Here is a 110,724-nt window from a genome sequence, read left to right on the forward strand (position 1 = left end):
GATGCCAAGGGCGCGGCCCAGGCCGGCATCAAGACGATGGAGACGATCATCCTGCCCGAGGTGCCGGAAATCATCTCGCCGATCATCTACGCCCTGCCGATCCAGATGCTGGCCTATTTCACCGCCGTCTTCATGGGCACCGACGTCGATCAGCCGCGCAACCTCGCGAAGTCGGTCACGGTGGAGTAGGCTGCCTTCCCACGATCGGTCTGTATCAATTGATGATACATGATCTTGCGGCCGACTGCGTATCAGAGTATGATACATCGCGTGGGGAAGGCTGTTGATCGTTTCATTCAAAGGCAAGACGGTCGAAGAGGTCGCGGCCGGCAGGGCCCCCAAGGGATTTCCGCCGGATTTGGTAGCCAGGGCGGAAAGGCGGCTGCGGGCGATTGATAATGCCGTTCAGCTGAATGACCTTCGGCCGCCACCCGGAAACCACTTGGAGGCTCTGAAGCGGGATCGTGCCGGGCAACATTCCATACGCATCAACGACCAATGGCGCATCTGTTTCAGATGGACAGCCGCCGGAGCCGAAGATGTGGAAATTGTCGATTATCATTAAACAGAACTCGCCCTAACCCTTTGAGGATATTGAGCTATGCTCAAGTTCGCACGCCCGATCCACCCCGGAGAATTCCTGCGCGAGGAGTATCTTGTGCCGCTCGGCATGAGTGCTGGTGCGCTTGCAAAGAAGCTTAATCTTCCGCGCACCCGGATTGAGCGCATCGTCAAGGAGGAGGTTGGTCTTACGCCGGATACAGCCCTTCGCCTCGCCAGGTTCTTCAACACCACGCCCGGGTTCTGGATGAACTTCCAGAAGGCCTGCGAGTTGGAAACCGAAGCGAGGAAAATAGCGCCGGAGCTCGAGAAGATCGTGCCGCTGGATACAGCGGCATGACGATCGCTCTTTAAAAACTTCGCAGTTCCAAACCGGCTTGCGGTTCACTAATCTTGGCGACGCAACCTGCGCCGCGGTGAATCCATGTCCGACGCCCTGAAGACCTCTGGCATGACCCGGCTGAGGAATTATTTCCTGACCGGCTTCGTCGTCTGCGCGCCTCTGGCGATCACGGCCTATATCGCCTGGTCGCTGATCGGCTGGGTCGATTCCTGGGTGAAGCCCTACATCCCGGTGCGCTACAATCCCGACACCTATCTGCCGTTCCCGGTTCCGGGTTTCGGGCTGATCGTGGCGCTGGTGCTGATCACGCTGATCGGTTTCCTGACAGCCAACATCGTCGGCCGCGCCATCGTCAATTTCGGCGAGCGGCTGCTTGGCCGCATGCCGCTGGTGCGTGGCATCTACGGCTCGCTGAAGCAGATTTTCGAGACGGTGCTGTCCAACAAGGGCGACATGTTCCGCCAGGTCGGGCTGGTCGAATATCCGCGCAAAGGCGTCTGGTCGCTGGTCTTCGTCGCCAGCGAGAAGGAAACCGAGATCAACCAGAAGCTCGACCAGGAAGGCGATCCGCTGATCGCCGTGTTCATGCCTTGCACGCCCAATCCGACCACCGGCTTCCTGATGTATGTGCACAAATCCGAGATCGTGCTGCTCGACATGTCGATCGAGGACGGCGCCAAGCTGATCGTCTCGGCCGGCATGGTGGCGCCGGAGGTCAAGGCCAAGCTTGTGACTCTGAACGGCGAACCGATCGAAGGGGCTTTAGCCAACCCGGCGCTTGGCGCTCAGCCTGCGCGCAGCAGCCGCACCGCCTCGTCGCGCCCGAACAGGTAAAGCAACAAGCGCAGCGCTTCGCCGCGTTCCGATTGCAGTTCCGGGTCGCGCGACAGGATCAGCCGCGCGTCGTCGCGCGCCGCTTCCAACAGGTCGGCATGAAACTCGAGGCGCGCGACCTGAAAGCCGGGCGTACCTGATTGGCGTGTGCCCAGCAGCTCGCCTTCGCCGCGCAGCTTCAGGTCCTCCTCGGCGATCTTGAAGCCGTCCTCGGTCTCGCGCATCACCGAAAGCCGGCGTTTGGCCGTTTCGCCGAGCGGGTCCTTGTAAAGCAGCACGCAGGAGGACGGCTTGTCGCCGCGCCCGACGCGACCGCGCAACTGGTGCAACTGGGCAAGACCGAAGCGCTCGGCATGCTCGATGACCATGATGGTCGCATCCGGCACGTCGACGCCGACCTCGATGACGGTGGTGGCGATCAGGATGCGCGTTTCGCCCTGCTTGAAGGCGCGCATCGCCTCGTCTTTCTCCGCGCCTTTCATGCGGCCGTGCACGAGGCCGATCCGGTCGCCGAACAACGGTTTCAGTGAAGCGAAACGGTCCTCCGCCGACATCAGTTTTATTTCCTCGGATTCCTCGACGAGCGGGCAGATCCAGTAGATCTTCTGACCGTCGGCGACCGCATCGCGCATGCGGCCGACCAGTTCGTCCAGCCGTTCCATGGGCAAGGTCACGGTGCGGATCGGCTGCCGGCCGGCCGGCTTCTCGGTCAGTTTTGAGACATCCATGTCGCCGAAGGCGGTCAGCACCAGCGTGCGCGGGATGGGTGTGGCCGTCATCACCAGCATGTCGGGTGCATCGCCCTTGGCGGTGATGGCGAGACGCTGATGGACGCCGAACCGGTGCTGCTCGTCGACGACGGCCAGCACAAGGTCGTGAAACGTCACGGTTTCCTGGAACAGCGCATGCGTGCCGACGACGATGTCGATCTCACCGCTGGCAAGGCCCTCGAGCGTCCCTGTGCGCTCACGCCCCTTCTCGCGCCCGGTCAGGATGGCGAGGCGCAGGCCGACTTTCTCCGCCAGCGGCGCGATGGTCGCCAGATGCTGGCGCGCGAGAATCTCGGTCGGCGCCATCAGCGCCGCCTGGCCGCCGGCCTCGACCGCGCGCGCCATGGCGAGCAGCGCCACCACCGTCTTGCCGGAGCCGACATCGCCTTGCAGCAGACGCAGCATGCGTTCGGGATCGGCGAGGTCGGCGTTGATTTCGCCCAGCGCGAATTCCTGGCTGGGGGTGAGCTTGTAGGGCAGGGCGGCGCGCAGCTTCTCGACGATGCTGCCGTCGCCGGTGAGCGGCCGGCCCGACAGGCGGCGAATTCTGGCCCGCACCAGCGCCAGCGAAACCTGCCCGGCCAGCAGCTCGTCATAGGCAAGGCGTCGCCAAGCCGGGCCTTCGACGGCGACATCGATCGGATCGGCCGGATGGTGGACACGGGCAAGCGCGTCGCCGAAGGGCGCGAAAGTTTGGCGGCGCATGAAGGCGTCGTCCTGCCATTCCGGCAATTCCGGCAGGCGCCCCAGCGCCTGGCCTATGGCGCGGCGCAGCACCTTGGACGACAGGCCCGCGGTCAGCGGGTACACCGGCTCGACGAGGGGCAGGTTTTCCGCCTCGCTGGCCAGCGCGATGTGGTCGGGATGGACCATGCTCGGGCGGCCATTGAACCATTCCATCCGGCCGGAGACGACGACGCGCTCGCCTTCGGGCATCGCCTTTTCCAGATAGGCGGCATGGGCATGGAAGAAGGTCAGCGCGATCTCCCCGGTGTCGTCATGGGCATAGACCCGGTAAGGCACCGACCTGTTGCCGCGCGGCGGCGGCTGGTGCCGGTCGACCCGCACTTCGAGGGTGACGATCTGGCCCTCGGCCGACAGCGCGATGCCGGGCCGGTTGCGGCGGTCGATCACACTGTTGGGCAGCACGAACAGAAGGTCGGCCGCGCGCGCAGCGCGGTCGCCAAGATCGGCCGGCACGACGCGCTCGATCAGCAAGCCGACTTTCGGGCCGACGCCAGCAAGCGAGGTGATCGGAACGAACAGGGGATCGAGGATGGTGGGACGCATCCTGTCAGCTTATGTCGCGACGGCGGCAGCGCAAAGGCTGACACCGCCCTCTATCCACGCTATATGCGCCGCTTTGGAGGGATGCGGCGCCATGACCGGAACACAGCGATCAAGCGAGGGGCTGGATGCCCGCCGCCGCAAGCTCCTGTTCCGCTCCTGGCATCGCGGCATGCGCGAGATGGACCTGATCCTCGGTTCCTTCGCCGACGCCGAGATCGGCGCCTTGACCGACGATGAAATCGACCAATATGAGAGGCTTCTCGAAATCCCCGACACCGAATTCCTGCCGATGGTCACCGGCGAGCACCCGATCCCGCCCGATATCGACTGCGCGGTGCTGCGCAAGATCCTGGCGTCGCGCCGGGCCATGACATTTTAAAAAAGCATATCCATGAGCCTTATCCCCACAATAGGCCTGCCCAAGGGCCGCGCCGGCCAGTTTATCGTCGACGGCGTCGCCGACGGCTACGAAGCCTTCGCGCTGATACAGACGGCGCAGGAGATCGCGCCCGACAAGCCGGTGCTCTTCGTCGCGCGCGACGGCCAGCGTCTGCCGGCGATCATCGAGGCGCTCGCCTTTGCCGCGCCCGGCCTGCCGGTGCTGGAGCTGCCGGCCTGGGACTGCCTGCCTTACGACCGCGTCTCGCCCGGCGCCGATGCCGCGGCGCGGCGGCTCGACGCGCTTTCCGCCATGATCGCGCTGGCGAAGAGACCGCACCGCGCCGTGATCCTCACCACCGCCAATGCGTTGTTGCAGCGCATCCCGCCGGCCGAGTTGATCGAAGCGCAGACTTTCCACGCCAGGCCCGGCAACCAGATCGACATGAACGCGCTGATCGCGCGGCTGGAGACCTCCGGCTTCGAGCGCGTGCCGACCGTGCGCGGCCTCGGCGAATTCGCGGTGCGCGGCGGCATCCTCGACCTTTTCGCCCCGGGCTGGAGTGAGGCGCTGCGCCTCGACTTCTTCGGCGACACGCTGGAATCGATCCGCGTCTTCGACGTAGCCACCCAGCGTACCACCGGCCAGCGCAAGTCGATGTCGTTGCAGGCGATGAGCGAGGTGGCGCTGACGCCGGAGACGATCAGCCGCTTCCGCCGCTCCTATATCGAGGCTTTCGGCGCGCCGTCGCGCGACGATGCGCTCTATGCGGCGGTCAGCGAAGGCCGGCGCTTCGCCGGCATGGAGCACTGGCTGCCCTTCTTCTATGAGCGGCTGGAGACGGTGTTCGACTATCTGCCGGACGCGCCTGTCGTCTTCGACCATCTGGCGCATGAAGCGCTGGCCGAGCGGCACACGCTGATCCTCGACCACTACGAGGCGCGGCGGAAACAGGCCGATAGCGCGTTGAAGGACGCCGTGCCCTACAAGCCCGTCGCGCCAGACCTGCTTTATCTCTCGCCGGACAATCTCAAGGCCTCGCTCGGTCCGCGCGAAGACATCGACTTCACCGTCTTCGACGCCCCCGATGTGGGAGCCAAGAAGGTTTTCCATGCCGGTTCGCGCCATGGTCGCAGTTTTGCCGAGGAACGCGCCGATCCAAATATCAATGTCTTCGACGTCGTCGTAAAACACATTGCGGACGAGCGCGCCGCGCGCCGGCGCGTCATCGTCGCCGGCTGGACGGAAGGCTCGCTCGACCGCCTCGGCCAGATCCTCGCCGAACATCACCTCGGCAACCTGAAGCCCGTCGCAACCCTTGCCGAGGTCGAAAAGCTCGAGCCGGGGCAGGCGGGTCTTGCCGTGCTACCGCTCGAATCCGGTTTCGAGACCGACCAGATGGTGGTCGTCGCCGAGCAGGACATCCTGGGCGACCGGCTGATCCGGCGTTCGAAGCGAAAGAAGAAGGCTTCCGATTTCATCGCCGAAGCCTCGTCGCTGTCGTCCGGCGACATCGTCGTCCACGCCGATCACGGCATTGGCCGTTTCATCGGGCTGCGCACCATCGAGGCGGTCGGCGCGCCGCATGACTGCCTCGAAATCCACTATGCCGGCGACGACCGGCTGTTCCTGCCGGTCGAGAACATCGAGCTTTTGTCGCGCTACGGCTCGGATTCGGCCGAAGCGACGCTCGACAAACTGGGCGGCGGCGCCTGGCAGGCGCGCAAGGCGCGGCTGAAGCGACGCCTGCTCGACATGGCGGGCCAACTGATCCGCATCGCCGCCGAGCGGCAGATGCGTTCGGCGCCAACGATGATTCCCGCGGAAGGGCTCTACGGAGAGTTCGCGGCGCGTTTCCCTTACGAGGAAACCGACGACCAGCAGACGGCGATCGATTCCGTCATGGACGATCTCGGCGCCGGCAAGCCGATGGACAGGCTGGTCTGCGGCGATGTCGGCTTCGGCAAGACGGAAGTGGCGCTGCGCGCCGCTTTCATCGCGGCGATGGAAGGGTTCCAGGTCGCAGTGGTGGTGCCGACGACCTTGCTGTCACGCCAGCATTTCAAGACCTTCTCGCAGCGCTTCTCGGGCCTGCCGATCCGCATCGCGCAGGCCTCGCGCCTGGTCGGTTCAAAAGAACTGGCGGAGACCAAGAAGGGCATTGCCGAGGGCACGATCGACGTCGTCGTCGGCACGCACGCGCTGCTCGGCAGCTCGATCTCGTTCAAGCAACTCGGCCTTTTGATCATCGACGAGGAGCAGCATTTCGGCGTCAAGCACAAGGAGCGGCTGAAGGATCTCAAGTCAGACGTGCACGTCCTGACGCTGTCGGCGACGCCGATCCCGCGCACGCTGCAACTGGCGCTGACCGGCGTTCGCGAGCTGTCGTTGATCGCGACGCCGCCGGTCGACCGCATGGCGGTGCGCACCTTCATCTCGCCCTTCGATCCGCTGGTCATCCGCGAGACGCTGCTGCGCGAGCGCTATCGCGGCGGCCAATCCTTCTACGTCGTGCCGCGCATCAGTGACCTTTCGGAAATCCATGATTTCCTTCGGGAATCCGTGCCGGAGCTGAAGGTGGCGGTGGCGCATGGCCAGATGCCGCCGGGCGAGCTCGACGACATCATGAACGCTTTCTACGATGGCCAATACGACGTGCTCCTGTCGACGACCATCGTCGAATCCGGGCTCGACATCCCGACGGCCAACACGCTGATCATCCATCGCGCCGACATGTTCGGCCTGGCGCAGCTCTACCAGCTGCGCGGCCGCGTCGGCCGCTCGAAGGTGCGCGCCTATGCGCTGTTCACGCTGCCGGCCAACCGCAAGCTGACCGATACGGCCGAGCGCCGGCTGAAGGTGCTGCAGTCGCTCGACACGCTGGGCGCCGGGTTCCAGCTCGCCAGCCACGACCTCGACATCCGCGGTGCCGGCAATCTGCTCGGGGAAGAGCAGTCCGGCCACATCAAGGAGGTCGGCTTCGAGCTCTACCAGCAGATGCTGGAAGAGGCGGTGGCAGAAGTAAAGGATACCGGCGAGGCGCAGGACGGCGGCTGGTCGCCGCAGATCGCGGTCGGCACCGCCGTGATGATCCCGGAAAGCTACGTGCCTGACCTGCAGCTCCGTATGGCGCTCTACCGGCGCCTCGGCGACCTCGAAAGCACCGAGGAGATCGACGGTTTCGGCGCCGAGCTGATCGACCGGTTCGGGCCGCTGCCGGAGGAGGTGACGCATCTGTTGAAGATCGTCTTCATCAAGGCGCTGTGCCGCAAGGCCAATGTCGAGAAGCTCGATGCCGGGCCGAAGGGCGTCGTCGTTCATTTCCGCAAGCGCGAATTCCCCAACCCGGTCGGGCTGGTGAAATTCATCGGCGAGCAGGGCTCGCTGGCCAAGATCAGGGCCGACCACAGCGTCGTCTTCATCCGCGACTGGCCGAACGCGGAGAAGCGGCTGGCAGGCTCGGCTGTTGTCATGACCCAACTGGCACGGTTGGTCGATAAAGCCGCCTAACGACGTCCACATCTGGATGTCGAGGAGCTCAGGGTATTCGCCACTGCTGAAAAACCCGGCTAGAATAGGTAATCGGCTTCGTGTAAGGAGCCGCGACCTCGTATCGAGGCTGGAAGGGCGGGCAAGCGCGTTCGCCGGTTGTTTTGACGCAATTCCGACGGAAATTTCATAGTTTTCCCTGGAGTTGCTCCGAAAGGGCGTTTGGGTGCAGCGATGACGAAATGGTCGCCGAATTCGTGGAGAGCAAAGCCGATCAAGCAGGTCCCGGCCTATCCGGACCTTGCCGCTCTGAAGGCCACGGAAGCACAGCTTGCCACCTTCCCGCCGCTGGTTTTTGCCGGCGAGGCGCGCAAGCTGAAGAAGCAACTGGCGGCGGTGGCCGCCGGTGAGGCCTTCCTGCTCCAGGGCGGCGATTGCGCCGAAAGCTTCGCCGAGCATGGCGCCGACAACATCCGCGACTTCTTCCGCGTCTTCCTGCAGATGTCGGTGGTGCTCACCTTCGCCGGCGCGCAGCCGGTGGTGAAGGTCGGCCGCGTTGCCGGCCAGTTCGCCAAGCCGCGCTCGTCCGACAACGAGACCAAGAACGGCGTGACGCTGCCGAGCTATCGCGGCGATATCATCAACGGCATCGAGTTCGACGCCAAGTCGCGCATCCCAGACCCCGCCCGGCAGGAAATGGCCTACCGCCAGTCGGCCGCGACGCTCAATCTTCTGCGCGCCTTCGCGCAGGGCGGCTATGCCAGCCTGGAGAATGTGCATCGCTGGATGCTGGGCTTTGTCGCCGACAGCCCGCAAGGCGAGAAATACGAATCGCTCGCCAACCGCATCACCGAGACGATGGAATTCATGCGTGCGGTGGGCATCACCTCGGAAACCAATTTCGCGCTGCGCGAGACGGATTTCTACACCAGCCACGAGGCGCTGCTGCTTGGCTATGAGGAGGCGCTGACGCGCGTCGATTCGACCTCCGGCGACTGGTACGCGACCTCGGGCCACATGATCTGGGTCGGCGACCGCACACGCCAGCCGGATCACGCGCATATCGAATATTGCCGCGGCATCAAGAATCCGCTCGGCCTGAAATGCGGGCCGTCGCTGACGCCGGACGGGCTGATCGAGTTGATTGACCTGCTCAATCCCGAGAACGAGCCGGGCCGCCTGACGCTGATCGCCCGCTTCGGCTCGGACAAGGTCGCCGAGCATCTTCCGAAGCTGGTGCGTGCGGTGAAGAAGGAAGGCCGCAGCGTCGTCTGGTCGTCGGATCCGATGCATGGCAACACGATCGAGGCGGCGGGCTACAAGACGCGGCCATTCGACCGCATCCTCAAGGAAGTACAGACCTTCTTCGAGGTGCACCGCGCCGAAGGCACGCATCCGGGCGGCATCCATGTGGAGATGACCGGCAAGAACGTCACAGAGTGCACGGGCGGCGCCCGCGCCATCACGGCAGAAGACCTGCAGGACCGCTACCACACTCATTGCGACCCGCGCCTCAACGCCGATCAGGCGATCGAGCTCGCCTTCCTGGTCTCGGACCTGCTCAAGAAGAGCCACCCGGTGCAGCACAAGCAGGCCGCCAACGCCTGAATGGGGGCTTGATATCCATCATTAAAGCAGGTCGCGTGAAAAAGGAATTCACGCGACCTGCTTTAAGTTTTTGATTTTAAGCATGTCTTTGTCCCGAAACCGGGCCCACTTTCGGGAGACATGCTCTAGAGGCGCTGGCGGCGACGCCTGCGCCTTTTGACGTGGGCTGGCAATCATTCGGATCGCGGGTCATTCCGGATCGGGCGGCCCGGGCGGGTCGCCCGGGAAACTGGTTCGCCCGGGCGGAATGACGGCAAAGCTGATCTCCAAGGGCGGTGCTTTGAGCGACCAGTCGAATGGCACCGTCTTGACCGGCAGGCCAGCAATCCAGGCCTGCTGTTGCGGGGAGAGTTTCCAGCCGTGCGGCCATACAAACAGCATGCCCTGATCCCGCAGGCGCTGGTCCGTGATCCAGGGGGCGAGGCGCCTGTCGAGGTTCGTGAAGATGGAGGGCTGGTCCGCAGCTTCCAGCCCGGCAAGCTGAGCCACGCCGTCCTCGCCGCCGACAATACCCAATGGTCCCGGCACCGTCTCATGCCAGATCGCCTCGGCCGTCTGCGAGATTGATCGCGCCGGCCAGCAACTCGGCTGCAGGTGGCCGAGGACGTTGCAACCTGTCCAGCGGGTCGCCGCATAGGCGCTCGACACGCCGACCACGCAAAGCAGCGCCAGCACCGTCAGTCGGCGCAATTCCTTTTGTCCCAGTCGCTGGCCCAGAAGCGCAATCGCCAGGGCGCCGACGAGATTGTACATCGTCGCGCCCCAGGACTCGCCAGTGCCGGTAAACAGCGAGGCGACCATGATCAAGAGTGCCGGCCCCAGGCCCATCCATGCCAGGTAGACAACAGCGCGCCGCTCGGGAGCAGGGTAGGCCGGCGGGGGTTCGCGTCCAGGCCCGGGCTGCCGGCGCAACAGGCCGGAAATAGCGAGCACGACGGGAACGGCGGCAAGCCCGGCAAGCTGAACGCCGATATAGTAAAGCCGGGCGCGGTGGGCGATCACCCAGGCGTTGCGATGCGCGGCATAGGAGAACGGCAGGAAATCGAGGCGGACAAGCTCCGCCGCCAACGGCGCCACGACGCCAAGAAAAACCGCGAGGCCGAGCCACGGCCATGGGGTGGCGAGCCGGCTTCGGGCACGCGCGTCGTATAAGATCCAGAGGCCGCCGAAGGCCAGCAGCAGAGCCGTCGAGAACTTGGCATAGAGCCCCAGGCCGGAAACGAGGCCGAGGGCGAGCCACCAGCCCGGTCGTCCGTCGCGCGCCGCGCGCCACAGCAACCATGAAATGCCGGCCCAGAACGGCATCTGCGCGTAGTCATGATTGAATTGCGGGGTCGGCCAGCCGAAGAAATAGATCGCGGGCATCAGCAGCACGGCGGCGAGCGCGCGGGTCGAGCCCATTATGTCGCGCGCAACCAGATAGACCAGGACGAAGGTCGTCGAGACCATCAGTTGCGACAGCATATATTGCGGCCAGCGGAATGAGCCGGTCAGGAGATGGCTGATCTCGAGCAGCCAGCACGGCAGCTGCGGGTGCTTGTAGGTCAACAGCATCCATTCGCGACCCCACATGAAGCCTTCGACGACGTCGCGGGGCGGCCCAACGTTGACGAGCGCCGGCATGACGGTCCAGCAAGCGATCTGGATCAGGCACAAAAGCGCCAGCAATCGCCATGGGTGCCGGACCAGGCCGTTCCAGATCGAAGACAGATCGCCTTCAGCCGCGGCCGCGGCGGGCCAGACATGCACGGATTCGCTGGTTCTCGACATGCGGGCCTAAAATCACACCGGTGGATTGCTGAACAGTCCGATAGCAAAAGCTTACGAAAATGTATGCTGCCGCAACATTGTAAAACCAAGATTGCGATGGAACCCGTCGCTGGCGCTTTGGGCAGGACCGGCCGGCCGATCGTTGCCGGAGACGGCCCACGGCGCCGCGGTTCCAGCAATACAGGTGCCTCCATGCGCCATCAGCATGCCGTCATTCATCACCGTGGGCTCGATTTCTGGTCGGCGCGCGCCGCGGTTCTCGTCATCATCTGCCTGCAGCTTCTGGTCATCAACAACCTGTCCTTCGGTCCGCGCTGGCTTGCCCCGACGGTGGAGGCAGCGCTGCTCGTGCCCTTGTCGATCGCGACGGCCTGGACGCAAATGGCGACGCGCAAGGCGGTCGATCACGAGCATTGGTACGCGATCGGCCAATTGCGCCTCTACATCCGCCGCACGGCACTGGTGATGACCGGGGTCATCAGCATCATGAATTGCGGATCGCTGGTTCTCCTGGTGCGGGCGCTGCTGGAAGGCCATGCCGGCGCCGGCACGACGCTGCTCGTCGACGCGCTCAACATCTGGGTCACCAACGTGATCGTCTTCGCGCTGTGGTTCTGGAGCACCGACCGCGGCGGCCCGCCGACCTGCGGCCTGGTCAAGCGCGCGCAGGCAGACTTTCTATTCCCGCAAATGACGCTGCCCGATCGGGAGATCCAGGGCTGGCTGCCGGGCTTCGTCGACTATTTCTTCCTGGCTTTCACCAATGCCACGGCGTTCTCGCCGACCGACACCTTGCCGCTCACGCAGCGCGCCAAGCTCCTGATGATGGCCGAAGCGATGATCTCGCTGTTGACGATCGCGCTGGTGGCTGCGCGGGCGGTCAACATCCTGGCCTAAAACTGCATCGATATTCAGGTGAGGCCGGCCTGCAAATGGCGGCTTCCTGCGCTTCCGGTGCTCACGTACGAAAAGTACGCTCCGCTCCGGCCTTCGCCGGCCGAAGCCCTCATAAGCGTCTCCGCCCTATGAAGGCAACGGCCGGCGTAGGCCGGTTCTCGGAACCCACCATTTTCGACTCGGCCTGACCTGAATCGCGATACAGTTTTCCGAACTCAGTGGCCGCGTTCCCAGCGCATTCCTGCTAGCCTAGGATCGGCAAAGGCGGTGCGTGAGAATTCCAGCCTCCTATCCGGGAATTCGCCGATCGCCTGGAGGCCGAAGGAGCCTATCCGGATACGCCAGGTCTGCGGCTCCAGCGGTTTTGCCTTGGCAAAGCCCTTGCACGTCAACAGCGCGATGTTGGCGCCTTTGGGATCGCGCACCGAGCGATAGCGGATCGCCTGCAACTCTGCCTCACGCGCGACGTCGGCGATCGCCTGGCAGGCGGTGTAGTCGGTGGCGTGCGTCCAGGCCTTCTCGTCGCGATCGAGCGGCGGCCGCGTCAGGTCGATCGCGCGGTCGCATCTGATCGCCGCCACGAAGGCGGTGTATTCCGCAGCGTCGTTCGGCCATGGCGTCGCCGGCGATTCCGCGAAGAACAACAAGCGGTAGAAAGCCATTTCCGCAACCGCCGTCAGCACCGTCTCGGCGGCATAATAGACGCCTTTCGTCTTGCCGGCGCGGCGGAAGCGCGAGCCGTACGGATAGACCGAGCCGTAACGAAAGGGCGTAGCCAGCAGGTAATGGAGATGGCGGCATTCCAGCGGGATCTGCGGCTTGGTGTCCTCGATAAGGTCCTCCAGCAACGCCTGCTCATCGAGCGTGTCGATGAGCTTGAGGGTGGAGACACGGTGCTGCGCCTCGACCATGCGCCAGTACTTGCCTTCGAGCCTGACGGCCTCAGACGAGAGCGCGTCGGGAGTCCAGGTAGGCAATGACATCGACAAGTCCGGCAATCGTCAGGATTTTCTCGATCGGCGTGCCGTCGAGCGTGGTGTTGGGGTTCTTCAGCCACGCCCGGGCAACGGTCTCGTCGCCGCCGACGATGGCGTCGAGCGAGCGGAACAGGCGAACGAACAGCACCGCCAGTTCGAACGGCTTGGTGCCGCGTTCAAGCAGGAATTCCTGCTTGCGCATGCGCGAGACCGTCGCCTCCGACACGCCGATGACCAAAGCGAGGGTCCTGGCGGTGATGTCGAGCAGGTCGGCCGCGCGCAGCGTGGCCTTGGTGATGACGGCGTTTTCGGCCGCCGTCGCGGCCGCGACTGGACGTTGCATAGGCGCACCCTTTCATTTCTGTGGAAAATATAGTCCACAAAAATTCTTCTGGAAAGGAGCGTGTCAGTCTTTCTTGTAAAGCAGCCAGCCCTTGGCGGGGCGCCCCGCCGTCGTCGAATGCCTGGTGACCCGGTTGCGGCCGCCGACCTTGGAGCGATAAAGCGCGCGGTCCGCCTTGGTATAGAGGTCTTCGGGGTTTTCCGCCTCCGAAGCCATGCAGATACCCAGCGATACGGTAACGGTGCCGTAGTTGATGCCGCTCTGGCTGCTGGCGAACGGGGTCTGCTCGATCAGCGCGCGGATGCGCTCGGCGATCTCGTAAGTGGCATCCTCGCTGGCGCCCTCGACGATAAGCGCAAACTCCTCGCCGCCGGTGCGCGCGACAAACATGTCGGAACGCACGCTGGACTGGAAGATCTCTGCGATGATCTGCAGGATCCTGTCGCCGACCGGGTGGCCGTAGCGATCGTTTATGTCCTTGAAATGGTCGATATCGGCAAGGATCAAGGCGTTGAACAGGATACCGCGATTGCTGTTGTAGATCCGGGTGATCTCCTTGTCGAAGGCGCGGCGGTTCCACAACTGCGTGAGCGGGTCGGTGTCGGCGAGCCGCTTGTACTCCTCGAGCTTCGACTTGACGCTTTCAAGCTCGGCCGTCTTTTCGCTGAGCGTGCTGGCGATCTGGCGGCCGTGGTCGATCGTCGAGCTGGTGGCGGCCGACATGGCGCCGGCGATCTTCTGCAGGAGCTCCTGCGAGAGCAGGCTGCGATTGCTGAGGCCGATCGAGGTCTCGTCGAGGATGCGGCCGTATTTCTCGATATGCGAGTGCTCGCTGCGTAGCAGCGTGGCGATATCCTCAAGCTCCTTGGCGATCATCTCGCGGGCGTGCTCGACAATGGCGGGGCCGTGGTGTTGCGGAAAGAAGGCCCGCCCGATGCGGTCGAGGTCCTCCTGGGTCGGGCGGTTGCTCAACGAGACGACGGCAAGGCTGAGTTCGTGATTGCTGCCGCTGAGCGCCTCGTAGAAGATTTCATAGTTGCGCGGCAGGCCGAGCACGCCGAGCTGTCGCATCGTCGCCACTACCGTGCTGGCGATGTCGGTATTCCTGTCGGTCGGAATGGCTGCCGGCTGCATGTTGTGTTCACTACCCCTTCAGTGCGACCGGAGACCTGCCACCGCCGGGAGTCGCTCGCGCGGGGATTGGAATCAGAAATGCGGATGCAACGGCGCGTCCCCAACACGACCATCGCTTGTGGGAATCATAAATGCAGTCCCGCTAAAGTTTCCTTAATAGCCCGCATTTCCTCATTGTCCTTGCTACCACAGGGTGCAAGGCGGTGCAGGGCGCGGCTTCTGAAACGCGTCGCCTCGGTGTCGCATTTGCCGGTGCCCGGCCATCTCAAAACTGAAATTCTATTCCGCAATGAACGGGGCGCATGATGTCGACGGAGGCCGGAATGGACGACAACCGAAGCGGATCGTGCCTGTGCGGGGCGGTGCGGTTCAGGACGAGCGGGCCGCTACGCGGCGTCGTCTACTGCCACTGCTCGCAGTGCCGCCGGCAAACCGGCCATTTCGTCGCGGCAACCGCCTCCAAGGACGTCGATATCGTCATAGAAGGCACCGACGCGCTCAACTGGTACGGCGCGTCCGACATAGCGAAACGCGGCTTTTGCCGCACCTGCGGTTCGCTGCTGTTCTGGAAGCACAATGAACTGGACACGATCTCGATCATGGCCGGCTCCTTCGAGAGGCCGAGCGGTCTCTTCGCGGAAAGCCACATCTTCGTCGGCGACAAGGGCGATTACTATTCGATCGAGGACGGGTTGCCGCAGTTCGAGAAATCGACACCGTCGATAAAGGTCGCGGACGGATGAATTTTGCGGCGGCAGCCTTATTCCCTTGATCCCGCCATTGGGATATCCCCAGCCGGTGACTCGCAAAGGGCCAGAGGCATGCAGCGGCTGATCGATGCGTTCATCAATTCAGTGCGGGCCTTCCGCAAGTTGGCCGCCCACGAAAAGGCGTTCCAGCAGGAATTGCTGTTGCTTGCTCTTGCCTTGCCGGCTGGCTGGTTCATCTCGGTCTCCTGGCGCGGCTATGCGCTGCTGATCGGCGCGGTGCTGCTCCTGATCATGGTCGAAGTGCTCAACACCGGCATCGAGGCGGCCTGCGACGCGATCTCGCGCGAGTTCCACATCGAGATCCAACTCGCCAAGGATTGCGGCTCGCTGGCGGTGCTGATCTCGATCGTGATCGCCGGCGGCGTCTGGGGCATCGCCCTCATCGAACGCCTTATCGGCGCGCCGATCTGATACTGGAGCAATTCCAGGAAAAGTGTGAGCGGTTGGGTTCGGCGCCTTCGCCGTAACCTTCCGTCGGGAATTGCGTAAAAACAAAGGGTTAGAGCGGTTCGCCGTTTCCGTGAAACGGTGAAACGCTCTCGCGGGTCAGGGTCCCGCCCGGTCTTCCTTGGCGCGTTCGCGGCTGGCAAAGTGATGGCCGACCAGCCAGGCAACAATCGCCACGACCGCGCCGACGCCAAGGGCGATGAGCAGGCGCTCATGCCGGGCGAACGCCTGGCCCACCATCTGCTCCGCGCCCAGGCCGAAGACATAGCCGATGCCGCTGAACAGGGCCGCCCAGACCGCGGAAGAGATGGCGTTCAGGACGACGAAACGGGGCACTGGCACCGTCGACAGGCCGGCGGCGACACCGCCGACCAGGCGCATGCCGTAGATATAGCGGTTGGTCAGCACGAAAATGTTGGGATGGGTGTTGAGCAGGCGGTAGGCGCGGCTGAAGCCCGGACGCCTGCGCAGCCTTCTCACATAGCGATGCTCGGCGAAGCTGCGCCCCAGGGTGAAGAAGAACGTGTCGCCGGCGAAGGCGCCGAGAAAGGCCGCCAGGAAAGTCTGCCACAGCACGAAAACATGCTGATGGGCGAAGAAGCCGCCCAGGATCGCGGCGCTTTCACCTTCGGCCACGCAGCCCAGAAAGACCGCGATCAGCCCGTATTGCTCGATGAGATGGTGGATGGTCTCGCTCATTCCGTTGCAGGCCGCGCCGACAGTTTCTCGTCGATGCGCCGGATCTGCTCGGCCAAGCGCAGGATTTCGTCCCGCATGCCGATGATCTCGCTGTGGCGAAGCTCGTCGAGCTTCTCATGCAGGGCCATGATCTCGATCTCGGCCTTCAGATTGACCTCGTAGTCATGCGCCGCGTCGATGCGGTCGCGTTCGGTCTGGCGGTTCTGCGACATCATGATCACGGGCGCCTGCAGCGCGGCGACCATCGAAAGCACCAGGTTGAGGAAGATGAAAGGGTAGGGGTCGAAGGCGTCGCGCGTGAGCAGCCAGGCATTGCCGGCGGTCCAAACAACCAAAAAGGCCAGGAAGGCGAGGATGAAGGACCAGGAACCGCCGACCCTGGCAATGCTGTCGGCGATGCGGTCGCCATAGGTCTCGTGGAAGGCCACGGCCTTGTTGGTATCTCGCGTGATGGTGGTGCGCTCGAGCGTCGACTGGAGCACGCGGCTCTCGAGCGGACCGAAACCTTCCGGCTTTCGCTTGAGCAAACGGTTCGCCATGTCCTCGACGATCTTGTTCATCTGTCTTCTCCTTCGGCCGGGCATCGATAGAGGTAGAGGCTGCCGGGCCTGACGTGAAGTGATAGATTGCGGCGAACAGGCGAGGACAACGATGCTCGATTTCCAGAAAATCCACGCACGGGCGGCAAAGCGCAAGGGCGGGGAGGCCGTGCTGTCACCGTTGCTTGGCCCGGCGCCCGACAACACGGCGGTGGCGAAGATCCCCGACGACCGCATTCTCTCCACCATGGCCGAGCGGATTTTCGCCGCCGGCTTCGTGTGGCGTGTCATCGAACAGAAATGGCCGGGTTTCGAGGAAGCGTTCCTCGGCTTCGAGCCGAAGCGGCTCTTGTTCCAGCCGGACGACTTCTGGCACGAACTGGCATCCGATAGCCGGATCGTGCGCAACCCGCAGAAGATCAAGTCGGTACGCGACAATGCCGCCTTCGTCGATCGCGTCTCGAAGGAGCACGGCAGCTTCGGCAAATTCATTGCCGGGTGGCCGGCGGACGATCAGGTCGGCCTGACCGCCTATCTCGCCAAGCATGGCAGCCGGCTCGGCGGCAACACCGGGCAGTATTTCCTGCGCTGGCTGGAATGGGACACGTTCGTGATCTCCACCGACATGGCGGCGGCGTTGCGAGACGCCGGCCTCGACATCGCCGAAAACCCGACCTCGAAACGCGACCTCGACAGGATCCAGGCGCAGATCAACCAATGGTCGGCCGAGACCGGACTGCCGCGCCGCCACATCTCGCGCATCCTGGCGATGTCGATCGGCGAGAACCGTTCGGCAGAGGCGTTGCGCGAGTATATGGGCGACTAGGCCTGCCACAATCGATCGATCAGGGACATAATCGGCTTTGCCGATTAGTCCTATTTGGTACAAGCAATCGCCATTGCGGGGCGATTTCAGCCACGCTAAATCCGTTGCATGACCAAGACCGCTCCCGACATCCTGCGCATCGCCGTTGCCCAGCTCAACCCGACCGTCGGCGACGTCGCCGGCAATCTGGCGAAAGCCCGCGAGGCGAGGGCGGACGCGGCGCGGCAGGGCGCCGATCTGGTGCTCTACACCGAGCTCTTTCTCGCCGGTTATCCGCCGGAAGACCTGGTGCTGAAGCCTTCCTTCCTGATGGCTTGCGAGAAGGCGGCGCAGGATTTCGCCAAGGATACGGCCGACGGTGGCCCAGGCGTGATCATCGGCACGCCGCTGAAGCGCAAGACCGGTACGCATAACTCCATCGTCTTCGCCGACGGCGGCAAGATCATCGCCGAGCGCTACAAGCTCGATCTGCCGAATTATGGCGAGTTCGACGAGAAGCGCGTGTTCCAGGCCGGACCGGAACTGCAGGGCCCGGTCAATTTCCGCGGCGTGCGCATCGGCGTTCCGATCTGCGAGGACATCTGGGGCGACATCGCCGTCTGCGAGACGCTGGCCGAAAGCGGCGCCGAGATCCTGCTGGTGCCGAACGGCTCGCCCTACTATCGCGCCAAGATCGACGTCCGCCACCAGGTCGTGATCCGCCAAGTCATCGAAACCGGGCTGCCGATGATCTACGCCAACCAGCTCGGCGGCCAGGACGAGCTGATCTTCGACGGCGCCTCGTTCGCCATCGGGGCCGACAAGACGCTGGCTTTCCAGATGAGCCAGTTCGAGGACGCGGTCGACGTCACCACCTGGAAAAGAAAGGGGGAGACCTGGGTCTGCTCGGAAGGCCCGATGTCGAAGATCCCGGAGCGCGAAGAGGCGGACTACCGGGCCTGCATGCTCGGCCTGCGCGACTACGTCAACAAGAACGGTTTCAAGAACGTCGTGCTCGGCCTTTCCGGCGGCATCGACTCGGCGATCTGCGCGGCCTTGGCCGTCGACGCGCTGGGCGAAGAGCGGTTGCGGACCGTCATGATGCCCTACCGCTATACGTCGAAGGATTCGCTGAAGGACGCCGAGGACTGCGCCAGGGCGCTCGGCTGCCGTTACGACATCGTGCCGATCTCCGAGCCGGTCGAAGGCTTCAAGCATGCGCTGACCCAGCTCTTCGAAGGCACCCAGGAAGGCATCACCGAGGAGAACCTGCAGAGCCGCGCGCGCGGCACGATCCTGATGGCGATCTCGAACAAGTTCGGCTCGATGGTGGTCACCACCGGCAACAAGAGCGAGATGTCGGTCGGCTATGCCACGCTTTACGGCGACATGAATGGCGGCTTCAATCCGATCAAGGACCTCTACAAGATGCAGGTCTATGCGCTGTCGCGCTGGCGCAATTCGCATGTGCCGCCGGGCGCGCTCGGACCGTCCGGCGAGGTCATCCCGAAGAACATCATCGACAAGGCTCCGTCGGCGGAGCTGCGCGAGAACCAGACCGATCAGGATTCGCTGCCGCCCTATCCGGCGCTGGACGACATTCTCGAATGCCTGGTGGAGAACGAGATGAGCGTCGACGACATCGTCGCGCGCGGCCACGACCGGGCGACGGTGACACGCGTCGAGCACTTGCTCTACATCGCCGAATACAAGCGCCGCCAGGCGGCGCCCGGCGTGAAGATCACGCGGAAAAATTTCGGCCGCGACCGCCGCTATCCGATCACCAACCGGTTCCGGGATCGTGGCTAGTCCTCGACCTTGAGATTGCTGCAGTGCCGAGCATGCAGGATATTGAAATCAGTTTCGACCTGTCGCGGATGGATTTCCGGGCGACCTCCGACCAGCTCATGCAAAGCTATTGGGGAGCGTCACGAACCGACGAGGCCAACCGTCGCGCCTTCGACAATTCGCTTTGCGTCGGCGCCTATCTCGGCGGCAGGCAGGTTGGCTTCGCCCGCGCGATCACCGACTATACGGTATTTGCCTATGTCGCCGATGTCATCATATGGCCGGAACATCGGGGGCGGGGAATCGGCAAGCGGCTCGTCCAGGCGTTGATCGATCACCCGGAGGTCGCGTCGGTGGCGCATTGGAGCCTGTCGACCGACGACGCCCATAGCCTCTACGAGAAGTTCGGCTTCAAGGCGTCGACCGATGGGCACTACATGCGCTTGGACCGCAAGCCGGCAGCCTGACCTGGGACGCGAGGGCAACGCCGTTGTTGCAAATTCGTCTCAGTGCTTGGACCAGATGTCGTTTTTGGCGATGGGCCGGCTTGGCGATCGGCTGATGCCTCCCTATAAGGGCTTCTCCGCGATTCCCTTCCGGGAGGACCGTATGGCAGGATTTGACATCGTTATGCGAGGCCGCGAAGCCTAGGTCGGCGCCGGCGCTCTGAGTTTCTCGGAGAGCCAGACGCAGGACAGGCATTTGCCGCTGCCGGTCGCCGCCTCAGGGCAGGCGGCCTACCATACTGAACCTCCCGTTCTCAGGAGCGCCGCAGGCGCGGACGCGGGTTTTCCAATTTGATTTTACCGGGACCGGGCTCGTTTGCGCCCGGATGACATCATGGCTCGTTTCAAGATCGACCTGCGCGCGAGCGCCTTTCGCAGCGTGCTTGGCTTCACATTCGGCCACTGGCGCCACCAGCCGTGGCGGCTTTCGCTCATCATGGGCGCCTTCCTGCTGTCGACGCTAGCCGACGTGCTGACACCTTTTTACTCTGGCCGCCTCGTCGATGCGGTCGCCAGCGGCGCCGGAACCGATGAGGTTGCCTGGAACGCGGCAATGACGGCGTTCTCGATGCTGATGGCGTTGGCGCTAGCCGGGATCGTGCTGCGCAATGTCGCCTTCCTGTGGATCGTCGAGCTGACGCTGAAGATGATGTCGGACATCGCCGCCGATGCCTTCCATCGGGTGCAGCGTTTCTCGACGGACTGGCACGCCAACAGCTTCGCCGGATCGACGGTGCGCAAGATAACGCGCGGCATGTGGGCGCTGGACCTGCTCAACGACACGATCCTGATCGCGCTTTTGCCGTCGGTCGTCATGCTTGTCGGATCGACGCTGCTGCTCGGCTGGTTCTGGCCGCTGATGGGGGCCGTCGTGGCCGCCGGCTCGGTGCTGTTCATCGCTGTCACGGCGATGCTGTCGCTCGGCTATGTCGCGCCCGCCGCGCGGCTCGCCAACAGCTGGGACACGCGCCTCGGAGGCTCGCTGGCCGACGCGGTGAGCTGCAATGCCGTCGTCAAAGGGTTCGGCGCGGAGGCTCGCGAGGAAGCGCGGCTGGCGCGCGTCGTCGCTAAATGGCGCCTGCGCACTGGCCGCACCTGGATGCGCGGCACCGCCAACGGCACCACGCAAGGGGCGCTGCTGCTCCTGATGCGGGCTGCGGTGATCGGTCTTGCCCTCATGTTGTGGGCCTGGGGCCAGGCGAGCGCCGGCGACGTCGCCTTCGTGCTGACCTCGTTCTTCGTGCTGCAGGGCTATCTGCGCGACATCGGCACGCATATCCGCAACCTGCAGCGCTCGATCAACGACATGGAGGAACTGGTCGACTTCCAGTCCGAGCCGCTCGGCATCGAGGACCGGCCCGGCGCCCAGCCGATCCGGATCACCGATGGACACATCGCCTTCGACAAGGTGACGTTCCACTACGGCAATCACCTTCTGCCGCTCTACCGCGATTTCTCGGTCGATATCGAGGCCGGCGAGCGCATCGGACTGGTCGGGCATTCGGGCTCGGGCAAAACGACTTTCGTCAAGCTGATCCAGCGGCTCTATGACGTGAACGCCGGGCGGATCCTGATCGACGGGCAGGACATCGCGCAGGTTGAGCAGGCCTCGCTGCGCGGCCAGATCGCCATCGTCCAGCAGGAGCCGATCCTGTTCCACCGCTCGCTTGCCGAGAACATCGCCTATGCCAGGCCCGGCGCCAGCCAGGCCGAGATCGAGTACGCGGCCAAGCTTGCCAGCGCGCATGACTTCATCACCAGCCTGCCCAAGGGCTATGGAACCCTGGTCGGCGAGCGTGGCGTGAAACTGTCGGGCGGCGAGCGCCAGCGCGTGGCGATCGCCCGCGCCTTCCTGGCCGACGCGCGCATTCTGATCCTGGATGAGGCAACGTCGAGCCTCGATTCGGAATCGGAAGTGCTGATCCAGAAGGCGATGGAGCGGCTGATGGTCGGGCGCACGACCCTTGTCATTGCGCACCGGCTCTCGACGGTGCGGGCGCTCGACCGGCTGCTGGTCTTCGATCGCGGGCGTATCGCCGAGGAGGGTTCGCATGACGAGCTGATCCGGCTGAACGGCGGCATCTACCGGCGGCTGTTCGAGCGTCAGGCGCTCGAGTTGACCAAGGGCCTCGTTGCCTGAGGAAAGGATGGCGCCCGGCTCCGGCCGGGCGCAGTCAGGGCATGGTCTTCGGAGCGACCCAGGCCTGCCATTTCGACGTTTGCAACCGCCTTCGCGTTATGCGGATAGGTCTGCGTAATCTGCTATTAAATTTTCTTTCTATACATTGAATATTTTAGTATTTGTTCTATTGAATTTGACAAGCGCCCGCTTTTTGAAGCAACGTTCGTTGTATATTTACAGAAAAGCAAATCGGATATGGTAGGCGATGGCCTCCAGGATTTCTCGTTTCTGTAGGAATGCCGGTTGAACGGAGATTTTCGTTGGGACGCATGACCGGCCCGGGAAAGATGGCTGCACCGCCGTCGCTGGAAACCCAGCATGGCTCGGTTCGGCCTCTAGCCATCGAGGATCTCGAGCACGTCGCCGCGCTCTTCCTGAGGAAGTTTCGCCATCGTCGCCACCAGCGCGATCGCGCGATCGCGCAGACGGCGGACTATATGAGGAAGCTCTACCTTGACGGGGATGAGAGCAAGGCTCTTGTCCAGATCAACCCGCAGGGCCGCCTGGGTGGCTTCATGGGCGTTCTGAAAGCCCGCTACGAGCTCAACGGAACCGCATTGAACGCGGCCATCATCGGTCCCTTCATGACCGATTCCAGCACCGATCACGGTTGGGCCGGGCCGCAATTGCTGCGTACCCTGCATCAAGGCGAATTCGATCTCTACCTGACCGATTCCGCCAACCGGACATCCTTGGCCTTCGCGCGTCCGATGAAGTATCAGCTCCTGCCGGTGCACTGCCTGGAATGGACCTGCGTTTTCCGACCCGGCGCCATGGCCGCCGCCATGCTGCGCCGCAAATGGCCGGGGCTGCCTCGCCTGGCTCTCGACCCTGGCGCGAAAGCCTTTGATGCTCTTGCAAGAAAAAGGTTCGAGCCATCGTCCCAGCATTCATCCCAACGGATCCACCGCGAGCCGATCGACGCGGCCCGATTTGCGCAGCAACTGCCTGTCCTCATGACCGATTACTCGCTGCGGCCGAGTTGGCGGGACGGCGAGTTGCCGCGGCTGCTCGCGCTGGCGGCCGAGAAGCGGGCCGACGGTCCACTTCGATTCGGCGGAACTTACGACGAAACGGGCAAGATGCTGGGCTGCTATGCCTTTTATGGCCAAGCCGGCGGCATAGCGAACCTGCTGCAGATCCAGGCGTCTGGATCCCTCTGGGGCGCGACGCTGGATGCCCTCATCGCGGCGGCGCGGGATATGGGTTGTGCGGGCATTACCGGGCAGACCCAGAGCAGGTTCATGCCGCAACTCTTCAACTACAACGGTCTCTTCTTCCGCTATGCTGGGGGCACGATGGTGCGTTCACGCATCGCCGAGGTCACGGAAGCGGTCCGCGCTGGCGACATCTTCATCGGCGGGTTGATGGGCGATCGCTGGACCCGGCTCAGTTCCGACGATTTCGGCCGCGTCTGACGATCATCCGATATGACGCGGACCAAGGGCTGCGGCGAAGTCGCCGAGCTTACTGGAATTGCTTTGAATCAGGCGAATTTGTGCGGCGCGGCACAGAAGTCGGCAATGATCTGGCAAAGATCGGGTTCGTTGACCATCCGGACGGCTTCGTTCGGGCCAACCCATTTGCGCGTTCGTGCGCGCTTTTCCTTCCAGCGATCCGCGACGCGGTTGACATGCAGCGGAAAGACCAGGACCTCGCAAGGCACTTCCTCGCCGGAGGCGAGGACCTTGGCATAGAAATAGCGGCCGGCTTCAAGATGCGAGACGGAGCCGCGCAACCCGGCTTCCTCGCCTGCTTCGCGGGCGGCGGCCTGGCAAAGCGGCTCCCTGGCTTCCGGCCATCCCTTGGGCAGCACCCAGCGTCCGGTGTCGCGGCTGGTGATCAGCATGATCTCGACACCGTTGTCGCCCTCGCGCCAAGGCAAGGCGGCAACCTGCAGGCGACAAGGCGCATTGCCGAAGAGCCGCCGGACTCTTTCGGCCATCTGGTTGTGCGTCGTCGGCCTCGTCAACATGGTAAGAAGCTGCCCCAGCCTCCAGAATCGTTTGCCACCTTACGAATCTTACGGCGAATTATGGGCTTTAAAAGTAAAAAACTTCACTCCGCCGGAAAATCTCACCAGAAAAAGTCGATCCCGCAAAGTAGTCGTGCTGGTCAGCTCGGCTACACGACCAAGAGTCGAGGCAGATTCTCTGGAAATTTGGCGGCCGTTCAGCCGGCGTGATCGTCCGCGATCGGCTTCTGGTAAGTGAAACCCATGTCCCAGGGAAAGTAGATCCAGGTGTCCTGGCTGACTTCGGTGACGAACGTGTCGACCAGCGGACGGCCCTTGGGCTTGGCGTAGACGGTCGCGAAATGCGCCTTCGGCATCATGGCGCGCACGATGCCGGCCGTCTTGCCGGTATCGGTCAGGTCGTCGATGATCAGCACGCCTGCCCCGTCATCAGCGAGCAGCGGCGGCGAAATCTCCTTCAGGACCTGTAGCTGACCCTGGCTGGTATAGTCGTGGTAGGAGGCGACACACACCGTCTCGATGACGCGGATGCCGAGCTCGCGCGCGATGATGGCGGCGGGCACCAGGCCGCCGCGCGTGATGCAGACGATGGCTTTCCATTGTCCTTTGTTGGCGCCGGACAGCCGCCAGGAAAGCGCGCGGGCGTCGCGATGGAACTGGTCCCAGGAGACGGGAAAGGCTTTTTCGGGAAGGGACATGGTTCGCGCACTCCGCAAGGCGCGCCGTCGGCGCGCAGAAACACTGGAATGCAGGCGGAATTAGCCGGAAAGCGCCAGGCTTGGCAAGGGCAGGGTCCGGCGATGGCTGTGGACTCAAAATGAATCAGCGCGAAAGGAAAGCCGCTACGTTCGTGGTGCGCAGCACCGTGCGGGTGACGCCGCCGAACAGAAGCTGGCGCAGCCAGGAGTGGCTGTAGGCGCCGAGCACCAGAAGATCGGCGCCGGATTCGGCGATCCTGACCTGAATCATGTCGTCGACCGAAGCGCCGCCGGATTTCTGAACGCAGACGCTGACATTGGCGCCGTGGCGAGACAGCGCCGCGGCGATCTCGGCGCCGGCGGCTTCCGGAGATTCATCCAGCGTCTCGGGCGGATCGATGACGAGAATGTCCGTCTTGTCGGCCTCGGCGATGAAGGGCAGGGCATCGAAGGCGGCGCGAGCCGCTTCCTTGCTGCCGTTCCAGGCAAGCAGCACACGCCGGAAGGTGGTGACCAGCGGTCCGCCATGCGGCACGACCAGCACCGGCCGCCCGGCATCGTAGACCAGCGTGTCGACATCGGCGCTCGGGTCGCCGCCGGTGTCACGCTGCGCGGCGATGATCAGATCGGCGGCGCGCACGCTCGATATGCCGGTCAGCGCGCTGTCGCCGGAGAAGCTCTCCAGGCTTCGCCATTCGAAGGACAGGCCGGATTCCTCGATCCGCTGCAGGAAATAGGCCTGCAATTTGTCGGCGCGTTCCTTGTTCATCTCTGCCGAGACCTGCAGGAATTCGGTATCCGGGAAGCCGGTTGCCGACGTGTAGGGCACGGGAAGCGCCTCGGCATGGATGCCGACGAGATGGCTCTCGAACCTGTCGGCAAGCGGAAGGGCGCAATCGAGCACGCGCTCGGCGTCCTGTTCGTTCTGCAAGATGGCGACGATTGTCTTGAAGCGCATGACCGGTCCCTCAATTGTTGCCCCGCGCAGCCGCGCGGCAAAGGGAACGTCTCAGCGCGTTGACTGGTTCCGGCCGAACGCCGGTCAGCCCGCCTTGACGAACCCCGCCACCATCGCCTCGACGTCCTTGCGGGCGGCCTCGAGGGCTTCCTCGCTGCGGGCTCGCACGACGAGCTCGGTCCAGAACTTGCCGTCGCCATATTTGGGGTACGAGCCGATGATGGTGTCGGGATGCGCTTTCTGGATATCGGCCAGCGGCCCGCCGATCAGGCCTTCGCCGAACGGGCAATGCACGGTGGCCGACAGCATTTTGGTGCCGGCCTTGAGCGTCGGCACGACATTGTCGAGCATAGCCTGAAAGATCGACGGCACGCCGGCCATCACATGGACGTTGCCGATGCGGAATCCCGGCGCGACGGAGACGGGATTGTAGATGTGGTCGGCGCCGCGCGGCATGCGCGCCATGCGCTTGCGCGCTTCGGTGAATTCGATGCCGCGCCCGGCATAGCTTGCTTCGAGCAGCGCGTAGGCCTTGGCGTCGTATTCGCAAGGCACGCCGAAGGCCTTGGCGATGGAGTCGGCGGTGATGTCGTCATGCGTGGGGCCGATGCCGCCGGTGGTGAAGACATAGGTATAGCGGGCGCGCACGGCATTCACCGCCGCGACGATCTCGTCCTCCTCGTCGGGGACGATGCGCACTTCCTTCAGGTCGATGCCGATCGCCGTCATGATGTCGGCGAGGTGGCCGATATTCTTGTCCTTGGTGCGGCCGGAGAGGATCTCGTCGCCGATGACGAGCATGGCGGCGGTGACGATTTCAGGCATGACGGGCTCCGGCGCAAAAGGTCGCCTGAGATAACGCGGCCGGCGGCCGGCCGCAATGCGAAAGCAGGATAGCCGCTTGTGGCGGCGGCCGTTGCGGATATGGTGCGGTCGGTCGGCCTGAGGTGAAAGCATGCTGATATCGGTTGTCTCGTGGCTGCTTGCCGGCTTGCTCGTTGCGGTGGCCATCGTCGTGCTTGCCCTGATGATTGCGACCTGGCGCATCGCGGCAAAGGCCGAAAGACTGGTGCCGGCTTGCGGGAAATTCGTCGAGATCGACGGCAACCGCATCCACTATGTGGAAGAGGGCGACGGCAGGCCGATCGTCTTCGTGCACGGGCTCGGCGCCCAGCTCCACCATTTCCGCCACACGCTGTTCGGCCGCTTCGGCGCCGGCTACCGGCTGATCGCGCTCGACCGGCCGGGCTCGGGCTATTCGGTGCGGGCAAGCGGCGCCACCGGACGGCTGCCCGAACAGGCGGATGTCGTGCGGCGCTTCATCGAGGAATTGCGCCTGGAGCGGCCCTTGGTTGTCGGCCATTCGCTCGGCGGGGCCATCGCGCTCGCGCTGGCGACCGGGCATCCGACAGCGATTTCCGGTATTGCGCTGGTTTCGCCGCTGACGCATCTGGAAGCGACGGGGCGTCAGGGATTTGACCTGCTCTATGTTCCGTCACGGCTGCTGCGCCGTGTCCTGGCCCATACGGTGGCGATACCGCTCAGCCTTCGTTACGCGCAGCCGACGCTGCGTTTCATTTTCGCGCCGCAAGCGGTTCCGGCGGATTACATGATCAGCGGCGGCGGCTGGCTCGGGTTGCGTCCGTCCCACTATTTCGCCACGTCCACCGATGTCGTGGCCGTCGAACGGGACCTTGGCCAAATCGAAAAGCGTTACCGCGAAATAACGATGCCGGCAGGCATTCTGTTCGGCACCGGCGACCAGGTGATCGGCGAGGCCGTGCATGGCGAACCGATGCTGGACAAGATCGAGGGCCTCGACTTTGAACGGATCGAAGGTCTCGGCCACATGCCGCAATTTGCGGAGCCCGAACGGGTCGTCGCCTTTGTCCAACGGATCGCCGCGCGCGCCTTCGCCGGCGTGAACTGATCTCGGCCGCAGTCACGACACGACCTCGCGGCTCTTCACGCGGTGTCACGCAAAAGTGTCGGACATTGTGTCCCACCGAGAAATTCGAGGGGAACCTTCGCACCCGACCTAGGGTTTCGTTTGTATCGCTGTGGGGCTTCGGCCCCACGTATTTTGCGATCCAAGAGATGGAGAAATCCAATGCTTACAAGACTTATCGCAGCTTCGGCGCTGGTGCTGGCCATGGGTGGCGCGGCCATGGCGCAGTCATCAGATGACTGGTGGTGGTGGCACCGCGACCATCGTCCCGACGTCAGCGAGCAGGTAGATCCCTACACCACGGGCAGCATCAACGGCGGCTCCGGGCTGACCACCTACGGCAATACCGGTGGCATCGGGCCGTGTGCCGACACGACGCCTGGCCCCGATGCCAATTCGCAGCAGAACGTCAACGACAATTACTGCGGCAAGTAGCACCGCATAATTCGACGGCGGCCGGCATGAAGCCTTGGGCTTGGCCGGTCGCGGGCGGTTCCAATTCCTAGAGCAATTCCAGGAAAAGTGTAAGCGGTTTTCCGTCCGGAATTGCGTAAAAACAAAGAGATAGGGCGTTTCACCGGTTCCGTGAAACGGTGAAACGCACTAGTCGGAGACCTCGGTCTGCGGGCGGTCGCGGCCGTCGGCGAGTTCGTCATGCCACTTGCCTTCGGCATCCTCGTACTGGATGCCATCGGTGGCGCCGGCGACCTGTTGCTCGGACGAGGCAATCTCGGCGGCGCGCAGCGCCTCCTGGTGGGTGCGGAAAGTCTCGGAAAACGTCGAGCCGACCTTGTAGGCCCAGCCGCCATCATGCTCGACGATCTTGTAAGTCAGCTTCGCCATGGAATCCTCCGGTTAAGACGCATGCTCAATGCAGCTTGCCGTCGGGCAGCCTGTCTTCGGGAACCAGAACTTCCGATTCCCTGGCCGCCTCGACGAGGGCGCGACGCGCGTCCGCTGTCGAACGATAACCTTCTAGGGCTTTGAGGCAAGTGTCGAGAGCATCACGATGCCGATCGCCGCGATTGAGCGGCCAAACTGTCATCAGGCACTCGGCGGCCTCGCGGGTGCTGCTTATCTGGCGGTATTTGCCGACATGGCCGAGCTCGACCACCACCGGCTTTTCAAAGGGTTTGTTGTCCATCATGGCCGCAACGTAGAGCGGCCAAATTGGTTGCAGTTGTGGCGAGGATCCTGCGCCCAAACGTCTCAGGACCCCGCTGATTTCCGGTCTGTTTTGACGCAATTCCGGACGGCAGGCTACGGCGAAGTCGCCGAGCCTAACCATGTCACACCTTTCCTGGAATTGCTCTAGACCGTGATGGCGTTTCGTTGAATCGCCATCACGATCTAACCCTTTGTCGGAGCATGATCTTTCTCCGAAAACCGGCTCCCACCTTTCGGGATCATGCTCTAGCCGGCGGCCTTCATCCAATGCCGCATCGTCGTCACCGAACGCGCCAGCTGCGGCGCCGGATGGATTTCCTCGCCGAAGGCCGCCGCCGCGCGCCAGCCCCAGCGCGGGTCGGCGAGGAAGGCGCGCGCCAGCGCAACCATGTCGGCACGACCGTCGGCGACAATCGCCTCGGCCTGGCTCGGGTCGTCGATCAATCCGACGGCGCGCGTCGGGATGCCGGCGCCCTTGCGCACGGCCTCCGCCAGATGCACCTGGTAGCCGGGGCCGGGCGGCACCTGCTGCAGGGGCGAATTGCCGCCGCTGGAGCAGCACAGATAGGCGACGCCTTCGGCCTTCAGCGCCTTGGCCACCTCGATCGCGTCCTCGACGTCGAAACCGCCGTCGACCCATTCCTTCACCGAAAGGCGCGCCCCCAGCATCATGGACGGGGCGGCCTTCCTCACCGCCCTTGCGATTTCGAGGGCGAAGCGCATGCGGTTTTCCAGCGACCCGCCCCAGCGGTCGGTGCGCTGGTTGGAGAGCGGCGAAAGGAACTGGAAGATCAGATAGCCATGCGCGGCGTGCAGCTCGGCAAAGTCGAAGCCGGCGCGTTCGGCGCGCACGGCCGACTGCGCAAAACGCGCAATGAGCTCAAGGATCTCGTCATCTTCCAGCGCATGCGGCACATTCCAGCCCGTGTCATAGGCTACGGCCGAGGCCGAAACCGTCTGCCAGGGATCTTCGCCAGGCTGCAGCGGACCGCCGCCCTCCCAAGGTTTGCGGTTGGAGGCCTTGCGGCCGGCATGGGCAAGCTGGACGCCGAATTTCGTGCCGGGCGCGGCGACGCGCCGGGCGGCGTCGAGCGTACGCCTGGCGGCCGCCTCGTTGTCGTCGGAATAGAGCCCGAGACAGCCATGCGAGATGCGTCCGCGCCGCTCGACATCGGTCATCTCGACGGTAACCATGCCGGCGCCCGACATTGCCAGGTTCATCCAATGATACAGATGCCAGTCGCTGGCCGAGCCGTCCTCGGCCGAATACTGGCACATGGGGGCGACCGCGATGCGGTTGGGGAAGGTGAGGCCGCCGAGGGTGATCGGCTGGAAAAGCGATGACGTCATGAAACGGGCTCCTGGGAAGATACCGCTATCTAGGCAGTCGTGGCGCGTCGCGCCAGACACGAGCCGGTGAAACTCCTGCTGGACCAGTCGGTTTCCCGGCAGTCGTTTTCGAGGATTGCGCCGGTCGGCTTTCGTCGTTACCCCTTTGCCGCCAACACGGAGGTCGTCATGGAAGATCGCATTCGCATCCGTTCGGAGGAGGTCCTTTCGGACGACTGGGCGGTGCTGAAGAAGACGGTGCTCGACTATCGCCGCCGCGACGGACGATGGGAGACGCAGACCCGCCAGACCTACGATCGCGGCGACGGCGCGGTGATCCTGCCCTTCGATCCTGAGCGCCGGACCGTGCTCCTGGTGCGTCAATTCCGCTTCCCGGCTTATGCCGTGGGCCACCGCGAGCCGCTGATCGAGGCCTGCGCCGGGCTGCTCGACGAAAACGATCCCGAAACCGCCATTCGCAAGGAAGCGGAAGAGGAGCTGGGCTACCGCCTCAAGGATGTCGAGCGGCTGTTCGCGCCGTTCATGAGCCCGGGCAGCGTGACCGAACGGCTCTGGTTCTTCACCGCGCGCTATTCGCCGGCCGACCGCATTTCCGACGGCGGCGGCGCGCCGGAGGAGGGCGAAGACATCGAGGTTCTGGAAATCCCGCTGGACGAGGCGTTGGCCGGCATCGCCGACGGCCGCATCGTCGATGCCAAAACGATCATCCTGATCCAGCACCTGAAGCTCAATCCGATCAAGATTTGAGATAACGCGGGCGCGGGTTGTGCGGCAGGACAATAAATGGCTGGAGGCAGATGCGACTTGGCGGCAAAAATTAAACCGCGATGACGCTCTTTGGTCAAAGCTGTAGAAGGCACAAGGGGTCGCCGATCCGAAACATCGCTTGACGGTTCATATCAGGCATCTGAAAAGGGCACGCCTGCGGACGTGGCGGAATTGGTAGACGCAAGGGACTTAAAATCCCTCGATCTCTGATCGTACGGGTTCGATTCCCGTCGTCCGCACCACTCTTCGAACCTCGAATGACACGCCGCACACCAAGCCCGTTAGAGGAAGAGGGCGCCGGCTGCCTTCGTGCGTTCAGCGATGTAGATTTAACATTAGTGATGTTTAAAATGCCAAGTTCTCCAAACCGATCTCATTAGCCTCTGTGTGCGAGCATCTGGTTGGCTTTGATGGTGGAACCATGCGCGGGGCAGGTTGGATCAAGGGGCTGCGGGAGGCCGAGGCGCAGCAACTGCGCAACGAGATCGGTCGGCTCGAACGCGGCCTGATCGAGGCCGCCAATTCGAAGGCCAAATGGAACCTGCATGAAGTCGCGCACGCGCTGCGCTGGCAAAAGGCGCGGCTTCGACGGCTGGAGGAATGCCTCGAGGCGATGCCCGAGGGAAAGAAGGTTTCGCTCGGCTCCTGACCGACCGGCCGCAACCTTTCGGCGAAGCATATCGGCCAAGTTCGTCCATAGGGTGGCAAAGTGGCGCGATCGCGGAATTACGGTCTGCCGCGGGAACGCTCATGTTTGCACGCGGCGGATCGATCCGCCGTGGCCGGCGTCTATCAGGCCCCTACCCATTCCCCCGCCCCCTGCGGGCGCCGGCCACCTGAATTTTCAAGACATGAGGCGGTAGGCCTTGCGCATCGACAGGGCGCCGCAAGCCTCAGAATTTATAGCTGAAATTCACGCCCAGCGTTTGCAGCTTCACGTCCTGGTCACGCTCGGTGAAGGTGTCCGAAGCGTCGAAATGCTCCTTGCCGAAATCGTAGTAGCGGTATTGCGCGCCGACGACGACATTGTCGGTCAAGGCATAGTCGACGCCGGCGCCGAGCGTCCAACCGGTGCTCGTGCGCGTTTGGGCAAAGGCCGAGCCTGCCGCCTGCGAGGTCTCGATGCCGGCGAAAGCGACGCCGCCTATGCCGTAGACCAGCACGCGATCCATGGCGTAGCCGGCTTTGGCATTGATCGATCCGAACCACTTGATGTCCGTGCCGAACGTGTTTGCCGGACCGGCGTTGGCGGTGCCGTCGATCGAAGCGTGGTTGAGGTCGGCCTCGGCGCCGAGCACGGCCTGATCGAACTGCCATAGCCCGGCGACATGGCCGCCGACGAAACCACCGTTGATGTCGGGCTTCACCGAAAACGGGCCGCCATCGTCGCCGGTGATTTCGGACCGGCCCCAGCCATAGCCGGCCTGCATGCCGGCATAATAGCCGGTCCAGTCGAAGCCGGGCGCGGTCATCGGCAGATCGCTACCCAAATCCGCCGCCCGGGCAGACCCGGACAGCAGAGCAAGAAAGCCGGCACTGGCAAGCGTCAATCGACGCATCGAGCACTCCGAAATGGCGGTTTCGAAAGACTCCTCGGCGCAGACTAGCCGCAATCGCCGCGAAACGGAATTGTATATCTGCAACAGTGGTTTACGTCATTGGTCGCGCGCGCGGTCTTCCAGGTCGCGCTGCTTCTGCTCCGGCGAGGCCAGCCTGTTGAAGGCGAATTCGGCGATAATGGAGCCGGCGACAAAGACCAGGATCGGCGCGGCCCACGTCCAAAATGAATGCAGGGCAAAGAACGCCAGGCCGGCAAGAGCCGCCGACAGCACGAAGATCATGAACCTGACGGTCTGAGCCATCTCACGCCGATCCGAGTGGCCGGAGAGCGGGCATGTCGATGACTGCTCAAGACGCTATCTATTTGGCGTCGATGAAATCCAGCGCCGCCTGGCTGTACTCGTCCGGCGCCTGCAGCATGGCGAAGTGGCTCGCATCGGGCAGGATGATCAGCTTCGCGCCAGGGATGACCGAGGCCATGTATTCGGTATGCGCCCGCTTGATCGCCTCGTCATGATCGCCGGCAACGATGGCTGTCGGAGTGGTGATCTTGGCCAGCTCCTCCTTTGTCCAGGAGGGCTGGGATTCCCACATGTGGCTGATCTGCGCGACGAAGGCTTCATATTGATCGGGAGTCTTCGACAGTTTCTTGTAGTCGCGGCCGCAGCGGTCGATATAGGCGGCAAAAGTCTTGTTGGTCAGCACGCCTGGATCGACGCCGTCGGTGGTGACGTTGGCGGCCTGCGCGAACAGTCTCGTCAGACGCTCCGGATGATGAAGCGCGATGTCGATGCCGATGATGCCGCCGTCGCTCCAGCCGACGAGCGCCGTCTTTTCGATTTTGAGATGGTCGAGCAGCGCCAGGTAGTCCGACGCCATGAGATCGTAGCCAAAGGGTTCCTCGGTGCGGGTTGAGCGGCCGTGGCCGCGGCTGTCGGCAACGATGACCTGGTGGGTCTTGGAGAGCGTCGCCACCTGGCTTGCCCAGATGTCGGCGTGGCCGAGGCCGCCGTGGATGAGCAGCACCGGGTCGCCCTTGCCGAACACGGCGTAGTACATCTGGATGCCGTTGACCGGCGCATAGCCGCTGTCGTCCGGCTTGGGCATCACAGCCGGCTCCGGCAAGGTCAGCCAGCGCTCTTCGGCGGTGGCGAGGGCGGTCGACGCGACCAACAGGACGATGGTGGCGAACGCTTTCCAGAAACGGATCATCTTCCCCTCCGATGGACGGCTCCGCGGTCAGCATCGCCTTTTGCCTGGAATAGTCAACAAGCGCCGGATGCCCGGCGGACGGCTCTGGCTCCGGGCGCCGACATTTGCCAAACTGGCCGACATAGAGGACTCAGCCAATGACCAACGCCAAGCCGACAAACGCCGCAAAGCCAAAGCCGTGGACGGAGGTGGCGACACATCTGGTCGATGTCGCGATGGGCCGAAAACCCGCGGACCTGGTCATCCGCAACGGTCGTTGGGTGAATGTCCATTCGGGCGAGATCATCCCCGGCACCGATATCGCTGTTGCCGCCGGCCGCTTCGCCTATTGCGGGCCGAATGCCGGCCATGCCATCGGGCAGGGGACGAAGGTCGTCGATGCCGGCGGGCGCTATCTGGTGCCCGGCCTCTGCGACGCGCACATGCATGTCGAGAGCGGCATGGTGACGGTCACGGAGTTCTGCCGCGCGGTCATCCCGCATGGCACCACCTCGATGTTCATCGATCCGCACGAAATCGCCAATGTGCTCGGGCTGCCGGGCGTGCGGCTGATGCATGACGAGGCGGTCGCGATGCCGATCAACGTGCATGTGCAGATGCCGTCCTGCGTGCCCTCGGCGCCGGGGCTGGAGCATGCCGGCGCCGAATTGACGGTCGCCGACGTGGCCGAGGCCATGACCTGGGAAAACATCATCGGGCTCGGCGAAGTGATGAATTTCCCGGGGGTCGCCGCCAACAATCCGGTGATGTCGGGCGAGATCGCCGAGACGGTCAAGGCCGGCAAGACGGTCGGCGGGCATTATGCATCGCCCGATCTCGGCCTGCCGTTCCATGGCTATGTCGCGGGCGGGGCGGAGGACGACCATGAAGGCACGCGCGCCGAGGACGCGATCGCGCGCGTGCGCCAGGGGATGAAGGCGATGCTGAGGCTGGGTTCGGCCTGGTACGATGTCGCGGCGCAGATCAAGGCGGTGACCGAAGGCGGCATCGACCCGCGCAACTTCATCCTGTGCACCGATGACAGTCATTCCGGCACGCTTGTGCATGAAGGCCATATGGACCGGGTGGTGCGGCATGCGATCGGCCAGGGCCTGAAGCCGGTGACGGCGATCCAGATGGCGACGCTCAACACCGCGCAGCATTTCAGGCTGGAACGCGAGATCGGCTCCATCGCGCCTGGACGGCTGGCGGATCTGCTGATCGTTTCGGACCTTGCCCAGATGACCATAGACGAGGTCTATGCCCGCGGCGTCCGGCTGGCGAAGGCCGGCAGGCTCGAGATCGACATTCCCGCCTATGACTATCCGCAATCGGCGAAGAACACGGTCAAGCTCGGCAAGACGCTCGCGGCGAAGGATTTTGACATTTCCGCGCCGCAAGGCGCCAACGAGGTGCGCGCGCGGGTGATCGGCGTGATCGAGAACCAGGCGCCGACGCGGGCGCTGGAGGCCGATCTAGCCGTCGAGGACGGGCTGGTCGCCATGGATCGGCGCAACGACATCTGCCAGATCGCCCTGGTCGAGCGCCATCGCGGCACGGGCGGCGTCACCAACGCCTTCGTCTCCGGCTTCGGCTATGTGGAGGACTGCGCGATGGCGTCCAGCGTGGCGCATGACGCGCACCACATCATCGTCGTCGGCACCAACAAGGAAGACATGGCCCTGGCCGTCAACCGGCTGAGCGAGGTCGGCGGCGGCGTGGTGCTCTATTCCAAGGGCAAGGAACTGGCGCTGGTCGAGATGCCGATCGCAGGCCTGATGTCCGACGAACGCGCCGAGATCGTCGCGGCGAAGGCCGAGCAGCTGACCGAGGCCATGCGCAAGGTCGGCTGCTCGCTCAACAACGCCTACATGCAGCACTCGCTGCTGGCGTTGGTGGTCATTCCGGAGCTCAGGATATCGGACGTCGGCCTTGTCGACGTGACGACGTTCCAGAAAGTGGATCTTTTTATCTGAGACGCTCGCCGGCTATCCGCCGGTGGCGATGGTCAGCACCTTGAACGGCGTCGTGATGACGACCTCGGCGACCGAGCCGACCGCCTTGCCGAGGCCCTGGCCGATATTGTTGAGCTGCGCCGGGTCGGGCTCGTCCGAGGCAAGTCCGGCCGGCGTGCGCAGCCGGTTGCCCAGCAATTGCACCAGGATCGGATTGTCGGCGAACTTGGCATGGTTCAGGCCGCCGTCGCCACCCTTGATCTTGGTCAGGTCGACGACCGTCACGCCGTAATTGGCGAGGTCGGCCGCGTCGCCATAGTCGCCGACGCGCGGCTTGTCGCCGGAAATGAAGCTCGACAGCTTAAGCGCCCGGTCGTCGCCCGAAAGCAGGATGGCGAAAGGCTTGTCGGGCTTGCCGTAGCGGATCATCTGCTTCTTGAAGACATCGACGTCGATGTCGGGCGAGGCGAGGATGACGTAGCCGAGCTTGCCGCCGAGATCGCGGTCGCCGGTGATGGCGAGCTGGCGCAGCGCCTCCATCGTCAGCCAGGTGCCCATCGAATGGGCGATGATATCGATGCTCTTGACCTTCGTCTTGGCAAGCATCCTGAGCGTCGCCTCGAGGTCGTCGCGCGCGGCGGTCGAACTGTCCTTGTCGTAGATGTAGCCGGTCGCCTTGGCGCTCGATGCCCATGAGAACAGCACCGGGGTGCCCGGATAGTTGGTGTCGTGCGCGATCTGCGTCAGCCGGTAGATGCCGTCGTCAAAACCGTTGTTGAAGCCGTGCACGAACACCAGGGCGCGGTCGCCGCGCAAGGAAATGTCGGCGCCGACGGCCTTGGCGAATTGCTGCGCGTCGCCATAGTGGACGACGTCGGTGGCGGTGAATTGCTTGGCCGGGTTGGCGTCGGCCGAGCCCTTGGCGCGCTCGATCGCGCCGACCTGGTGGATCTTCGGCACGGTGACGTCGACACGGGCGTAGCTGGTGGTCAGCGAACGGTCGCCGTCGAACACCTGACGCGGATCCTTGGTCGCCTGCTGGCGGGTCGTGGCGACGAAGATCTCATGCCTGGCGGCGATGTCGGAGGCAGGCGTGGAGACACGTTTGCGGTTGAGCAGATCGTGCGTGGGACCGGCGCAGGCGGCGAGGGCGAGCGCGAATGCAAGGACGACAACGATCTTCACATGCACAGTCACCCGGGGTCCCCCAAGGGTGGCAAACCTCTCTATTACTTCGATAAAGCCAGAGGGCTGCCGGGTCCAGTTCAAAGTCCGTGCGATGCGGAAACCCGCACCGATAGGGTTACTGCGCGGCCAACTGGCGGATGCGGTCCGTCACATCGCGATCGCTGGCGAAGCCGTCGTCCTCGCGCAGCCGCTGCCCGATCATCTGCACCATCATCGGATTGTCGGCGAATTTGGTGTGGTTGAAGCTGTCATTGCCCTTGATCTTGGAGAGGTCGACGACCGTGACGCCGTAGGAGGCGAGGTCGTCGGCATCCCGATAATCGCCGACGCGCGGCCGCGAGCCGGCGATCAGGCCGGAGAGCCTCAGCGCCCGGTCGTCGTCCGACAGGAGCAGGATGAAGGGCTTGTCCGGCTTGCCATAGCGGCGCATCTGGCTCTTGAAGACGTCGACGTCGATGTCGGGCGAGGCAAGCACGACGTCGCCGAGCTTGCCGCTGAGATCGCGGTCGCCGGTGATGGCGAGCTGGCGCAGCGTCTCCATCGTCACCCAGGTTCCCATCGAATGGGCGACGATGTCGATGCGCCGGGCGCCGGTCTGCGCCAGCATCCTGAGCGTCACTTCCAACTGGTCGCGGGCGGCGGCCGCACTTTCCTTGTCATAGACATAGTCGGTGGTCTTGGCGCCGGAAGCCCATGAGAACAGCACCGGTGTGCCCGGATAACCGGAATCATGGACGATCTGGGTCAGCCGGTAGACGGCATCGTCGAAGCCGGTGTTGTAGCCGTGGACAAAAACCATGACGCGGCCGCCGCGGGCGTCGATATCGGCATTGAGGGCGCTGGCGAATTTCGGCTGCGCGTCGTAGCCGACGACTTCCGATGCCATGAAATATTTCGTCGGATCGTCCGATTTGCCGCGCGACCGGCGCTCGATCTGGCCGGTCTGGTGGACCGGCGGAACGGTGACGTTGACGCGCGCATAGTTGAGCGTCGCCGAGCGCTCGCCGTCGAAGACCTTGTTCGGGTCGTCGGAGCGCTTGCGGGTGGTGGCGATGAAGATCGAGTGGTTGCCGGCGATCTCGGTCGCCTGCGTCGGCACGACGACGCTGCCGAGGATTTCCTGCGTCTGTTGGCCCGCGCAGCCCGCCATCAGCAGGGCAAAGGCGATGATCAGAATTGTCTTCAACCGCACGTCGACACTTCCACTGGCATTTCCACTCCGGCCACGATTGGCCGCCCACCTCCGCGAAAACCTCCCGGACAGCCCAAGTGCGGCTAAAGTAAGTCGTGTCCAGCGGAAATTGGCTCGGCGTCGGGCGACGGCCATCGCACTGTTGCGCGAAAGCCAAAAGGGCGGCAGGAAGGTTTTCCGGCACGGGCAATGGCCATTCCGCCGCGTGCCGGCGATCGAAACGAGGGATTTTCGGTGAACAGTTTTTCCGCCCGTGTTGCCGTGGCTGCCGAAGCGATCCGCGGAATCTTCCCGGAAACGCCACTGCAGGAGAACGACTATCTGTCGAAGAAGACTGGCGCCCGCATCCTTTTGAAGCGTGAGGACCTGACGCCCGTGCGCTCCTACAAGATCAGGGGCGCCTTCAACTTCTTCCGCAAGGCGCTCGCCGCCGGCAACAATGCGGAATTGTTCGTGTGCGCCTCGGCCGGCAATCACGCGCAAGGCTTCGCTTTCGTCTGCCGGCATTTCGGCAAAAAGGGCGTTGTCTTCATGCCGGTGACGACGCCGCAGCAGAAGATCGACAAGACGCGGCTGTTCGGCGGCGACTTCGTCGAGATCAGGCTAGTCGGCGACTTCTTCGACGATTGCTACCGCGCCGCCTTCGAATTCACCGAGGCCGCCGGCGCGCATATGGTGCCGCCTTTCGATCATAAGGACATCATCGAGGGCCAGGCGACGGTCGCCTACGAGATCGCGTCCCAGATGCCGGGCGCCCGCGCGCCCGACATCGTCATGCTGCCCGTGGGCGGCGGTGGCCTGGCTGCCGGGGTGACGCATTATTTCGCCGACCAGCATCGCGACCCGCGCTTCGTGTTCTGCGAGCCGGCGGGCGCGCCGAGCCTCGCCGAGAGCCTTGCCGGCGGCAAGCGGGTCAAGCTCGCAAAGGTCGACAATTTCGTCGACGGCGCTGCAGTGGCCGAAATCGGCCGCGAGCCGTTGCGCCATCTCAAGGAGTTTACCGCCGATGCCGTCAGGCTCGTCCCTGAGAACCGGCTTTGCGCGACGATGATCGAGATGCTCAATGTCGAGGGCGTGGTGCTGGAGCCGGCCGGCGCATTGGCGATCGACGCGCTCAAGGATTTTTCGCGCAAGGAGATCAGGGGCAAGACGATCGTTGCGGTCGTCTCCGGCGGCAATTTCGACTTCGAAAGGCTGCCGGACGTCAAGGAGAGGGCGCTGCGTTTCGAGGGCTTGAAGAAGTATTTCATTATCCGCTTCCCGCAGCGGCCGGGCGCGCTGCGCGATTTCCTCGAAATGCTCGGGCCCGACGACGACATCGCGCGCTTCGAGTATCTGAAGAAGTCGGCGCGCAATTTCGGTTCGGTGCTGATCGGCATCGAGACCAAGGACCGGCGCAATTTCGACCTGCTGAAAGCTAATTTCGACGCCGAGGGCGTGCAGTATCAGGACATCACCGATAACGAGACGCTGGCGGGATTCATCATATGAGCGCGAATGAAGGCACCGTGCTCGTGGCGCTGTTTTCCGGCATCAATGTCGGCGGCAACCGCATCGTCAAGATGGCGGAGCTGAAGTCGTTCTTCGAAGACCTCGGCTTCACCGGTGTCGCAACCTATGTGCAGAGCGGCAATGTCGTGTTTCGCGCGAAGAAAGGCGATGCGGCGTCGCTGACCAGCGCGCTGGAAGCGGCCTTCGAGGAGAAATGGGGCTTCAATTCGCGCATCATGGTGCGCGACGCCGGCTGGTTCGAGCGGCTGGTGAAGGACAACCCCTATCCAGAGATCACCGGCGAGCCGACCAAGCTGCACGCCTACGTGCTGGAGCGCGAGCCGACCGCCGAGGAGGCCAAGCGGCTGGCGGAGAAATGCACCGGCCCCGAGCGCTTCGAGATCAAGGGCGACGTGCTTTACCTCAATGCGCCAGATGGTCTCGGCAAATCCGTGTTCGCCAATCTCATTGGTCGAACGCTGAAGGTGCCGGGCACGGCGCGCAACTGGCGCAGCGTGCTGGCGTTGCTAGAGATGGCGGGCAAGGCGGGCGGCTGATCGTCAGCCGCTCAGGCGGCCTTCTGCCAGTCGAAGGTGAGTTCCTCGCGGAAGGCGAAGCGCTTGATGTGATCGGCGACCACGCTCTCCAGCCGTTCCAGCGAGGCTGCATCGTCGGCATTGAGCGCGATATGGAGCGCCTTGTCGTCGGCGTCCATCACGGTGCGGCCGATCGAGAGCTGGATGGCGCCGTGCTGCGGGTCGAATTCGACCGGGAATTTATGCGACCAGTGCTTGCAGAGCTGCTGCAGATAGCGGCTGGCATGTTCGGTGGCGACATCGGCGCGGCTGATCGGCATGGAATACTCCCGGCGGGTTGAAGAAAAACGCCGGCCTGGGGAGACCGGCGCCATTGGCAGATAGATAGGCAGCGCTTGGCGGAATGCCACTCGCCAAATCGGTACGGGATCAGCGATTACCAAGCGCCCGTATTCGGCATCGAGGCCCATGGTTCGGCCTTTGCCTTGGCGGGGCCCTTCTGCAGAAGTTCGATCGAGATGCCGTCCGGCGAGCGGATGAAGGCCATGTTGCCGTCGCGCGGCGGACGATTGATGGTCACGCCATTGTCCATCAGCTTCTGGCAGGTGGCGTAGATGTCGTCGACCTCATAGGCGAGATGGCCGAAATTGCGGCCGCCCTTATAATCTTCCGGATCCCAATTGTAGGTCAGCTCGACCAGTGGCGCCTTTTCATCGATGCCGCTCTGCTCGTCTTCCGATGCGGCGAGGAAGATCAGCGTGTAGCGGCCCTGCTCGTTCTCGTAGCGGCGCACCTCCTTCAGGCCGAGCTTGTTGCAGTAGAAATCGAGCGACTCGTCGATATCGGCGACGCGGACCATTGTGTGCAGATAGCGCATGGCGGCTTCCTCAAAGTGTTGGGGTTGCGGGCACCATAGGGGCCACCCGGTGAAAGGGCAATCGTCCGACAAAAGAGGCGGCACGATCGATTTCAGGCCTCGCGATTTCGGCTTCCGGAAGTGCCGGCAAACAACATTTCAGCCTTTCCAGTGCTGAACGGTGAAAAAAGGCACGTCAGCCCTTGCACACCCCGGAAGCCGCAGTGTTAATCTCTTGGCAAGAATCAGTTGCAGTTCAGTTGGAAAAAGGGGGCATTCTTATGGGGGAAAAGGCCTCTTTCACGAGGCGGGACGGAAGCCTTGACGACGCCTTGCAGCGGGACAATGGCGGCGACGCCGCCGAGCTTGTCGAAATCGCCGGCGCTATCAAATGGTTCGACGTGGCCAAGGGCTACGGCTTCATTCTTCCGGATGACGGCGTCTCGGGTGACATCCTCCTCCATGTGACATGTCTTCGAAGGGACGGTTTCCAGACGGCGCTCGAAGGCGCGCGGGTCGTCTGCCTGGTGAAACAGGGCGAGCGCGGCTTACAGGCTTTCCGTGTCCTTTCCATGGATGCCTCGACGGCGGTCCACCCGGCGGAGCAGGAACAGCGCACCCACGTTATCGTCAACCCGGAGAGCGGCCTCGAGCGGGCCTTGGTCAAGTGGTTCAACCGCACCAAGGGTTTCGGCTTCCTGACGCGGGGCGAGGGGACGGAAGATATCTTCGTCCACATGGAGACGCTGCGGCGCTACGGCATAACCGAGCTTCGGCCCGGTCAGGTCGTTCTCGTCCGCTTCGGACGCGGCGACAAAGGCCTTATGGCCGCCGAAATCCACCCCGATATGGGTACTTTGTCGGTCTCGCACTAAGGGGCCTCTCGACGCAGTCGAAAGGTCCTCTGCCGCGGCACGACCGTCTTGTCCGAAAACCGGTTCCACTTCCGCGGATCATGGTTTAGGACGAGCGTCTGGACGAGGTACCCCATGGCTCATCGCAATTGGCTGACTGCGGGCGCGCTCTGCGCCGCGATCGTTTTCGCCGCCTGTTTCATCGCCGCGAAGCCGAGCTCGGCCGATGCGATGCTGCTGCCCATCGACCGGACACCGCTTGTGGTGTCGACCGGTTCGGGCGAGCGTTCCTTCTCCATCGAGATTGCCGATACCTCCGCCGAACGCGAGGCGGGACTGATGTTTCGGCAGACCATGGCCGACGATCACGGCATGTTGTTCGTCTTCGAAAGAACGGACGAGGTGGATTTCTGGATGAAGAACACGCCGATGGCGCTCGACCTCATCTTTGTCGGCCAGGACGGCAGGATCAAGGCTATCAAGCGCGGCGAGCCCGAATCCGAAGCGATCATCTCGCCGGGACAGCCGGTGCGCTTCGTGCTTGAGCTCAAGGCAGGCACGGCAGCCAGGGACGGCATCAAGGAAGGGGACCTCTTGCGCCATCCGGCTATCGCCGCGGGCGCGGGTTCCAACTGAAAAGCCATTTCGATGCAATTCTATTCGCATGACGGTTTCGAGCTTGCCTATCTCGATCGCCAGCCGGCCCCGAGGCATGGCGACCCGGTGCTGATGATCCACGGCTTTGCCTCCAGCCACTATGTCAATTGGGTCTCGCCGGGCTGGTTCAAGACGCTGAACGACGCCGGCTACCGCGCGATCGCCTTCGACCATCGCGGCCATGGCGCGTCGTCGAAGAGCTATGACGAGGCCGATTACACGCCGCAGAAGATGGCTTCCGACGCGGCCGCGCTGCTCGATCATCTCGGCATCGAGCGCGCGCATGTCATGGGTTATTCGATGGGCGCGCGAGTCTCGGCTTTCCTGGCGCTCTCCGATCCGAACAAGGTCGCGACGCTGGTGTTCGGCGGCCTCGGCATCGGTATGGTCGACGGCGTCGGCGATTGGGACCCGATCGCGGCGGCGCTGCTGGCGGAGGACCCCTCGCAGACCACGCATCCCCGCGGCCGCTCGTTCCGCGCCTTCGCCGACCAGACGCGCAGCGACCGGCGCGCGCTCGCCGCCTGCATTGCCAAGTCGCGCGAGTTGCTCAGCGAGGACGACATGGCTCGTATCGCCCAGCCGACGCTGATCGCCGTCGGTACCAAGGATGACATTGGTGGCTCGCCGGACGAGCTTGCGGCCCTGATGCCCAACGCCAGGGCGTTTCACATCGAGGGCCGCGACCACATGCTCGCCGTTGGCGACAAGAGCTTCAAGCAGCGCGTGCTCGAGTTCTACGCCGAAAACCCGCTCTGAGCGCGGGGCGTTCCCGTGGTCGATCTTCTCGTCACCTATATGGAGATGCTGGCGCCGCCGCAGGACGCGCCGCTTGCGTCGCCGTCGCCCGACGCCATCGTGGCGCGCGAGAGGCTCGATCTTTCCAGCTATCTCGATCTCTACCGCGCGGTCGGCGGACCGGTGCAATGGGACCAGCGCCTGCGCATGCTGGAACCAGAACTCGGAACGCTGCTTGCCAGCGCCTCGACGCATATCCATGTGCTGCGCGTCGCCGGCGAGCCCGCCGGTATCTGCGAGTTCAACAATGTCGGCGAAGGGGCCATCGAACTCGCTCATTTCGGATTGGTTCCGGCTTTTCAAGGGAAGCGATTGGGGCCGTTCCTGCTCGACCAAGCGTTGCGCGCGGCATGGTCGCATGGCCCGCAAAGGCTCTGGCTTCACACCGATACCTATGATCATCCGGCGGCCCAGTCGGTTTACGGGCGTGCTGGTTTCAGAGGTTATGCCGAAAGGATCGAGACATTTCCGGATTAGCCGGAAAGGCGCTGCGCGCTTTTCTCCGAATTGCCCTAGGCGCGAGCCCGCCTGCCGGCGAGGGATCTCGCCATGACGCACAGCAGCTCGAACATCATCGTCGCGCCGGCCAGCGCCGTCATGCCGGCAAGATCGAACGGAGGCGCGACCTCGACGACATCGGCTCCGGCGAAATTCAATCCGTCGAGCAATCGAACCATCTCCTGCGCCTCGCGCGTCGTGAAGCCGCCGAGCTCTGGCGTGCCGGTGCCGGGGGCCATGGACGGATCGATGCAATCGATGTCGAACGTCACGTAGGTCGGGCCGTCGCCGACAAGATCGCGCGCTTCCTGCATGACGGAAGCGGCGCCGCGTCTGACGAACTCTTCCATATAGATGATGCGCACGCCCTGCGACGTTGCCCAGTCGTGCTCGCCCGGTTCGTAGATCGAGCCTCTGATGCCGATCTGGACAACCCGCTTGGGGTCGAGCAGCCCTTCCTCGATCGCGCGGCGGAAAGGCGTCCCGTGCGTATAGGGATTGTCGCCGAAATAGCGATCGTTGGTGTCGGAATGCGCGTCGAAGTGAACCATGCCGACAGGCGCCTTGCCGGCCACGGCGCGCAGCACCGGCAGCGTCGTCAGATGATCGCCTCCGGCTGCCAGCGGCAAGGCACCGTCGGCCACGATCGCGGCAATGCCGTCCTCGATGCGCTTCAGCCCGTCGAGCAGGTTGATGGGATTGACCGACAGGTCGCCGACATCGGCGACGTTGGCGATGCTGAACGGCTCGGTTCCCGAGACGTGGTGGACGCGGCGCATCAGGCTCGACTGGTTCCTGATTTCGCGCGGACCATGGCGGGCGCCGGCCCGGTTGGTCGTGCCTCCGTCCCACGGAATCCCGACAAGGGCGATGTCGAGCCCCTTCGCGCTCGGCACGGCCGGCAGCCGCATGAAGGTGGAAAGCCCGGCAAAGCGCGGCACCTGAGCGGCGTCGACGGGTTGAAAGAAGCTGTTTTGCATGGTGTGGCCACTCCGACGCGGTTCACGTTCCCATAGTGATCGCAGGGCCCGGGATTCAGGCATAGAGGCAAAGCCCAGCGGGCTTGTGGGCCTATCAAGGCTGGCCTTGCAGCGCTTCCAGCGATCGGCTCAGGTTTTTTCTGGCCCGCGCCTCGAACCGATCGCGGAATATTTGCGTGTTGAAAATCCTCGGCCGGGCGAGGAAACTCTTCAGGACGGCGGCTCGACCGGCGCGCCACATCGGCTCCTCGAGCCAGCCATATTCCAGCCGGACCGCCTTTTCATAAGCATTGAAGATGGCGGGTCCGGCGCCGAGGATCGCCAGATCCATGTCGAGCAAAAGCGCCGCATCGTTGAGCGCGTTTTCGTCGCGGAACGGGGGCAACTGGTGGGTGGCGGTGGCGTTGATCATCGCCGCTATGCGGGCAAGGCGGTGAGGATTTACGCGCCCGGCGAGCCTTTTTTCGGCCAGTTCGGCGCTTTTTGCCTCATTGTCCTTGGCGCGGCTGTCATAGATGGCGTCGTGGAACCAGATCGCCGCTTCGACGACCTCCGGATCGTCGAGAAGGTGCCGGTATTCGGTTGCCAGCGCAAGCATAGCTTCGATGTGGGCCAAGCCGTGATAGTGGCGATCCGGGGCCTGGTAGAGCGCCGCAAGCTCGCTTTTCAGCGCTTCGTCGATCAAGGGTTCGTTTTCCATCGTCGCTTGAATCCGCGTGAACCATGTCCATTTGACAAAGCACTAAGGAAAATTGAGTTCAACCGTGCTATGATCTGGCCTATATGTGCCGCCGGAGAATGAGCAAGGCCGGAGAGCGTCGATGAACAGCATTACGATTGCCCGCCCCAGCATGGTGCAGCCGGTCGACCCGATCTGGCGGTCGATCCGCGACGAGGCGATGGAGGCGGTGAACCGCGATCCGCTGCTCGCGGCCTTCCTGTATTCGACCATCCTCAACCAGGAGAGCCTGGAAGAAGCGGTGATCCACCGGCTGGCCGAACGCCTGGCGCATCAGGACATCGGTTCCGATCTCATCCGCCAGACCTTCAAGGCGATGCTGGACGACGATGCGGAGTGGAGCACGACGGTTCGCGTCGACATCCAGGCCTATTACGACCGTGATCCGGCCTGCGACCGCTTCATCATGCCGGTGCTCTATTTCAAGGGTTTTCACGCCATCCAGACGCACCGGCTGGCGCATTGGCTGTGGAACCAGGGCCGCAGGGATTTCGCGCTCTACCTGCAGAGCCGTTCGTCCTCGGTGTTCCAGACCGATATCAATCCGGCCGCCCGCATCGGCAAGGGCATCTTCCTCGACCATGCCACGGGCCTGGTCGTCGGCCAGACGGCCGTCATCGAGGACGACGTATCGATCCTGCACGGGGTGACGCTGGGCGGCACCGGCAAGGCCAATGGCGATCGCCATCCGAAGATCCGCCGCGGCGTGCTGATCGGCGCCGGCGCCAAGATCCTCGGCAATATCGAGGTCGGCCATTGCTCGAAGATCGCGGCCGGATCGGTCGTGCTGTCGCCTGTGCCGCACAACAAGACGGTGGCCGGCGTGCCCGCCCGGGTCGTCGGAGAAACCGGCTGCGACCAGCCTTCGCGGCAGATGGACCAGCTCCTGCCGTCGCAGAGCATGGACCACGTGGTCAGCTTCGACATCTGACTTCCGTCGTCGTCGGGAACTGCCGAAATCGGGCCGCCGGTTTTCGGCCGACCTGTCCCATGCAATTGTACCGGCTTGCCTTTACATGGCCATTGTTGGCGTGTCAGAAGCGCGTTCCAACGAACAAGGCCGACATTTCGGAGAAGACTTTTGAAGCCTGACGAGATCAGAAAGCTGGACGCCTATTTCAAGCGCGTTTTCCAGAACCCCAAGCTGCAGGTCAAGGCGCGTCCGCGCAAGGAAGACTCGGCCGAGGTCTATGTCGGCGACGAATTCCTCGGCATCGTCTTCAAGGACGAGGACGACGGCGACTATAATTTCTCGATGGCCATTCTCGACATCGATCTGGCCTAGGCCAGCAACAGCTGCGGCCGGCGCGCGGCAACGCTGCCCGGCCGGCTGCAACCCACAGGCGAGTATCGCCTAATCCTGGCAATGTCGCGGAATATGCACCCGACGCCAGCTTGTCGAGCCTTCCCGCACCACCACCCGGCGCGCCACTGTCCCGTATGATGGCGGGATTTCCCTGATGCGGACTTGTTGCGGCCGCACCAGCACTTCGTGGGCCACTGCTTCATATTCCGCCGGCTGAACGACGCGCCGGACGCGCTCCGGTTGAACCACGACCGTCTCGTCGACGCGCGCATAGCGGGCCTTGCGCCATACCTTGCACAGCACCTTGCGGCCATGGATGACGCGCCATTCCCAGGCGTAGCCGCCATCGTCGACCTTGACCGTGTGATAGACCGTGCGCGTCACCGCCGGGACGGCCTCGTAGGCGACGCGCGGCGGCGCGATCTGGTCCACGCTTTGGTAGGTGCCGTAGATCGGCGCGTCGTAATCGACCACCTGTCCGCCGGGGCTCACCATCACGTCCTCATAGACGGTGTCGTAAAGTGCGGGCCTGTGGGTCGGTTCATAACATTCGAGCGCGCGGCCGCCGGCGGCGGTTTCACAGACGCTGGCAAGCATCGCTACTGCCGCCAGCGATGCGGAGCTTTTGCGGATCATGACATTCCCCCGTTGAAAAAGGACGCCTTCACAACGCAGGACTGTAGCGGAAGCTCCGGGGGCGGACAGCGATTTCAAGGCTTTTCGTTAAGCGTCGCGGTTAAGGAATTGCTACCCTGCGAACGGCGTTGGCCGTCAACCGAGACCGGGGCCTGCCTCACGGGGCTAGCCGCCCGGGTTTCCCGGGCCTGCAGCGCTTTACTCGACTTAACCAGATGGCTAGGAGAGGCGGCCTTGCGCTAGGGTGAGCCGGCATCCTATTTAGGTCGTAACCGATCCAGAACGATTCCGCGCGATTGCTGGTATACCCAGGCGCCGGAATCCATCTCCAACAAGGGTAGTCCATGAAGAACCCCGTTGAAACCTACATGAACCTCGTTCCGATGGTGGTCGAGCAGACCAACCGCGGCGAGCGTGCCTATGACATTTTCTCGCGCCTCCTGAAGGAACGCATCATCTTCATCACCGGTCCGGTCGAGGACGGGATGGCGACACTGGTTTGTGCACAGCTTTTGTTCCTCGAGGCGGAAAACCCCAAGAAGGAAATCAACCTCTATATCAATTCGCCGGGTGGCGTCGTCACCTCAGGCATGGCGATCTACGACACGATGCAGTTCATCAAGCCGGCGGTGTCGACGCTCTGCATCGGCCAGGCCGCGTCGATGGGTTCGCTGCTTCTGACCGCCGGTCACAAGGACATGCGTTTTGCCACGCCGAATGCCCGGATCATGGTCCATCAGCCGTCGGGGGGCTTCCAGGGCCAGGCTTCGGACATCGAACGTCATGCGCAGGACATCATCAAGCTGAAGCGCCGCTTGAACGAGGTCTATGTCAAGCACACCGGCAAGAGCTATGACGAGATTGAGAGGACGCTCGACCGCGACCACTTCATGACCGCGGACGAGGCCAAGGACTTCGGTCTGATCGACAAGGTCATCTCGAGCCGCGAAACCGTCGAGACCGCCACGGCTTCAGCCTGACCATCGACGGCAAATGGCAGCATAACGCTGTTTTGGCGCGTCTTGCGGCATTTCGGCCACATTTGGCTGTTCCCTCAGGCGTTGGGATTGCCTACGTTAAGGCTATGTTGATTTTCGACGGCTTAGCTTTGTGTGGGGTTGCTGCGAATCATTGCCGCGTTTTCTGATTTGTGTTTCGTACGGAATGCGCTGTGTGAGCCGGGACACTGGCGGTGGCGGATTCCCGCGATAGATTGGTGAGACGTCACTCAAAGCCAGGCCATCGGTGGGCGTCGGTGAAAGGACAGGAAAATGAGCAAGGTAGGCAACAATAGCGGTGATTCAAAGAACACGCTCTATTGCTCGTTTTGCGGCAAAAGCCAGCACGAAGTCCGCAAGCTGATCGCCGGGCCGACGGTCTTCATCTGCGACGAGTGCGTCGAACTGTGCATGGACATCATCCGCGAGGAGAACAAGACCTCGATGGTGAAGTCGCGCGAAGGCGTGCCGACACCGCAGGAGATCCTCAAGGTTCTCGACGACTACGTCATCGGCCAGCCTTACGCCAAGCGCGTGCTGTCGGTGGCGGTCCACAACCACTACAAGCGCCTCGCGCATGCCGGCAAGAGCAACGACGTCGAACTGGCCAAGTCGAACATCCTGCTGATCGGCCCCACGGGCTGCGGCAAGACGCTGCTCGCGCAGACGCTGGCTCGCATCATCGACGTGCCGTTCACCATGGCCGACGCCACGACGCTTACCGAGGCCGGTTACGTCGGCGAGGATGTCGAGAACATCATTCTGAAGCTGCTGCAGTCGGCCGACTACAATGTCGAGCGCGCCCAGCGCGGCATCGTCTATATCGACGAAATCGACAAGATCTCGCGCAAGTCGGACAATCCCTCGATCACCCGCGACGTATCGGGTGAGGGCGTGCAGCAGGCGCTGCTCAAGATCATGGAAGGCACCGTCGCTTCCGTGCCGCCGCAGGGCGGGCGCAAGCATCCGCAGCAGGAGTTCCTGCAGGTCGACACCGCCAACATCCTGTTCATCTGCGGCGGCGCCTTCGCCGGGCTGGACAAGATCATCTCGGACCGCGGCCGCAAGACCTCGATCGGGTTCGGCGCGACCGTTGCCTCGCCCGAGGATCGGCGCACCGGCGACCTGTTCCGGCAGGTCGAGCCGGAAGATCTGCTGAAGTTCGGCCTGATCCCGGAATTCGTCGGCCGTCTGCCGGTCCTGGCCACGCTGGAAGACCTCGACGAACCGGCGCTGATCCAGATCCTGACCGAGCCGAAGAACGCGCTGGTCAAGCAGTATCAGCGGCTGTTCGAGATGGAGAATGTCGACCTGACCTTCCACGAAAACGCGCTGTCGGCGATCGCCAAGCGCGCCATCGAGCGCAAGACCGGCGCGCGGGGCCTGCGCTCCATCATGGAAGCGATCCTGCTCGACACCATGTTCGAGCTTCCGGCGCTGGAAGGCGTGCGCGAAGTGGTGATCTCGGAAGAGGTGGTGTCCGGCAACGCCCGGCCGCTCTACATCTATTCCGAGCAGAAGGAAAAGAAGGGCAATGTCAGCGCCTGAAATGGCGTTGACCCCACATTTTTCATGGAACGGCGCCCGCGTGGCGCCGTTTTGCTGTGAAAGGCGGGAAGGCATGCGATGGAACGGGTCGAGCGACCGTGTTAACCCTTGATCTTTGCCCCGGCTGCATCCACCTAACAGCAGAAGGCCGAGGCGCCGAATTCTGTGCTGTAAAACTCCCGTCACAAACGGTGGTAGGCGGAACGACCCTCGGTCGTTAATATGAGATTCGCGGTTGGCTAAAATAAGCGTCCGCGACATGAAAGGTTGGACAATGGCCAAGATATCCAAGGCTTCCGGCGACGGCGTTTTCGCAGTCCTCCCACTGCGCGATATCGTCGTGTTCCCGCATATGATCGTTCCGCTCTTCGTGGGCCGTGAAAAGTCGATCAAGGCGCTGGAAGAGGTGATGGGTCAGGAAAAGCAGATCCTGCTCGCCACCCAGATGAATGCAGCCGACGACGATCCCGAGCCCGATGCGATCTTCGACATCGGCACGCTCGCCAATGTGCTGCAGCTTTTGAAGCTGCCCGACGGCACCGTGAAGGTTCTGGTCGAGGGCGCCTCGCGCGCCAAGATCGTCTCGTTCACCGACCGCGCCGATTTCCATGAAGCCCGCGCCACCGCGCTCGCCGAACCGGAAGAGGAAGAGGTCGAGATCGAGGCGCTTGCCCGCTCGGTCGTCACCGACTTCGAGAATTACGTCAAGCTGAACAAGAAGATCTCGCCCGAAGTGGTGGGTGCGGCCAGCCAGATCGACGACTATTCCAAGCTCGCCGATACGGTCGCCTCGCACCTCGCCATCAAGATCCCCGAGAAGCAGGAGATGCTCGCCACGCTTTCCGTCAAGGAGCGTCTGGAGAAGGCGATGGGCTTCATGGAAGCCGAAATCTCCGTGCTCCAGGTGGAAAAGCGCATCCGCTCGCGCGTCAAGCGCCAGATGGAGAAGACGCAGCGCGAGTACTACCTCAACGAGCAGATGAAGGCGATCCAGAAGGAGCTCGGCGAGGGCGAGGACGGCCGCGACGAGGCCGCCGAGATCGAGGCCCGCATCAAGAAGACCAAGCTCTCCAAGGAGGCCCGCGAGAAGGCGGAGGCCGAGTTGAAGAAGCTGCGCTCGATGTCGCCGATGTCGGCTGAATCGACAGTGGTGCGCAACTATCTCGACTGGCTGCTGTCGATCCCGTGGGGCAAGAACTCCAAGGTCAAGCAGGACCTGAACTATGCGCAGGACGTGCTCGACGCCGACCATTTCGGCCTCGACAAGGTCAAGGAACGCATCGTCGAGTATCTCGCCGTGCAGAGCCGCCAGAAGAAGATCAAGGGGCCGATCCTGTGCCTCGTCGGACCGCCCGGCGTCGGCAAGACCTCGCTCGGCAAGTCGATCGCCAAGGCGACCGGCCGCGAGTTCATCCGCATGGCGCTCGGCGGCGTGCGTGACGAGGCCGAGATCCGCGGTCACCGGCGGACCTATATCGGCTCGATGCCCGGCAAGGTCATCCAGTCGATGAAGAAGGCCAAGAAGTCGAACCCGCTCTTCCTGCTCGACGAGATCGACAAGATGGGCCAGGACTTCCGCGGCGATCCGTCATCGGCCCTGCTCGAGGTGCTCGATCCCGAGCAGAACTCGACGTTCATGGACCATTACCTCGAGGTCGAATACGACCTGTCGAGCGTGATGTTCGTGACGACGGCGAACACGCTGAACATCCCGGCGCCCCTGATGGACCGCATGGAGATCATCCGTATCGCCGGTTACACCGAGGACGAGAAGATCGAGATCGCCAAGCGTCACCTGATGCCCAAGGTGATCCGTGACCATGCCCTGCAGCCGAACGAATTCTCGGTCGGCGAGGACGCGATCCGCGGCATCATCCAGACCTACACGCGGGAAGCCGGCGTGCGCAGCCTGGAGCGCGAGCTGATGAAGCTCGGGCGCAAGGCGGTGACCGAGATCCTGCGGACGAAGAAGAAGACGGTGAAGATCACGGCGGACAACCTCGCCGATTATCTCGGCGTGCCGCGCTTCCGCTTCGGCCAGGTCGAAGCCGACGATCAGGTCGGCGTGGTCACGGGTCTTGCCTGGACGGAAGTCGGCGGCGAGCTGCTGACGATCGAAGGCGTCATGATGCCCGGCAAGGGCCGCATGACGGTGACCGGCAATCTGCGTGACGTGATGAAGGAATCGATCTCGGCGGCGGCTTCTTACGTCCGCTCTCGGGCTATCGATTTCGGCATCGAGCCGCCGCTGTTCGACAAGCGCGACATCCACGTCCACTTGCCGGAAGGCGCCACGCCGAAGGACGGCCCGTCCGCAGGTGCCGCGATGGCCACTGCCATCGTGTCGGTGCTGACGGGTATCCCGGTGCGGGCCGATGTGGCGATGACCGGCGAGATCACGCTGCGTGGCCGCATCCTGCCGATCGGCGGCCTGAAGGAGAAGCTGCTCGCGGCATTGCGCGGCGGCATCAAGAAGGTCCTGATCCCGGAAGAGAACGTCAAGGATCTGGCGGAGATTCCGGACAATGTGAAGAACGGCATGGAGATCATTCCGGTCTCGCGGGTTGGCGAGGTGCTGAGGCACGCGTTGGTCAGGATGCCGGAGCCGATCGAGTGGGTCGAGCCGGTCAATGCGCCGGCTCCGGTCGACAGCGGCGACGATGCCGGAAAGTCGCTTGCTCATTAGCGTTTGCTAACGTTGCAGCGCACAAAGAGAGAGCCGGGCCTTGAGCCCGGCTTTTTCATGTGAAAAGCCACCAAAAAAAGCAAAAAAGCCCGGAATTCCGCGGTTTTCGGCTTGGGTTCCTGAACGCTTCTTTCTAAAGTCCGTTTCCTGCCGGATGAGTCGTAGTTCCGGTTTTCTCATGGAAGGGAATTTTTATGAACAAGAACGAACTGGTGTCCGCCGTCGCCGACTCCGCAAGCATTTCGAAGGCTGATGCGCAGTCCGCCGTCGATGCGGTGTTCTCCGTGATCACTGGCGAACTGAAGAAGGGCGGCGATGTCCGGCTTGTCGGCTTCGGAAATTTCACCGTGTCAAAACGCGCTGCTTCGACCGGCCGCAATCCGCAGACCGGCGCGGAAGTGAAGATCCCGGCGCGCACCGTGCCGAAGTTCTCGGCCGGCAAGGGCCTCAAGGACGCGGTCAACTAAGACCTTTTTCTTTAAGAGCAGAAAAGCCGGGCTTGCCCGGCTTTTCTTTTTTTTGCGGCGATTGGACCCGCATTCTTCCTGGAGTTGCTCAGGCCGTCGGCGCGTCGGCGCGCATCAGGCCTTCCTGTTTCAGATCCGCCCACAGCGCCGCCGGTATCCTGGTGTCGAGCAGCGCCCGGTTGCTTTCGACCTCGGCCGGCCGCTGGCCGCCGGGTATCACCGACATCACCGAGGGATGCTGCAGCGGGAATTGCAGCGCCGCCTCGATCAGCCGCACATTGTGGCGTTTGCAGACGGCTTCGATACGCGCCACGCGATCCAGGATCTCCTTGGGCGCTTCGCTGTAATTGTAGAAGGCGCCGGGCTTCGGTCCGGTCGCAAGCACGCCGGAATTGTAGGGGCCGCCCAGCACGATGCCGATGCCGCGCTTCTGGCAAAGCGGCAGGAAGGATTGCAGCGCCTCCTGCTCCAGCAGCGTGTAGCGGCCGGCAAGCAGGAACAGGTCGAAGTCGCCGCGCTCGGCAAGCGTCTGGGCGACCTGCCACTCGTTGATGCCGCCGCCAAAGGCCTTGATCACGCCCTGGTCGCGCAGCGCCAGCAGGCCGTAATAGCCGGACGACATGAATTCCTCGATGCGGGCATCCGAGGCCTCCTTGCTGCCATGGGTGAAGATGTCGACGTCATGGACGAAAAGGATGTCGATGCGGTCGACGCCCAGGCGCTCCAGCGAGGCCTCGAAAGAGCGCATGACGCCGTCATAGCTGTAGTCGTAGACTTCCCGGCGCGACGGCGTCTCGAAGAACTTGCCGATGCCGGTGCGCTTGTCCGGCGGGGCGACGCGCATGATGCGGCCGACCTTGCTCGACAACACATAGTCGTCGCGCTTCTTGCCGCGCAGGAAGGGATTGAGGCGCGTTTCCGACAGGCCGAGGCCGTAGAGCGGGGCCGTATCATAATAGCGGCATCCGGTCGCCCAGGCCGCCTGCAAGGTAGCATTGGCGTCCTCGTCGGAAATGGCGCGGTAGAGATTGCCGAGCGGCGCGGTGCCGAAGCCGAGCTCGGTGAAGGTGATGCCGCCATTGCCGATGCGGTCGAAATGCCGTGTCTTCATGTCTGACGATGTCCCGGAGTGATTTGTCTGACATGACACTATCACGCTCGTGGCCCAGCAAAAGTGCCGAGGCTCGTTGGACAGCGATTTTCGCGGTGGTAGCATGAACAGAAACAAGCTTTTCGCGGCAGCATACCGCAAATCCACAAAGCGTCGCGACACCTCTCAGGCAGGGTGAGAGCCATCATGACCAAAGCCGGATCAGGCATGTTCGCGACCGCGCTGGACGAGCTTGGCGCGGTGCTGGCGCGTACGGATGAAGCCCGGATCGACGCCGCCTGCGAAATGCTTGCCGACGCCGCCCGGATCGCCGTCTATGGCTGCGGTCGCGAGGCGCTGCAGGTGAAAGGCTTCGCCATGCGGCTCTACCATCTCGGCCTGCCGGTCTCGGTCGTCGGTGACATGACCACGCCGCCGATGGGGAAAGGCGATGTGTTCCTCGTGAGTTCAGGGCCAGGCGAGACCACCACGGTGCTGACCTTGATGCGGGTTGCCCGCGCGGCCGGCGCGAAGGTGCTGCTCTTGACGGCGGAACCGGAAAGCAGCGCGGAGAAACTCGCCGACTTCACGCTGCTCATCCCGGCGCAGACGATGGCCAGCGACCAGGGCGCCGCCCGGACTTCGGTTCTGCCGATGGGCTCGTTGTTCGAGGGCGCGCTGTTCGTCTTGTTCGAGATCATGGTGCTGAAGCTCAAGGCGCTGACAAAAGCCACGCCGGAAGCGATGCGCGCCAGGCACACCAATATGGAGTAGGGGATGCGCTACGAGTTGATGCTGCCGCACCAGATCCGCAAGGCGATCGAGGAGAACTGGCCGGTCGTGCTGCCGCTCGGCGTGCTCGAATACCATGGCGAGCACATGGCGGTCGGCATGGACACGCTGGCCGTCATCAAGACGGTGGAGCTGATCGAAAAGGAGAGGGACATCGTCATCCTGCCGCCCTTCTACTACGGCGCGGCAAGCTATGCGGTGGCGGCGCCCGAAGGCAGCGGCTCGGTACAGGTCGGCGGTCCGGTGCTTTCGCCATTCGCCGATGAATTGTTCTACGGCCTGCTGCGCATCGGCTTCCGCAACATCCACGCCATCATCCACCACCAGACCGAGAATTTCGTGGCCGGCATGCCGACCGATCTCGCCTTCAAGACCGCTGGCCGCCAGGCGATCTTCCGCTTCCTGGAGAAGGAACGTGGCGAGGGTTGGTGGGGCTCCAACACAATGGCCGATTACTATGCCGGCCATGCGCAGGGCGAGAATGTCTTCAACTGGGTGCAGGTGCATCCTCTGATGCCGGCCGCGATGAACGGCAAATATCCGTTCGACCATGCCGGCATCGGCGAAACCTCGCTGATGCTGGCGCTATGCCCGGAGGCGGTGGACGAGAAGCGTTTCGCCGACAACACCGGCTGGTATACGAAAAGCGCGTCGGAGGCCTCGGCGGGTCTCGGCAAGATCGGCGTTGCCATGATCCTCGACCATCTGCGGTCGATATTGGTGAGCTAGGCGCGGTTCTTCCTTCTCCCACAAGGAGAGAAGGAGAGGCCCGGCTACTTCACCGAGCCGGCCGTCATGCCCATGATCAGATAGCGCTCGAGCGCGATGCCGATGACGGCCAGCGGCGCGATCGCGGCCGTGGCAAGCGCTGCCATCGACCACCAGTTGATGCCTTGCGAGCCGGTCTGGCTCGCCACCATGACGGGGATGGTCTTGGCATCGGTCGACGTCAGAAGGGCGGCGAAGAAATACTCGTTCCAGCACAGCACCATCGCCAGGATGAAAGCGGCGACCATGCCGGGCAGCGCGATCGGCATGACTATGCGGAAGAAGGCGCCCCAGATCGACAGCCCGTCGACCAAAGCTGCTTCCTCCAATTCGACCGGAATAGAGTTGAACTGGTCGCGCATGATCCAAATCACGATCGGCAGCACCATCAGCGTGTAGAGGAGTACGAGGCCGATCCGCGTGTCGAGGAGGGCCACTTCGCGGTAGAGCACCAGGAAAGGCAGCGCCAGCACGACCGGCGGCAGGATGAGCTGCGACAGGAAGAAGAAGGAGATGTCCTCGTTCTTGAACCAGGCGAACTTGTAGCGGTAGCGGACAAGGCCATAGGCGGCGAGGCTGCCGATGATGATGGCGAGACCCGATGCCCCGACAGAGGTGATGACTGAATTCATGAAGCGTTTGAGGAATTCGTCGCGCACGGTCGATGTCTGGGTGATCGAATCCGGCGACAGGCCGAGCGAGCGCCAGCCCTTCCAGTCGGGCGTAAAGTCGACGAAAGGAATGAGATGGCCTTGCGTGACGTCGACGGCTGATTTGAAAGAGGTGGTGATCGTCCAGTAGATCGGGAACAGGCAGACGAAAGCCCAGAAGACAAGCGCGCCGTAGATGAAGACGCGGCTGGCGATAAAGGCCGCCGGCGAGCGGATTTCGGAAACGGTGTAGTCGGTGGTCTGGACGCTCATGATGGCCGCTCAGTTGACGTTGCGCACGAAGCGACTGGCGAATTTCAACAGCCAGGTCACGAAAACGACGATGATGATGAGATAGGCCATGGCGAGCATGGTGCCGTAGCCGACATTCGAGCGGTCGCGATATTCGCGATAGATGAAGCTCGACACGGAATCGGTGGCGCCGCCGGGGCCGCCGGAGGTCAGAGTGATGATGATGTCGGCAAGCTTCAGCTTGAAGATGATGCGCAGGATAACGGCCGTCACCGACACCGGCAGCATCAGCGGAAAGGTGACTTGCCAGAATGTCTGCCACGCGGTCGCGCCGTCGACGCGGGCGGCTTCCAGCACCTCGCGCGACATCGCCTGCAGGCCGGCAAGCAGCATGATCATCATGAAGGGGATGAAGGTCCAGGCGTCGAGCATCATGATCGAGATGCGGGCGGTGATCGGATCGGAGAAGAAGGCGGGGTTGTCCCAGCCGAGATGACGCGCCAGCGTCGCCGCCGGTCCGAACCGGTACTCCATCAACGACTTGCCGACCATCCAGGACACGGCGACCGGCGACAGCATCAGCGGCAGCAGGAAGACGACACGGAAGAATTTGCGGGCCCGGATCTGCGCGTTGAGCAGCAGCGCCAGGCCAAAGGCGATGACATACTCGACCAGCACCGCAAGCACGTAGAGCACCATGTTCAACAACGCGTTGCGGTAATAGGGATCGGCCAGCATCTGCCAGAAATTGTCGAGGCCGTTGAACCTGCGCCCGGTAAACGAGCTGAGGTTCCAGTCGGTCAGCGCGATGTAGAAGCCGAACAGCGTCGGGAAGATCACCATGGCGATGGTGAAGAGCAGCGCGGGCAAAAGGAACAGCGCGCGCTGGCCGTCCTCGCCACGCGTCAGCACCTGCCAGGCGCCGAGCGCCGCGCCCCACAAGATGTAAGCGTAGATCACCGGGCGCCAGGTGTCGAAACCGACCGTGGACATTTCGGTCTTGTAGAGAACCTGCACGACGATGATCGCCAGCAGGCCAAGGGTCGCGAGGGCCAGCAGACCCCAGCCGAGGCGCTTGCGGCCTGCCGGGATCAGGTCGGCCGGATTTGCCGCCCACGCATTCGCGGTCGAAGTCTGCTCAGCCACGCCTCTCGCCTCTTTGACTGACGACCGGCCGCAGCCGGTCAAAGATGCGGCCCGGCGACTGGTGCCGCCGGGCCGCGACTTCCGTGAGACAGATTACATGCCGAGCGAAGCTTTGTAGAGCTTCACCTGCTTGTCACGTCCGATCTGGTCGGTCAGCTTCTCCCATGCGGCGGCGATGGCGTCGGCGCCTTCCTGCGCCTTCATCTTGCCGGCAAAAGTGTTGGCGAGGATGTCCTCGGCGGCGGAGTAGTACTGGAAGATGCCGGGGATGCGCGGCTCGATCGCAGCGTTCGGATGATTGTAGGAATCACCTTCCGACTTGAGATAGGAGGTGATGAAGGCCTCGTCATAGCCGGCCGCCACCCATTCGGGAATGTTGAAATGGGAGTTGCGGTAGGGCTGGAAGCCCGACGGATACATTGCTGTCCAGATCGACAGGTCCTTGCCGCCGAGATGGGCCGCGGCGGACCATGCGGCCTTCTTCTTCTTTTCGTCCTTGTCGACGCGGGCCATGACATAGACGCCCCAGCCAAGATAGGCGCAATTCGGCGAATAGTTCGGGCCGCTGGCGAGCTTTTCCCACTTGCCGGTCTTGGAATTGTAGACGTCGTCGGAGCCCGGCAGGATCGAGAAGCCGGTGACGTCGCCGATGACCGATGAGTCGTTGGTCTTCACGTTCGAGCCGACGTCGCCCCACCACGGGATCATCGAGCCGGTGCCGGCCAGGAACTGCTGGAAGGCAGTCGTGTTCGGATCGGCGTTGATCTGGTCGGCAGGCTCTGAGGGCAGGGCGTCGATCACGTCCTGGATGGCGCGCACCCAGGCTGGATTGTTGACGCGCGGCTTCATCGTGTCGGCGTCGAACAGCCAGGCCTTGTCATCGGGATGCTTGGCATAGGCGGTGGCGCGGCTGCCGAGGAAGTAGAAGCCGAAACCGCCCCAGGGCTTGGGCGCATCGAGATAGCCATAGACGTCTTGGCCCTTGAATTTCTTGCCCTTCAGGAACTTGGTAACGGCCTGCACTTCCTGCCAGGTCTTCGGCACGCCCCATTCGGTCGTGGCGCCGCTTTCCTTCCAGGCCTTGGCGAGGTCGGCATCGGCGAACACGTCGGTGCGGTAGTTGAAGTTGTGCGTGTCACCGTCGATGGTCACGCGATACTGCTTGCCGTCCCAGGTGCCGACCGGCGGCTTCAGGTAGTTGACGAGATCGTCGAAATCAATCTGTTTCTTGACCCAGTCGGGCATCTCCGAGGTGAGGCCCTTGCCGCAGACGTCACCTTCGAAGGGCGCGCCCATTTCGATGATGTCGAAGTCGACGGTGCCGGTGGCGATCGACTGCTGCAGGCGGGCGTTGTAGTCGGCCTGGGCGAGGTCGATCCAGCTGATCTTGGCGCCGGTATAGGCTTCCCATGGCTTCAGGAAGCCGCGGAACAGCACGTTGTGCAGGTTCTGGTTGTTGAGGCCCATGAACGTGAGCTCGACACCGGCGAACTCGCCTTCCTTGACATTGGCCTTGGTCGCTTCGAGGCAGAGCTCGCCGACCTTCTGGAAATCCGCATCGGTCGGCTGGCCCTTGCCGACGCCCGGGATCTGCAGGATCTTCGCACGCAGGCTGTCATCGGCGGCGGCCGGCCTCGTCAGCGCGCCGAGCCCGGCGCCGGACGCGGCGGCGATCGCGGCCATCGAGGCGGCACCTTTCAGCAGATCGCGGCGGCTGGCGCCGGCGCGCATCAGTTTTTCATACAGGTCGACTCTCATCTACAGGTTCCTCCCAGAACAACAGCCATTGAATTGAAGTGCCAATCTCTCGGACGTCGAAACGTCTGACGGTTCTCCTCGATCATACGGGGACGTGGGACCCCACCCTGCGTCGCCGGAGATCCGATCTCAGGGTAACAGATCTGCTCTCGGATTGGCACTCGCCACTATTCGCGTAATCGATTACCTTGTCAACAAGATTGGGTTTTTATCTATAAGATACCGACTTGCCGTCGCCGTTGGCAATGGCTAGCTTCACCGCAAACGATAAAGGGGAGACGATGGCTCAAGTCGCGATCAGCAGTGTGGCCAAGGCATTTGGAACCGTCAAGGTCCTGCATGAGGTCAGCGTCGACATTGCCGACGGCCAGTTCGTCGTGCTGGTCGGTCCGTCGGGGTGCGGCAAGTCCACGCTCTTGAGAATGGTGGCCGGGCTGGAGACCGTTTCCGGCGGCACGATCTCGATCGGCGATCGCGTCGTCAACAACCTGCCGCCGGCCAAGCGCGACATCGCCATGGTGTTCCAGAACTACGCGCTCTATCCGCACAAGACGGTGGAGCAGAACATGGCCTTCGCGCTGAAGCTGCGCGGCACCGACCCGGCCGTCGTCGCCGAGCGGGTCAAGCGCGCCGCCGACATCCTTGATCTCGCGCCCTATCTCAAGCGCTACCCACGCCAGCTTTCCGGCGGCCAGCGCCAACGCGTCGCCATGGGTCGCGCCATCGTGCGCAATCCGCAGGTGTTCCTGTTCGACGAGCCGCTTTCCAACCTCGACGCCAAGCTGCGCGTGCAGATGCGCACCGAGATCAAGGAACTGCACCAGCGGCTGAAGACGACCACCATCTACGTCACCCACGATCAGATCGAGGCAATGACCATGGCCGATAAGATCGTCGTGATGCGCGACGGCCGCATCGAGCAGGTCGGCGCGCCGCTGGAACTGTTCGACCGGCCGGCGAACCTTTTCGTCGCCGGCTTCATCGGCTCGCCTTCGATGAACCTGCTTAAGGGCACCGTGAAGAAGGCTGAGAAGGCGGTCGTCGAGATCGCCGGCACGGCGTTCCCGATGCCGTCGGGAGTTGCTGCCGAGGATGGCCAGGCCGTCGTCTACGGCGTGCGGCCGGAGCATCTGGAGATCCATCCGGACGGCGTCGAGTCCAAGATCTCGGTGGTCGAGCCGACAGGCTCCGAGACCCTGGCCTTCGTGCGCTTCGGCGAGGGCGAGATGGTGGCGCTGTTTCGCGAGCGCCACGACTTCAAACCGGGCGACACGCTGAAGCTCAAGCCGCGCCTCGACCAGGTCCACCTGTTCGACGCCGGCACCGGCAAGCGTCTCTGACCGCATCAACCCTTCAAGAGGAAACCATGCTCAAAGGGATCAATCCGCTGCTTAATGCCGATGTGCTCCAGGCGCTGCGGGCGATGGGCCATGGCGACGACCTGATCATCGCCGACACCAATTTCCCGTCCGATTCGGTGGCGCGGCAAACCGTGCTCGGCAAGCTGTTGCGCATCGACGCGACGGCGGCCGAAGTGGTGAAGGCGGTGCTGTCGGTCATGCCGCTGGATACTTTCGTCAACGATGCGGCGGCGCGCATGGAGATCGTCGGCAAGCCGAACGAGATCCCGCCGGTGCAGAAGGAGGTCCAGAAGCAGATCGACGCGGCCGAGGGCAAGCCCTGGCCGATGATCTCGATCGAGCGTTACGCCTTCTACGAGCGCTCCAGGAGAGCCTATTGCGTCATCCAGACCGGCGAGCGCCGCTTCTATGGCTGCTTTGCCTTCCGCAAGGGCGTCGTGCCGCCGGATGCGGAGTAAGGACATGGCTATCGGCAAGCCCGTCGTCACGAAGCCTGTTGTAATTTTGGGTGTGTTCGTTGCCGACACCGCTTATCGCGCCGACCGCCAGCCGCGCCTGGGTGAGACGATCCTCGGCAATTCCTTCAAGCTCGGCCCGGGCGGCAAGGGCTCGAACCAGGCCGTGGCCGCCGGCAAGCTTGGCGCCGACATCACTTTCCTGACCAGGCTCGGCGTCGATGCCTTCGCCGACATGGCCAAGCAGACCTGGAAAGACGCAGGCGTGAAAAGCGCCGTCATCGACACGCCGGACAGCTATACGGGTGCCGCCTACATCTTCGTCGAGGAAGGCAGCGGCAACAATGCCATCATCGTCAGCCCGGGCGCGGCAATGCTGATTTCCCAGGCCGACATCGAAGCGCATGCCGAGCTCATTCGTTCCGCCGGCGTCTTCGTCACCCAGCTTGAGCAGCCGATCGACGCGGCATTGAAGGCGCTCGAGATCGCGCGCGGGGCAGGGGTGACGACCATCCTCAATCCCGCGCCGGCCGCCAGCCTGCCCGACCGCATCTACACCCTCTGCGACTATGTCACGCCCAACGAGACCGAAGCCGAAGGACTGACCGGCATCAAGGTTTCGTCGATCGACGACGCCCGCCGCGCCGCCGATGCCCTATTGGCCAAAGGCGTCGGCGCCGTCATCGTGACGCTCGGCGAGAAGGGCGCCCTGCTCCACACCAAGGAGCGATCCGAACATGTCGGCGCGGTCAATGCGGGCCCAGTGGTCGAGACCACGGGGGCGGGTGACGCGTTCAACGGCGGCCTGGCCGCAGCGTTGGCAAAAGGCGCCGAGCCGCTGGAGGCCATCCGCTTTGCCTGCGCGGTCGCCGGCATTTCTGTGACCCGCCCAGGCACCGCGCCGTCGATGCCGACATTGCGGGAGGTCGAGGCCCTGCTCGCCAGGGCCTGACGCCTCCCGTCCACCTGTCTTTCTCGGCTTTGTTAGCGGCTCCTTAATCCGGAACGCAACGGAGGCGAGCGCGTTCATCGTCCTGGTCGGCAACGCCGATTGGAACGGCTGGATGAAAAAGCCTTACGAAAAGCCCACGCTTACGAAGCGGCAGAAGCTCACCGAACGGACGGCCCAGATCATCGCTTCCGGCGTCGTCCTGGGCGAATGATTTCCTGAATCGGGCTCGGATAGCGCTACAGAATCCTGCTGGTCAGCTCCAGCATCGTCGTTGCGCCCTGCTCGCTGCCGGGCATATGCACCACGCGCAGAACCCGAAGGTCCCTGCTCGATCCTTCGACCGGCATTGAAACGCTTTCACCGACCCGTGGCAATTCCTGGAAGGCGAGCTCGTCGACGTCCCTGGCGTCATCGATCGAAATGCGGCATCTCACAGCCATCTTGATCTCCCGTCATTTTCGCCCGTGGGCTGAACGAGGCAAGATTGGAATGGTTCCCGGGTAAAGGCCCTCGGTTGTCAAACCCGCTGCGACATTCGCGCGGCGTCGGTCGCTTCAACGCCTTGAATTGACTTCGCAATTGGCCAGAGGTCGTTAGCTGGCCAACTCGGCGATGTGGGCAATCGGCTTGTCCTCTTCCATGCGGCAGGCGCAGGCCGGCAGGCGGTGTAGAAGCAGACCGCGATCCGCGGTGGTCAAGGCGATACGGCTGGAAGACGCGTCAAGGCGCGCCGCACAAGCCGGATTTTCTGATTGACCCCGGAAAGGGAAATGGCGCGAGTGACGGGGCTCGAACCCGCGACCTCCGGCGTGACAGGCCGGCACTCTAACCGACTGAGCTACACCCGCGCACTGACGAGCACGTGTCAGCCGTGTTCGTCGTTGGGGCGGTGGATAAGGGGTTCGTTTGCGGGTGTCAAGCGCAGCATCGAAGCATAACAGCAATCAGCAGAAGGTTTTTTGACAGCGGCGTCCTGGCTGGGGAAAACCGCACCGCGACGGGTGCGCCGTCCGTTCATTTGGCCTTGCGGATGCGGCCCTAACTGCTTAAAGGTCCGCGCTCAAGCGGGCGATTAGCTCAGTTGGTAGAGCGCTTCGTTTACACCGAAGATGTCGGCGGTTCGAGCCCGTCATCGCCCACCAGCCTGTCGAACAAGCTGAAACGGAATGTGGCGGCGGCCCTTGCCAGGGCCACCACCTTATCGAGCGGCGGGCTGCTACTGCCTGACGTAGCACCTTTTTTCCGCGCCCGGAGCAGGATCACCGCCAAAGGAGTCGTTGCTGCAGTCGACGCCGTTCCTGAAGACATCCTGCGTGTACCGGCCGCGTGCGCCGTATCTGACCACCGCACGACCTTCGAAATCGCAGAAATCGCCCTCACCGGCGCAGGCAACCCAATCGCCGCGGTCCGGCCGTGAGCCGTAATCGCCGCCGTAATTGTTGTCACCGCCGTAGTTGTTGTCACCGCCATAGCCGCCGCGGCCGCGCGCCACGTAATAGCAAGCTTTCTCGCGGCCGGGTGCAGGATCACCGAAAAGGCGATTTGAGCAAGGCACGGCCCGGCGGTCGAAAAACCGGGACGTCGTTCGACCCCGGGCGCCGTAGATCACTTGCGTGGGATAGGGCAGGCGGCATATGCCGCCTTCATTGGCGCATCGCCGCAGCTGCTGCGCCGAGGCGGTGCTTGGGAAAAGGGCCGTGGCGGTCGCGGCCAGGCCGACCAGGCAAATGACCGCCAGTGCCATCCGGATCAGGAAAGTAGGGGTTTTCGACACGATTCGTCTCCCGTTTTGATTGCATCGGACACCCTACAGCGAAGCTGTTGAATGTGCGATGAACGCTTTGGTCGCCGGTCGTATGCCAGATTATCGCTCGCTGCGTCCGGTTGTCGAGGAGTCAAGGAAGCGATGCCGACCAACGGTTCGGCCGGCTGTGATTTCAGTATTTTATGATCCGCCGCTCAACGAGGACCACGATGCAGAACAGCGCGATCGACAGCGACGACGACAGCACGATCGCGGCGTAGAGGCGGTCGGACTGGTAGTTGAAGGTCGCCTGGATGATCAGCGCGCCGAGCCCTTTGTCCGAACCGATCCATTCGCCGACGATGGCGCCGATGACGGCGGTGGCCGAGGCGATCCTGAGCGAGGAGAACAGCATCGGCAGCGCGCGCGGCAAGCGCAGACTCCAGAAAATCTCCGAGCGTGTCGCCGACAGCACCCTGAACAGTTCGTGCTCGTTGTCGCTGGCCGAATCGAGCCCACGGATCATGTTCACCAGCGTCGGGAAGAAGCAGATCACCGCGGCGATAACGATCTTCGGCGTCATGCCGAGACCGAAGATCAGGATGATGATCGGCGATAGCGCCAGGATCGGAATGGTGTTGAAGAAGAGCACGATCGGGAAATAGGCGGCCTGAAGGACGCGGCTGTGGACAAAGAGCACGGCCAGCAGCACGGCAGCCAGGTTGCCGATGACGAAGCCGGCCAGCGCCTCGATCAGCGTCGGCCGCAGATTGTCGATGAGGAGCGAAAAGTTCTTCTGGAAGACACCGAAGATCGCCGTCGGCGTCGGCACGATATAGGCCGGTACGCCAAGCAGGGGCAGCAAGTATTGCCAGGCGAGCAGGATTGAAGCCGCGCCCAGGACGGGAAGCGCAAGGGTCATTTGCGGAGAGAGCGGCGCCTGTCTCACGATGCGCGCTCCAGCGCCGTCCGCAAATCGGCCATGGCGGCGACGATCGCCGGATCCTCGCGCTTGCAGCGATTGCTTTCCTGCTTGAAGGGCCGCATGTCGAGGTCCTTGACGACACGCCCCGGATTGGCGGCCAGCACGATCACGCGTTCGCCGAGATAGGCGGCCTCGGCGATCGAATGGGTGACGAAAAGGATCGTCGTGCCGGTGCGCCGCCAGAGCGCGAGAAGCTCGTCGTTCAACCGGTCGCGCGTGATCTCGTCCAGCGCGCCGAAGGGTTCGTCCATCAGCAGCAGTTTCGGTTCGCCGAGTAGGGCGCGCGCGATCGCGACGCGCTGGCGCTGGCCGCCGGAGAGCTGGTGCGGCAGGCGCTCGCTGAAGCCGCCGAGGCCCATGAGCTCCAGCAGCTCCGTGCTGCGGTCCTCGATCCTGCGGGTCAGGCTGCCCTGGCCGACGCCGAGCGGCAGGCGCACATTGTCGCGCACCGTGCGCCAGGGGAGCAGGGTGGAATCCTGGAAGACGAAGCCGACGTCGCGGCGCGAGCGCACCGCATGCGGCGTTTCGCCGAGCACGCTGATTGAGCCGCCGAGCGGATCGAGCAGGTCGGCCACCACCCTGAGCAAGGTCGACTTGCCGCAGCCGGACGGCCCCAGGATCGACAGGAAGGAACCGGCCGCGACGGTCAGGTCGAGGCCGGAGAGCACTTTGACGGCCGTCTGCCGGCCGCCATAGCCGACATCTAGCTGCCGCGCTTCGATAGCCTCCACCATCACGCCGCGGGCGCGTCGAGCTTGGGCCGGTCGGCGGCCGACAGTTCCAGGATCTTGGTTGTGTAGACATCCTTGGCTGCCGGACGGCCGTTCGGATATTGGCCGACCTTGTCGAGCAGCGCCAATTGCTCCTCGATCGAGGCGGGGTCGAACGTGCCCCAGCCATCCTTGGCGGTCGCGCCGTCGAAGGAGAGTTTCAGCACCAGATTGACGGTCTTTTCCTCCCAGCCGAGATCCATTTCCGGATAGGCGGCGACCATCTTCTTCACCGCTTCCTGCGGGTTGGCATGCACCCAGCCCCATCCCTTGCCGACGGCGCCGATGAACTTGGCCAGGGTCTCCGGATCCTTTTCGATCGCAGTGTCGGTGGCGAAATAGACGTCGGCGTAGGAGCTCAATCCAAGGTCGCGAGTCAGAAGGTCGATGCGGTCATCGCCGACGACGCTCAGTGCCTGCGTGTTGGTGATCCAGCCGCCGATCGCATCGACGTCGCCGCGCACCAGCGGCGCCTTGTCGAAGCCGACATTGACGATGGTCACCTCGGAAGGATCGATGCCGTTCTTGGCCAGGATCTCGTCGATGACGAAGCGCGCCGTCGGCTGGATGCCGATCTTCTTGCCCTTGAGATCCGCGACGCCGCGGATCGGCTTGGCCGGCTTCGAGGTCAGCGCGTAGGGACCGGTGCGGAAGCCGCAGGCGATGATCTTGATCGGCACGCCGCTAGCGCGCGCCGAATAGAGCTGTGGCGTCTCCGAGAACTGGCCAAGCTGCGCGGCGCCCGAAATGACCGGCGGGACGGTCGAAGCGTTGGGGCCGCCGGGGCTGAATTCGACCTCCAGCCCGGCATCCTTGAAATAGCCGTTGGCGACGGCCGCGATGTCGCCGATCTGGCCGTTGGACATCAGCCAGTCATACTGGATGACGACCTTTCCGGCGGCCTTTGCGCCCGGCGTCAGCACCAGCTGCATACCGGCCGACACGGCCGCCACAGCCGCGACGCCGCCTTTCATGAAAGCGCGACGGTTCAATTCGAAGTCCCTGTTCCCATTCATTTTTCGCTCCTGTTGCAGACTTTCTCGTCTCTTCTTCAGGCGCCGCTCCCTTCAGCGCGGCGTCGTCTACGGCTGTTCGTCGTGGTAGTCGCCGGGGCCGCCGTCGAGCCAGGCGTAAAGCTCCCAGAGTGTGTCGTCCGGGTCGGTGAAATAGGCGCAGCGCGCATTCCAGGCGTAGTTTTCGGGCGGGCCGTAGAAAGGCACGCCCTTGCCGCTGAGTTCGGCATGCATGCGGTCGATGTCTGCCGGCGTATCGAGTTGCACGGCGACGCAGACCTTGTGCGCCTGGCGCGGCGATTTCAGCTTCGACACGCCGGTATGGCGGTTGATGTGGTCGAGTTCCCAGGCGGCGAGCGTGACGCCCTCGCCATGGAAATCAGCAAAGCCTTCGGCGCGGCGGCGCAGGCGGAAGCCGAGCTTGTCGACATAGAATTCGACGGTGCGCTCGATGTTTTCCACCAGCAGGCAGACGTCGGAGATGCGGGTGATGCTCGCCGGCATGGCTATTTCGCTCCGTCGGTTTTCGGCAGCGGCAGCCTGACGCCGACGCGATTGGCGGCGCCGACGATGTGAGCCCGCATTGCCGCTTCCGCCGCGGCCGGATCGCCCGCCACCAGCGCCTCGTAGATGCGCACATGCTCGCCGACATTGATCTCGATGAGGTCGTGCAGCGGGTTGGTCATACGGGCGTAGTGGATAGAGTGACGGATCTGCTCGCAGACGAACGAGATGAAAGTGTGGATGTAGCTGTTGCCGGTGGCGCGCGCGATCTCGCGGTGGAAGAGCAGGTCGGCGTCGATGCTGCCTTCTTCCCAGCGCTCTTCGCCGCCCATGCGGTCGAGCGCTGCCTTGATCGAATCGAGATGCTCCTTAGTGCGCCGCGCCGCGGCGAGTGCCGCCGACTCGGCCTCAAGGATGCAGCGCAACTCGAACAGCCGCTCCATGTTGTGCGTGTCCTTGAGCGCCTCGCGGTCGATGCGGATCGCGGCCCGCTGCTCGGGCGCCAGCACGAAGGCGCCGATGCCTTGCCGCGCCTCGATCATGCCGTCAGCCCTGAGCTGAGCGATCGCCTCACGCACCACATTGCGGCTGACGCCGAACTTTTCCGACAGCTCCTGCTCGGTCGGCAGCCGCGCGCCGGGGTTCAATTCGCCGGATTCAATCTCGCGGCTAAGGAAGGCCGCGACCCGGTGTGGCAAGGTCTCGACGGTGCCGATGGCGGCCAGTCTCTGCTTCATGAAAGAATCTCCGTCGCGGGCAACAGACAACCGGGATTCATCAGTCCCTTGGGGTCGAGCGCAGTCTTCAGCGCCGCGACCATGTGGCGATGCGTCGGCGAGAGCCCGGTCCAGAATTCCTCGCGCCGGCTGCGGCCGATACCGTGTTCCGCGCTGATCGAACCGCCGAGGCCGACGGCGATTTCATAGAGACCGGCGATGACTTCAGCGCCCCGCGCGCGGGCATGGTGCTCGGCAAGTTCAAGCGGCGGCAGCACGTTGAAATGGATGTTGCCGTCGCCGGCGTGGCCATAGGCCAGCGGAATCCAGCTGGGATGGCTATTCGCGATGAAGTGCCGGGCTTGGCTGATCAGGACAGGGATGTCGGAGATGCGCACCGACAGATCGGTCCGAACATGATAGCCGCGCCTGGCCTGGCCTTCGACCAGCCCTTCGCGGATCGCCCAGAAGCTCCTGGCCTGCACGCTGCTTGTGGCGAGAACCGCGTCGGTCACCAGGCCTTTTTCCATGGCATCGGCCAGGAAACTGGCCAAGAGAGTATTGAGATCGATACCCGGCCCGGAGGACAATTCCATCAGCACCTGCACAGGCGCCGAGACCGGCGCAGCTATGCCTGGGTCGATCAGCCGGGCGAGCTCGATACATTCCGAACCGATGATCTCGAAAGCGGAGATCAGGTCCGAACAGTCGCGGCGCGCCCGATTGAATAACTGGATGGCAGCTTCGAAAGAAGCGAGACCGAGATAGGCTGTCTCTGTTTGAACCGGCTTCGGAAAGAGCTTCACCTCGACACCCGTGATGATGCCCAGTGTGCCTTCCGAGCCGATGAAAAGCTGCTTCAGGTCGTAGCCGCTGTTGTTCTTGCGCAGCCCGGCAAAACCGTTCCACAGCTCGCCATTCGCAAGTACGACCTCCAACCCGAGGATGAGGTCGCGCGCCATGCCATAGCGCAGCACGTTGACGCCGCCGGCATTGCTCGCCGCATTGCCGCCGATCTGGCAGCTGCCCTGCGCGCCGAGCGCCAACGGGAACAAGCAATCCTGCGCCTCGCACGCGTCCTTGATCGTCTGCAGCACGCAGCCGGCATCGGCACGCAGGGTGAAATTTTCCGTATCGATCTGCCGGATGGCGTTCAGCCGCTCAAGGCTGACGACAACCAGACCACGGCCTTTGCTGTCGATCGCGCCCGACACCAGCCCGGTGTTGCCACCCTGCGGGATCACGCCGAGCCCAAGCTCGCTGCACAGACGCATCACGGCCTGGACTTCGCCGACCGAGCCTGGCCGCAGCACGGCAAGAGCTTCGCCTCGGTAATCGCCTGCCCAATCGCCCAGATATTTCGCCATACCGGCGGCATCGGCGGTGAATCCGCCTGGGCCGACTGCGCCTTCGATGGCGCTAAGGATTTCCGGCGAGAGACGATGAGCGGTCATGAAAATTCATGTCTGGATATCGGGTGATACATATCATCCTACAACTTAATTCGAGTCAACAGGCGGACTCTGTCATCGGACTAGGCCCTGCCTATGCATCGTCCTGGCTGATTGCCGGCCGCCGAAACCACCGCGATGGTGGGCGCTACGGGGAGCCGCGGCTCGTCCCCGGCCAGATCGATCCGGTGAGGAGAAAAGATGATTGAACTGCCCTTTGCCCGCGAAGAGTACCGGCAGCGGCTCGGAAAAATCCGTGCCGAGATGGCCAGGCGCGGCATCGAACTCCTGATCGTCAACGACGTCGCCAACCAGCATTACATCACCGGTTATGACGGCTGGTCTTTCTACACGCCGCAGGTGGTGCTGGTTCCGATCGAGGATGCCGAGCCTGTCTGGATAGGCCGCGCCATGGACGCGGCCGGCGGCTTGCTGACGGCCTGGATGAAGCCGGAAAACGTGGTCGGCTTCCCGGAGGACCATGTTCAGCGCGCCGACCGTCATCCCATGGACTGGATCGCGGCCTGGATCGTCGCCAAGGGCTGGGGCAGCCGCCACACCGGCATCGAGCTCGAAGCCTATTATTTCTCACCGAAGGCGCATGCGCGGCTCGTCGCCGGATTGCCCAATGCGAAATGGCATGACGCCGACCTGCTTGTGAACTGGATCCGCGCGGTGAAATCGGCGCCGGAAATCGCCTATCTGCGCAACGCATCGAGGCTGGCCGAAGCAGCGGTCGCGCGGGCGTTCGAAGTCATTGCGCCGGGTGTGCGCGAGTGCGACGCGATCGCCGCCATCCAGGCGGCGCAGATCGCCGGCAGCCCTAATTTCGCCGGAGATATCACCGCGCTGCCGCCGACGATCCTGGGTGGCGAAAATGCTTCCGCGCCGCACATCATGTGGAGCGACAGGCGGTTCGGAAAGGACGAAACGATCGCCTTGGAGCTTGCCGGCGTTTGCCGCCGCTATGCCGCCGGGCTGGCCAGGACGATGCAGCTCGGCAAGACGCCGACCCGCGTCGCGGACACGGCAAAGGCCGTCATCGAGGGCATGGATGCGGTGCTCGATACCGTACGGCCGGGCACGACCGCGGAAGCGGTCGAAGCTGCCTGGCGCAAGGTCATCGCGCGTTACGGGCTGAAGAAGGAATCGCGCATCGGCTACTCCATCGGCGTCGCCTATCCGCCCGATTGGGGCGAGCATACGATCAGCCTCAGACCCGGCGACAAGACGGTGCTTCAACCCGGCAATGTCGTTCATTCGATCCTGGGCATGTGGATGGACGGCTGGGGCATCGAGATCAGCGAGACCATTCTGGTGACCGACACCGGCAACGAGACGCTGACGAAGTTCCCGCGGGATATCCATGTCAAATCCTGACCGGCCTGCGGGCGATACCGTGCCCGAGATCGACGCCGGGATTCTCGATCGGATGATCGAGATCCGCCGCCATCTGCACCGCCACCCGGAGCTTTCGAACCGCGAGGTGGGCACGCAGCGCTATTTGCGCGAGATGCTCGCGAGCGAAGGCATCGCCGAGATTCGGGACATTGCCGGTTACGGGCTCGCCGTCGATATCGTCGGCACCGGCCGGCCCTCCAATCGCAAGCTCGCCATTCGCGCCGACATCGACGCTTTGCCGATCGAAGAGGAATCCGGCGTCGATTATGCGTCGGAAAATCCGGGCGTGATGCATGCCTGCGGCCATGACGCCCATGCCGCGATGGGCTTTGCGGTGGCCGCGCACCTGCATCGGTCGCGTGAAAATTTCGGCGGAACCGTCCGCCTTGTCTTCCAACCAGCCGAGGAAGATGAGCCGTCAGGCGGCAAACGGGTGGTGGAGGAGGGGCTTCTCGACGATGTCGACGCCGCGATCTGCGTCCATGTCGATCCGTACACGCCGTCGGGTAAGGTCGCTGTCGGCTCCGGCCCCTACACTTTGGCATGTGACACGTTCGATGTGCTGGTCACCGGCTCGGCGGCGCATGCGGCAAAACCCTATGAAGGCATCGACGCGCTGACCGTGGCCTGCTCCATGGTGAGCGAGCTGCAGAAGATCGTTTCGCGCGAGACCGATCCTTACGATCCGCTGGTCATTTCGGTGACCGCCATCAATGGCGGCAATGCCTACAACGTGACCGCCGGCAAGGTCGCGTTCAAGGGCACCATCCGCAGCGGCAGCGACGCCACCCGCGAGCGTGCCTGGCGCCGGCTTCGCGAGGTGCTGGAGGGAGTGGCTTCCAGCCACGGCGCCAGCGTGCGGGTCGACCTGCATCGAGGCGAACCTGGCGTCGTCAACGATGTCGAGATGGCAGCCCTGATCATGGCCGGCGCCAAGGCCAGCATCGGCGCGGAGAATGCGCTCAGCATGCCCGGATGGAGCATTGCCGACGACTTCGGCTATTACAGCGAGAAGCGTCCGTCGGTCTATTTCCGGCTCGGCATCCGCAACGAGGAGGTCGGGTCGGTCTATCCGCTTCACCATGCCAGGTTTCGCGTCGACGAGGCCGCGTTGAAGAGCGGCGTTCTTACGCTGGTCTCGGCAGCAACGATGTACCTGGCCGGGCAGGAGAATCCCGACGCCTAGTGCATTTCACCGTTTCACGGAAACGGCGAAATGCCCTATCTCTTTGTTTTTACGCAATTCCGGGCGGAAAACCGCTCACACTTTTCCTGGAATTGCTCTAGCGAGCTCGCCGGCGCCGGTGTTGGATCAGCCGGTCAAAGATACTGCGCTACCTTCTTGCCGACGGTCAGGAAGCGCAGCGGGTCGACCGCCTCGCCGCCGTGGCGCACTTCGTAGTGAAGGTGCGGGCCGGTCGAGCGGCCGCTACTGCCAGTCTTGCCGATGACGTCGCCGGCAGCTAGCTTCTGGCCGACGGCAACATCGATCTCGCTCAAATGCCCGTAGCGCGTGGCAAAGCCGTTGCCATGGTCGACCTCGACCATGCGGCCGTAGCCGCCGGCCCAGCCGGCGCGGGTGACGGTGCCGGCGGCCGTGACCTTGGCCGGCATGCCGATCGGGGCCCTGAAATCCATTCCGGTATGCAGGGCGGCGGTGCCGAGGATCGGGTCGGTGCGCACGCCGAACGGGCTGGTCACCGTACGGCCAGGGGCAGGATTGGTGAGCGGCAGCTTGCGCGCCTCCTTCTTCACCTCGTCTAGTGCATCGAGCGCCTCGTCCAACTCCTTGACTCGGCTGTCGAAAACCATCGAGGGATCAATCGGAACCAGCGGGCCGCCGACATCGCTCTTGTTAAGTTCGCTGTCGACCGGTAGGCCCGCCGCTTCCAGTGCCTGGGCGATGGCATCGGCATTCTTGTAGGCGTTGTCGGCAAGCGTGGTGATGCGCGAAAGCTGCTGATTCTCGATAGCCTTGAGCGAGGCATTGATTGAGACGAACAGCTTGTCGGCGCGATCGGCGGCCGTTTCGCCGTCAAGCGGCTCGGACCTTGTCGACCAGAGCGAGAAGGGCCTGGTGTCGCCGGCGCTCAAGGATGCGACGGAATAGGTCGGCGCCTGCGAAAGGCTGCCGGTCACCTCGGCGTGGTCATCGGGCTTGGGCGCCGCCGCGCCGGTTGCGGGTGTGTCGCCGACCTCGTTCTCGGCGCGCTCGAGGATCGGCCCGAGCCGTCCGTGCCGCTCGCTGAGCTGGGTCTGCCTGGCCAGCAGCTCGCTGACCTTGGTCTCCATCTGTTGCTGGTCGAGAAGCTGGCGGCTGGTGATGCGGTCGACCTGGGCGCGAAGGGCCGAGATGCGGTCCTCATAGGCCTGCTGCATGCGCGCCTGCCTTGCCGTCGTGGCGCCGATCAGGTCGTCGCGCAGCACCAGATAGGACGTGGCGAGTAAATAACCGATGGCGATGGCCGCCAGAGCGGAGCCGATAAAGGCGGCGAGCCAGGGGCGGATGGTGAAATGCCTTATCTCATTGCCCCGGGCGATGATGACCGTGTGCGGTTCCTTGCGTCTGCCGAAGACAGCTGACTGACCGGTTTGTTTCACGGGACCGAGCTTTCGTTACGGGGCCAACGACAAGCTCGATTACACATTATTAGGGTTAACAAAGTTTTGCCGCGTCGACAGCGCAGGCCTGAATGCACGCAGCACGGGCAGGAGGTTGCACGAAAATCTCCGGGACGCGGACACCATGCCGCGAAATCGTTGGCGATGAACACCAATATTGTGCCACGAGCAGCCTGCAGCCCGCAAAGCAAGGCTCGGGTTTCTTAACTGTCTTCGATTGCATTTAGTTGACGTTTTTCGAGTAAAGGCGTGTTGGTATTTGAGGTTCACCGTGACGGTAGGAATGCTGGACGATCTGGTTGGCAAGATCTTCGACAAGATTTCGGGCACCAGTCTGCTGGCGACCGGGCTTTTGCTGCTGACTGCCTTTGTCAGCGCGCTCGTGGCCTACTGGCGCACGGTCGAGGAGAGGAGCTGGAAGGAGTTTTTCGAGTTTGCCATCCCGCATGAGGTTATCACCCATCCCTCCGCGAAGGCCGACCTGCTGTTCTGGGTCACGAAAAAGGCCTTGATGCCGTTCCTGATGTTGCCTGCCGGAATCGTTTTCGTCACGGCAGTGGGGTACGCGACCAACTGGCTGTTTTCGACACTGTTCCACTTTCAGCCGCCTCTGATCGAGGGGCCGGCGGGGCCGGTGACGGTTCTGATCTTCACCCTCAGCATGCTCCTCGCCTACGACATTTCCTATTATCTCTATCACGTTGCCCAGCATCGCTATCCGCTGCTGTGGGAACTGCACAAGGTGCATCACTCGGCCGAGGTGATGGTCGGAATCACCAAGGACCGGGTCCATCCGCTCGACGAGTTGATGAACCGAGCTTGGGACGGCATCATCGTGGGGCTCTGCTTCGGCATCTGGTCGCTGATTTCGCTGAACCTGGTCGAATTGACCGTTTTTGGCGTCAACGTCTATGTCATGCGTAACATCCTGATGATGGATTTCGTCAGGCACACGCATTTCAAGATCTCGTTCGGCCCGCTCAACAATTTGATCCTGTGTCCTCACTGGCATCAGTTGCATCACAGCGTCGATCCGCGCCACTACGACAAGAACTTCGGGTTGCTCTTCTCGTTCTGGGATCGGCTCTTCGGAACATTGTGTGTGCCGAGGCCCGACGAGGACTTCAAGTTCGGGCTGGTCGACCGCGATGTGCGCGACTATCAGTCTCTCGCAGGCCTTTACCTCATGCCGCTGAAGCGGATGTGGGGGCATATTGCCAGGCGCATCCGGCCCGGAAAGCCACGGTCGCTCACCTCGCGATCCTCGGAGGGGACACGGCCATGAACGCTCCCGTTATGCTCGCAGTCCCGCGGACACGCACCTTCGAAGTCGTGACATCGGCGGTGCGCCTGGCCGAGATCGCACAGGCCTGGAGCGCGCTCTGGCAGCGGGCTGGCGGGCTTGTCTTCCAGCACCCGGACTGGATCGCGGCCTGGTGGCGCACCACCCCGCAGCAGGAGCGGCGCGCGCTCAGGATTGGGCTTGCCTGGAACGGCGACCGGCTCGATGGCGTGATAGCGCTCGCGACCTTCAGGCGTTCCGGCATCCGCATACTCGAATGGGCGGCGAAGGATCACAGCGACTATGGTGACGCGCTGGTTGCACCTGAGAGCGATCCGCGGGCGATCTCCCGCCTCTGGCAGTATGTTTTTGACCAGGGTGGCTTCGACCTGATCTATCTCAACCGTCTACTACCGGATGCCGGTGTTCATGCCCTGCGGGAACCGGCTCATGGCAAGGCGCTTCGGCCCAACCACCGCACTGAAATCAGCTATCGTGTCGCTGGCTCCTGGCAGCACGGGGCGGAATGGTTCGAGACGTTGTCCAAGAAGGGTCGGCAGAACTATCGCCGTGGCCGCAAGTTCATGGAAGAAAGCGGTGCATTGCGCTTCCGGCTGCTGGATGCGAAGGATCCACGCGAGCCGGTGCTCGAGCGCGTCGCGACGTTGAAGCGCCTCTGGCTCGCGCGCCATGGTCGTGCCTCGGATCTGTTCGACATAGGCTCGCCGGTTCTCGCCGCGCTTATTTCAGTGCTGGCCGACCTCGGGCTGTTGCGCATCTTCGTGCTGGAGCTTGACGACACGATCGTCGCCGTCTCGATCAACTTCGAGCAGCACGGCACGATGATGGCTTTCGTCACCACCTATGACCCCGAATACGAGCGCGCCTCGCCGGGTATGGTACTGATGATGGACTATATCCAATGGTCGTTCGACCGTGGCTTTGCCACGATTGATTTTCTCTGCGGCGGCGAGGATTTCAAACGGCGCTTCGCCACGCAATCAGTCACGCTGTCGTCCATGATGGGCGCGCGCGGCTTGCGTGGCCATCTTGCCGCGCTGGCCGATCAAGTGAGCCATGTTTCGAAATCCTGGAGGACGCGGCGGCAGCTGAAGGCCGAGGCACCTGACGAGTAACGATCATAATTGTTGATTGCTTGTGGGCTTTGGCGACGCTCAAAGCGCGCGCACGGCCTCGAGCACCGCTTCGGCGTGGCCCTTGACGCGAACCTGGCGCCAGATGCGGGCGATGCGCCCGTCCTTGCCGATCAGGAAGGTGGCGCGCTCGACGCCCATATATTTGCGCCCATACATCGTCTTCTCGACCCACAATTGATAGGCCTCGATCACCTTGCGCTCCTCGTCCGCGACGAGGTCGACGGTGAGGTCGTGCTTCGCCTTGAATTTGTCGTGTTTCTTCACGCTATCAGGCGATAGCCCGATCACCACGGCGCCAGCCTTCTCGAACTCCGGCTTCAACTGCGAGAAGCCGATCGCTTCGGTGGTGCAACCTGTGGTGTCGTCCTGCGGATAGAAGTACAGTACAACGGGCTTGCCCCGGAACGCGGCGAGGCTGAGAGAGCCGCCGCCGTCACGCGGAAGATCGAATTGCGGCGCTGCGTCGCCCACGTCGAGATCAGCCATATCGATGCCCTTGTTTGCGGTTACGCGCGGGAAATCATCGATATAACGTGAGGCGGGGATTCGTCCACGACGAGTTCGTCACAACGGAATATTGCTTGGATCAGGAAGAACCGCAGCACGAGAAGATCAGGTTCAGGCGTGACGAGATCACCGACCTGGCGATGCTCCCGTCCGCGTGCAGCGTGCCGCCGCTCGGCCGGGCGGCAGTGCGGCGGCGCTTCCGCATTCTCGGCCGCGTGTTTGCCGGGTTTTGCGCGCTCCTGCTTTTGGCGGCGGCGGGCGTCTATGTCCTCGGCGCTTCCGGTATAGGCACGGAGCGCCTCCGGGCGGAGGCGGAGACGGCCATCGAAAAGCTCGCCGGCGTCGATGTCAACGTCACCGTCGGCGCGGCGCGACTGACGCTCGACGGGTCGAGCTTTATCGCCCTGCAGGTGAACGATGTCAGCCTGAAGACGGCCGACGGCAAACCGATGGCCGATATCGGGCGCGTGCGTTTCGGCATGCGCTTGCTGCCGCTGCTTTCCGGCGACGTCCGGCTAACCAGCGCCAGATTTTCCGATGCTCATATCGTAGTGGCCGCCATGCCCTCCGGCGGCGGCGACTGGACGGCAGCGCTGCGCAACGAGGAAGGGCTTGTCGACCCGGAGAAAGTGTCGGCGGCGGTGTTTTCAAGCGTCAACGACGCGCTGGATGCCGTGCGCGAGGACTCGATGCGCCAGATCGATCTGCGCAATGTCGAGTTCGAGCTGCCGGACACCGGGCTGGTCAAGCGCGTGACCGTCGCCTCGGCAACCGTCGCGCAGACCGGCACGGGAAGCATGCAGGCCTCCTACGATGCCGATGTCGATGGCCGACATGCGACTTTGATCGCCTCGGCGACGCGCGATGCGACGGCTAGGCGCATTTCGTCGCTGGACGCCAACCTCGAGATAGAAGGCGCCCCCGGCGAAGACAGTTCGACCGGAACCGCCCCGACGGCCGACGGCGCCAAGCTGGGTTCGATCGCGTTGAAGCTTTCCGGCTCGGAAGCGTCAGGCGACAGCCCGTCGCGCCTGGCGGCTTCGCTCTCGCTCAAGGGTTCGGTGCTCGACCTGGACGAACGCGGGTTGCTGCCGACCGATGTCGATGCCGATGCCACGCTGGTGGCCGGCTCGAACAAGATCTCTGTCGACCGGCTGCGGATCAGGAGCGGCCGCTCCAGCTTCGACCTTGCCGGATCGATCGGGCCGAAGCCGGCGGTGGCGGGGGAGGAGCCAGCCTACCGCTATGACCTCACCAGCGACGGCTCGACGCTGGCGCCTTCGGAATCGCCAGAACCGGCGCTTCAATTCGTGGCCCGCATCGCCGGCGTCTACCAGCCGAACAGCCGCAAGCTCGTCGCCGAGCAGATCGGCGTGCGCTCCGGCGGGCCGGGCGAGGTGCTGGGCGCCGCCACGGTCGCCTTCATCGACAACGGCCCGCCAGGGGTATCGCTGTCGCTCAACGTGCACGACATGCCGGTTTCGCATGTCAAGCAATTGTGGCCATGGTTCTCGGCCCGCAATGCGCGGCTCTGGGTGCTGGGGAATCTGTTCGGGGGCACAGTGACCGACGCCAATCTGCAGTTCCAGGTGGCGCCGGGGCGCCTGGGCAACGGCGTGCCGCTCACCGGCGACGAAGTGTTCGGCCGTTTCCAGATCGAGGGGTCGCGCTTCGATACCGCCGGGCGCATCCCGCCGGTCCGCGACGCCGTCGGCGTGGTTGCGTTCCACGGCAACGATGTCGACATCGCGCTCTCCTCGGGCAGCGTCTATATGCCGAGCGGCCGCACCGTGGCGGCAAGCGGCGGCACGTTGACGATCAAGAACGCGAACCGACCGATTGTCGTCGGCGGGCTCGACATCGACGTCGCGGGTGAGGCGCCGGCGATCGCCGAGCTTGCGTCCTACGAGCCGATCAATGCCATGCGCCATGTCGGACTGGCGCCGGAAGACCTTTCGGGGACCGTTACCGGCCACGTCAAGGCGGACATTCCACTGACAAAGGGCATGGACACCTCGACGCTCGATTGGCTGGTCTCGCTCGACTATCAGAACCTGTCTTTAGCCAAGCCGTTCGAAGACCAGACGGTGACTGGCGCCGGTGGCTCGATAACCGTAGGGCCGAAGCAGGCGGTGATTTCGGCCGAGGCCAAGCTCAACGGCATTCCGGCCGAGCTCGACCTGGTCGAACCGCTCGAGGATGATGGGCCGGCGCGCAGCCGCAAGATCGCGCTGGTTCTCGACGACAAGACGCGCAACGCCAGCATGCCGGGCCTGTCGGACCTGCTTTCGGGAACCATCAAGGTGGCGATCGACAAGAGCGGCGAGGGTGCCCAGCAAGTCTCGGCGGACCTGACCAATGCCAGGCTCGATATTCCCTGGGCCGGCTGGAGCAAGGGCGTCGGCATTCCCGCCAAGGTCGCTTTCAACATGGCGAAGTCCGGCAGCACCACCACGCTTTCGGACTTCGACCTCGGCGGAAAGAGCTTTTCAATCGACGGCGATGTGACATTGGTCAACGGCTCGCTATCGTCGGCACGCTTCACCAAGGTGGCGCTCAACCGCGGCGACGACGTCGCGGTCTCGGTCAAGCGGTCCGGCAAGAGCTATGCCGTCGATGTCAGCGGCGCCTCGCTCGACGCACGCTCGCTGATCAAGCAGTTCACCTCGGATGTCGACACCGCCACCAAGGGCGCCGGCAATGGCGCGATCTCGGTCAGTGCCGATGTGGCATCGCTGACCGGTTTCCATGACGAGGTGCTCTCCAACCTCAAGCTCGAATACAGCGCCGCCGGATCGCGGGTGAATGGGCTAAACGTCACCGCCGCGGCAAGCTCCGGCGCCGCAATCACCATCAACAACACCACCGGTGAAGGCGGTCGCTCGCTCAGCGTCAAGTCGGCCGATGCCGGCGCGATCCTGCGTTTCCTCAACGTCTACGAGCATATGGAAGGCGGTGCGATCACGCTGTCGCTCTCGGGCGCCGCCGACGGACCGATGAAGGGACAGGTGGATGCCCGCAATTTCTATGTCGTCAACGAGCCAAAGCTCGCCTCGATCGTGTCGACGACGCCGGCCGGCGACACGCGCAGCCTGAACGAGGCCGTCAAAGGCAATATCGACACGTCCAGGGTGCAGTTCGAGCGCGGCTTCGCCGAGATCGACAAGGGTTCCGGCTATCTGAAACTGGCGAACGGCCTGCTGCGCGGTCCGCGCATCGGCACGACCTTCCAGGGAACGCTCTACGATCCGAACAACAACATGGACATGACCGGCACCTTCATGCCGGTCTATGGTCTCAACCGCATCTTCGGCGAATTGCCGCTGTTCGGACCGCTGCTCGGCAACGGACGCGACCGCGGCCTGATCGGGGTCACCTACCGGCTGCGCGGCAACGCCAACAAGCCGACGCTCAACATCAACCCGCTATCGGTCGTGGCGCCCGGGATATTCCGCTCGATCTTCGAGTACAGGCAGCAACCATCCCAAAATGCGCAGTAAGCCGCGGCCGATCAGCTCGGCCGCACCAGGACGTGCTTCTTCTTGCCGAGCGAAAGCTTCACGACGCCTTCCGGACCGAGATCCTGAAGCGTGACGACGCGCCGGTCGTCGGTCAGCGGCTGGTCGTTGATGCGCACGGCGCCACCCTGGATGTGCCGGCGCGCCTCGCCGTTCGAGCCGGCGAGCCCGGCGGTGACGAACAGTGCCAGGATGCCGAGGCCGGCCTCGAGGTCCGATCTGGCCACCTCGACGCTGGGCAGCGTGTCGGCGAGCGCGCCTTCCTCGAAGGTCTTGCGCGCTGTCTCGCTGGCGGTCTCGGCCGCGTCGCGGCCGTGCAGCATGGCGGTGATCTCGGTGGCGAGGATCTTCTTCGCCTCGTTGATCTCCGAGCCGCCGAGCTTCGCCAGCCGCGCCACCTCGTCGAGCGGCAGCGTCGTGTAAAGCTTCAGGAAGCGCCCGACATCGGCGTCCTCGGTGTTGCGCCAGTACTGCCAGAACTCGTAAGGCGACAGCATGTCACCGTCGAGCCAGACCGCGCCCGAGGCCGACTTACCCATCTTGGCGCCGGACGAGGTGGTGAGCAGCGGCGTGGTCATGGCGAAGAGCTGCACGCCTTCCATGCGGTGGCCGAGGTCGATGCCGTTGACGATGTTGCCCCACTGGTCCGAGCCGCCCATCTGCAGCCGGCAGCCGACACGCTTGTAGAGCTCGACGAAGTCGTAGGCCTGCAGGATCATGTAGTTGAATTCGAGGAAGGACAGCGACTGCTCGCGGTCGAGCCTGAGCTTCACGGAATCGAAGGCCAGCATGCGGTTGACCGAGAAATGCCGGCCGACATCGCGCAGGAAGTTGACGTAGTTGATCTGCATCAGCCAGTCGGCGTTGTTGACCATGACCGCATCGCCCGGGCCGCTGCCGAATTTCAGGTAGGGCGCGAAATTACGGCGGATGCCGACGAGATTGTCGTCGATGTCCTGCGGGGTGAGCAGCTTGCGCGCCTCGTCCTTGAAGGACGGGTCGCCGATCATCGAGGTGCCGCCGCCCATCAGCGCGATCGGCCGGTGGCCGGTCTGCTGCAGCCAGTGCAGCATCATGATCTGGATCAGCGATCCGGCATGCAGGCTCTTGGCCGTGGCGTCGAAGCCGATATAGGCGCTTACCGTTTCCTTGGCGAAAAGCTGGTCGAGACCGGATTCATCCGAAATCTGGTGGATGAAGCCACGCTCGCTCATGATGCGCAGGAAATCGGATTTGAAGGCGGACATTTTTTCTTCCTGGAGGTCGCCGGGCACTTGGCCGTGCTTGATATGAAGGCGCGCGTTTAGCATCCGCGGGCGATCAGCAAAAGTGGTTTCCGGTTTTGCGTCCGATCGCCCGCCAAACAAAAGACCGGCGATCAGCAAAAGTGGTTTCCGGTTTTGCGTCCGATCGCCCGCCAAACAAAAGACCGGCGATCAGCAAAAGTGGTTTCCGGTTTTGCGTCCGATCGGGAGGCGCCCACGTGTCCTTGCTTCGCCCTTTTTGCTGGCGTAATGAGGCGCCGCGCAACGCGCCGCCGGGGCCATCCCGCAATTTTAGATCGGAAAAGCTCCCGCGATGAACAGGAACTACCTCTTCCTCTTTCTGTTCAGCATCGTCATGACCCTCAGCGGGCTGGCCAGCCTGCCGCCGGTGGACCGCGATGAATCCCGTTTCGTCCAGGCGACCAAGCAGATGGTCGAAACAGGCGATTATGTCGACATCCGCCTGCAGGACGTCACGCGCTACAAGAAGCCGATCGGCATCTACTGGCTGCAGTCGGCGGCCGTTGCGCTCAGCGGCGAGGGGGCCGCGGCGCCGATCTGGGTCTATCGCCTGGTCTCGATGCTGGGCATCGCGCTGGCCGTCGTCGGCATCGGCTGGACAGGCACAAAACTTTTCGGCGCCAACGCCGGGCTGGCCGCCGGCCTGATGATGGCGGCGATCTTCGCCACCGCCTTCGAGGGGCGCAACGCCAAGACCGACGCCATGCTGCTGGCCTGCTGCGTGATAGCGCAAGGCGCGCTGGCGCAGGTCTACTGGGCTTCGAAGCGCAACGAACCTGTTCCCGGGCATCTGCCCTGGATCTTCTGGATCGCGCAGGGGCTGGGCATCCTCATCAAGGGACCGGTTTCGCCGCTCTTGTCGCTGCTGACGGCCGCGGCGCTCTTTGCCTTCGACCGCGACTGGCGTTGGCTCGCCAAGATGAAGCTGGTGCGCGGCGTCCTGATCGTGCTCGCGATCGTGCTGCCGTGGCTTATTCTCATCACCTGGAAGAGCGGCGGCGCCTTCTTCCAGGAGGCGGTCGGCAAGGACATGCTGAACAAGGTGGCGCAGGGCGAGGAATCGCACGGTCTGCCGCCAGGCTTCTACATGCTGACCTATTCGCTGTTCATGTGGCCCTTCGGGTTGATCGCGGTCGGCGCCGGGCTGCAGGCGATCAACCGGTTTTGGGACGATCCGCGCCTGCGCTTCTGTCTCGCCTGGTACATCCCGTTCTGGCTGGTGTTCGAGGCGATCCCGACCAAGCTGCCGCATTATGTCATGCCGGCCTATCCGGGCATGGCGCTTCTGATTGGCTGGCTGCTGACCTTGCCGGCGGACCAGGCCAACGCGCCGCTGAAGCGCTGGCAGACATGGCTTTGGTGGGCGACGGCTTTCGGCCTTGCCGTGGTGGCGATCGGCCTCGCCGTGGTCTGCGTCGGCGCGCCGCTTTATCTCACCAAGGCCTTTTCCTGGTCGAGCGTACCGGCGGCGATCGCCGCCCTGGTCACCGGCTATCTTGCCTTCCCGCGGCAATTGCAGGTGCCGCTTCCACGCATCGCCGCGATCGCCGTCGGCGCGGGCATCACCTTCAGCCTGCTGTTCGGCGTTATCGCGCCGTCGCTGAAACCGATCTGGCTCAGCCCCGCCGTCAGGGCCGCCGTCGACGCCAACCGGCTTTGCGACACAACCGTGCTAGCCTCGGCGAAGTTCCAGGAGCCGAGCCTGGTCTTCCTGGTCGGCACCAAGACCGTGCTCACGGACGTCGAGGGCGTGGGGAAGCATCTGCTGGCCGATCCCTCCTGCGCGCTCGGGCTGGCGCCGATCAAGGACGAGCAGAAGCTTACAGACGTGCTGACCGCCCAGGGCAAGTCGGCGAAGCGCCTGACCGAGATCGACGGGATCAACTATTCGTCAGGAGACAAGCTGTCGCTCGGGCTTTACCGGGTGGCGCCGTGATGAATAGCGTCGGGCGTCGAATGTCCCTATAAGCACGCGCCAAAGCCATGTCCGTCGCGCCCCTTGCCCTTTACCGCCGCTCGCTCGGCAATTTCGGCGACACGATGTCGATCGTGCAGCGGCGCGTTGCCGTACGCCCGGCGCGCTATCCGCGAATTTTGTGGGGTGTCTGGCTGCTGGCCTGGGCGCTGCTCATCGTGGCGGTTTTCCTTCGCCTCGATGCCGGCGCCGGCGAGATGCGCGGCGAATGGTCCCCCGGCTTCGTGCGCTTCACCGATTTCTTCACGCAATTCGGCTTGGGTGGCTGGTATCTCATTCCGGCAGCGCTCTGCCTCGTCGCCGCCAATCTGACGGACTGGCGTGGCCTGTCCAGGGATGGGCGGATGCTTGTCTACAACTGGACGTGTTTCGCCTTCCTGGTGCTTTGCGCCGTCGGCCTGTCCGGTCTCGCGGTCAACGTCCTGAAATACGGTATCGGCCGGGCCCGGCCGCTCTATTTCGACAGTTTCGGCGTGCTGTCGCTGCATCCCTTCGCCATGGACGCGCGTTTTGCCGGCTTTCCGTCCGGCCATGCCACGACGATGGGCGCGGTGTTCGGCATCCTGCTGCTGCTGTTCCCGCGGCGCTGGTACCTTGCGCTGGCGGTCACGGCCTGTATCGCCTCGACGCGCGTCTTCGTCGGGGCGCATTATCCAAGCGACACGGTTGCGGGCTTCGGCCTCGGGCTGGCGTTTGCGGTGGTCTCGGGGTTGGTCTTCGCCCGGCTCGGTTTCATCTTCGGCCGCTCGGGGTCGAAATTGCCGATGCCCAAGCGGACATTTCGGCTGTGGTGGTCCGATCCGCCCAATGTCAGGATATCGATGGCCGGGCAGTCCCGCGCCGCCGAAGAGAAGACAGAGGACAGACAGTAGGTCTCTTTCGAAGGGTCTGCGGACCCTTTCGCAGGTCAGCGCAGCCGCTTCGGCCTCGGATCGGCGAGCTCGCCGGCGAGGCGCCGGTCGAGATAGTCGGCACATTCCTGGATAAGCAGTTCGGAATCGTTGGCGAAGAAGTGGTTGGCGCCGGGAATCGTCTTCTGCGTAATGGTGATGCCCTTCTGCGTATGCAGCTTGTCGACCAGCCCCTGCACGTCCTTCGGCGGCGCCACCTTGTCGGCATCGCCATGGATGATCAGGCCGGACGACGGGCAGGGCGCCAGGAACGAGAAATCATAGGTGTTGGGCTGCGGCGCGACCGAGATGAAGCCTTCGATCTCCGGCCGGCGCATCAAAAGCTGCATGCCGATCCACGAGCCGAAGGAATAGCCGGCCACCCAGCAGCTCTTGGAATCCGGATGCAGCGACTGCACCCAGTCGAGCGCCGCGGCCGCATCCGACAATTCGCCGGTGCCGTGGTCGAATTCGCCCTGGCTGCGGCCGATGCCGCGGAAATTGAAGCGCAGCGTGGTGAAATCGCGCTTCTGGAACATGTAGAAGAGGTCGTAGACGATCTTGTTGTTCATCGTGCCGCCGAATTGCGGGTGCGGGTGAAGCACGATGGCGATCGGCGCGCTCTTTTCCTTCGAGGGCTGATAGCGTCCCTCCAGGCGACCAGCCGGACCGGCGAAAATGACCTCAGGCATAAAATACTCCACGTGGCATATGAATGCGCTAGCCCGGAACTCTTCTGGCCCCACTCTCATGAGGCCCCACACCTTCTGTGGCCTTGACGCCGGGCGAGCGTCTTCCTAGAAGCTAGTTTAGAATTGTTCAAAACTGGGAGGCCGAAACCCGATGGTCCGGCCGCCCGCGCCGCAAGCCGGGTAAATAGGACGGCTTGCCTTGCAATTTCAAGGAAATAACGCGCTATCCTCGCGGGATAGTTGGCGGAAGGACGAACTGAGCGAAAATGGCCGCAACCCGCGCCTATCTCGACTACAACGCCAGCGCGCCGCTCATTGCGGAAGCGCGGGCGGCGATGGTCGCCGCGCTTGATGCCGCCAACCCGTCATCGGTCCATACGGAAGGGCGCGCCTCGCGCCGGCTGGTCGAGGACGCGCGCCGCGACGTGGCTCGGCTGGTCAACGCCAGGGCAGAGCATGTCGTCTTCACCTCCGGCGCCACCGAGGCCGCCTCGACGCTGCTTGGGCCGGACTGGCAGATGGGGCGCGGCTCGATCCGCATGAGCCATCTTTATGTCTCGGCGGCGGATCATCCCTGCATCCTGAATGGCGGGCGGTTTACGCCGGCGCAGGTGACGAAGATCGGCGTCGACCGGAACGGCATTGCCGATCTCGACGCGCTTTCTGCCGCGCTTGCCGCGCATGACAAGACCGCCGGCCTGCCGCTGGTGGCGATCCACGCCGCCAACAACGAGACGGGCGTCGTCCAGCCGGTCGGACGCATCGGCGAAATCGTCAAGGCCGCCGGCGGGGTGCTGGTGGTCGACGCCGTTCAGGCCGCCGGTCGGATTCCGCTCGATATGTCAGTTCCTTATGCCGATTATCTGATCCTGTCCTCGCACAAGATCGGTGGCCCGAAGGGCGTCGGCGCGATCGTCGCCGCATCCGACCTGATGATGCCGCGGCCTTTGGTCAATGGCGGCGGCCAAGAGAAAGGCCATCGCGCCGGCACGGAAAACGTCGCCGGGATCGCCGGTTTCGGCGCCGCCGCGCGGGCTGCCCTGGCAGGCCTGGACGATGTCGATGCCGTTTCGCGGCGCCGCGACGGGATCGAAGCCATCGTGACCGAACTGGCGCCGGACGCGGAAATCTTCGGAAATGGCGCTGAAAGGCTTGCCAACACGACATTCTTCGCTATTCCCGGCGTCAAGGCCGAGACGGCGCAGATCGCCTTCGATCTTGCCGGCGTCGCGCTGTCGGCGGGATCGGCCTGCTCGTCGGGAAAAGTCGGGCCAAGCCATGTGCTGAAGGCGATGGGCCATGGCGACAGCCTGGGCGCCTTGCGGGTCTCGATCGGCCGCGCGACCGGCGCCGCGGATATCGAGGCCTTCCGGGCCGCGCTGGCCGGCATCGTCGCCCGCCGCGCGGGCAAGGAAGAAGCCGCCTGACGGCGGCGGAGCATCGGAGCGAGAGACGCCGTACGGCTCTCGGATTTCCGCTGCTCGGAAACGAATTCAGGCCTTATGGCCTGGTAGAGCCGTGCGTTTTGTCCTGGCCGGGTGAATTTCCGGCGGACACGCACTATATGGAACTTACTCCGCCGCGAGCCCCCTGGGGCGCGATTTCGGCGGTGCCATAGTTTGAAAACTGTCGGGCCTTGACCCCGGCGTGGATGGAGAACGCTTATGCCTGCTGTGCAGGAGACGATCGATCGAGTCCGAAAGATCGACGTCGACCAGTATAAATATGGATTCCAGACAGAGATCGAGATGGACAAGGCCCCCAAGGGCCTGAGCGAAGACATCATTCGCTTCATCTCAGCCAAGAAGGATGAGCCGGACTGGATGCTGGAATGGCGTCTGGGCGCCTATCGCCGCTGGCTGACCTTGGAAGAGCCGACCTGGGCGCGCGTCCACTATCCGAAGATCGACTTCCAGGACATTTACTACTACGCCGCGCCGAAGAGCACGCCAGGCCCGAAGTCGCTGAGCGAAGTCGACCCTGAACTGCTCAAGGTCTATGAGAAGCTCGGCATCCCGCTCAAGGAGCAGGAAATCCTGGCCGGCGTCCAGAAGACCGGGGCGGTCGGCGCGGAAGAAGAAGAGGTTGGCGACAACGTCTACAAGTCGGGCCGCGTCGCGGTCGACGCCGTGTTCGATTCCGTTTCGGTGGTCACCACCTTCAAGGAAGAGCTCGCCAAGGCGGGCGTCATCTTCTGCTCGATCTCGGAAGCCATTCGCGAGCATCCCGATCTGGTGAAGAAATATCTCGGCTCGGTCGTGCCGACTACGGACAATTTCTACGCCACGCTGAACTCAGCCGTGTTCACCGACGGTTCGTTCGTCTTCGTGCCGAAGGGCGTTCGCTGCCCGATGGAATTGTCGACCTATTTCCGCATCAACGAGAAGAACACCGGCCAGTTCGAGCGCACGCTGATCATCGCCGAGGAGGGGGCCTATGTCTCCTATCTCGAAGGCTGCACGGCGCCGCAGCGCGACGAGAACCAGCTGCACGCCGCGGTGGTCGAGCTGGTCGCGCTCGACGACGCCGAGATCAAATACTCGACGGTGCAGAACTGGTATCCGGGCGACGCCGAGGGCAAGGGCGGTATCTACAATTTCGTCACCAAGCGCGGCGACTGCCGCGGCGACCGCTCGAAGATTTCGTGGACGCAGGTCGAGACCGGTTCGGCCATCACCTGGAAATATCCGAGCTGCATCCTGCGCGGCGACGATTCGTCGGGCGAGTTCTATTCGATCGCGGTCTCGAACGGCTACCAGCAGGTCGATAGCGGCACCAAGATGATCCATCTCGGCAAGAACACGTCGAGCCGCATCATCTCCAAGGGCATCGCCGCCGGCTTCTCGCAGAACACCTATCGCGGCCAGGTCTCGGCGCATCGCAAAGCGGCCAACGCGCGCAACTTCACCAATTGCGACTCGCTTTTGATCGGCGACCAGTGCGGCGCGCACACCGTGCCTTACATGGAGGCCAAGAATTCAACGGCGCAGTTCGAGCACGAAGCGACGACGTCGAAGATCTCCGAGGACCAGAAATTCTACGTCATGCAGCGCGGCATTCCGGAAGAGGAGGCGATCGCGCTGATCGTCAACGGCTTCGTCAAGGACGTCATCCAGCAGTTGCCGATGGAGTTCGCGGTCGAAGCGCAGAAGCTGATCGGCATCAGCCTCGAGGGTTCGGTCGGCTGACCGCAATACGATATTCAGGAAGAGATTATGCTTGAGATCAAGAATTTGCATGCCCGCATCGTCGATGACGGCACCGAGATCATCCGTGGCCTGAACCTGACGGTGAAAGCCGGCGAGGTTGCCGCCATCATGGGCCCGAACGGTTCGGGCAAGTCGACGCTGTCCTATATCCTCGCCGGCCGCGAGGACTATGAGGTAACCGAGGGCGACATCCTCTACAACGGCCAGTCGATCCTCGAGATGGATCCGGCCGAGCGCGCCACGGCGGGCATCTTCCTCGCTTTCCAGTATCCGATGGAGATACCCGGCGTGGCGACCATGGAATTCCTGAAAGTGGCGATGAACGAGCAGCGCAAGGCGCGCGGCGAGGAACCGCTGAAGGTGCCGGAGTTCCTGAAGCGCGTGAAGGAAGCTGCGGCCTCGCTCAGCATGGACATGAACATGCTGAAGCGGCCGCTCAATGTCGGCTTTTCCGGCGGCGAGAAGAAGCGCGCCGAGATCCTGCAGATGAAGCTGCTCGAGCCAAAACTCTGCGTGCTCGACGAGACCGATTCCGGCCTCGACATCGACGCGCTGAAGATCGTCTCGGACGGCGTCAACGCGTTGCGTTCGCCGGAACGCGCCATCGTCGTCATCACCCACTACCAGCGTCTGCTCGAGCACATCGTGCCGGACTCGGTGCACGTGCTCTACAAGGGCCAGGTCATCAAGTCGGGCGACAAGTCGCTGGCGCTCGATCTCGAGGCCAACGGCTATGCCGGCGTGATCGGCGAAGCCGCGTGAGATGGCGGTCGAGGCAAGAGCCATGAACATGCACGCACAGCCCCAGCGGACATTGGCCGAGACGGCGCTGATCGACGCCTTCGGCGAGCGGTTGTCGCTGCTGCCCGGCGACGGCGCGGTGATGGTCAAGCGCGACGACGCGATCGAGGCGATCAAGCACGGCCTGCCGACGCGACGCGTAGAATCCTGGCATTATACGGACCTGCGCCGGCTGCTGACTTCGGTGCCGGCTTTCGAGGCTGCTAGCGCCGTCGTCAAGGCGCTTGCGCCTATCCTTGAAGGCTCGGCGGTGCTTCCGGTGCTCAACGGCGTCTCCAACGCCAAGCTGCCGGAGATCGAAGGCGTCACCATGCAGCGCCTGTCGGAGAAGCTCACTGACGGCAGCGTCGCGCCCGGGCTCGATCCCTACGGCAGCGACGACGCGATCGGCGCGCTCAACACCGCCTTCGTCGCCGACGGCTATTTTGTCGATATCGCCGACGGCGTGGCGCTGGAAAAGCCGGTCGAATTGCAGAACCTTCAGTCCGGCGGCCAGTCGCATGTGCGGCTCTTGGCGCGCATCGGCGCCGGCGCAAAGGCGATTGTCGTCGAGCGCCAGGCTGGCGAGGGCGACGATGCGCTCGTCTCTTCGGTCAGCCAGCTCGTGGTTGGCGACGGCGCGGAAGTGACCTGGCTGATCGTGCAGGAGCAGCCGGACACGGCCACGCATCTCGCGCAGTTCAAGGCGCATATCGGCAAGGATGCCAGGCTGACGCTGTTCGTGATGAATGCCGGCGGCAAGCTCGTGCGCCAGGAGGTCGTCGTCAGGACGACCGGCGAAGGCGCCGATTTCAAATTGCGCGGCATCAATCTTCTGGCCGGCGACACGCATACCGACACCACCATGGTGCTCGACCACGCGGTGCCGCACACGACCTCGACCGAGGTGATGCGCAATGTCGTGACCGGCAAGGCGCGCGGCGTCTTTCAGGGCCGCATCAACGTGCATCAATATGCGCAGAAGACCAACGCCAAGATGGCCTGCAACACGCTGCTTCTGTCGGATGACGGCGAGTTCTCGACCAAGCCGGAGCTGGAGATCTTCGCCGACGACGTCGTCTGCGGCCATGGCGCCACGGTGACCGAGATCGACCACAACCATCTGTTCTACCTGATGGCGCGCGGCATCGACGAGAAATCGGCGCGGGGCCTTCTGGTGAAGGCGTTCGTGGCCGAAGTGATCGAGGAACTGGACGACGAGGCGCTGGTCGAGGCGCTGGAAGAGCGGCTCGACGGCTGGTTTTCGACGCACGGGTAGCGCCCAACCTTCTCCCCTTGTGGGAGAAGGTGGATCGGCGCGCAGCGCCGAGACGGATGAGGGGTGCTGGACGGAGTGAGGCGGTGCCTCAAGAGAGCTTGTGATGGACCAAAAGATCGAAACCACCCCCTATGACGTCGAGGCGATCCGCCGCGACTTCCCGATCCTGTCGCGCCAGGTCTACGGCAAGCCGCTGGTCTATCTCGACAATGGCGCCTCGGCGCAGAAGCCGCAGGTGGTGCTCGACACGATCCAGCATGCCTATTCCCAGGAATACGCCAACGTCCATCGCGGGCTGCATTTCCTGTCCAACGCCGCGACCGACGCCTATGAGAATGCGCGCAAATCCGTGCAGCGGTTCCTCAATGCGCCGAGCACCGACAACATCGTCTTCACCTCCAACACCACCTCGGCGATCAATACAGTTGCTTACGGTTACGGCATGCCGCGGATCGGCGAAGGCGACGAGATCGTGCTCTCGATCATGGAGCACCATTCCAACATCGTGCCGTGGCATTTCATCCGCGAGCGGCAGGGCGCCAAGCTTGTCTGGGTGCCGGTCGATGATCTCGGCGCGTTCCACATCGAGGAATTCGAAAAGCGATTGACCTCGCGCACGAAACTGGTTGCCATCACGCAGATGTCCAATGCCTTGGGCACGGTGACGCCGATCAAGGAGATCGTGCGCATCGCGCATGCGCGCGGAATTCCTGTCTTGGTCGACGGCAGCCAGAGCGCCGTGCACATGCCGATCGAAGTGCAGGACCTCGACTGCGATTTCTTCGTCTTCACCGGACACAAGGTCTACGGCCCGTCCGGCATCGGCGTGCTCTACGGCAAGAAGGACAGGCTGGAAGAGATGCGGCCCTTCATGGGCGGCGGCGAGATGATCGAGGAGGTGACGGAAGACATCGTCACCTACAACGAACCGCCGCACCGTTTCGAGGCAGGCACGCCGCCGATCGTGCAGGCGATCGGCCTGGGCGCTGCGCTCGACTACATGGAGAAGGTCGGTCGCGAGCGGATCGCAGCACACGAGGCGGACCTCAAGGCCTATGCGCATGAGCGGCTGCGGGCGATCAATTCGCTGCGCATCTTCGGCGACGCGCCGGGCAAGGGCGCCATCATCTCGTTCGAATTGCAAGGTATCCATGCGCATGACGTGTCGATGGTGATCGACCGGCAAGGTGTTGCGGTGCGGGCGGGCACGCATTGCGCCCAGCCGCTGTTGAAACGCTTCGGCGTCACCTCCACATGCAGGGCATCGTTCGGCATGTATAATACGAGGGCCGAAGTCGACGCTTTGGCCGAGGCGCTGGAAAAGGCGCGAAAGTTCTTCGGGTGATGATGATGGACGATGTGAGGGCGACCGCAGAGACTGTTCCGGAAACGGCCGGCAACGGCATCGTTTCGGCCTCGGCGATCCCCGCCGACGAGCTGGCGCGGCTGACCGACGATATCGTTTCGGCGCTGAAGACCGTCTACGACCCGGAAATCCCGGCCGACATTTATGAGCTCGGCCTCGTCTACAGGATCGACATCGAGGACGACCGGTCGGTCAAGATCGACATGACCTTGACCGCGCCGGGCTGTCCGGTGGCTGGTGAAATGCCGGGCTGGGTCGAGAACGCCGTCGGCGCCGTCGAAGGCGTTTCCGGCGTCGAGGTCAAGATGACCTTCGATCCGCCCTGGACGCCCGACCGCATGTCGGAAGAGGCGCAGGTGGCGGTCGGGTGGTATTGAGCTTGACTTGCACGCTAGGTGAAACTTCACCATCTTAAGGGCAGACTCATTCCGTGGGCCTTGAACCCGCGCGAACGTGGAGAATGACATGGGACGCTTCGCCGTCATCACGATGACCGACAAGGCCGCCGATCGGGTGCGCGAGATCGTCGCCACACGCGATAACGCGCATGGCATCCGTCTCGGCATCAAGAAGGGTGGCTGCGCCGGCATGGAATATACGGTCGACCTCGTGACCGAGCCCAATTCCAAGGACGACCATATCGAGCGAGACGGCGCGCATGTCTATGTCGCGCCGGAGGCGGCGTTGTTCCTGTTCGGCACCGAGATGGATTTCGAGCAGACCACGCTGCGCACCGGCTTCACCTTCAAGAACCCGAACCAGAGCTCGGCCTGCGGCTGCGGCGAATCCGTCGAGCTGAAGCCTGCGGACCTAAAGGCGCTTGCGGAGGCGCGCGCTTCCGCCTGACCCTTCCTTCGCCCCGTTTACGGGGAGAAGGTGGCCCGAAGGGCCGAATGAGGGGCAGAGCTGCTCTATCCGAAGTTCGCGCCGCCCCTCATCTGCCTGCCGGCATCTTCTCCCCGTGAACGGGGCGAAGAACGCTATTCCACCCACATCCCTGTGCGCTTGTGCCAGTCGGCGATCGACTCTTCCGGGTAGACGTCGAACACCTTGTCTTGTCTGCCGATCACCGGCTCGACCCAGTTCGCCTTGTATTTCAGCATCAGATGCACCTTTTCCGTCGGTTTCGGCAGGTCGCTGTCGATGGCTGACGCGAAAGGATGGACGAGGTCAGGCCAGGTCGGATCGTAGAGCCAGAGCGCTGCCCCGCATTTCTTGCAGAAATTGCGCTCACCGGTCGAGACATCGCAATGCGGATGCTCGTCGTCCTCGATCTCGGCTCGGTAGACACCGAGGCTGCGTTTGCCCCGGACGTTCATCGTCTCGTAGTCGGCGCCGAGATTGATGGCGAAGCCGCCGCCGCCCTGCTGCTTGCGGCAGATCGAGCAGTAGCAGAGCATGAACGGCACCGGCGTGTGGCTTTCCACCTCGAAGCGGACGGCGCCGCAGCGGCAGGAGCCTTTGAGCAGGACGGGCATGGCGGATCTCCGTTTTTTTGATCTCAACCTGTCAGCATGCTCTTGGTTGCGGCGATGACAAGGCCCATGCCGGATGAGATGATTGCTGCATGGACAACGCGCGCCTTGAAGAACTGTTCGAAAGCCTGGGGCCGATCAGCATCCGCAAGCTGTTCGGCGGCAAGGGCATCTATTGCGACGGCGTCATCGTCGCGGTCGTCGTGCGCGGCGAATTGCTGCTCAAGGCGGACGAGGAGAGCGCGCCTGATTTCGAGGCCGCCGGGTGCAAGCAATGGACTTATACAAGCTCGCGGCACGGCAAGCTGATCGCAATGCCCTATTGGAGCATTCCCGACGAGGCTTTCGACGATCCCGACGAGATGACGTTGTGGGCGCGGCGCGCTTATGAAGCGGGGCGAAGGGCGGGGAAGTAACTTTCGAGCGTAGCGTGCTTGATTGTTGGAAACGCCGAGGGACAGCACCCCCTCTGTCCTGCCGGACATCTCCCCCGCAAGGGGGGAGATTGGATGTCGCCCCGCTTTCGCTAATCGCCCACGTTGAAAAGAAGAAGGCAGCGACTGAGCTGCTGATCTCCCCCCTTGCGGGGGAGATGGCCGGCAGGCCAGAGGGGGGTGCGAAGGAACTCGGCCATTGTGGTTGGCCGGAGTACCGTGGCCTGAAGGCCCTACAGCGCCTCCGCGATCTCCGCCGCCAGCCGCGCGTTGTTCTCGACCAGGGCGATGTTGGTCTTCAGGCTGCGGCCGCCGGAGAGTTCCAGGATCTTCGACAAGAGGAAGGGCGTCACCGCCTTGCCGGTGACGTTGAGCGCCTCGGCGGCCTGTTGCGCGGCCTGGATGTAGCCATCCATCTCGGCGGCCGGGATCTCGTCATTTTGCGGCACCGGATTGGCGACCAGGATGCCGCCGCTTAGGCCGAGCGCCTGACGCGTGCGGTAGAAATGCGCGATGTCCTCAGGCGCATTGAGCGTCAGCGGCGCGCGGAAGGGCGACTGGCGCGACCAGAAGGCGGGCATGGTCTCGCAGCCATGGCCGATCACCGGCACGCCGCGCGTCTCCAGCACTTCCAGCGTCTTTTCGATGTCCAGGATCGCCTTGGCGCCGGCCGAGACGACGATGATCGGCGTGCGCGCCAGCTCGTCGAGATCGGCCGAGATGTCGAAGCTTTTTTCCGCGCCCTTGTGGACGCCGCCGATACCGCCGGTGGCGAAGACTTTTATGCCAGCCATGTGCGCGGCGATCATGGTGGCGGCAACCGTGGTGCCGCCGGTGCGCTTTTGAGCGACGGCGAAGCCGATATCGGCGCGCGACAGCTTCATGGCGTCGCCGGTCATGGCGAGCGATTCGCGCTCGCCGTCGGACAGGCCGATCTTGATGCGGCCATCGACCACGGCGATCGTCGCCGGCACCGCGCCGCCGTCGATGATGATCTGCTCGACCCTGGCAGCCATCGCACCATTATCGGGGTAGGGCATGCCGTGGGTGATGATGGTGCTTTCCAGCGCCACCACGGGCCGGCCGGCGGCAAGCGCCTCGGCCACGGGCGGGTGGATGTCGACGAAGGGGCGGGCGGTTTCGGGCGTCACGGCTGTCTCCGGTCAGGAGGAAGTGGATGTCTGGTGGCCCTATGCCACCTCCCGCGCCTCCGGCACAAGGGCAAGCGCTTGGCCGAAGTTGGCGTTCGTGAAGGACGGCACGGCCTGAGGGCTCTCGATGGCCAGCATCGCCGCCGCAAGGCCTTCACGCAGTGCCGCGCGCAGCGGCAGGCCGCGCAACAGGGCGGCGACCGTCGCGCCGGTCAGGGCATCGCCGGCGCCGGTCACGTCGGCAACCTTGCGTGGCGCGGGCGGATCGATCTCAAAGATGCCGCTGTCGTCGAAGCCCAGCACCGGAGCGCTGCCGGAGGTCACAACGCCGGCGTTCAGTCCGGCCTGCCTGAGCCGGCGGACAAGGAGTTCGCCGGATGGCTCGGCATCGACAAGCGCGGCGGCTTCTCGGCTGTTCATGAAAAGCAGCGACAGCTGGTCGAGCAGCGGCGTCAGGCGCACGACCTTGGCCGGCGAGACGGCGATGGCGAAGACCGGCCGGCCGTCGGCCAGTGCCATCAGGCGTTCGAGAGCGGCCGTCGGCAGGTTGGCGTCGCACAGGATGGCGTCTGCCGCGGCGATCGCCTCGCGGACCTTGGAGCGCCTTATCTGCTTGGGGAAGGCGAGGTCGTAGAGCGCCATGTCGGCCAGCCCGACGATCAATTCGCCCTCGGCGTCGATCAGCGCCGTGTAGCTCGGCGTCGTGCGGTCGAGGAACACCACCGAGAGGTCCGTTATTCCGGCGTTGTCGATCGCCGAGGCGACAGTGTCCGCCGCCGCGTCGCCGCCGCGCACCGAAATCAGGGAGGCCGACACGCCGCGCTTCACCACGCTGCGCAACGCGTTGAAAACCACGCCGCCGACGTCCTCGCGCATCATGCCGGGGTTGGAGGCGGCCGGCACATAAGTGCCCGAGACCTGGCCGCGCCGGTCGATATGGGCGCCGCCCAGCGCCAGGATATTTGGGGATGTCGGCATATTGGATCGGTGACTTCCGTTGATCGTGCGGCTGCGCACACTAGAGCGGTTCAGCGTTTCACGGAATCGCCGAACCGCTCTAAATCTTGTTTTTGCGCAATTCCGGACGGAAAACCGCTACGCACTTTTCCCGGAATTGCTCTAAGTTTCCCTGGATCGCCCTGCAATCGTTCGCGATTCGGACGGCCGGAGACGATATCTCTTCTGGACCAGCGGTTCCGGTTTGTACCAGCCTTGGTGAGACAAAAATAGAACAAATCCAGATATTGATTGTTTTTCAGTTGGTTGTATCCCCTTGCCAAATGAGAACAAAAAAGGTACAAATCGACAAGGATCACGGATTGTCCGGCCTTCATTGACGACCAAGGGGTGATGTATCATGGCTCAGAATACTTTGCGGCTTGTAGAGGATAAGGCAGTGGACAAATCAAAAGCTCTGGACGCGGCGCTGTCGCAGATCGAGCGCGCTTTCGGCAAGGGCTCGATCATGCGGCTCGGCGCCAACGAGCAGGCGGTCGAGATCGAAACCGTGCCGACCGGCTCGCTCGGCCTCGATATCGCGCTCGGCGTCGGCGGCCTGCCGCGCGGCCGCATCGTCGAAATCTACGGGCCGGAAAGCTCGGGCAAGACCACGCTGGCGCTGCACACGGTCGCCGAAGCGCAGAAGAAGGGCGGCATCTGCGCCTTCGTCGATGCCGAGCATGCGCTCGATCCGGTCTATGCCCGCAAGCTCGGCGTCGACCTGGAGAACCTCCTGATCTCGCAGCCCGATACCGGCGAACAGGCGCTGGAGATCTGCGACACGCTGGTGCGTTCGGGCGCCATCGACGTTCTGGTCATCGACTCGGTCGCGGCACTGACGCCGCGCGCCGAAATCGAAGGCGAGATGGGCGATGCGCTACCTGGCCTGCAGGCCCGCCTGATGAGCCAGGCGCTGCGCAAGCTGACCGCCTCGATCTCGCGCTCCAACACCATGGTCATCTTCATCAACCAGATCCGCATGAAGATCGGCGTCATGTTCGGCTCGCCCGAGACGACCACGGGCGGCAACGCGCTGAAATTCTACGCTTCGGTGCGCCTCGACATCCGCCGCATCGGCTCGGTCAAGGACCGCGACGAGGTCGTCGGCAACCAGACCCGCGTCAAGGTGGTCAAGAATAAGCTGGCCCCGCCCTTCAAGGTGGTCGAGTTCGACATCATGTATGGCGAGGGCGTGTCCAAGACCGGCGAGCTCGTCGATCTCGGCGTCAAGGCCGGCGTGGTCGAGAAGTCGGGCGCCTGGTTCTCCTACAATTCGCAGCGTCTCGGCCAGGGGCGCGAGAACGCCAAGCTGTTCCTGCGCGACAATCCCGACACGGCGCGCGAGATCGAGATGGCGCTCAGGCAGAATGCCGGGCTGATCGCTGAGAAATTCCTCGAAAATGGTGGCTCCGAAGGCGGGGACGACGGTTTCGAGGACGAAGCCGGCGCCATGTAACGCGACGGTCGGAGTTTGGCCATAATCCTGTTATATTCGTATATGCTTATGTAATTGAGTTCTGGTATTGCGTCCCGAACCGCCGGCCCTCGCGCCGGCGGTTTGCGTTTGCGGGCGGTGCTGCCGCTCGCCGGTTTATTGGCCCAAAGCGCCTCGCGCTGCAATGAATTCAGGCGATGCGCTTTGGTCTTTGTTTATGCATGTCGTTTTCCCAAAGCTGCTGCGCACTTTTGGGCGACGTGCCTGTGTCCGTGTTTCTGGACAGGGTGCGGAGCTATCGCTAAAAGGCCAATCTATCTTCTGAAACATGAAAGCCCATCAGCCGCCGGCAGCGCCGGCGGTTCTTGCGAAAAAGGCAGTATGCAATGAGTGGCGTGAACGACATCCGGTCGACATTCCTCGACTACTTCCGCAAGGAGGGCCATGAGATCGTCGCCTCCAGCCCGCTGGTGCCGCGCAACGATCCGACGTTGATGTTCACCAACGCCGGCATGGTGCAGTTCAAGAACGTCTTCACCGGCCTGGAGAAGCGTCCCTATTCGCGGGCGTCCACCGCCCAAAAGAGCGTGCGCGCCGGCGGCAAGCACAACGACCTCGACAATGTCGGCTATACCGCGCGCCATCTCACCTTCTTCGAGATGCTCGGCAATTTCTCGTTCGGCGACTATTTCAAGGAGCGCGCGATCGAGCTTGCCTGGAACCTGATCACCAAGGGTTTCGGCCTCAAGAAGGACAAGCTGCTCGTCACCGTCTATCACACCGACGACGAAGCGGCGGGCTTTTGGAAGAAGATCGCCGGCTTTTCCGACGACCGCATCATCCGGATCCCGACCTCGGACAATTTCTGGGCGATGGGCGACACCGGCCCATGCGGCCCGTGCTCTGAAATCTTCATCGACCGCGGCGAGCATATCTGGGGCGGACCGCCCGGCAGCCCGGAAGAAGATGGCGACCGGTTCCTGGAATTCTGGAACCTGGTGTTCATGCAGTATGAGCAGGTTACCAAGGAAGAACGCATCGACCTGCCGCGTCCTTCGATCGACACCGGCATGGGCCTGGAGCGAATGGCCTCCATCCTGCAGGGCGTCGAAAGCGTCTTCGAGACCGACCTGTTCAGGCATCTGATCGACGCGGCGTCCTCGGCGCTCGGCCAGGGTCCGAACCAGGAGAACGTCGCGTCTTATCGCGTCATGGCGGATCACCTGCGCTCGTCCTCCTTCCTGGTGGCCGACGGCGTGCTGCCGTCCAACGAAGGCCGCGGCTATGTGCTGCGCCGCATCATGCGCCGCGCCATGCGCCATGCGCAGCTGCTTGGCGCGAGGGAGCCGCTGATGTGGCAGCTGGTGCCGGCGCTGGTGCGCGAGATGGGCCAGGCCTATCCCGAGCTGGTGCGCGGCGAGGCGCTGATCACCGAGACGCTGAAGCTCGAGGAAACGCGCTTCCGCAAGACGCTGGTGCGTGGCCTCGGCTTGCTTTCGGACGCGACGGAAACGCTGCATGCCGGCGACATGCTCGATGGCGAGACGGCCTTCAAGCTCTACGACACCTATGGCTTCCCGCTCGACCTGACGCAGGATGCGCTGCGCCAGCGTAGCATCTCGGTCGATCTCGCCGGCTTCACCGACGCGATGGAGCGGCAGAAGGCCGAGGCGCGCGCGCATTGGGCGGGCTCGGGCGAGGCCGCGACCGAGACGGTGTGGTTCTCGGTGCGCGAGAAGACCGGTGCCACCGAATTCCTCGGCTATGAGACGGAGCAGGCGGAAGGCATCGTCCAGGCCCTGGTCAAGGACGGCAAGACCATCGACAGCGCCACCCAGGGCGATGCGGTCGCCGTGGTCGTCAACCAGACGCCGTTCTATGGCGAATCCGGCGGCCAGATGGGCGACACCGGGGTGATCTCCGGCGAGGGTTTTTCGATTGAGGTCTCGGATACGCAGAAGAAGGCCGACGGTCTGTTCGTGCATCTCGGCAAGGTGGCTAAAGGCACGGTCAAGACGGGTGCTGCCGTCGAGCTCAAGGTCGATCATGCCCGCCGCTCGAGGCTGCGCGCCAACCATTCCGCGACGCATCTCATCCACGAGGCGCTGCGCGAGGTGCTGGGCACCCATGTGGCGCAGAAAGGCTCGCTGGTCGCGCCGGAGCGGCTACGCTTCGACATCTCGCACAACAAGCCGATCTCGGCCGATGAGCTCGAGGAGGTCGAGCGCATGGCCAACGAGATCGTCGTGCAGAATAGCCCGGTCACGACGCGGCTGATGTCGGTCGACGACGCGATCGCCGAGGGCGCCATGGCGCTGTTCGGCGAGAAATACGGCGATGAGGTGCGCGTCGTGTCGATGGGCACCGGCCTGCATGGCGCCAAGGCCAATCGTCCTTATTCCGTCGAGCTTTGCGGCGGCACGCATGTGAAGTCGACCGGCGATATCGGCCTGGTGCGCATCCTGTCGGACGGCGCGGTGGCGGCCGGCGTGCGTCGCATCGAGGCGCTGACCGGCGAGGCGGCGCGCAAGCATCTCGACGAGCAGGACAGGCGGCTGAAAGCCGCGGCGGCGACCCTGAAAATTGCGCCGGCTGATGTGCCGGCTCGCGTCGAAACATTGCTTGAGGAACGCAAGAAACTTGAGAAGGAATTGAGCGAAGCGCGCAAGAAGCTGGCGCTGGGTGGCGGCTCGGCCGCTGCCGATGCCCCGGCCGCCAACGAGACCATCGCCGGCGTCGGCTTCCTCGGCAAGGCAGTCAGCGGTGTCGCGCCGAAGGACCTGAAGCCACTGGCCGATGCCGGCAAGAAAACGCTCGGCTCCGGTGTGGTCGTGTTCGTCGGCGCCGGCGAGGACAACAAGGCAAGCGTGGTCGTCGGCGTCACCGACGACCTGACTGGACGCTTCAGCGCCGTCGACCTCGTGCGCGTCGCGTCCGCCGCGCTTGGCGGGCAGGGCGGCGGCGGCCGGCCCGACATGGCGCAGGCCGGCGGCCCCGACGCCTCCAAGGCCAATGATGCCATCGCGGCGGTGAAGGCGGCGCTGGAAGCGGCGTAGGCTGGGGTGGGCTTAAAGCATGTCGCGTGAAAAAGGATTCACGCGACCTGCTTTAAGTTTTTGATTTTAACCATGTCTTGTCCCGAAACCGGGCCCACTTTCGGGAGACATGCTTTAGTTGAGCTGGCTTCACATTCTTCGAGGGTACCGCTGCCCCTCATCTGCCTGCCGGCATCTTCTCCCCGTTGAACGGGGAGAAGGGGCTAATCGCCGGCGTTGCGGCAGCCTCTTTCTACCCGTTTACGGGGAGAAATGCCCGGCAGGGCAATAAGGGGCGGCGTCGACGCTGAGCGCGTTATGCGACCTTTTCCGTGCGCACAAAGCTCGGCCGTCCGGACATCCGCGCAAACCAATCCCGCATTTCCGCAAACCGCGCCAGCAGATCGCGCCCTTCGGCGACCTTGACGAAGTAAGCGATGATCGGCGCCGCATGCAGGTCGGCCAGCGTCAGCTGGTCGCCGAGCAGCCATGGCCCCTTGGCCTTAAGAGATGTCAAAACCTTGAGCACCGTCTCGGCCTGGCGGAGCCCATTGGCGATCAGCGCCTCGTCCGGCGGCGCCTTTTCCAGCCGCTCGACGGCGACGTCCCAGACCATCGCACGATAGCCATAGGCGTCGAGCATGCCGATGATCTGGCCCATCCTGGCGCGACCGCGGGCGTCGGCCGGCTGCAGGGCGGGACCATCGAAGGCTTCGTCGACATAGCGCGCGATTGCGCCGGTCTCGAACAGCCGAAAGCCGTCATGCTCGAAGGCCGGGATGCGGCCGAACGGGTGCAGCTCCAGATACCAGGCCGGAACGCCCTCGGTAGCGAAGATGTCGAGCGGGACGAGCTCGTAGCCGACGCCCTTTTCCTCCAACGCCATGCGCGCGATGCGCACATAGACGCTGTAGTCGGCGCCGTAGAGAGTTGGCTTGGCCATCGGAGCCTTCGCTATGCCGGATATCTGGATTTTACCCCATCGCCTTCTGCAAATTCTCGTCGATCTTGTCGAGGAAGCCGGTGGTCGAGAGCCAGGGCTGGTCGGGGCCGATCAGCAGCGACAGGTCCTTGGTCATGAAGCCGCTTTCGACGGTCTGGATGCAGACCTTCTCCAGCGTCTCGGCGAAGCGCTTCAACTCGGCATTGTCGTCGAGCTTGGCGCGGTGCGCGAGGCCGCGCGTCCAGGCGAAGATCGAGGCGATCGAGTTGGTCGAGGTTTCCTCGCCCTTCTGATGCTGGCGGTAGTGGCGCGTCACCGTGCCGTGCGCGGCTTCCGCCTCCACCGTCTTGCCGTCCGGCGTCATCAGCACCGAGGTCATCAGGCCGAGCGAGCCAAAACCTTGCGCCACCGTGTCGGACTGCACGTCGCCATCATAGTTCTTGCAGGCCCAGACATAACCGCCCGACCATTTCAGGCTGGAGGCGACCATGTCGTCGATCAGGCGGTGCTCGTACCAGAGCTTCCTTGCCTTGAACTCGGCCTCGAACTCCTTCTCGTAGACTTCCTGGAAGATGTCCTTGAAGCGGCCGTCATAGGCCTTGAGGATAGTGTTCTTGGTCGACAGGTAGACCGGGAAATTGCGCAGCAGGCCGTAGTTCAGCGAGGCGCGGGCGAACTCGCGGATCGACTCGTCGAGATTGTACATGGCCATGGCCACGCCGGCGCCCGGCGCGTCATAGACGTCGTGCTCGATCACCTGGCCGTCCTCGCCGACGAACTTGATCGTCAGCTTGCCCTTGCCGGGGAAACGGAAGTCGGTGGCGCGGTACTGGTCGCCGAAGGCATGACGGCCGACGACGATCGGCTTGGTCCAGCCCGGCACCAGACGCGGCACATTCTTCATGATGATCGGCTCGCGGAAGATGGTGCCGCCGAGGATGTTGCGGATGGTGCCGTTGGGCGACTTCCACATCTTCTTCAGCTTGAACTCCTCGACGCGCGCCTCGTCGGGGGTGATCGTCGCGCATTTCACGCCGACGCCCCATTTCTTGATGGCGTTGGCCGAGTCGATCGTCACCTGGTCGTTGGTGGCGTCGCGATGCTCGATGCCGAGGTCGTAATATTCGAGCTTCAGGTCGAGATAGGGGTGGATCAGCTTGTCCTTGATGAACTGCCAGATGATGCGGGTCATCTCGTCGCCGTCGAGCTCGACGACCGGGTTCGCCACCTTGATCTTCGCCATGGAAAGAATGCCTCGTTGCTGGGGGATCTGAACGGCCTTGCCCGCATGGTTTCGGCCGGGGATGCGGAGCGTATATCAAAGGCTTTTTCAGCGCGCAAACCGCGATCCGCGCCGGGCGGACGGGTGCCGCCGTTGTGAATGCTTCATTTTCCGGTCCGGATGTGGCAGGGGACGCCGAAACGCCGCAAACCCCGGTTACCCACAGCCATGCCAGCCATCGAAGACACAACCAAGACCGCTTCCGCCGGACCAGCGATCATCCTGGTCGAGCCGCAGCTCGGCGAGAATATCGGCATGGTCGCCCGCGCCATGGCGAATTTCGGCTTGTCCGAGCTCAGGCTGGTCAATCCGCGCGACGGCTGGCCGAGCGAGAAGGCGCGCGCGGCCGCCAGCCGGGCCGATCATGTCATCGACGCCACCAGGGTTTTCGACGACCTGGCATCGGCGGTCGCCGACCTCAACTTCGTCTTCGCCACGACGGCGCGCGAGCGCGACGGCTTCAAGCCGGTGCGCGGTCCCGTGGAAGCGGGCAGGGCGCTGAGAGCGCATGTCGAGGCGGGCGAGCGCACCGGCATCCTGTTCGGCCGCGAGCGCTTCGGCCTCTATAATGACGAGGTCGGGCTCGCCGACGAGATCGTCACCTTTCCGGTCGACCCCGGCTTTTCCTCGCTCAACATCGCCCAGGCAGTGCTTTTGATGTCCTATGAGTGGATGAAGTCCGGCCTCGCCGAAGAGACCCAGACCAATTTCTCCGGGCCGGAGCTGGTGCCGGCGACCAAGGAGCAGTTGCACAGCCTGTTCGCCTATCTGGAAAACGCGCTGGAAGCGCGCGGCTATTTTCGCCCGGAAGAAAAGAAGCCGAAGATGGTCGACAATCTGCGCGCCGTGCTGACACGCGCGGGCTTTGCCGAGCCGGAACTGAAGGTGCTGCGCGGCATCATCTCGTCGCTCGACCGGTTCTCGCCGGCCATGCCGCGGGGCGACGGCTCGCCCGGGGACGATCCCAGACGGTTGCCGTCAGCCGCGCGAAGTCGCGCCAAAAAAGAAGAAAGTTAAAATCGATAAGCTGTGAACATTTGAAGTAACCGAATTTTATTCGGTCGTACGTCATCCTTGCCGCGATACTGGGGGTGGCACATGTTTGCGTCCAATATTGGTCGTCTGCGCTTTTTCCTTTATTCTCTCGGTCTCGCAGTGGCCGAGACCGTGGTAATCCTTATCTGCATTGTCGGCACGATCGGCATCGAGGGGCTGCTTAATTCAGCGCCCGGTCCGTCGCGGCAGGGTATGGCGGGCGCCGTCCTCGTCGCGTCGCTCATCTTTGTCGCGCTGCGCGGCAACATCGCCTCGCGCCGCACCCGCGATGCCAATGGGCGCCGCTGGATCCTGTGGGCCTACATCGCCCTTTCGGCCGTCTACGCCCTCCTGCAGGCGGGCGTGCTGCTGGTCGTCAAGTTCGGCGATCCCCAGAGCATTCCAGGCGGGCTGAACCTGCTCGCGTTTTCGATATTCGGCCTTTGGTGCACGATCCTTTGGGCGAAACCCGTCGCCGGCAGCAACATCGACGAACTGACTGATGTTTTCGATTTCGACGGCCCGCTGCCGGCGCCGGCGCGTGCCGGACGCACCGTGACAGCAAGCGTGCCGGCAACCCCGCGTCCCGCCGCTTCCGCCGCGCGCGTGCCGCCCGCGCCGCAGCCTTTCGGCAGGCCGCGGCCTGCCGGCTTCGGCAAGCGTGGGATATAATTGAGTCTTGGAGAGAGCATGATGTCGTCCGAAAACCGCTTCACACTTTTCGGCATCATGCTCTGGCGGCTGCGCAAAAGCTGCTCGCATTCGCCTCTTCAAGACCACGATCATTCGCGATAGAAGCGCCGACGGCCCAATCACGGACCCGCTTCTCTTTGTTTTGACGCAATTCCGGACGGAAAACCGTTTCACACTTTTCCTGGAATTGCTCTGGTGGCCGGATGACAATGAGCGATCGATCAAGCCAACGCCCGATCCTGATGTTCGATTCCGGCGTTGGCGGGCTGACCGTGCTGCGCGAGGCGCGCGTGCTGATGCCGGACCGCCGCTTCGTCTATGTCGCCGACGACGCGGCTTTTCCTTATGGCGCCTGGGAGGAGCCGGCGCTCAAGGATCACATCCTTACGCTGTTCGGCAAATTGCTCGATCGGCTTCAGCCGGCGATTTCCGTCATTGCCTGCAACACCGCCTCGACCCTGGTGATCGATGCGCTGCGCGAGAAATTTCCTGGCCATCCGTTCGTGGGCACAGTGCCGGCGATCAAGCCGGCCGCCGAACGCACCCGCTCCGGCCTGGTGTCGGTGCTGGCGACGCCGGGCACGGTAAAACGGCAATACACGCGCGACCTGATCAGCAAATGGGCGCAGAAATGCCATGTGCGCCTGGTCGGCAGCGACCGACTGGCGGGGCTCGCCGAGATCTATATGCGCCAGGGTTTCGTCGACGAGGAAGCCGTGCGCGGCGAAATCGCGCCCTGCTTCATCGAGCGCGACGGCAACCGCACCGACATCGTCGTGCTCGCCTGCACGCATTATCCGTTTCTGGTCAATCGCATGCGCAAGACCGCGCCCTGGCCGGTCGACTGGGTCGATCCCGCCGAGGCGATCGCGCGGCGTGCCATGTCGCTGCTCGAACCGGTCGCGGAAACATCCGGCGGCAGCGAGCCCGATCTTGCCGTCTTCACCTCGGGCAAGGTGGATTTCGCCACAAGGCGACTGATCCAGGGGTTCGGACTGACCGCTCGTTAGGGCGTGGCAGGTTCGAAGACGATGCTGCGTTGATCCGGATCGGCCGAGACAAGCTTTAGGCTCAGACCGTCACCTTGCCTGAGCCCGGAAGACTTCACGTTGGCGACGATGGGCATGTCGGCCAGCTGCACGCGCACGCCATGGTCGACGATATCGGTGACGACGGCCTTGAACGTCTCGCCCTCATGTCCCTTGAGCATGACCGCCTCGGCAAGGTCGATGGCGGCGTGGTTGATCTGCGAAGCACGGGCGTCCGCGCGCCCCATCACCTTCGGCAATCTGGCGAACGCATCGGTGACAGCCTGCGGCACGGGCTGGCCGTTGGCGATCGCCAGCGCGCAGCGCACGACATAGCGGTCGGCCAGCCGCCTGAGCGGCGCGGTGGCATGGGCATAGGTCGCGGCCATCGCCTCATGCCAGGGGACGACGCCCTCCTGGTAGGGTTGGTAGGACGCGCCGTTGCCCGCGCGGCGGATTTCCAGCATCAGCGCGGCCTGCTTCGGATCGGCCGGATCGAGCGTGCGCTGATAGTCGCCCAGGCTGGTGGAGGCGGGCCAGGACAGGCCGAGCGCCTGCGCGGCGTTGCGCAGTCTTTGCACCTTGGAGGCGTCCGGCCCCGACATCACCCGGAACAGTCCGGTCTTGTGCGCCAGCATGGCGTCGGCAATCGCCATATTGGCGGCCAGCGAAAGTGCCGCATTGTCCTGCTCGGATTGCAGCAGCGGCCGGAACGAAAGCCGGAATGTGCCGTCGGCCTGCTTTTCCACCTCCTGCTCGGGCGGGTCGACGCGCGAAGCGCCGCGACGCTCTTCGTTAGCCGCCATGCGCCGCGCCAGTTCCGCGAAGTCGGCCGGAACGTCGGAGGCCTGCACGCTGTCGTAGGCGAGCTTCGCGCGGCTTTTGATGATTGCCCGCTCCGCGCCGTCCAGCTTCACCGCGCCGTCCTCGGCGACCCGGACCGTGAAGATGATCGCCGGACGCGGCCCATCGGGCAGCAGGCTCGCCGCAGCCTCGGCGAGCACCGGCGGGTAGAGCCCGGCCTTGCCGTCGGGCAAATAAAGGGTCTCGCCCCGGTTCCAGGCTTCGAGATCAATCGCGTCGCCGTCCTCGACGAACCAGGCAACGTCGGCAATGGCATAATGCAAGAGAAGATCGCCGCCACTGGCCTCGATCGAGAAGGCCTGGTCGAGATCGGTGGAACTCGCCGGATCGAGCGTGACGAAGGGCATCGCGGTTCGGTCTGCATGTTGCGCGGGCACTCGCTTTGCCGCCGCTTGCGCCGCGGTCGCCACCTCCGGCGGAAATCCATCCGGCACGTGGAACTCGGCGCGGATTTTCGCAAGGCCGGTGGAGAGCGCCTGTGAGGGATCGGTCAGCGATTTCATACAGCCGTCCTACACTGGCGCTCCGGACGCGGGAAGGCTGCCAGCGAAAATCGCCGACCGGTCGCCTGACGGCCGACGCCACGCTTATCGGGATCCGGACCGCCGGCGCTGGAACTGCCGCCCAAGCGCGGCGTTTCTAACAGCAAAGGAGACATAGCCATGCCCGCCACATCACAAGCCCAGCAAAAGGCCGCCGGCGCAGCGCTTTCCGCCAAGCGCGGCGAGACCAAGAAGAGCGAACTCAAGGGTGCTTCGCGCGAAATGTATGAGTCCATGAGCGAGAAGCAGCTCGAGGAGTTTGCGGAGACCAAGCGCAAGGGCCTGCCCAGCAAGAAGTCATAGAGCGCGAGGTTGAATGAAAATGCCCGCGGCGTCGGCCGCGGGCCTCCGTCAATCCCGTGCTGCAAAATAACCTAGCGGCGCCACCAGCAGTGCTTTGTCTTGTAGCGTACGACATGGCGGTGGCCGTGGCGCCAGACCACTTTTTTCTTCACCACGATGCGGCACACCTGCTTATGGCCGTGCCAATGCCTTGCCATGGCCGGTTCCGGCGTCATGACCGCCATCGACCCTGCCAGCACAGCGGCCCCGGTCAAGGTAAGGAAGAACTTCTTCATGGGAATTCGGACTCCTCTGCTCCAGCCCTTCATTAAGATGGCAGAGCAGAGCGGCTCCTTGAAGCACACGCTGCCCCGCTGCCGACGGCCTTCGCCACAACCGGCACCGCACGCAACGCGGGAAATGCTACCCGGTTGCGACCCGCGCTGCCAGCCGTAAGCTTGACAGCGGTTAAATCTGTGTTTAACAGGCCCACCAACACCGGGTGGCGACGCCCGGTGGTTTCTTTTGACGTGTCCCGTGGGTTTTCCGTCGCTTTGCGTGGAAAACCCTGTCAGGCCTCGAAAACGGGGGCCAGAGGAGGGCGCGTTTCCTTCGCCCGGAGCCATGGGGTTCCGGGTATATTGTTTTGAAAGGGAATGCGATGAGCAAGCGCGAATCCGCGAAATACAAGATCGACCGCCGTCTCGGCGAAAACATCTGGGGCCGCCCGAAGTCCCCGGTCAACAAGCGTGAATACGGCCCCGGCCAGCACGGCCAGCGCCGCAAGGGCAAGCTTTCCGACTTCGGCCTGCAGCTGCGCGCCAAGCAGAAGCTGAAGGGTCACTATGGCGACGTTTCGGAAAAGCAGTTCCGCAAGGTCTATGAAGAGGCCAACCGCCGCAAGGGCGACACCTCGGAGAACCTGATCGGCCTGCTGGAGTCGCGTCTCGACGCGATCGTCTATCGCGCCAAGTTCGTCCCGACCATCTTCGCCGCCCGTCAGTTCGTCAACCACGGCCATGTCAACGTCAACGGCAAGCGCACCAACATCGGCTCGTATCGCTGCAAGCCGGGCGACGTCATCGAGGTGCGCGAGAAGTCGAAGCAGCTCGTGATCGTGCTGGAATCGGTCGCTCTCGCCGAGCGCGACGTGCCGGACTACATCGAAGCCGACCACAACAAGATGACCGCGACCTTCGGGCGCGTTCCGGGCCTGTCGGACGTTCCGTTCGCCGTCCAGATGGAACCGAACCTCGTCGTCGAATTCTACTCGCGCTGATCGAAATCAATCAGCCGCAGCATCCAAAGGCCGCCTTTCGAGGCGGCCTTTTCTTTGTTGGCCTTGGTTGTTCATTTTAGCCGCATTTATGCGCCGCCAAGTGATTCCACTCTGCTGCAAAATGCTCTAAAGCCGGGCGCCAACAGAACTATGGGGCCGGCGCCATGAACATGCTGCCAGATGTGAAAACCCTCGAGCCGATCGACGACGATGCCGAAGGCGGGTTCCATCCGCTGTTCCGCGACGTGCCGTCCTCGGTCGAGTTCAACAAGCTGCGCAAGCGGCTCTTGAGGCTGACGCGCCAGGCGATCGAGGATTTCGCCATGGTGAAGCCGGGCGAGCGCTGGCTGGTGGCGCTCTCGGGCGGCAAGGATTCCTACGGCCTGCTCGCGCTTCTGCTCGACCTCAAATGGCGCGGCCTGGTGCCGGTCGAGCTGCTCGCCTGCAATCTCGACCAAGGCCAGCCGAATTTCCCGAAGCACATCCTGCCAGACTATCTCAATGCCTATGGCATTGCGCACCGCATCGAATACCAGGACACCTATTCGGTGGTGACCGACAAGCTGCCGGAAGGCAGCACCTATTGCTCGCTCTGCTCGCGGCTCAGGCGCGGCCATCTCTACCGCATCGCGCGCGAGGAGGGGTGCTCGGCGCTGGTGCTTGGCCACCACCGCGAGGACATTCTCGAGACCTTCTTCATGAACCTGTTCCATGGCGGGCGTCTCGCCGCCATGCCGCCCAAGCTTCTCAATGACGAGGGCGACGTCATGGTGTTGCGGCCGCTCGCCTATAATGCCGAGGCCGATCTCGAAAAATTCGCCAACGCCATGAAATTCCCGATCATCCCGTGCGATCTCTGCGGCAGCCAGGAAGGGCTGCAGCGCAACGCCATGAAGGCGATGCTCGACGACATCGAGAAGCGCATGCCGGGCCGCAAGGACACGATGATCCGCGCCATGACCAATGTAAGGCCCTCGCATCTCCTGGACAGGAAGCTGTTCGACTTCGCGGGGCTCGACGCGAACCCAGGACAAGACATTTCCGATGAGATTTGACGATAACGCGATCGACTGGCTGGCCGAGCTTCTCGCCGACGCGGCAAAGGCCGAAATCATGCCGCGCTTCCGCCGGCTGGGCGAGGGGGACGTGCGCCAGAAGACGTCCGCCGCCGATCTCGTCACCGAGGCGGACGTCAACGCCGAAAGGCTGATCACCGCCAGGCTGCGCGAGCGCTATCCCGACGCCATGGTGGTGGGCGAGGAAGCCTGCTCCGACAACCCGGCACTGCTGTCCGGCCTTGGCGATGCCGCGCTTGCCTTTGTCATCGATCCGGTCGACGGCACCTTCAACTTCGCGTCCGGCGTGCCGCTGTTCGGCGTCATGGCCGGCGTCGTCGTCAATGGCGAGACTGTCGCTGGCATCATTCATGACCCGATTGGCAAGGACTGGCTGATCGGCGCCAAGGGCGCCGGCAGCCATATCCGCCACGCGCATGGCGCGCTGGAGAAGGTGGGAGTCGCCGCACCGGTGCCGATGTCGCAGATGACCGGCGCCGTTTCCTGGCAGTTTCTCGAGGAGCCCGAGCGCTCGCGGCTTGCCCGCAACCAAACCAAGACGCTGTCGCATTTTGCCTATCGCTGCGCGGCGCATGAGTACCGGCTGCTGGCCAGCGGCCACGCCCATTTCGTGCTCTACAACAAGCTGATGCCCTGGGATCATCTCGCCGGGGCGCTGATCCATCAGGAAGCCGGCGGCCATGTCGCGCGCGTCGACGGCAGCGCCTACCTGCCGTCGCATGTCAATGGCGGCCTGCTGGTCGCGCCGGACAAGCAAAGCTGGGACGAGTTGCGCCGCGAGCTTTGGGCTGAGTAGGATTGGTTCGGTTCGGTTCGGTTCGGTTGCGGGGTAGGGCCGGCCAGGCCGCTATGACCCTGCAGCGGAATCGGGGGATGCCAATGAATTTCCGGTACGCGCTGGCTTTCGCCTTGATCGCCGGCGCGGGTTGCGGCAAGGCCCAGGCGCAGGAGCGCACTTGCGGCAGCCGCGATCCGGTCAACTCCATCGCCGAGATGGCGGAGGCCATCTACGCCTGCTGGCAGCCACCGCCGGGCACGGCAGACCTGACTTTGACATTATGCTTCTCGCTTCGTCGCGACGGGATGCTTATTGGCAAGCCGCGCGCCACTTTCTCCAAACTGGGGCCGGACGGCCGTTTGAACAGGGCTTTCGTTGCTTCGGTGATCGAGGCCCTTAACAAGGAACTGCCAGTGCCTTTCACCGAAGGCATGGGTGGTGCGATTGCAGGGCGCCCTCTTTGCCCGCTCTTCAGGGCGACGCAGGAACGCAAATCCTGACCGCGCTTGTTCAAGAGCAGCTCTATGCTGTTAGTGTAGATCGGTAATGTGCCCTGAAACGGGGGCATTCTGCGGCTGGAACATCTTGCCGCGTTCGGCAATCAGGATCATCAGCAACGCCGCGACCGAGACGCTGCAGAAGCCGGCGGCCAAGGGCGTGACAGTACCATTATAAGCTTGCCCGATCGCCGCGCCGATGAGTGCGCCGAGGAACGTCTGCATGAAGCCCAGGATGGATGCCGCCGTGCCGGCGAGCTCGCCGAGCGGCTCCATCGCAAGCGCATTGAAGTTCGCTCCGAGCCCGCCGAAAGGCAGCATAGCGCCGGCAAAGAAGGTGACGAACAGCCAGAGCGGCATCCCAATTTCGAGCGAGACGACCAGCCAGGCAAGG

At 63.5% G+C, this 110,724-nt stretch carries 111 protein-coding genes, 3 tRNA genes and 1 pseudogene (1 of these 115 only partly in view); 64 read left to right on the top strand and 51 right to left on the bottom strand.

Annotation, left to right across the window (positions count from 1 at the left end; translation table 11 throughout):
* From AC0YKC_RS17335 to AC0YKC_RS17350, 4 genes and pseudogenes are all read left to right on the top strand, one after another.
* Positions 1–189, top strand: a pseudogene (locus AC0YKC_RS17335) (glutamine--fructose-6-phosphate transaminase (isomerizing)); the annotation flags it as partial.
* Positions 190–283: 94 nt separating this feature from the next.
* Positions 284–565, top strand: a complete 282-nt coding sequence (locus tag AC0YKC_RS17340) for a type II toxin-antitoxin system RelE/ParE family toxin (RefSeq protein WP_488511926.1) — start codon at positions 284–286, stop codon at positions 563–565.
* Between the two features lie 36 nt (positions 566–601).
* A complete protein-coding gene (locus AC0YKC_RS17345) occupies positions 602–901 on the top strand; it encodes a HigA family addiction module antitoxin (protein WP_488511927.1) in 300 nt (99 codons plus the stop codon).
* A gap of 84 nt (positions 902–985) precedes the next feature.
* Entirely contained in the window at positions 986–1,738 is a 753-nt protein-coding gene (locus AC0YKC_RS17350) for a DUF502 domain-containing protein (protein WP_320295952.1), read from the top strand.
* Here AC0YKC_RS17350 and recG read toward each other — a convergent pair.
* Entirely contained in the window at positions 1,690–3,798 is a 2,109-nt protein-coding gene (gene recG, locus AC0YKC_RS17355) for an ATP-dependent DNA helicase RecG (RefSeq protein ID WP_434722966.1), read from the bottom strand. The two genes, AC0YKC_RS17350 and recG, sit on opposite strands and share 49 nt — an antisense overlap.
* Before the next feature lie 91 nt (positions 3,799–3,889).
* Between recG and AC0YKC_RS17360 the strand changes: the two genes are divergently transcribed.
* From AC0YKC_RS17360 to AC0YKC_RS17370, 3 genes are all read left to right on the top strand, one after another.
* Entirely contained in the window at positions 3,890–4,177 is a 288-nt protein-coding gene (locus AC0YKC_RS17360) for an FAD assembly factor SdhE (protein ID WP_488511928.1), read from the top strand.
* A gap of 12 nt (positions 4,178–4,189) precedes the next feature.
* The gene (mfd, locus tag AC0YKC_RS17365) at positions 4,190–7,687 is read left to right on the top strand and encodes a transcription-repair coupling factor (RefSeq protein WP_488511929.1); all 3,498 of its coding nucleotides are present in this window, start codon (positions 4,190–4,192) and stop codon (positions 7,685–7,687) included.
* Positions 7,688–7,900: 213 nt separating this feature from the next.
* Positions 7,901–9,274 (top strand): class II 3-deoxy-7-phosphoheptulonate synthase, encoded by a 1,374-nt coding sequence (locus AC0YKC_RS17370; protein WP_320295948.1) that lies wholly within the window; start codon positions 7,901–7,903, stop codon positions 9,272–9,274.
* A gap of 189 nt (positions 9,275–9,463) precedes the next feature.
* Here AC0YKC_RS17370 and AC0YKC_RS17375 read toward each other — a convergent pair whose 3' ends face one another.
* Positions 9,464–11,044 carry a glycosyltransferase family 39 protein gene (locus AC0YKC_RS17375; protein ID WP_488511930.1) on the bottom strand — a complete coding sequence of 527 codons (1,581 nt, stop codon included), beginning with the start codon at positions 11,042–11,044 and terminating at the stop codon, positions 9,464–9,466.
* A gap of 192 nt (positions 11,045–11,236) precedes the next feature.
* Here AC0YKC_RS17375 and AC0YKC_RS17380 point away from each other — a divergent pair, with 192 nt between their 5' ends.
* Positions 11,237–11,941, top strand: coding sequence for a hypothetical protein (locus AC0YKC_RS17380; protein WP_320295946.1), 705 nt, complete (start codon positions 11,237–11,239; stop codon positions 11,939–11,941).
* Positions 11,942–12,156: 215 nt separating this feature from the next.
* On the opposite strand, the gene AC0YKC_RS17385 is transcribed toward AC0YKC_RS17380, so the two are convergent.
* From AC0YKC_RS17385 to AC0YKC_RS17395, 3 genes are all read right to left on the bottom strand, one after another.
* Positions 12,157–12,924 carry an RES family NAD+ phosphorylase gene (locus AC0YKC_RS17385; protein WP_488511931.1) on the bottom strand — a complete coding sequence of 256 codons (768 nt, stop codon included), beginning with the start codon at positions 12,922–12,924 and terminating at the stop codon, positions 12,157–12,159.
* Positions 12,884–13,261: an antitoxin Xre/MbcA/ParS toxin-binding domain-containing protein gene (locus AC0YKC_RS17390; protein WP_320295944.1), complete on the bottom strand. Its 378-nt coding sequence runs from the start codon at positions 13,259–13,261 to the stop codon at positions 12,884–12,886. The genes AC0YKC_RS17385 and AC0YKC_RS17390 overlap by 41 nt, the downstream gene beginning before the upstream one ends.
* Before the next feature lie 63 nt (positions 13,262–13,324).
* A complete protein-coding gene (locus AC0YKC_RS17395; RefSeq protein ID WP_434722961.1) occupies positions 13,325–14,395 on the bottom strand; it encodes a GGDEF domain-containing protein in 1,071 nt (356 codons plus the stop codon).
* Between the two features lie 323 nt (positions 14,396–14,718).
* On the opposite strand from AC0YKC_RS17395, the gene AC0YKC_RS17400 reads away from it, so the two are divergent.
* Positions 14,719–15,138 carry a GFA family protein gene (locus AC0YKC_RS17400; RefSeq protein WP_488511932.1) on the top strand — a complete coding sequence of 140 codons (420 nt, stop codon included), beginning with the start codon at positions 14,719–14,721 and terminating at the stop codon, positions 15,136–15,138.
* A gap of 78 nt (positions 15,139–15,216) precedes the next feature.
* Positions 15,217–15,576: a diacylglycerol kinase gene (locus AC0YKC_RS17405; RefSeq protein ID WP_042644382.1), complete on the top strand. Its 360-nt coding sequence runs from the start codon at positions 15,217–15,219 to the stop codon at positions 15,574–15,576.
* Between the two features lie 135 nt (positions 15,577–15,711).
* Here AC0YKC_RS17405 and AC0YKC_RS17410 read toward each other — a convergent pair whose 3' ends face one another.
* Positions 15,712–16,311 carry a DedA family protein gene (locus tag AC0YKC_RS17410; protein WP_488511934.1) on the bottom strand — a complete coding sequence of 200 codons (600 nt, stop codon included), beginning with the start codon at positions 16,309–16,311 and terminating at the stop codon, positions 15,712–15,714.
* Positions 16,308–16,871, bottom strand: coding sequence for a DUF1003 domain-containing protein (locus AC0YKC_RS17415; RefSeq protein WP_488511935.1), 564 nt, complete (start codon positions 16,869–16,871; stop codon positions 16,308–16,310). Before AC0YKC_RS17415 ends, AC0YKC_RS17410 begins: the two co-directional genes overlap by 4 nt.
* A gap of 91 nt (positions 16,872–16,962) precedes the next feature.
* Here AC0YKC_RS17415 and AC0YKC_RS17420 point away from each other — a divergent pair, with 91 nt between their 5' ends.
* The 5 genes from AC0YKC_RS17420 (at position 16,963) to AC0YKC_RS17440 (ending at position 23,549) form a co-directional block, all read left to right on the top strand.
* Positions 16,963–17,676 (top strand): DNA-3-methyladenine glycosylase I, encoded by a 714-nt coding sequence (locus AC0YKC_RS17420; RefSeq protein WP_488511936.1) that lies wholly within the window; start codon positions 16,963–16,965, stop codon positions 17,674–17,676.
* Positions 17,677–17,784: 108 nt separating this feature from the next.
* Positions 17,785–19,464 carry an NAD+ synthase gene (locus AC0YKC_RS17425; protein WP_320295938.1) on the top strand — a complete coding sequence of 560 codons (1,680 nt, stop codon included), beginning with the start codon at positions 17,785–17,787 and terminating at the stop codon, positions 19,462–19,464.
* A gap of 32 nt (positions 19,465–19,496) precedes the next feature.
* Complete coding sequence (locus AC0YKC_RS17430) at positions 19,497–19,910, top strand: GNAT family N-acetyltransferase (RefSeq protein WP_488511937.1); 414 nt, start codon at positions 19,497–19,499, stop codon at positions 19,908–19,910.
* Between the two features lie 373 nt (positions 19,911–20,283).
* Entirely contained in the window at positions 20,284–22,089 is a 1,806-nt protein-coding gene (locus tag AC0YKC_RS17435; RefSeq protein WP_488511938.1) for an ABC transporter ATP-binding protein, read from the top strand.
* A gap of 311 nt (positions 22,090–22,400) precedes the next feature.
* Positions 22,401–23,549, top strand: coding sequence for a hypothetical protein (locus tag AC0YKC_RS17440; protein ID WP_488512097.1), 1,149 nt, complete (start codon positions 22,401–22,403; stop codon positions 23,547–23,549).
* 68 nt (positions 23,550–23,617) lie between these two features.
* Here AC0YKC_RS17440 and AC0YKC_RS17445 read toward each other — a convergent pair whose 3' ends face one another.
* From AC0YKC_RS17445 to AC0YKC_RS17460, 4 genes are all read right to left on the bottom strand, one after another.
* Positions 23,618–24,106 (bottom strand): NUDIX hydrolase, encoded by a 489-nt coding sequence (locus tag AC0YKC_RS17445; protein ID WP_488511939.1) that lies wholly within the window; start codon positions 24,104–24,106, stop codon positions 23,618–23,620.
* A 197-nt stretch (positions 24,107–24,303) separates the two neighbouring features.
* A complete protein-coding gene (gene gpt, locus AC0YKC_RS17450) occupies positions 24,304–24,804 on the bottom strand; it encodes a xanthine phosphoribosyltransferase (protein ID WP_095765134.1) in 501 nt (166 codons plus the stop codon).
* Between the two features lie 124 nt (positions 24,805–24,928).
* Positions 24,929–25,762, bottom strand: coding sequence for a universal stress protein (locus tag AC0YKC_RS17455; RefSeq protein WP_488511941.1), 834 nt, complete (start codon positions 25,760–25,762; stop codon positions 24,929–24,931).
* Between the two features lie 84 nt (positions 25,763–25,846).
* On the bottom strand, positions 25,847–26,587 hold the full coding sequence (locus AC0YKC_RS17460) for a competence/damage-inducible protein A (RefSeq protein ID WP_488511942.1): 741 nt from the start codon (positions 26,585–26,587) through the stop codon (positions 25,847–25,849).
* A 130-nt stretch (positions 26,588–26,717) separates the two neighbouring features.
* On the opposite strand from AC0YKC_RS17460, the gene AC0YKC_RS17465 reads away from it, so the two are divergent.
* Together AC0YKC_RS17465 and AC0YKC_RS17470 are read left to right on the top strand one after the other, a co-directional pair.
* Positions 26,718–27,692, top strand: coding sequence for an alpha/beta fold hydrolase (locus AC0YKC_RS17465; protein WP_488511943.1), 975 nt, complete (start codon positions 26,718–26,720; stop codon positions 27,690–27,692).
* Between the two features lie 180 nt (positions 27,693–27,872).
* Positions 27,873–28,145 carry a hypothetical protein gene (locus tag AC0YKC_RS17470; protein WP_320295931.1) on the top strand — a complete coding sequence of 91 codons (273 nt, stop codon included), beginning with the start codon at positions 27,873–27,875 and terminating at the stop codon, positions 28,143–28,145.
* A gap of 168 nt (positions 28,146–28,313) precedes the next feature.
* On the opposite strand, the gene AC0YKC_RS17475 is transcribed toward AC0YKC_RS17470, so the two are convergent.
* The 3 genes from AC0YKC_RS17475 to AC0YKC_RS17485 form a co-directional block, all read right to left on the bottom strand.
* On the bottom strand, positions 28,314–28,553 hold the full coding sequence (locus tag AC0YKC_RS17475; protein ID WP_320295930.1) for a DUF2188 domain-containing protein: 240 nt from the start codon (positions 28,551–28,553) through the stop codon (positions 28,314–28,316).
* 25 nt (positions 28,554–28,578) lie between these two features.
* Complete coding sequence (locus AC0YKC_RS17480; RefSeq protein WP_430699253.1) at positions 28,579–28,998, bottom strand: DUF982 domain-containing protein; 420 nt, start codon at positions 28,996–28,998, stop codon at positions 28,579–28,581.
* A 125-nt stretch (positions 28,999–29,123) separates the two neighbouring features.
* Complete coding sequence (locus tag AC0YKC_RS17485) at positions 29,124–30,227, bottom strand: NADH:flavin oxidoreductase/NADH oxidase (RefSeq protein WP_488511944.1); 1,104 nt, start codon at positions 30,225–30,227, stop codon at positions 29,124–29,126.
* A 168-nt stretch (positions 30,228–30,395) separates the two neighbouring features.
* Here AC0YKC_RS17485 and AC0YKC_RS17490 point away from each other — a divergent pair, with 168 nt between their 5' ends.
* From AC0YKC_RS17490 to AC0YKC_RS17500, 3 genes are all read left to right on the top strand, one after another.
* The gene (locus AC0YKC_RS17490; protein WP_488511946.1) at positions 30,396–30,974 is read left to right on the top strand and encodes an NUDIX domain-containing protein; all 579 of its coding nucleotides are present in this window, start codon (positions 30,396–30,398) and stop codon (positions 30,972–30,974) included.
* Between the two features lie 177 nt (positions 30,975–31,151).
* Positions 31,152–31,237: transfer RNA gene (locus AC0YKC_RS17495), tRNA-Leu, on the top strand.
* 179 nt (positions 31,238–31,416) lie between these two features.
* Entirely contained in the window at positions 31,417–31,644 is a 228-nt protein-coding gene (locus AC0YKC_RS17500; RefSeq protein WP_320295927.1) for a hypothetical protein, read from the top strand.
* A gap of 244 nt (positions 31,645–31,888) precedes the next feature.
* Here AC0YKC_RS17500 and AC0YKC_RS17505 read toward each other — a convergent pair whose 3' ends face one another.
* From AC0YKC_RS17505 to AC0YKC_RS17515, 3 genes are all read right to left on the bottom strand, one after another.
* The gene (locus AC0YKC_RS17505; RefSeq protein WP_488511947.1) at positions 31,889–32,554 is read right to left on the bottom strand and encodes an outer membrane protein; all 666 of its coding nucleotides are present in this window, start codon (positions 32,552–32,554) and stop codon (positions 31,889–31,891) included.
* A 96-nt stretch (positions 32,555–32,650) separates the two neighbouring features.
* A complete protein-coding gene (locus AC0YKC_RS17510) occupies positions 32,651–32,836 on the bottom strand; it encodes a hypothetical protein (RefSeq protein WP_320295925.1) in 186 nt (61 codons plus the stop codon).
* Positions 32,837–32,915: 79 nt separating this feature from the next.
* The gene (locus tag AC0YKC_RS17515; RefSeq protein ID WP_488511948.1) at positions 32,916–33,767 is read right to left on the bottom strand and encodes an alpha/beta fold hydrolase; all 852 of its coding nucleotides are present in this window, start codon (positions 33,765–33,767) and stop codon (positions 32,916–32,918) included.
* Between the two features lie 137 nt (positions 33,768–33,904).
* On the opposite strand from AC0YKC_RS17515, the gene ade reads away from it, so the two are divergent.
* Positions 33,905–35,722, top strand: coding sequence for an adenine deaminase (gene ade / locus AC0YKC_RS17520; protein WP_320295923.1), 1,818 nt, complete (start codon positions 33,905–33,907; stop codon positions 35,720–35,722).
* 12 nt (positions 35,723–35,734) lie between these two features.
* On the opposite strand, the gene AC0YKC_RS17525 is transcribed toward ade, so the two are convergent.
* Positions 35,735–36,898: an alpha/beta hydrolase gene (locus tag AC0YKC_RS17525; RefSeq protein ID WP_488511949.1), complete on the bottom strand. Its 1,164-nt coding sequence runs from the start codon at positions 36,896–36,898 to the stop codon at positions 35,735–35,737.
* A 106-nt stretch (positions 36,899–37,004) separates the two neighbouring features.
* The gene (locus tag AC0YKC_RS17530; RefSeq protein ID WP_434725727.1) at positions 37,005–38,039 is read right to left on the bottom strand and encodes an alpha/beta hydrolase; all 1,035 of its coding nucleotides are present in this window, start codon (positions 38,037–38,039) and stop codon (positions 37,005–37,007) included.
* A 276-nt stretch (positions 38,040–38,315) separates the two neighbouring features.
* Here AC0YKC_RS17530 and ilvA point away from each other — a divergent pair, with 276 nt between their 5' ends.
* Together ilvA and AC0YKC_RS17540 are read left to right on the top strand one after the other, a co-directional pair.
* Entirely contained in the window at positions 38,316–39,572 is a 1,257-nt protein-coding gene (gene ilvA, locus AC0YKC_RS17535; protein WP_488511950.1) for a threonine ammonia-lyase IlvA, read from the top strand.
* Entirely contained in the window at positions 39,569–40,129 is a 561-nt protein-coding gene (locus AC0YKC_RS17540; RefSeq protein WP_488511951.1) for a DUF1697 domain-containing protein, read from the top strand. Before ilvA ends, AC0YKC_RS17540 begins: the two co-directional genes overlap by 4 nt.
* Before the next feature lie 11 nt (positions 40,130–40,140).
* On the opposite strand, the gene AC0YKC_RS17545 is transcribed toward AC0YKC_RS17540, so the two are convergent.
* A complete protein-coding gene (locus AC0YKC_RS17545) occupies positions 40,141–40,428 on the bottom strand; it encodes a DUF2218 domain-containing protein (RefSeq protein ID WP_320295919.1) in 288 nt (95 codons plus the stop codon).
* Positions 40,429–40,544: 116 nt separating this feature from the next.
* Positions 40,545–40,985 carry a lactoylglutathione lyase gene (gloA, locus tag AC0YKC_RS17550; RefSeq protein WP_320295918.1) on the bottom strand — a complete coding sequence of 147 codons (441 nt, stop codon included), beginning with the start codon at positions 40,983–40,985 and terminating at the stop codon, positions 40,545–40,547.
* Positions 40,986–41,245: 260 nt separating this feature from the next.
* Between gloA and AC0YKC_RS17555 the strand changes: the two genes are divergently transcribed.
* The 4 genes from AC0YKC_RS17555 (at position 41,246) to AC0YKC_RS17570 (ending at position 43,750) form a co-directional block, all read left to right on the top strand.
* Entirely contained in the window at positions 41,246–41,839 is a 594-nt protein-coding gene (locus AC0YKC_RS17555) for a cold-shock protein (protein ID WP_320295965.1), read from the top strand.
* Positions 41,840–41,953: 114 nt separating this feature from the next.
* Positions 41,954–42,454, top strand: coding sequence for a DUF192 domain-containing protein (locus AC0YKC_RS17560; protein WP_488511952.1), 501 nt, complete (start codon positions 41,954–41,956; stop codon positions 42,452–42,454).
* A gap of 12 nt (positions 42,455–42,466) precedes the next feature.
* The gene (locus AC0YKC_RS17565) at positions 42,467–43,234 is read left to right on the top strand and encodes an alpha/beta fold hydrolase (protein ID WP_488511953.1); all 768 of its coding nucleotides are present in this window, start codon (positions 42,467–42,469) and stop codon (positions 43,232–43,234) included.
* Between the two features lie 15 nt (positions 43,235–43,249).
* The gene (locus AC0YKC_RS17570) at positions 43,250–43,750 is read left to right on the top strand and encodes a GNAT family N-acetyltransferase (RefSeq protein ID WP_488511954.1); all 501 of its coding nucleotides are present in this window, start codon (positions 43,250–43,252) and stop codon (positions 43,748–43,750) included.
* Positions 43,751–43,785: 35 nt separating this feature from the next.
* Here the strand turns inward: AC0YKC_RS17570 and speB are convergent, their stop codons facing one another.
* The gene (gene speB, locus AC0YKC_RS17575) at positions 43,786–44,751 is read right to left on the bottom strand and encodes an agmatinase (protein WP_488511955.1); all 966 of its coding nucleotides are present in this window, start codon (positions 44,749–44,751) and stop codon (positions 43,786–43,788) included.
* Between the two features lie 94 nt (positions 44,752–44,845).
* Positions 44,846–45,451, bottom strand: a complete 606-nt coding sequence (locus AC0YKC_RS17580) for an HD domain-containing protein (RefSeq protein WP_488511956.1) — start codon at positions 45,449–45,451, stop codon at positions 44,846–44,848.
* A 121-nt stretch (positions 45,452–45,572) separates the two neighbouring features.
* Here AC0YKC_RS17580 and cysE point away from each other — a divergent pair, with 121 nt between their 5' ends.
* Positions 45,573–46,421 (top strand): serine O-acetyltransferase, encoded by an 849-nt coding sequence (gene cysE / locus AC0YKC_RS17585; RefSeq protein WP_434722940.1) that lies wholly within the window; start codon positions 45,573–45,575, stop codon positions 46,419–46,421.
* A gap of 150 nt (positions 46,422–46,571) precedes the next feature.
* Positions 46,572–46,775 (top strand): DUF3126 family protein, encoded by a 204-nt coding sequence (locus tag AC0YKC_RS17590; protein WP_027166457.1) that lies wholly within the window; start codon positions 46,572–46,574, stop codon positions 46,773–46,775.
* Positions 46,776–46,844: 69 nt separating this feature from the next.
* Here AC0YKC_RS17590 and AC0YKC_RS17595 read toward each other — a convergent pair whose 3' ends face one another.
* Complete coding sequence (locus AC0YKC_RS17595) at positions 46,845–47,432, bottom strand: hypothetical protein (RefSeq protein ID WP_488511957.1); 588 nt, start codon at positions 47,430–47,432, stop codon at positions 46,845–46,847.
* A gap of 344 nt (positions 47,433–47,776) precedes the next feature.
* On the opposite strand from AC0YKC_RS17595, the gene clpP reads away from it, so the two are divergent.
* The 3 genes from clpP to lon all read left to right on the top strand — a co-directional run bounded on the left by clpP (position 47,777) and on the right by lon (position 52,664).
* Positions 47,777–48,412, top strand: a complete 636-nt coding sequence (gene clpP, locus AC0YKC_RS17600) for an ATP-dependent Clp endopeptidase proteolytic subunit ClpP (protein WP_434722938.1) — start codon at positions 47,777–47,779, stop codon at positions 48,410–48,412.
* Positions 48,413–48,703: 291 nt separating this feature from the next.
* Positions 48,704–49,978 carry an ATP-dependent Clp protease ATP-binding subunit ClpX gene (gene clpX / locus AC0YKC_RS17605; protein WP_320295909.1) on the top strand — a complete coding sequence of 425 codons (1,275 nt, stop codon included), beginning with the start codon at positions 48,704–48,706 and terminating at the stop codon, positions 49,976–49,978.
* Positions 49,979–50,252: 274 nt separating this feature from the next.
* The gene (gene lon / locus AC0YKC_RS17610) at positions 50,253–52,664 is read left to right on the top strand and encodes an endopeptidase La (protein WP_320295908.1); all 2,412 of its coding nucleotides are present in this window, start codon (positions 50,253–50,255) and stop codon (positions 52,662–52,664) included.
* Between the two features lie 6 nt (positions 52,665–52,670).
* Here lon and AC0YKC_RS17615 read toward each other — a convergent pair whose 3' ends face one another.
* Complete coding sequence (locus AC0YKC_RS17615) at positions 52,671–52,844, bottom strand: hypothetical protein (RefSeq protein ID WP_488511958.1); 174 nt, start codon at positions 52,842–52,844, stop codon at positions 52,671–52,673.
* Positions 52,845–52,858: 14 nt separating this feature from the next.
* Here AC0YKC_RS17615 and hupB point away from each other — a divergent pair, with 14 nt between their 5' ends.
* Positions 52,859–53,131 (top strand): DNA-binding protein HupB, encoded by a 273-nt coding sequence (hupB, locus tag AC0YKC_RS17620; protein ID WP_027166452.1) that lies wholly within the window; start codon positions 52,859–52,861, stop codon positions 53,129–53,131.
* An 88-nt stretch (positions 53,132–53,219) separates the two neighbouring features.
* Here the strand turns inward: hupB and AC0YKC_RS17625 are convergent, their stop codons facing one another.
* Positions 53,220–54,242: an aldo/keto reductase gene (locus AC0YKC_RS17625; RefSeq protein ID WP_488511959.1), complete on the bottom strand. Its 1,023-nt coding sequence runs from the start codon at positions 54,240–54,242 to the stop codon at positions 53,220–53,222.
* Between the two features lie 186 nt (positions 54,243–54,428).
* Between AC0YKC_RS17625 and hxlB the strand changes: the two genes are divergently transcribed.
* Together hxlB and AC0YKC_RS17635 are read left to right on the top strand one after the other, a co-directional pair.
* Positions 54,429–54,995 (top strand): 6-phospho-3-hexuloisomerase, encoded by a 567-nt coding sequence (gene hxlB / locus AC0YKC_RS17630; protein WP_320295906.1) that lies wholly within the window; start codon positions 54,429–54,431, stop codon positions 54,993–54,995.
* A 3-nt stretch (positions 54,996–54,998) separates the two neighbouring features.
* Positions 54,999–55,742, top strand: a complete 744-nt coding sequence (locus AC0YKC_RS17635; protein ID WP_488511960.1) for a creatininase family protein — start codon at positions 54,999–55,001, stop codon at positions 55,740–55,742.
* A gap of 44 nt (positions 55,743–55,786) precedes the next feature.
* On the opposite strand, the gene AC0YKC_RS17640 is transcribed toward AC0YKC_RS17635, so the two are convergent.
* The 3 genes from AC0YKC_RS17640 to AC0YKC_RS17650 form a co-directional block, all read right to left on the bottom strand.
* The gene (locus AC0YKC_RS17640) at positions 55,787–56,704 is read right to left on the bottom strand and encodes a carbohydrate ABC transporter permease (RefSeq protein WP_488511961.1); all 918 of its coding nucleotides are present in this window, start codon (positions 56,702–56,704) and stop codon (positions 55,787–55,789) included.
* A gap of 9 nt (positions 56,705–56,713) precedes the next feature.
* Complete coding sequence (locus AC0YKC_RS17645; RefSeq protein ID WP_488511962.1) at positions 56,714–57,829, bottom strand: carbohydrate ABC transporter permease; 1,116 nt, start codon at positions 57,827–57,829, stop codon at positions 56,714–56,716.
* A 93-nt stretch (positions 57,830–57,922) separates the two neighbouring features.
* On the bottom strand, positions 57,923–59,587 hold the full coding sequence (locus tag AC0YKC_RS17650) for an ABC transporter substrate-binding protein (protein ID WP_320295902.1): 1,665 nt from the start codon (positions 59,585–59,587) through the stop codon (positions 57,923–57,925).
* Between the two features lie 281 nt (positions 59,588–59,868).
* Here AC0YKC_RS17650 and AC0YKC_RS17655 point away from each other — a divergent pair, with 281 nt between their 5' ends.
* From AC0YKC_RS17655 to rbsK, 3 genes are read left to right on the top strand one after another with little or no spacing between them, the layout of a single operon-like run.
* A complete protein-coding gene (locus AC0YKC_RS17655) occupies positions 59,869–60,927 on the top strand; it encodes an ABC transporter ATP-binding protein (RefSeq protein WP_488511963.1) in 1,059 nt (352 codons plus the stop codon).
* A gap of 26 nt (positions 60,928–60,953) precedes the next feature.
* On the top strand, positions 60,954–61,406 hold the full coding sequence (locus AC0YKC_RS17660; protein ID WP_488511964.1) for an RbsD/FucU family protein: 453 nt from the start codon (positions 60,954–60,956) through the stop codon (positions 61,404–61,406).
* A gap of 4 nt (positions 61,407–61,410) precedes the next feature.
* A complete protein-coding gene (rbsK, locus tag AC0YKC_RS17665) occupies positions 61,411–62,355 on the top strand; it encodes a ribokinase (RefSeq protein WP_488511965.1) in 945 nt (314 codons plus the stop codon).
* Positions 62,356–62,591: 236 nt separating this feature from the next.
* Here the strand turns inward: rbsK and AC0YKC_RS17670 are convergent, their stop codons facing one another.
* Positions 62,592–62,795 (bottom strand): hypothetical protein, encoded by a 204-nt coding sequence (locus AC0YKC_RS17670; RefSeq protein ID WP_027166441.1) that lies wholly within the window; start codon positions 62,793–62,795, stop codon positions 62,592–62,594.
* A gap of 331 nt (positions 62,796–63,126) precedes the next feature.
* Positions 63,127–63,203: transfer RNA gene (locus AC0YKC_RS17675), tRNA-Asp, on the bottom strand.
* A 218-nt stretch (positions 63,204–63,421) separates the two neighbouring features.
* Here AC0YKC_RS17675 and AC0YKC_RS17680 point away from each other — a divergent pair.
* Positions 63,422–63,497 (top strand) — tRNA-Val (locus AC0YKC_RS17680).
* Between the two features lie 74 nt (positions 63,498–63,571).
* Here AC0YKC_RS17680 and AC0YKC_RS17685 read toward each other — a convergent pair.
* The 7 genes from AC0YKC_RS17685 to AC0YKC_RS17715 form a co-directional block, all read right to left on the bottom strand.
* On the bottom strand, positions 63,572–64,099 hold the full coding sequence (locus AC0YKC_RS17685; protein ID WP_488511966.1) for a hypothetical protein: 528 nt from the start codon (positions 64,097–64,099) through the stop codon (positions 63,572–63,574).
* Between the two features lie 193 nt (positions 64,100–64,292).
* Complete coding sequence (locus tag AC0YKC_RS17690) at positions 64,293–65,048, bottom strand: ABC transporter permease (RefSeq protein WP_320295898.1); 756 nt, start codon at positions 65,046–65,048, stop codon at positions 64,293–64,295.
* On the bottom strand, positions 65,045–65,818 hold the full coding sequence (locus AC0YKC_RS17695) for an ABC transporter ATP-binding protein (protein ID WP_488511967.1): 774 nt from the start codon (positions 65,816–65,818) through the stop codon (positions 65,045–65,047). Before AC0YKC_RS17695 ends, AC0YKC_RS17690 begins: the two co-directional genes overlap by 4 nt.
* A complete protein-coding gene (locus tag AC0YKC_RS17700; protein WP_488511969.1) occupies positions 65,818–66,870 on the bottom strand; it encodes an ABC transporter substrate-binding protein in 1,053 nt (350 codons plus the stop codon). The genes AC0YKC_RS17695 and AC0YKC_RS17700 overlap by 1 nt, the downstream gene beginning before the upstream one ends.
* A 66-nt stretch (positions 66,871–66,936) precedes the next feature.
* Positions 66,937–67,371, bottom strand: coding sequence for a VOC family protein (locus AC0YKC_RS17705; RefSeq protein ID WP_488511970.1), 435 nt, complete (start codon positions 67,369–67,371; stop codon positions 66,937–66,939).
* 2 nt (positions 67,372–67,373) lie between these two features.
* The gene (locus AC0YKC_RS17710) at positions 67,374–68,108 is read right to left on the bottom strand and encodes a FadR/GntR family transcriptional regulator (protein ID WP_488511971.1); all 735 of its coding nucleotides are present in this window, start codon (positions 68,106–68,108) and stop codon (positions 67,374–67,376) included.
* Positions 68,105–69,541 carry an FAD-binding oxidoreductase gene (locus tag AC0YKC_RS17715; protein WP_488511972.1) on the bottom strand — a complete coding sequence of 479 codons (1,437 nt, stop codon included), beginning with the start codon at positions 69,539–69,541 and terminating at the stop codon, positions 68,105–68,107. Before AC0YKC_RS17715 ends, AC0YKC_RS17710 begins: the two co-directional genes overlap by 4 nt.
* Before the next feature lie 198 nt (positions 69,542–69,739).
* Between AC0YKC_RS17715 and AC0YKC_RS17720 the strand changes: the two genes are divergently transcribed.
* Entirely contained in the window at positions 69,740–70,918 is a 1,179-nt protein-coding gene (locus tag AC0YKC_RS17720; protein WP_488511974.1) for a M24 family metallopeptidase, read from the top strand.
* On the top strand, positions 70,905–72,125 hold the full coding sequence (locus tag AC0YKC_RS17725; RefSeq protein WP_320295892.1) for a M20 metallopeptidase family protein: 1,221 nt from the start codon (positions 70,905–70,907) through the stop codon (positions 72,123–72,125). The genes AC0YKC_RS17720 and AC0YKC_RS17725 overlap by 14 nt, the downstream gene beginning before the upstream one ends.
* 134 nt (positions 72,126–72,259) lie before the next feature.
* On the opposite strand, the gene AC0YKC_RS17730 is transcribed toward AC0YKC_RS17725, so the two are convergent.
* On the bottom strand, positions 72,260–73,540 hold the full coding sequence (locus AC0YKC_RS17730) for a M23 family metallopeptidase (protein WP_488511975.1): 1,281 nt from the start codon (positions 73,538–73,540) through the stop codon (positions 72,260–72,262).
* A gap of 304 nt (positions 73,541–73,844) precedes the next feature.
* Between AC0YKC_RS17730 and AC0YKC_RS17735 the strand changes: the two genes are divergently transcribed.
* On the top strand, positions 73,845–74,846 hold the full coding sequence (locus tag AC0YKC_RS17735; protein ID WP_320295963.1) for a sterol desaturase family protein: 1,002 nt from the start codon (positions 73,845–73,847) through the stop codon (positions 74,844–74,846).
* Positions 74,843–75,979 carry a GNAT family N-acetyltransferase gene (locus tag AC0YKC_RS17740; RefSeq protein WP_488512098.1) on the top strand — a complete coding sequence of 379 codons (1,137 nt, stop codon included), beginning with the start codon at positions 74,843–74,845 and terminating at the stop codon, positions 75,977–75,979. Before AC0YKC_RS17735 ends, AC0YKC_RS17740 begins: the two co-directional genes overlap by 4 nt.
* 39 nt (positions 75,980–76,018) lie before the next feature.
* On the opposite strand, the gene AC0YKC_RS17745 is transcribed toward AC0YKC_RS17740, so the two are convergent.
* Complete coding sequence (locus AC0YKC_RS17745) at positions 76,019–76,486, bottom strand: peroxiredoxin (protein WP_434722925.1); 468 nt, start codon at positions 76,484–76,486, stop codon at positions 76,019–76,021.
* A 95-nt stretch (positions 76,487–76,581) separates the two neighbouring features.
* On the opposite strand from AC0YKC_RS17745, the gene AC0YKC_RS17750 reads away from it, so the two are divergent.
* Complete coding sequence (locus tag AC0YKC_RS17750; RefSeq protein ID WP_488511976.1) at positions 76,582–80,007, top strand: hypothetical protein; 3,426 nt, start codon at positions 76,582–76,584, stop codon at positions 80,005–80,007.
* A gap of 11 nt (positions 80,008–80,018) precedes the next feature.
* On the opposite strand, the gene tyrS is transcribed toward AC0YKC_RS17750, so the two are convergent.
* Positions 80,019–81,272, bottom strand: a complete 1,254-nt coding sequence (gene tyrS / locus AC0YKC_RS17755; protein WP_434722923.1) for a tyrosine--tRNA ligase — start codon at positions 81,270–81,272, stop codon at positions 80,019–80,021.
* A gap of 331 nt (positions 81,273–81,603) precedes the next feature.
* Between tyrS and AC0YKC_RS17760 the strand changes: the two genes are divergently transcribed.
* Complete coding sequence (locus AC0YKC_RS17760) at positions 81,604–83,247, top strand: ArnT family glycosyltransferase (RefSeq protein ID WP_488511978.1); 1,644 nt, start codon at positions 81,604–81,606, stop codon at positions 83,245–83,247.
* A gap of 47 nt (positions 83,248–83,294) precedes the next feature.
* A complete protein-coding gene (locus AC0YKC_RS17765) occupies positions 83,295–84,158 on the top strand; it encodes a phosphatase PAP2 family protein (protein WP_488511979.1) in 864 nt (287 codons plus the stop codon).
* Between the two features lie 35 nt (positions 84,159–84,193).
* On the opposite strand, the gene AC0YKC_RS17770 is transcribed toward AC0YKC_RS17765, so the two are convergent.
* The gene (locus AC0YKC_RS17770; protein WP_140815574.1) at positions 84,194–84,868 is read right to left on the bottom strand and encodes an alpha/beta hydrolase; all 675 of its coding nucleotides are present in this window, start codon (positions 84,866–84,868) and stop codon (positions 84,194–84,196) included.
* Between the two features lie 266 nt (positions 84,869–85,134).
* Between AC0YKC_RS17770 and AC0YKC_RS17775 the strand changes: the two genes are divergently transcribed.
* From AC0YKC_RS17775 to sufA, 7 genes are all read left to right on the top strand, one after another.
* Entirely contained in the window at positions 85,135–86,295 is a 1,161-nt protein-coding gene (locus tag AC0YKC_RS17775; protein ID WP_488511980.1) for a cysteine desulfurase family protein, read from the top strand.
* A 237-nt stretch (positions 86,296–86,532) separates the two neighbouring features.
* Positions 86,533–88,056, top strand: a complete 1,524-nt coding sequence (gene sufB / locus AC0YKC_RS17780; RefSeq protein ID WP_488511981.1) for a Fe-S cluster assembly protein SufB — start codon at positions 86,533–86,535, stop codon at positions 88,054–88,056.
* A 27-nt stretch (positions 88,057–88,083) separates the two neighbouring features.
* Positions 88,084–88,839 (top strand): Fe-S cluster assembly ATPase SufC, encoded by a 756-nt coding sequence (gene sufC / locus AC0YKC_RS17785; protein ID WP_042644485.1) that lies wholly within the window; start codon positions 88,084–88,086, stop codon positions 88,837–88,839.
* Positions 88,840–88,861: 22 nt separating this feature from the next.
* Entirely contained in the window at positions 88,862–90,136 is a 1,275-nt protein-coding gene (sufD, locus tag AC0YKC_RS17790; RefSeq protein WP_488511982.1) for a Fe-S cluster assembly protein SufD, read from the top strand.
* A 103-nt stretch (positions 90,137–90,239) separates the two neighbouring features.
* The gene (locus tag AC0YKC_RS17795) at positions 90,240–91,481 is read left to right on the top strand and encodes a cysteine desulfurase (protein ID WP_488511983.1); all 1,242 of its coding nucleotides are present in this window, start codon (positions 90,240–90,242) and stop codon (positions 91,479–91,481) included.
* Positions 91,482–91,486: 5 nt separating this feature from the next.
* Positions 91,487–91,879, top strand: a complete 393-nt coding sequence (locus AC0YKC_RS17800; protein ID WP_434722916.1) for an SUF system Fe-S cluster assembly protein — start codon at positions 91,487–91,489, stop codon at positions 91,877–91,879.
* Between the two features lie 88 nt (positions 91,880–91,967).
* Entirely contained in the window at positions 91,968–92,348 is a 381-nt protein-coding gene (gene sufA, locus AC0YKC_RS17805; RefSeq protein ID WP_488511984.1) for a Fe-S cluster assembly scaffold SufA, read from the top strand.
* Positions 92,349–92,482: 134 nt separating this feature from the next.
* Here sufA and AC0YKC_RS17810 read toward each other — a convergent pair whose 3' ends face one another.
* A complete protein-coding gene (locus tag AC0YKC_RS17810; RefSeq protein ID WP_434722915.1) occupies positions 92,483–92,980 on the bottom strand; it encodes a GFA family protein in 498 nt (165 codons plus the stop codon).
* Positions 92,981–93,069: 89 nt separating this feature from the next.
* On the opposite strand from AC0YKC_RS17810, the gene AC0YKC_RS17815 reads away from it, so the two are divergent.
* Complete coding sequence (locus AC0YKC_RS17815; RefSeq protein WP_488511985.1) at positions 93,070–93,393, top strand: TfoX/Sxy family protein; 324 nt, start codon at positions 93,070–93,072, stop codon at positions 93,391–93,393.
* A gap of 251 nt (positions 93,394–93,644) precedes the next feature.
* On the opposite strand, the gene AC0YKC_RS17820 is transcribed toward AC0YKC_RS17815, so the two are convergent.
* The 3 genes from AC0YKC_RS17820 to AC0YKC_RS17830 are packed head-to-tail and all read right to left on the bottom strand — an operon-like array spanning position 93,645 to position 95,878.
* On the bottom strand, positions 93,645–94,562 hold the full coding sequence (locus AC0YKC_RS17820; protein WP_488511986.1) for a pseudouridine-5'-phosphate glycosidase: 918 nt from the start codon (positions 94,560–94,562) through the stop codon (positions 93,645–93,647).
* Between the two features lie 39 nt (positions 94,563–94,601).
* Positions 94,602–95,540 carry a carbohydrate kinase family protein gene (locus AC0YKC_RS17825; RefSeq protein WP_488511987.1) on the bottom strand — a complete coding sequence of 313 codons (939 nt, stop codon included), beginning with the start codon at positions 95,538–95,540 and terminating at the stop codon, positions 94,602–94,604.
* A 50-nt stretch (positions 95,541–95,590) separates the two neighbouring features.
* The gene (locus AC0YKC_RS17830) at positions 95,591–95,878 is read right to left on the bottom strand and encodes a hypothetical protein (RefSeq protein ID WP_488511989.1); all 288 of its coding nucleotides are present in this window, start codon (positions 95,876–95,878) and stop codon (positions 95,591–95,593) included.
* A gap of 41 nt (positions 95,879–95,919) precedes the next feature.
* Here AC0YKC_RS17830 and recA point away from each other — a divergent pair, with 41 nt between their 5' ends.
* Together recA and alaS are read left to right on the top strand one after the other, a co-directional pair.
* Complete coding sequence (gene recA / locus AC0YKC_RS17835) at positions 95,920–97,017, top strand: recombinase RecA (RefSeq protein ID WP_320295873.1); 1,098 nt, start codon at positions 95,920–95,922, stop codon at positions 97,015–97,017.
* Positions 97,018–97,382: 365 nt separating this feature from the next.
* Positions 97,383–100,052, top strand: coding sequence for an alanine--tRNA ligase (gene alaS, locus AC0YKC_RS17840; RefSeq protein WP_488511990.1), 2,670 nt, complete (start codon positions 97,383–97,385; stop codon positions 100,050–100,052).
* A gap of 295 nt (positions 100,053–100,347) precedes the next feature.
* Here the strand turns inward: alaS and AC0YKC_RS17845 are convergent, their stop codons facing one another.
* Together AC0YKC_RS17845 and AC0YKC_RS17850 are read right to left on the bottom strand one after the other, a co-directional pair.
* Entirely contained in the window at positions 100,348–100,974 is a 627-nt protein-coding gene (locus AC0YKC_RS17845; protein WP_488511992.1) for a glutathione S-transferase family protein, read from the bottom strand.
* 31 nt (positions 100,975–101,005) lie between these two features.
* Positions 101,006–102,217, bottom strand: coding sequence for an NADP-dependent isocitrate dehydrogenase (locus AC0YKC_RS17850; RefSeq protein ID WP_040981283.1), 1,212 nt, complete (start codon positions 102,215–102,217; stop codon positions 101,006–101,008).
* Positions 102,218–102,424: 207 nt separating this feature from the next.
* On the opposite strand from AC0YKC_RS17850, the gene AC0YKC_RS17855 reads away from it, so the two are divergent.
* The 3 genes from AC0YKC_RS17855 to murI all read left to right on the top strand — a co-directional run bounded on the left by AC0YKC_RS17855 (position 102,425) and on the right by murI (position 104,994).
* On the top strand, positions 102,425–103,273 hold the full coding sequence (locus AC0YKC_RS17855) for an RNA methyltransferase (RefSeq protein ID WP_488511993.1): 849 nt from the start codon (positions 102,425–102,427) through the stop codon (positions 103,271–103,273).
* Between the two features lie 81 nt (positions 103,274–103,354).
* A complete protein-coding gene (locus AC0YKC_RS17860; RefSeq protein ID WP_488511994.1) occupies positions 103,355–103,963 on the top strand; it encodes a hypothetical protein in 609 nt (202 codons plus the stop codon).
* 230 nt (positions 103,964–104,193) lie between these two features.
* Positions 104,194–104,994: a glutamate racemase gene (murI, locus tag AC0YKC_RS17865; protein ID WP_488511995.1), complete on the top strand. Its 801-nt coding sequence runs from the start codon at positions 104,194–104,196 to the stop codon at positions 104,992–104,994.
* On the opposite strand, the gene AC0YKC_RS17870 is transcribed toward murI, so the two are convergent.
* Positions 104,991–106,379, bottom strand: a complete 1,389-nt coding sequence (locus AC0YKC_RS17870) for an RNB domain-containing ribonuclease (RefSeq protein ID WP_488511996.1) — start codon at positions 106,377–106,379, stop codon at positions 104,991–104,993. The genes murI and AC0YKC_RS17870 overlap by 4 nt on opposite strands.
* 159 nt (positions 106,380–106,538) lie before the next feature.
* On the opposite strand from AC0YKC_RS17870, the gene AC0YKC_RS17875 reads away from it, so the two are divergent.
* Positions 106,539–106,721, top strand: coding sequence for a DUF3008 family protein (locus AC0YKC_RS17875; protein WP_126060592.1), 183 nt, complete (start codon positions 106,539–106,541; stop codon positions 106,719–106,721).
* Between the two features lie 71 nt (positions 106,722–106,792).
* On the opposite strand, the gene AC0YKC_RS17880 is transcribed toward AC0YKC_RS17875, so the two are convergent.
* On the bottom strand, positions 106,793–106,996 hold the full coding sequence (locus AC0YKC_RS17880) for a hypothetical protein (protein ID WP_488511997.1): 204 nt from the start codon (positions 106,994–106,996) through the stop codon (positions 106,793–106,795).
* Between the two features lie 365 nt (positions 106,997–107,361).
* On the opposite strand from AC0YKC_RS17880, the gene rpsD reads away from it, so the two are divergent.
* The 4 genes from rpsD to AC0YKC_RS17900 all read left to right on the top strand — a co-directional run bounded on the left by rpsD (position 107,362) and on the right by AC0YKC_RS17900 (position 110,333).
* On the top strand, positions 107,362–107,979 hold the full coding sequence (gene rpsD / locus AC0YKC_RS17885) for a 30S ribosomal protein S4 (protein ID WP_320295866.1): 618 nt from the start codon (positions 107,362–107,364) through the stop codon (positions 107,977–107,979).
* A 164-nt stretch (positions 107,980–108,143) separates the two neighbouring features.
* Complete coding sequence (gene ttcA, locus AC0YKC_RS17890) at positions 108,144–109,034, top strand: tRNA 2-thiocytidine(32) synthetase TtcA (protein ID WP_488511998.1); 891 nt, start codon at positions 108,144–108,146, stop codon at positions 109,032–109,034.
* Complete coding sequence (locus AC0YKC_RS17895; RefSeq protein ID WP_488511999.1) at positions 109,024–109,851, top strand: inositol monophosphatase family protein; 828 nt, start codon at positions 109,024–109,026, stop codon at positions 109,849–109,851. The genes ttcA and AC0YKC_RS17895 overlap by 11 nt, the downstream gene beginning before the upstream one ends.
* A gap of 77 nt (positions 109,852–109,928) precedes the next feature.
* Positions 109,929–110,333: a hypothetical protein gene (locus AC0YKC_RS17900; RefSeq protein WP_488512000.1), complete on the top strand. Its 405-nt coding sequence runs from the start codon at positions 109,929–109,931 to the stop codon at positions 110,331–110,333.
* Between the two features lie 30 nt (positions 110,334–110,363).
* Here AC0YKC_RS17900 and AC0YKC_RS17905 read toward each other — a convergent pair whose 3' ends face one another.
* Positions 110,364–110,724, bottom strand: partial view of a multidrug effflux MFS transporter gene (locus AC0YKC_RS17905; protein ID WP_488512099.1) — the 3' end only. 863 nt of this gene lie beyond the right edge of the window; 361 of the gene's 1,224 nt are visible here — the last part of the coding sequence; the start codon falls outside the window, past its right edge; its stop codon occupies positions 110,364–110,366.

The sequence above is a fragment of the Mesorhizobium sp. CNPSo 4661 genome (assembly GCF_057784215.1).

Coding starts and splice junctions, on each gene's coding strand:
- AC0YKC_RS17405 (WP_042644382.1), top strand. CDS start 15,217: ATGCAGCGGCTGATCGATGCGTTCATCAATTCAGTGCGGGCCTTCCGC.
- AC0YKC_RS17475 (WP_320295930.1), bottom strand. CDS start 28,553: ATGGCGAAGCTGACTTACAAGATCGTCGAGCATGATGGCGGCTGGGCC.
- AC0YKC_RS17500 (WP_320295927.1), top strand. CDS start 31,417: ATGCGCGGGGCAGGTTGGATCAAGGGGCTGCGGGAGGCCGAGGCGCAG.
- recA (WP_320295873.1), top strand. CDS start 95,920: ATGGCTCAGAATACTTTGCGGCTTGTAGAGGATAAGGCAGTGGACAAA.
- rbsK (WP_488511965.1), top strand. CDS start 61,411: ATGGCTATCGGCAAGCCCGTCGTCACGAAGCCTGTTGTAATTTTGGGT.
- AC0YKC_RS17655 (WP_488511963.1), top strand. CDS start 59,869: ATGGCTCAAGTCGCGATCAGCAGTGTGGCCAAGGCATTTGGAACCGTC.
- AC0YKC_RS17770 (WP_140815574.1), bottom strand. CDS start 84,868: ATGCCTGAGGTCATTTTCGCCGGTCCGGCTGGTCGCCTGGAGGGACGC.
- AC0YKC_RS17765 (WP_488511979.1), top strand. CDS start 83,295: ATGTCCGTCGCGCCCCTTGCCCTTTACCGCCGCTCGCTCGGCAATTTC.
- AC0YKC_RS17345 (WP_488511927.1), top strand. CDS start 602: ATGCTCAAGTTCGCACGCCCGATCCACCCCGGAGAATTCCTGCGCGAG.
- AC0YKC_RS17745 (WP_434722925.1), bottom strand. CDS start 76,486: ATGGCTGATCTCGACGTGGGCGACGCAGCGCCGCAATTCGATCTTCCG.
- AC0YKC_RS17375 (WP_488511930.1), bottom strand. CDS start 11,044: ATGTCGAGAACCAGCGAATCCGTGCATGTCTGGCCCGCCGCGGCCGCG.
- hupB (WP_027166452.1), top strand. CDS start 52,859: ATGAACAAGAACGAACTGGTGTCCGCCGTCGCCGACTCCGCAAGCATT.
- hxlB (WP_320295906.1), top strand. CDS start 54,429: ATGACCAAAGCCGGATCAGGCATGTTCGCGACCGCGCTGGACGAGCTT.
- AC0YKC_RS17855 (WP_488511993.1), top strand. CDS start 102,425: ATGCCAGCCATCGAAGACACAACCAAGACCGCTTCCGCCGGACCAGCG.
- AC0YKC_RS17615 (WP_488511958.1), bottom strand. CDS start 52,844: ATGAGAAAACCGGAACTACGACTCATCCGGCAGGAAACGGACTTTAGA.
- cysE (WP_434722940.1), top strand. CDS start 45,573: ATGAACAGCATTACGATTGCCCGCCCCAGCATGGTGCAGCCGGTCGAC.
- AC0YKC_RS17360 (WP_488511928.1), top strand. CDS start 3,890: ATGACCGGAACACAGCGATCAAGCGAGGGGCTGGATGCCCGCCGCCGC.
- AC0YKC_RS17480 (WP_430699253.1), bottom strand. CDS start 28,998: ATGGTTAGGCTCGGCGACTTCGCCGTAGCCTGCCGTCCGGAATTGCGT.
- AC0YKC_RS17465 (WP_488511943.1), top strand. CDS start 26,718: ATGCTGATATCGGTTGTCTCGTGGCTGCTTGCCGGCTTGCTCGTTGCG.
- AC0YKC_RS17720 (WP_488511974.1), top strand. CDS start 69,740: ATGATTGAACTGCCCTTTGCCCGCGAAGAGTACCGGCAGCGGCTCGGA.
- mfd (WP_488511929.1), top strand. CDS start 4,190: ATGAGCCTTATCCCCACAATAGGCCTGCCCAAGGGCCGCGCCGGCCAG.
- AC0YKC_RS17895 (WP_488511999.1), top strand. CDS start 109,024: ATGAGATTTGACGATAACGCGATCGACTGGCTGGCCGAGCTTCTCGCC.
- AC0YKC_RS17565 (WP_488511953.1), top strand. CDS start 42,467: ATGCAATTCTATTCGCATGACGGTTTCGAGCTTGCCTATCTCGATCGC.
- AC0YKC_RS17850 (WP_040981283.1), bottom strand. CDS start 102,217: ATGGCGAAGATCAAGGTGGCGAACCCGGTCGTCGAGCTCGACGGCGAC.
- tyrS (WP_434722923.1), bottom strand. CDS start 81,272: ATGTCCGCCTTCAAATCCGATTTCCTGCGCATCATGAGCGAGCGTGGC.
- clpX (WP_320295909.1), top strand. CDS start 48,704: ATGAGCAAGGTAGGCAACAATAGCGGTGATTCAAAGAACACGCTCTAT.
- AC0YKC_RS17725 (WP_320295892.1), top strand. CDS start 70,905: ATGTCAAATCCTGACCGGCCTGCGGGCGATACCGTGCCCGAGATCGAC.
- AC0YKC_RS17435 (WP_488511938.1), top strand. CDS start 20,284: ATGGCTCGTTTCAAGATCGACCTGCGCGCGAGCGCCTTTCGCAGCGTG.
- AC0YKC_RS17380 (WP_320295946.1), top strand. CDS start 11,237: ATGCGCCATCAGCATGCCGTCATTCATCACCGTGGGCTCGATTTCTGG.
- AC0YKC_RS17650 (WP_320295902.1), bottom strand. CDS start 59,587: ATGAGAGTCGACCTGTATGAAAAACTGATGCGCGCCGGCGCCAGCCGC.
- AC0YKC_RS17595 (WP_488511957.1), bottom strand. CDS start 47,432: ATGATCCGCAAAAGCTCCGCATCGCTGGCGGCAGTAGCGATGCTTGCC.
- sufC (WP_042644485.1), top strand. CDS start 88,084: ATGCTTGAGATCAAGAATTTGCATGCCCGCATCGTCGATGACGGCACC.
- AC0YKC_RS17870 (WP_488511996.1), bottom strand. CDS start 106,379: ATGAAATCGCTGACCGATCCCTCACAGGCGCTCTCCACCGGCCTTGCG.
- sufA (WP_488511984.1), top strand. CDS start 91,968: ATGGGACGCTTCGCCGTCATCACGATGACCGACAAGGCCGCCGATCGG.
- clpP (WP_434722938.1), top strand. CDS start 47,777: ATGAAGAACCCCGTTGAAACCTACATGAACCTCGTTCCGATGGTGGTC.
- AC0YKC_RS17530 (WP_434725727.1), bottom strand. CDS start 38,039: ATGGCGGGCTGCGCGGGCCAACAGACGCAGGAAATCCTCGGCAGCGTC.
- lon (WP_320295908.1), top strand. CDS start 50,253: ATGGCCAAGATATCCAAGGCTTCCGGCGACGGCGTTTTCGCAGTCCTC.
- AC0YKC_RS17505 (WP_488511947.1), bottom strand. CDS start 32,554: ATGCGTCGATTGACGCTTGCCAGTGCCGGCTTTCTTGCTCTGCTGTCC.
- AC0YKC_RS17425 (WP_320295938.1), top strand. CDS start 17,785: ATGACCAAGACCGCTCCCGACATCCTGCGCATCGCCGTTGCCCAGCTC.
- ttcA (WP_488511998.1), top strand. CDS start 108,144: ATGAACATGCTGCCAGATGTGAAAACCCTCGAGCCGATCGACGACGAT.
- AC0YKC_RS17440 (WP_488512097.1), top strand. CDS start 22,401: ATGACCGGCCCGGGAAAGATGGCTGCACCGCCGTCGCTGGAAACCCAG.
- AC0YKC_RS17710 (WP_488511971.1), bottom strand. CDS start 68,108: ATGAAGCAGAGACTGGCCGCCATCGGCACCGTCGAGACCTTGCCACAC.
- AC0YKC_RS17810 (WP_434722915.1), bottom strand. CDS start 92,980: ATGCCCGTCCTGCTCAAAGGCTCCTGCCGCTGCGGCGCCGTCCGCTTC.
- murI (WP_488511995.1), top strand. CDS start 104,194: ATGAGCGATCGATCAAGCCAACGCCCGATCCTGATGTTCGATTCCGGC.
- ade (WP_320295923.1), top strand. CDS start 33,905: ATGACCAACGCCAAGCCGACAAACGCCGCAAAGCCAAAGCCGTGGACG.
- AC0YKC_RS17370 (WP_320295948.1), top strand. CDS start 7,901: ATGACGAAATGGTCGCCGAATTCGTGGAGAGCAAAGCCGATCAAGCAG.
- AC0YKC_RS17395 (WP_434722961.1), bottom strand. CDS start 14,395: ATGCAGCCGGCAGCCATTCCGACCGACAGGAATACCGACATCGCCAGC.
- AC0YKC_RS17385 (WP_488511931.1), bottom strand. CDS start 12,924: ATGTCATTGCCTACCTGGACTCCCGACGCGCTCTCGTCTGAGGCCGTC.
- AC0YKC_RS17510 (WP_320295925.1), bottom strand. CDS start 32,836: ATGATCTTCGTGCTGTCGGCGGCTCTTGCCGGCCTGGCGTTCTTTGCC.
- AC0YKC_RS17470 (WP_320295931.1), top strand. CDS start 27,873: ATGCTTACAAGACTTATCGCAGCTTCGGCGCTGGTGCTGGCCATGGGT.
- AC0YKC_RS17795 (WP_488511983.1), top strand. CDS start 90,240: ATGGACCAAAAGATCGAAACCACCCCCTATGACGTCGAGGCGATCCGC.
- AC0YKC_RS17445 (WP_488511939.1), bottom strand. CDS start 24,106: ATGTTGACGAGGCCGACGACGCACAACCAGATGGCCGAAAGAGTCCGG.
- AC0YKC_RS17815 (WP_488511985.1), top strand. CDS start 93,070: ATGGACAACGCGCGCCTTGAAGAACTGTTCGAAAGCCTGGGGCCGATC.
- AC0YKC_RS17670 (WP_027166441.1), bottom strand. CDS start 62,795: ATGGCTGTGAGATGCCGCATTTCGATCGATGACGCCAGGGACGTCGAC.
- alaS (WP_488511990.1), top strand. CDS start 97,383: ATGAGTGGCGTGAACGACATCCGGTCGACATTCCTCGACTACTTCCGC.
- AC0YKC_RS17490 (WP_488511946.1), top strand. CDS start 30,396: ATGGAAGATCGCATTCGCATCCGTTCGGAGGAGGTCCTTTCGGACGAC.
- AC0YKC_RS17430 (WP_488511937.1), top strand. CDS start 19,497: ATGCAGGATATTGAAATCAGTTTCGACCTGTCGCGGATGGATTTCCGG.
- AC0YKC_RS17715 (WP_488511972.1), bottom strand. CDS start 69,541: ATGACCGCTCATCGTCTCTCGCCGGAAATCCTTAGCGCCATCGAAGGC.
- speB (WP_488511955.1), bottom strand. CDS start 44,751: ATGCAAAACAGCTTCTTTCAACCCGTCGACGCCGCTCAGGTGCCGCGC.
- gpt (WP_095765134.1), bottom strand. CDS start 24,804: ATGTCCCTTCCCGAAAAAGCCTTTCCCGTCTCCTGGGACCAGTTCCAT.
- sufD (WP_488511982.1), top strand. CDS start 88,862: ATGAACATGCACGCACAGCCCCAGCGGACATTGGCCGAGACGGCGCTG.
- AC0YKC_RS17695 (WP_488511967.1), bottom strand. CDS start 65,818: ATGGTGGAGGCTATCGAAGCGCGGCAGCTAGATGTCGGCTATGGCGGC.
- gloA (WP_320295918.1), bottom strand. CDS start 40,985: ATGCGCTATCTGCACACAATGGTCCGCGTCGCCGATATCGACGAGTCG.
- AC0YKC_RS17660 (WP_488511964.1), top strand. CDS start 60,954: ATGCTCAAAGGGATCAATCCGCTGCTTAATGCCGATGTGCTCCAGGCG.
- AC0YKC_RS17555 (WP_320295965.1), top strand. CDS start 41,246: ATGGGGGAAAAGGCCTCTTTCACGAGGCGGGACGGAAGCCTTGACGAC.
- AC0YKC_RS17625 (WP_488511959.1), bottom strand. CDS start 54,242: ATGAAGACACGGCATTTCGACCGCATCGGCAATGGCGGCATCACCTTC.
- AC0YKC_RS17760 (WP_488511978.1), top strand. CDS start 81,604: ATGAACAGGAACTACCTCTTCCTCTTTCTGTTCAGCATCGTCATGACC.
- AC0YKC_RS17560 (WP_488511952.1), top strand. CDS start 41,954: ATGGCTCATCGCAATTGGCTGACTGCGGGCGCGCTCTGCGCCGCGATC.
- AC0YKC_RS17635 (WP_488511960.1), top strand. CDS start 54,999: ATGCGCTACGAGTTGATGCTGCCGCACCAGATCCGCAAGGCGATCGAG.
- AC0YKC_RS17700 (WP_488511969.1), bottom strand. CDS start 66,870: ATGAATGGGAACAGGGACTTCGAATTGAACCGTCGCGCTTTCATGAAA.
- AC0YKC_RS17860 (WP_488511994.1), top strand. CDS start 103,355: ATGTTTGCGTCCAATATTGGTCGTCTGCGCTTTTTCCTTTATTCTCTC.
- AC0YKC_RS17415 (WP_488511935.1), bottom strand. CDS start 16,871: ATGAACAAGATCGTCGAGGACATGGCGAACCGTTTGCTCAAGCGAAAG.
- AC0YKC_RS17545 (WP_320295919.1), bottom strand. CDS start 40,428: ATGCCGATCAGCCGCGCCGATGTCGCCACCGAACATGCCAGCCGCTAT.
- AC0YKC_RS17685 (WP_488511966.1), bottom strand. CDS start 64,099: ATGGCACTGGCGGTCATTTGCCTGGTCGGCCTGGCCGCGACCGCCACG.
- AC0YKC_RS17900 (WP_488512000.1), top strand. CDS start 109,929: ATGCCAATGAATTTCCGGTACGCGCTGGCTTTCGCCTTGATCGCCGGC.
- AC0YKC_RS17580 (WP_488511956.1), bottom strand. CDS start 45,451: ATGGAAAACGAACCCTTGATCGACGAAGCGCTGAAAAGCGAGCTTGCG.
- AC0YKC_RS17540 (WP_488511951.1), top strand. CDS start 39,569: ATGAGCGCGAATGAAGGCACCGTGCTCGTGGCGCTGTTTTCCGGCATC.
- rpsD (WP_320295866.1), top strand. CDS start 107,362: ATGAGCAAGCGCGAATCCGCGAAATACAAGATCGACCGCCGTCTCGGC.
- AC0YKC_RS17875 (WP_126060592.1), top strand. CDS start 106,539: ATGCCCGCCACATCACAAGCCCAGCAAAAGGCCGCCGGCGCAGCGCTT.
- AC0YKC_RS17420 (WP_488511936.1), top strand. CDS start 16,963: ATGCTCGATTTCCAGAAAATCCACGCACGGGCGGCAAAGCGCAAGGGC.
- AC0YKC_RS17400 (WP_488511932.1), top strand. CDS start 14,719: ATGGACGACAACCGAAGCGGATCGTGCCTGTGCGGGGCGGTGCGGTTC.
- AC0YKC_RS17455 (WP_488511941.1), bottom strand. CDS start 25,762: ATGCGCTTCAAGACAATCGTCGCCATCTTGCAGAACGAACAGGACGCC.
- AC0YKC_RS17800 (WP_434722916.1), top strand. CDS start 91,487: ATGGACGATGTGAGGGCGACCGCAGAGACTGTTCCGGAAACGGCCGGC.
- AC0YKC_RS17390 (WP_320295944.1), bottom strand. CDS start 13,261: ATGCAACGTCCAGTCGCGGCCGCGACGGCGGCCGAAAACGCCGTCATC.
- AC0YKC_RS17410 (WP_488511934.1), bottom strand. CDS start 16,311: ATGAGCGAGACCATCCACCATCTCATCGAGCAATACGGGCTGATCGCG.
- sufB (WP_488511981.1), top strand. CDS start 86,533: ATGCCTGCTGTGCAGGAGACGATCGATCGAGTCCGAAAGATCGACGTC.
- AC0YKC_RS17845 (WP_488511992.1), bottom strand. CDS start 100,974: ATGGCCAAGCCAACTCTCTACGGCGCCGACTACAGCGTCTATGTGCGC.
- AC0YKC_RS17640 (WP_488511961.1), bottom strand. CDS start 56,704: ATGAGCGTCCAGACCACCGACTACACCGTTTCCGAAATCCGCTCGCCG.
- AC0YKC_RS17705 (WP_488511970.1), bottom strand. CDS start 67,371: ATGCCGGCGAGCATCACCCGCATCTCCGACGTCTGCCTGCTGGTGGAA.
- AC0YKC_RS17515 (WP_488511948.1), bottom strand. CDS start 33,767: ATGATCCGTTTCTGGAAAGCGTTCGCCACCATCGTCCTGTTGGTCGCG.
- AC0YKC_RS17460 (WP_488511942.1), bottom strand. CDS start 26,587: ATGCCTGAAATCGTCACCGCCGCCATGCTCGTCATCGGCGACGAGATC.
- AC0YKC_RS17735 (WP_320295963.1), top strand. CDS start 73,845: ATGCTGGACGATCTGGTTGGCAAGATCTTCGACAAGATTTCGGGCACC.
- AC0YKC_RS17485 (WP_488511944.1), bottom strand. CDS start 30,227: ATGACGTCATCGCTTTTCCAGCCGATCACCCTCGGCGGCCTCACCTTC.
- AC0YKC_RS17880 (WP_488511997.1), bottom strand. CDS start 106,996: ATGAAGAAGTTCTTCCTTACCTTGACCGGGGCCGCTGTGCTGGCAGGG.
- AC0YKC_RS17775 (WP_488511980.1), top strand. CDS start 85,135: ATGGCCGCAACCCGCGCCTATCTCGACTACAACGCCAGCGCGCCGCTC.
- AC0YKC_RS17350 (WP_320295952.1), top strand. CDS start 986: ATGTCCGACGCCCTGAAGACCTCTGGCATGACCCGGCTGAGGAATTAT.
- AC0YKC_RS17825 (WP_488511987.1), bottom strand. CDS start 95,540: ATGCCGACATCCCCAAATATCCTGGCGCTGGGCGGCGCCCATATCGAC.
- recG (WP_434722966.1), bottom strand. CDS start 3,798: ATGCGTCCCACCATCCTCGATCCCCTGTTCGTTCCGATCACCTCGCTT.
- AC0YKC_RS17740 (WP_488512098.1), top strand. CDS start 74,843: ATGAACGCTCCCGTTATGCTCGCAGTCCCGCGGACACGCACCTTCGAA.